110 protein-coding genes and 1 riboswitch (2 of these 111 only partly in view) are annotated in these 111,374 nt (G+C 67.3%); of the genes, 48 read left to right on the top strand and 62 right to left on the bottom strand.

The genetic code is table 11. The features are described from left to right. Both purB and ASE64_RS15935 read right to left on the bottom strand, forming a co-directional pair. Positions 1–1,240, bottom strand: the 5' portion of a protein-coding gene (gene purB, locus ASE64_RS15940; RefSeq protein ID WP_055782790.1) for an adenylosuccinate lyase. 143 nt of this gene lie to the left of the window's left edge; only the first 1,240 of its 1,383 coding nucleotides appear in the window; it begins with the start codon at positions 1,238–1,240; the stop codon falls past the left edge of the window. Positions 1,241–1,285: 45 nt separating this feature from the next. Further along, entirely contained in the window at positions 1,286–1,822 is a 537-nt protein-coding gene (locus ASE64_RS15935; RefSeq protein ID WP_055782787.1) for a low molecular weight protein-tyrosine-phosphatase, read from the bottom strand. 113 nt (positions 1,823–1,935) lie between these two features. Here ASE64_RS15935 and ASE64_RS15930 point away from each other — a divergent pair, with 113 nt between their 5' ends. Beyond that, positions 1,936–2,208, top strand: coding sequence for a hypothetical protein (locus ASE64_RS15930; protein WP_055782784.1), 273 nt, complete (start codon positions 1,936–1,938; stop codon positions 2,206–2,208). Then, on the top strand, positions 2,205–3,647 hold the full coding sequence (locus tag ASE64_RS15925) for a hypothetical protein (protein WP_055782781.1): 1,443 nt from the start codon (positions 2,205–2,207) through the stop codon (positions 3,645–3,647). Before ASE64_RS15930 ends, ASE64_RS15925 begins: the two co-directional genes overlap by 4 nt. A 64-nt stretch (positions 3,648–3,711) precedes the next feature. Here the strand turns inward: ASE64_RS15925 and ASE64_RS15920 are convergent, their stop codons facing one another. Genes ASE64_RS15920 through ASE64_RS15910 form a run of 3 tightly spaced genes read right to left on the bottom strand, consistent with a single transcriptional unit; the run spans position 3,712 to position 7,619 of the window. After that, positions 3,712–4,110, bottom strand: a complete 399-nt coding sequence (locus tag ASE64_RS15920) for a phage holin family protein (RefSeq protein ID WP_055782779.1) — start codon at positions 4,108–4,110, stop codon at positions 3,712–3,714. Between the two features lie 24 nt (positions 4,111–4,134). Further along, positions 4,135–5,430 (bottom strand): glycosyltransferase, encoded by a 1,296-nt coding sequence (locus ASE64_RS15915; RefSeq protein ID WP_055782776.1) that lies wholly within the window; start codon positions 5,428–5,430, stop codon positions 4,135–4,137. Continuing rightward, complete coding sequence (locus ASE64_RS15910) at positions 5,427–7,619, bottom strand: glycosyltransferase (protein WP_055782773.1); 2,193 nt, start codon at positions 7,617–7,619, stop codon at positions 5,427–5,429. The genes ASE64_RS15915 and ASE64_RS15910 overlap by 4 nt, the downstream gene beginning before the upstream one ends. 194 nt (positions 7,620–7,813) lie before the next feature. Here ASE64_RS15910 and ASE64_RS15905 point away from each other — a divergent pair, with 194 nt between their 5' ends. The 4 genes from ASE64_RS15905 to ASE64_RS15890 are packed head-to-tail and all read left to right on the top strand — an operon-like array spanning position 7,814 to position 11,546. Continuing rightward, positions 7,814–8,653, top strand: a complete 840-nt coding sequence (locus ASE64_RS15905; protein WP_055782770.1) for an alpha/beta fold hydrolase — start codon at positions 7,814–7,816, stop codon at positions 8,651–8,653. Positions 8,654–8,655: 2 nt separating this feature from the next. Beyond that, on the top strand, positions 8,656–10,431 hold the full coding sequence (locus tag ASE64_RS15900; protein ID WP_055782767.1) for a putative bifunctional diguanylate cyclase/phosphodiesterase: 1,776 nt from the start codon (positions 8,656–8,658) through the stop codon (positions 10,429–10,431). Between the two features lie 42 nt (positions 10,432–10,473). Further along, positions 10,474–10,884: a hypothetical protein gene (locus ASE64_RS15895; RefSeq protein ID WP_156352016.1), complete on the top strand. Its 411-nt coding sequence runs from the start codon at positions 10,474–10,476 to the stop codon at positions 10,882–10,884. Next, entirely contained in the window at positions 10,881–11,546 is a 666-nt protein-coding gene (locus ASE64_RS15890; RefSeq protein ID WP_082466435.1) for a DUF1345 domain-containing protein, read from the top strand. The genes ASE64_RS15895 and ASE64_RS15890 overlap by 4 nt, the downstream gene beginning before the upstream one ends. Here ASE64_RS15890 and ASE64_RS15885 read toward each other — a convergent pair. Together ASE64_RS15885 and ASE64_RS15880 are read right to left on the bottom strand one after the other, a co-directional pair. Further along, positions 11,518–12,582, bottom strand: a complete 1,065-nt coding sequence (locus ASE64_RS15885; RefSeq protein WP_200920259.1) for a LacI family DNA-binding transcriptional regulator — start codon at positions 12,580–12,582, stop codon at positions 11,518–11,520. The genes ASE64_RS15890 and ASE64_RS15885 overlap by 29 nt on opposite strands. A 48-nt stretch (positions 12,583–12,630) precedes the next feature. Beyond that, entirely contained in the window at positions 12,631–14,175 is a 1,545-nt protein-coding gene (locus tag ASE64_RS15880; protein ID WP_055783202.1) for a sugar ABC transporter ATP-binding protein, read from the bottom strand. 414 nt (positions 14,176–14,589) lie between these two features. On the opposite strand from ASE64_RS15880, the gene ASE64_RS15875 reads away from it, so the two are divergent. The 8 genes from ASE64_RS15875 (at position 14,590) to ASE64_RS17525 (ending at position 32,444) form a co-directional block, all read left to right on the top strand. After that, positions 14,590–15,585 (top strand): ABC transporter substrate-binding protein, encoded by a 996-nt coding sequence (locus ASE64_RS15875; protein WP_055782762.1) that lies wholly within the window; start codon positions 14,590–14,592, stop codon positions 15,583–15,585. 121 nt (positions 15,586–15,706) lie between these two features. Continuing rightward, positions 15,707–17,296 carry a sugar ABC transporter ATP-binding protein gene (locus ASE64_RS15870; RefSeq protein ID WP_055783200.1) on the top strand — a complete coding sequence of 530 codons (1,590 nt, stop codon included), beginning with the start codon at positions 15,707–15,709 and terminating at the stop codon, positions 17,294–17,296. Then, entirely contained in the window at positions 17,296–18,363 is a 1,068-nt protein-coding gene (locus ASE64_RS15865) for an ABC transporter permease (RefSeq protein ID WP_055782759.1), read from the top strand. The genes ASE64_RS15870 and ASE64_RS15865 overlap by 1 nt, the downstream gene beginning before the upstream one ends. Beyond that, positions 18,360–19,400 (top strand): ABC transporter permease subunit, encoded by a 1,041-nt coding sequence (locus ASE64_RS15860; protein WP_082466434.1) that lies wholly within the window; start codon positions 18,360–18,362, stop codon positions 19,398–19,400. The genes ASE64_RS15865 and ASE64_RS15860 overlap by 4 nt, the downstream gene beginning before the upstream one ends. A gap of 136 nt (positions 19,401–19,536) precedes the next feature. Next, positions 19,537–26,040, top strand: coding sequence for an immunoglobulin-like domain-containing protein (locus ASE64_RS15855; RefSeq protein ID WP_055782757.1), 6,504 nt, complete (start codon positions 19,537–19,539; stop codon positions 26,038–26,040). A gap of 93 nt (positions 26,041–26,133) precedes the next feature. Continuing rightward, positions 26,134–28,716, top strand: coding sequence for a LamG-like jellyroll fold domain-containing protein (locus tag ASE64_RS17250; RefSeq protein WP_082466433.1), 2,583 nt, complete (start codon positions 26,134–26,136; stop codon positions 28,714–28,716). 35 nt (positions 28,717–28,751) lie between these two features. Continuing rightward, entirely contained in the window at positions 28,752–32,189 is a 3,438-nt protein-coding gene (locus ASE64_RS15845; RefSeq protein WP_055782754.1) for a family 43 glycosylhydrolase, read from the top strand. A gap of 90 nt (positions 32,190–32,279) precedes the next feature. After that, positions 32,280–32,444 (top strand): hypothetical protein, encoded by a 165-nt coding sequence (locus tag ASE64_RS17525; RefSeq protein ID WP_156352013.1) that lies wholly within the window; start codon positions 32,280–32,282, stop codon positions 32,442–32,444. A 44-nt stretch (positions 32,445–32,488) separates the two neighbouring features. Here the strand turns inward: ASE64_RS17525 and ASE64_RS15840 are convergent, their stop codons facing one another. The 4 genes from ASE64_RS15840 to ASE64_RS15825 form a co-directional block, all read right to left on the bottom strand. Then, positions 32,489–32,722, bottom strand: coding sequence for a hypothetical protein (locus ASE64_RS15840; RefSeq protein WP_055782751.1), 234 nt, complete (start codon positions 32,720–32,722; stop codon positions 32,489–32,491). 53 nt (positions 32,723–32,775) lie between these two features. Then, positions 32,776–33,186 carry an NAD(+)--rifampin ADP-ribosyltransferase gene (gene arr, locus ASE64_RS15835; RefSeq protein ID WP_055783194.1) on the bottom strand — a complete coding sequence of 137 codons (411 nt, stop codon included), beginning with the start codon at positions 33,184–33,186 and terminating at the stop codon, positions 32,776–32,778. Positions 33,187–33,302: 116 nt separating this feature from the next. Beyond that, positions 33,303–34,256 (bottom strand): manganese catalase family protein, encoded by a 954-nt coding sequence (locus tag ASE64_RS15830; RefSeq protein WP_055782748.1) that lies wholly within the window; start codon positions 34,254–34,256, stop codon positions 33,303–33,305. A 160-nt stretch (positions 34,257–34,416) separates the two neighbouring features. Then, positions 34,417–35,076 carry a TetR/AcrR family transcriptional regulator gene (locus ASE64_RS15825; protein ID WP_055782746.1) on the bottom strand — a complete coding sequence of 220 codons (660 nt, stop codon included), beginning with the start codon at positions 35,074–35,076 and terminating at the stop codon, positions 34,417–34,419. Positions 35,077–35,192: 116 nt separating this feature from the next. On the opposite strand from ASE64_RS15825, the gene ASE64_RS15820 reads away from it, so the two are divergent. Further along, positions 35,193–36,686, top strand: coding sequence for an MFS transporter (locus ASE64_RS15820; RefSeq protein WP_082466430.1), 1,494 nt, complete (start codon positions 35,193–35,195; stop codon positions 36,684–36,686). Positions 36,687–36,807: 121 nt separating this feature from the next. Further along, on the top strand, positions 36,808–37,749 hold the full coding sequence (locus ASE64_RS15815) for an alpha/beta fold hydrolase (RefSeq protein WP_055782743.1): 942 nt from the start codon (positions 36,808–36,810) through the stop codon (positions 37,747–37,749). Here the strand turns inward: ASE64_RS15815 and ASE64_RS15810 are convergent. Both ASE64_RS15810 and ASE64_RS15805 read right to left on the bottom strand, forming a co-directional pair. Beyond that, entirely contained in the window at positions 37,683–38,462 is a 780-nt protein-coding gene (locus ASE64_RS15810) for an ABC transporter ATP-binding protein (RefSeq protein WP_082466428.1), read from the bottom strand. The two genes, ASE64_RS15815 and ASE64_RS15810, sit on opposite strands and share 67 nt — an antisense overlap. Then, positions 38,459–39,523 (bottom strand): ABC transporter permease, encoded by a 1,065-nt coding sequence (locus ASE64_RS15805; protein ID WP_055782741.1) that lies wholly within the window; start codon positions 39,521–39,523, stop codon positions 38,459–38,461. The genes ASE64_RS15810 and ASE64_RS15805 overlap by 4 nt, the downstream gene beginning before the upstream one ends. Before the next feature lie 163 nt (positions 39,524–39,686). Here ASE64_RS15805 and ASE64_RS15800 point away from each other — a divergent pair, with 163 nt between their 5' ends. From ASE64_RS15800 to ASE64_RS15780, 5 genes are all read left to right on the top strand, one after another. Continuing rightward, entirely contained in the window at positions 39,687–40,868 is a 1,182-nt protein-coding gene (locus ASE64_RS15800; RefSeq protein WP_055782738.1) for a sensor histidine kinase, read from the top strand. Further along, on the top strand, positions 40,865–41,491 hold the full coding sequence (locus tag ASE64_RS15795) for a response regulator transcription factor (RefSeq protein WP_055782736.1): 627 nt from the start codon (positions 40,865–40,867) through the stop codon (positions 41,489–41,491). Before ASE64_RS15800 ends, ASE64_RS15795 begins: the two co-directional genes overlap by 4 nt. Before the next feature lie 199 nt (positions 41,492–41,690). Beyond that, on the top strand, positions 41,691–42,191 hold the full coding sequence (locus ASE64_RS15790) for a hypothetical protein (RefSeq protein WP_055782733.1): 501 nt from the start codon (positions 41,691–41,693) through the stop codon (positions 42,189–42,191). A gap of 42 nt (positions 42,192–42,233) precedes the next feature. Further along, positions 42,234–42,662 (top strand): hypothetical protein, encoded by a 429-nt coding sequence (locus tag ASE64_RS15785; RefSeq protein WP_055782730.1) that lies wholly within the window; start codon positions 42,234–42,236, stop codon positions 42,660–42,662. Between the two features lie 52 nt (positions 42,663–42,714). Beyond that, positions 42,715–42,969 (top strand): DUF4287 domain-containing protein, encoded by a 255-nt coding sequence (locus ASE64_RS15780; RefSeq protein WP_055782725.1) that lies wholly within the window; start codon positions 42,715–42,717, stop codon positions 42,967–42,969. A gap of 25 nt (positions 42,970–42,994) precedes the next feature. Here ASE64_RS15780 and ASE64_RS15775 read toward each other — a convergent pair whose 3' ends face one another. The 6 genes from ASE64_RS15775 to ASE64_RS15750 all read right to left on the bottom strand — a co-directional run bounded on the left by ASE64_RS15775 (position 42,995) and on the right by ASE64_RS15750 (position 48,379). Continuing rightward, positions 42,995–44,221: an ABC transporter permease gene (locus ASE64_RS15775; RefSeq protein ID WP_055782722.1), complete on the bottom strand. Its 1,227-nt coding sequence runs from the start codon at positions 44,219–44,221 to the stop codon at positions 42,995–42,997. Beyond that, the gene (locus ASE64_RS15770; protein WP_055782720.1) at positions 44,218–44,907 is read right to left on the bottom strand and encodes an ABC transporter ATP-binding protein; all 690 of its coding nucleotides are present in this window, start codon (positions 44,905–44,907) and stop codon (positions 44,218–44,220) included. The genes ASE64_RS15775 and ASE64_RS15770 overlap by 4 nt, the downstream gene beginning before the upstream one ends. Beyond that, the gene (locus tag ASE64_RS15765) at positions 44,904–45,998 is read right to left on the bottom strand and encodes a peptidoglycan-binding protein (protein WP_055782717.1); all 1,095 of its coding nucleotides are present in this window, start codon (positions 45,996–45,998) and stop codon (positions 44,904–44,906) included. Before ASE64_RS15765 ends, ASE64_RS15770 begins: the two co-directional genes overlap by 4 nt. Then, on the bottom strand, positions 45,995–46,477 hold the full coding sequence (locus tag ASE64_RS15760) for a hypothetical protein (protein ID WP_156352010.1): 483 nt from the start codon (positions 46,475–46,477) through the stop codon (positions 45,995–45,997). The genes ASE64_RS15765 and ASE64_RS15760 overlap by 4 nt, the downstream gene beginning before the upstream one ends. A 137-nt stretch (positions 46,478–46,614) precedes the next feature. Then, complete coding sequence (locus ASE64_RS15755) at positions 46,615–47,712, bottom strand: sensor histidine kinase (protein ID WP_055782711.1); 1,098 nt, start codon at positions 47,710–47,712, stop codon at positions 46,615–46,617. Then, positions 47,705–48,379 carry a response regulator transcription factor gene (locus tag ASE64_RS15750; protein ID WP_055782710.1) on the bottom strand — a complete coding sequence of 225 codons (675 nt, stop codon included), beginning with the start codon at positions 48,377–48,379 and terminating at the stop codon, positions 47,705–47,707. Before ASE64_RS15750 ends, ASE64_RS15755 begins: the two co-directional genes overlap by 8 nt. Before the next feature lie 87 nt (positions 48,380–48,466). On the opposite strand from ASE64_RS15750, the gene ASE64_RS15745 reads away from it, so the two are divergent. Continuing rightward, positions 48,467–49,141 carry a M15 family metallopeptidase gene (locus ASE64_RS15745; RefSeq protein ID WP_055782707.1) on the top strand — a complete coding sequence of 225 codons (675 nt, stop codon included), beginning with the start codon at positions 48,467–48,469 and terminating at the stop codon, positions 49,139–49,141. A 4-nt stretch (positions 49,142–49,145) separates the two neighbouring features. On the opposite strand, the gene ASE64_RS15740 is transcribed toward ASE64_RS15745, so the two are convergent. The 5 genes from ASE64_RS15740 to ASE64_RS15720 all read right to left on the bottom strand — a co-directional run bounded on the left by ASE64_RS15740 (position 49,146) and on the right by ASE64_RS15720 (position 53,872). Next, complete coding sequence (locus tag ASE64_RS15740) at positions 49,146–50,153, bottom strand: FecCD family ABC transporter permease (protein ID WP_055782704.1); 1,008 nt, start codon at positions 50,151–50,153, stop codon at positions 49,146–49,148. Further along, the gene (locus tag ASE64_RS15735) at positions 50,153–51,163 is read right to left on the bottom strand and encodes an iron chelate uptake ABC transporter family permease subunit (RefSeq protein ID WP_055782701.1); all 1,011 of its coding nucleotides are present in this window, start codon (positions 51,161–51,163) and stop codon (positions 50,153–50,155) included. The genes ASE64_RS15740 and ASE64_RS15735 overlap by 1 nt, the downstream gene beginning before the upstream one ends. Continuing rightward, the gene (locus tag ASE64_RS15730) at positions 51,160–52,113 is read right to left on the bottom strand and encodes an ABC transporter substrate-binding protein (RefSeq protein WP_055782698.1); all 954 of its coding nucleotides are present in this window, start codon (positions 52,111–52,113) and stop codon (positions 51,160–51,162) included. Before ASE64_RS15730 ends, ASE64_RS15735 begins: the two co-directional genes overlap by 4 nt. A gap of 71 nt (positions 52,114–52,184) precedes the next feature. After that, the gene (locus ASE64_RS15725; RefSeq protein ID WP_055782696.1) at positions 52,185–53,069 is read right to left on the bottom strand and encodes a siderophore-interacting protein; all 885 of its coding nucleotides are present in this window, start codon (positions 53,067–53,069) and stop codon (positions 52,185–52,187) included. 62 nt (positions 53,070–53,131) lie between these two features. Then, positions 53,132–53,872, bottom strand: coding sequence for an alpha/beta fold hydrolase (locus ASE64_RS15720; protein ID WP_055782693.1), 741 nt, complete (start codon positions 53,870–53,872; stop codon positions 53,132–53,134). A gap of 73 nt (positions 53,873–53,945) precedes the next feature. On the opposite strand from ASE64_RS15720, the gene ASE64_RS15715 reads away from it, so the two are divergent. From ASE64_RS15715 to ASE64_RS15700, 4 genes are read left to right on the top strand one after another with little or no spacing between them, the layout of a single operon-like run. Beyond that, a complete protein-coding gene (locus ASE64_RS15715; RefSeq protein ID WP_055782691.1) occupies positions 53,946–54,644 on the top strand; it encodes a helix-turn-helix transcriptional regulator in 699 nt (232 codons plus the stop codon). A gap of 36 nt (positions 54,645–54,680) precedes the next feature. Continuing rightward, positions 54,681–55,328 carry a phosphoribosylanthranilate isomerase gene (locus ASE64_RS15710; protein WP_055782690.1) on the top strand — a complete coding sequence of 216 codons (648 nt, stop codon included), beginning with the start codon at positions 54,681–54,683 and terminating at the stop codon, positions 55,326–55,328. Beyond that, positions 55,325–55,558, top strand: coding sequence for a hypothetical protein (locus tag ASE64_RS15705; RefSeq protein WP_055782687.1), 234 nt, complete (start codon positions 55,325–55,327; stop codon positions 55,556–55,558). The genes ASE64_RS15710 and ASE64_RS15705 overlap by 4 nt, the downstream gene beginning before the upstream one ends. Next, positions 55,555–56,013, top strand: coding sequence for a GAF domain-containing protein (locus ASE64_RS15700; RefSeq protein ID WP_055782682.1), 459 nt, complete (start codon positions 55,555–55,557; stop codon positions 56,011–56,013). Before ASE64_RS15705 ends, ASE64_RS15700 begins: the two co-directional genes overlap by 4 nt. On the opposite strand, the gene ASE64_RS15695 is transcribed toward ASE64_RS15700, so the two are convergent. Then, on the bottom strand, positions 56,003–56,317 hold the full coding sequence (locus tag ASE64_RS15695; protein ID WP_055782679.1) for an ArsR/SmtB family transcription factor: 315 nt from the start codon (positions 56,315–56,317) through the stop codon (positions 56,003–56,005). The two genes, ASE64_RS15700 and ASE64_RS15695, sit on opposite strands and share 11 nt — an antisense overlap. An 85-nt stretch (positions 56,318–56,402) precedes the next feature. Between ASE64_RS15695 and ASE64_RS15690 the strand changes: the two genes are divergently transcribed. Continuing rightward, on the top strand, positions 56,403–57,455 hold the full coding sequence (locus tag ASE64_RS15690; protein WP_055782678.1) for an SDR family oxidoreductase: 1,053 nt from the start codon (positions 56,403–56,405) through the stop codon (positions 57,453–57,455). A 71-nt stretch (positions 57,456–57,526) separates the two neighbouring features. Further along, positions 57,527–57,982 (top strand): GNAT family N-acetyltransferase, encoded by a 456-nt coding sequence (locus tag ASE64_RS15685; RefSeq protein ID WP_055782675.1) that lies wholly within the window; start codon positions 57,527–57,529, stop codon positions 57,980–57,982. Between the two features lie 69 nt (positions 57,983–58,051). Here the strand turns inward: ASE64_RS15685 and ASE64_RS15680 are convergent, their stop codons facing one another. The 3 genes from ASE64_RS15680 to ASE64_RS15670 form a co-directional block, all read right to left on the bottom strand. Further along, complete coding sequence (locus ASE64_RS15680; RefSeq protein ID WP_055782672.1) at positions 58,052–58,888, bottom strand: alpha/beta fold hydrolase; 837 nt, start codon at positions 58,886–58,888, stop codon at positions 58,052–58,054. A gap of 174 nt (positions 58,889–59,062) precedes the next feature. Further along, entirely contained in the window at positions 59,063–59,575 is a 513-nt protein-coding gene (locus ASE64_RS15675; RefSeq protein WP_055782669.1) for a GNAT family N-acetyltransferase, read from the bottom strand. Continuing rightward, on the bottom strand, positions 59,565–59,933 hold the full coding sequence (locus ASE64_RS15670) for a pyridoxamine 5'-phosphate oxidase family protein (protein ID WP_055782666.1): 369 nt from the start codon (positions 59,931–59,933) through the stop codon (positions 59,565–59,567). The genes ASE64_RS15675 and ASE64_RS15670 overlap by 11 nt, the downstream gene beginning before the upstream one ends. Positions 59,934–60,005: 72 nt before the next feature. On the opposite strand from ASE64_RS15670, the gene ASE64_RS15665 reads away from it, so the two are divergent. Beyond that, entirely contained in the window at positions 60,006–60,341 is a 336-nt protein-coding gene (locus ASE64_RS15665) for a PadR family transcriptional regulator (RefSeq protein WP_055782663.1), read from the top strand. Beyond that, positions 60,338–60,952 (top strand): HAAS signaling domain-containing protein, encoded by a 615-nt coding sequence (locus ASE64_RS15660; protein ID WP_055782660.1) that lies wholly within the window; start codon positions 60,338–60,340, stop codon positions 60,950–60,952. The genes ASE64_RS15665 and ASE64_RS15660 overlap by 4 nt, the downstream gene beginning before the upstream one ends. Positions 60,953–60,956: 4 nt before the next feature. Here the strand turns inward: ASE64_RS15660 and ASE64_RS15655 are convergent, their stop codons facing one another. From ASE64_RS15655 to ASE64_RS15645, 3 genes are all read right to left on the bottom strand, one after another. Beyond that, a complete protein-coding gene (locus ASE64_RS15655) occupies positions 60,957–61,586 on the bottom strand; it encodes an MBL fold metallo-hydrolase (RefSeq protein ID WP_055782658.1) in 630 nt (209 codons plus the stop codon). Next, a complete protein-coding gene (locus ASE64_RS15650) occupies positions 61,586–62,680 on the bottom strand; it encodes an S-(hydroxymethyl)mycothiol dehydrogenase (protein ID WP_055782655.1) in 1,095 nt (364 codons plus the stop codon). The genes ASE64_RS15655 and ASE64_RS15650 overlap by 1 nt, the downstream gene beginning before the upstream one ends. 111 nt (positions 62,681–62,791) lie before the next feature. Then, positions 62,792–64,789 (bottom strand): S1 family peptidase, encoded by a 1,998-nt coding sequence (locus ASE64_RS15645; RefSeq protein WP_055782653.1) that lies wholly within the window; start codon positions 64,787–64,789, stop codon positions 62,792–62,794. Positions 64,790–64,971: 182 nt separating this feature from the next. Between ASE64_RS15645 and ASE64_RS15640 the strand changes: the two genes are divergently transcribed. Next, positions 64,972–65,349 carry an META domain-containing protein gene (locus tag ASE64_RS15640; protein WP_055782650.1) on the top strand — a complete coding sequence of 126 codons (378 nt, stop codon included), beginning with the start codon at positions 64,972–64,974 and terminating at the stop codon, positions 65,347–65,349. Between the two features lie 95 nt (positions 65,350–65,444). Then, the gene (locus ASE64_RS15635) at positions 65,445–66,830 is read left to right on the top strand and encodes a pyridoxal phosphate-dependent decarboxylase family protein (protein ID WP_055782646.1); all 1,386 of its coding nucleotides are present in this window, start codon (positions 65,445–65,447) and stop codon (positions 66,828–66,830) included. 2 nt (positions 66,831–66,832) lie between these two features. Here ASE64_RS15635 and ASE64_RS15630 read toward each other — a convergent pair whose 3' ends face one another. The 15 genes from ASE64_RS15630 to ykgO all read right to left on the bottom strand — a co-directional run bounded on the left by ASE64_RS15630 (position 66,833) and on the right by ykgO (position 81,048). After that, entirely contained in the window at positions 66,833–68,374 is a 1,542-nt protein-coding gene (locus ASE64_RS15630; protein ID WP_235480661.1) for a GMC family oxidoreductase, read from the bottom strand. Next, a complete protein-coding gene (locus ASE64_RS15625; protein ID WP_082466427.1) occupies positions 68,365–69,837 on the bottom strand; it encodes an alpha/beta hydrolase in 1,473 nt (490 codons plus the stop codon). The genes ASE64_RS15630 and ASE64_RS15625 overlap by 10 nt, the downstream gene beginning before the upstream one ends. Beyond that, a complete protein-coding gene (locus ASE64_RS15620; RefSeq protein WP_055782643.1) occupies positions 69,834–70,733 on the bottom strand; it encodes an SDR family oxidoreductase in 900 nt (299 codons plus the stop codon). The genes ASE64_RS15625 and ASE64_RS15620 overlap by 4 nt, the downstream gene beginning before the upstream one ends. Before the next feature lie 143 nt (positions 70,734–70,876). Further along, positions 70,877–71,146, bottom strand: coding sequence for a hypothetical protein (locus ASE64_RS15615; RefSeq protein ID WP_055782640.1), 270 nt, complete (start codon positions 71,144–71,146; stop codon positions 70,877–70,879). Between the two features lie 11 nt (positions 71,147–71,157). Continuing rightward, a complete protein-coding gene (locus ASE64_RS15610; RefSeq protein ID WP_055782637.1) occupies positions 71,158–71,586 on the bottom strand; it encodes an Hsp20/alpha crystallin family protein in 429 nt (142 codons plus the stop codon). Positions 71,587–71,810: 224 nt separating this feature from the next. Then, the gene (locus ASE64_RS15605; RefSeq protein WP_055782634.1) at positions 71,811–73,169 is read right to left on the bottom strand and encodes an Ig-like domain-containing protein; all 1,359 of its coding nucleotides are present in this window, start codon (positions 73,167–73,169) and stop codon (positions 71,811–71,813) included. Continuing rightward, positions 73,159–73,959 (bottom strand): TIGR03943 family putative permease subunit, encoded by an 801-nt coding sequence (locus tag ASE64_RS15600; RefSeq protein WP_055782631.1) that lies wholly within the window; start codon positions 73,957–73,959, stop codon positions 73,159–73,161. The genes ASE64_RS15605 and ASE64_RS15600 overlap by 11 nt, the downstream gene beginning before the upstream one ends. A gap of 7 nt (positions 73,960–73,966) precedes the next feature. Beyond that, complete coding sequence (locus tag ASE64_RS15595; RefSeq protein ID WP_235480660.1) at positions 73,967–74,956, bottom strand: permease; 990 nt, start codon at positions 74,954–74,956, stop codon at positions 73,967–73,969. Between the two features lie 122 nt (positions 74,957–75,078). Further along, positions 75,079–76,071: an arsenic resistance protein gene (locus ASE64_RS15590; protein WP_055783185.1), complete on the bottom strand. Its 993-nt coding sequence runs from the start codon at positions 76,069–76,071 to the stop codon at positions 75,079–75,081. Further along, positions 76,065–77,183 carry an NAD(P)/FAD-dependent oxidoreductase gene (locus ASE64_RS15585; RefSeq protein ID WP_055783182.1) on the bottom strand — a complete coding sequence of 373 codons (1,119 nt, stop codon included), beginning with the start codon at positions 77,181–77,183 and terminating at the stop codon, positions 76,065–76,067. The genes ASE64_RS15590 and ASE64_RS15585 overlap by 7 nt, the downstream gene beginning before the upstream one ends. 14 nt (positions 77,184–77,197) lie before the next feature. Further along, positions 77,198–77,989 (bottom strand): class I SAM-dependent methyltransferase, encoded by a 792-nt coding sequence (locus ASE64_RS15580; protein WP_055782630.1) that lies wholly within the window; start codon positions 77,987–77,989, stop codon positions 77,198–77,200. Beyond that, positions 77,986–78,780 (bottom strand): ABC transporter ATP-binding protein, encoded by a 795-nt coding sequence (locus tag ASE64_RS15575; protein WP_055782626.1) that lies wholly within the window; start codon positions 78,778–78,780, stop codon positions 77,986–77,988. The genes ASE64_RS15580 and ASE64_RS15575 overlap by 4 nt, the downstream gene beginning before the upstream one ends. Beyond that, positions 78,777–79,787, bottom strand: a complete 1,011-nt coding sequence (locus tag ASE64_RS15570) for an ABC transporter substrate-binding protein (RefSeq protein ID WP_055782624.1) — start codon at positions 79,785–79,787, stop codon at positions 78,777–78,779. The genes ASE64_RS15575 and ASE64_RS15570 overlap by 4 nt, the downstream gene beginning before the upstream one ends. A 20-nt stretch (positions 79,788–79,807) precedes the next feature. After that, positions 79,808–80,881, bottom strand: a complete 1,074-nt coding sequence (locus ASE64_RS15565) for a FecCD family ABC transporter permease (protein ID WP_055782621.1) — start codon at positions 80,879–80,881, stop codon at positions 79,808–79,810. 44 nt (positions 80,882–80,925) lie between these two features. Next, on the bottom strand, positions 80,926–81,048 hold the full coding sequence (ykgO, locus tag ASE64_RS15560; RefSeq protein ID WP_044441107.1) for a type B 50S ribosomal protein L36: 123 nt from the start codon (positions 81,046–81,048) through the stop codon (positions 80,926–80,928). A 50-nt stretch (positions 81,049–81,098) separates the two neighbouring features. On the opposite strand from ykgO, the gene ASE64_RS15555 reads away from it, so the two are divergent. Next, positions 81,099–82,178, top strand: coding sequence for a GTP-binding protein (locus tag ASE64_RS15555; RefSeq protein ID WP_055782619.1), 1,080 nt, complete (start codon positions 81,099–81,101; stop codon positions 82,176–82,178). A 34-nt stretch (positions 82,179–82,212) separates the two neighbouring features. Here the strand turns inward: ASE64_RS15555 and ASE64_RS15550 are convergent, their stop codons facing one another. Then, positions 82,213–82,839 (bottom strand): HAD family hydrolase, encoded by a 627-nt coding sequence (locus tag ASE64_RS15550; RefSeq protein WP_055782615.1) that lies wholly within the window; start codon positions 82,837–82,839, stop codon positions 82,213–82,215. Between the two features lie 202 nt (positions 82,840–83,041). On the opposite strand from ASE64_RS15550, the gene ASE64_RS15545 reads away from it, so the two are divergent. Further along, complete coding sequence (locus ASE64_RS15545) at positions 83,042–83,587, top strand: CPBP family intramembrane glutamic endopeptidase (protein ID WP_055783179.1); 546 nt, start codon at positions 83,042–83,044, stop codon at positions 83,585–83,587. A gap of 28 nt (positions 83,588–83,615) precedes the next feature. Here the strand turns inward: ASE64_RS15545 and ASE64_RS15540 are convergent, their stop codons facing one another. Continuing rightward, the gene (locus ASE64_RS15540; protein WP_055782612.1) at positions 83,616–84,578 is read right to left on the bottom strand and encodes an NAD-dependent epimerase/dehydratase family protein; all 963 of its coding nucleotides are present in this window, start codon (positions 84,576–84,578) and stop codon (positions 83,616–83,618) included. Between the two features lie 77 nt (positions 84,579–84,655). Here ASE64_RS15540 and ASE64_RS15535 point away from each other — a divergent pair, with 77 nt between their 5' ends. Next, complete coding sequence (locus ASE64_RS15535; protein WP_055782609.1) at positions 84,656–85,876, top strand: hypothetical protein; 1,221 nt, start codon at positions 84,656–84,658, stop codon at positions 85,874–85,876. On the opposite strand, the gene ASE64_RS15530 is transcribed toward ASE64_RS15535, so the two are convergent. Further along, positions 85,873–86,880 carry a LacI family DNA-binding transcriptional regulator gene (locus ASE64_RS15530; protein ID WP_055782606.1) on the bottom strand — a complete coding sequence of 336 codons (1,008 nt, stop codon included), beginning with the start codon at positions 86,878–86,880 and terminating at the stop codon, positions 85,873–85,875. The genes ASE64_RS15535 and ASE64_RS15530 overlap by 4 nt on opposite strands. A 289-nt stretch (positions 86,881–87,169) precedes the next feature. Between ASE64_RS15530 and ASE64_RS15525 the strand changes: the two genes are divergently transcribed. From ASE64_RS15525 to ASE64_RS15515, 3 genes are all read left to right on the top strand, one after another. After that, on the top strand, positions 87,170–91,120 hold the full coding sequence (locus ASE64_RS15525; RefSeq protein WP_156352004.1) for a LamG-like jellyroll fold domain-containing protein: 3,951 nt from the start codon (positions 87,170–87,172) through the stop codon (positions 91,118–91,120). Between the two features lie 127 nt (positions 91,121–91,247). Continuing rightward, positions 91,248–91,916, top strand: a complete 669-nt coding sequence (locus ASE64_RS15520; protein WP_055782603.1) for a hypothetical protein — start codon at positions 91,248–91,250, stop codon at positions 91,914–91,916. Continuing rightward, positions 91,913–92,509, top strand: a complete 597-nt coding sequence (locus ASE64_RS15515; protein ID WP_156352001.1) for a hypothetical protein — start codon at positions 91,913–91,915, stop codon at positions 92,507–92,509. The genes ASE64_RS15520 and ASE64_RS15515 overlap by 4 nt, the downstream gene beginning before the upstream one ends. A gap of 12 nt (positions 92,510–92,521) precedes the next feature. On the opposite strand, the gene ASE64_RS15510 is transcribed toward ASE64_RS15515, so the two are convergent. Further along, the gene (locus ASE64_RS15510; RefSeq protein ID WP_055782598.1) at positions 92,522–92,953 is read right to left on the bottom strand and encodes a MepB family protein; all 432 of its coding nucleotides are present in this window, start codon (positions 92,951–92,953) and stop codon (positions 92,522–92,524) included. 168 nt (positions 92,954–93,121) lie between these two features. On the opposite strand from ASE64_RS15510, the gene ASE64_RS15505 reads away from it, so the two are divergent. The 3 genes from ASE64_RS15505 to ASE64_RS15495 all read left to right on the top strand — a co-directional run bounded on the left by ASE64_RS15505 (position 93,122) and on the right by ASE64_RS15495 (position 96,244). Next, positions 93,122–94,318: a serine hydrolase domain-containing protein gene (locus tag ASE64_RS15505; protein ID WP_055782595.1), complete on the top strand. Its 1,197-nt coding sequence runs from the start codon at positions 93,122–93,124 to the stop codon at positions 94,316–94,318. A gap of 91 nt (positions 94,319–94,409) precedes the next feature. After that, positions 94,410–95,588, top strand: coding sequence for a sensor histidine kinase (locus ASE64_RS15500; RefSeq protein WP_055782592.1), 1,179 nt, complete (start codon positions 94,410–94,412; stop codon positions 95,586–95,588). Beyond that, a complete protein-coding gene (locus ASE64_RS15495) occupies positions 95,585–96,244 on the top strand; it encodes a response regulator (RefSeq protein ID WP_055782589.1) in 660 nt (219 codons plus the stop codon). The genes ASE64_RS15500 and ASE64_RS15495 overlap by 4 nt, the downstream gene beginning before the upstream one ends. A gap of 114 nt (positions 96,245–96,358) precedes the next feature. On the opposite strand, the gene ASE64_RS15490 is transcribed toward ASE64_RS15495, so the two are convergent. From ASE64_RS15490 to thiM, 3 genes are all read right to left on the bottom strand, one after another. Next, positions 96,359–97,876 carry a bifunctional hydroxymethylpyrimidine kinase/phosphomethylpyrimidine kinase gene (locus ASE64_RS15490; protein ID WP_055782588.1) on the bottom strand — a complete coding sequence of 506 codons (1,518 nt, stop codon included), beginning with the start codon at positions 97,874–97,876 and terminating at the stop codon, positions 96,359–96,361. After that, positions 97,873–98,538: a thiamine phosphate synthase gene (thiE, locus tag ASE64_RS15485; RefSeq protein ID WP_055782585.1), complete on the bottom strand. Its 666-nt coding sequence runs from the start codon at positions 98,536–98,538 to the stop codon at positions 97,873–97,875. Before thiE ends, ASE64_RS15490 begins: the two co-directional genes overlap by 4 nt. Beyond that, positions 98,535–99,341 (bottom strand): hydroxyethylthiazole kinase, encoded by an 807-nt coding sequence (gene thiM, locus ASE64_RS15480; RefSeq protein WP_055782584.1) that lies wholly within the window; start codon positions 99,339–99,341, stop codon positions 98,535–98,537. Before thiM ends, thiE begins: the two co-directional genes overlap by 4 nt. Next, positions 99,335–99,426, bottom strand: a riboswitch (TPP riboswitch). Its footprint overlaps the gene before it by 7 nt. Before the next feature lie 102 nt (positions 99,427–99,528). Between thiM and ASE64_RS15475 the strand changes: the two genes are divergently transcribed. Continuing rightward, positions 99,529–99,855, top strand: coding sequence for a hypothetical protein (locus ASE64_RS15475; RefSeq protein ID WP_055782581.1), 327 nt, complete (start codon positions 99,529–99,531; stop codon positions 99,853–99,855). A 29-nt stretch (positions 99,856–99,884) separates the two neighbouring features. Here ASE64_RS15475 and ASE64_RS15470 read toward each other — a convergent pair whose 3' ends face one another. Further along, complete coding sequence (locus ASE64_RS15470) at positions 99,885–100,337, bottom strand: BLUF domain-containing protein (protein WP_055782579.1); 453 nt, start codon at positions 100,335–100,337, stop codon at positions 99,885–99,887. Between the two features lie 116 nt (positions 100,338–100,453). On the opposite strand from ASE64_RS15470, the gene ASE64_RS15465 reads away from it, so the two are divergent. The 3 genes from ASE64_RS15465 to ASE64_RS15455 are packed head-to-tail and all read left to right on the top strand — an operon-like array spanning position 100,454 to position 102,959. Further along, a complete protein-coding gene (locus tag ASE64_RS15465) occupies positions 100,454–102,208 on the top strand; it encodes an ATPase domain-containing protein (protein WP_055782576.1) in 1,755 nt (584 codons plus the stop codon). Beyond that, complete coding sequence (locus ASE64_RS15460; RefSeq protein WP_055782574.1) at positions 102,205–102,492, top strand: circadian clock KaiB family protein; 288 nt, start codon at positions 102,205–102,207, stop codon at positions 102,490–102,492. The genes ASE64_RS15465 and ASE64_RS15460 overlap by 4 nt, the downstream gene beginning before the upstream one ends. A gap of 56 nt (positions 102,493–102,548) precedes the next feature. Then, positions 102,549–102,959 carry an ASCH domain-containing protein gene (locus ASE64_RS15455; protein ID WP_055782571.1) on the top strand — a complete coding sequence of 137 codons (411 nt, stop codon included), beginning with the start codon at positions 102,549–102,551 and terminating at the stop codon, positions 102,957–102,959. Between the two features lie 33 nt (positions 102,960–102,992). On the opposite strand, the gene ASE64_RS15450 is transcribed toward ASE64_RS15455, so the two are convergent. Further along, positions 102,993–103,385, bottom strand: coding sequence for a PPOX class F420-dependent oxidoreductase (locus tag ASE64_RS15450; protein ID WP_055782568.1), 393 nt, complete (start codon positions 103,383–103,385; stop codon positions 102,993–102,995). A gap of 185 nt (positions 103,386–103,570) precedes the next feature. Here ASE64_RS15450 and ASE64_RS15445 point away from each other — a divergent pair, with 185 nt between their 5' ends. Next, positions 103,571–104,269, top strand: a complete 699-nt coding sequence (locus ASE64_RS15445) for a phosphatase PAP2 family protein (RefSeq protein WP_055782565.1) — start codon at positions 103,571–103,573, stop codon at positions 104,267–104,269. Between the two features lie 27 nt (positions 104,270–104,296). Next, positions 104,297–105,049 (top strand): MBL fold metallo-hydrolase, encoded by a 753-nt coding sequence (locus tag ASE64_RS15440; RefSeq protein WP_162234579.1) that lies wholly within the window; start codon positions 104,297–104,299, stop codon positions 105,047–105,049. A 34-nt stretch (positions 105,050–105,083) separates the two neighbouring features. Here ASE64_RS15440 and ASE64_RS15435 read toward each other — a convergent pair whose 3' ends face one another. Together ASE64_RS15435 and ASE64_RS15430 are read right to left on the bottom strand one after the other, a co-directional pair. Then, a complete protein-coding gene (locus tag ASE64_RS15435; RefSeq protein WP_055782559.1) occupies positions 105,084–105,710 on the bottom strand; it encodes a response regulator transcription factor in 627 nt (208 codons plus the stop codon). Next, a complete protein-coding gene (locus tag ASE64_RS15430; protein WP_055782557.1) occupies positions 105,707–106,990 on the bottom strand; it encodes a sensor histidine kinase in 1,284 nt (427 codons plus the stop codon). Before ASE64_RS15430 ends, ASE64_RS15435 begins: the two co-directional genes overlap by 4 nt. Before the next feature lie 109 nt (positions 106,991–107,099). On the opposite strand from ASE64_RS15430, the gene ASE64_RS15425 reads away from it, so the two are divergent. Continuing rightward, on the top strand, positions 107,100–108,029 hold the full coding sequence (locus ASE64_RS15425) for a CPBP family intramembrane glutamic endopeptidase (RefSeq protein ID WP_055782555.1): 930 nt from the start codon (positions 107,100–107,102) through the stop codon (positions 108,027–108,029). A gap of 118 nt (positions 108,030–108,147) precedes the next feature. On the opposite strand, the gene ASE64_RS15420 is transcribed toward ASE64_RS15425, so the two are convergent. The 5 genes from ASE64_RS15420 to tatC form a co-directional block, all read right to left on the bottom strand. Continuing rightward, positions 108,148–108,735 carry a TetR/AcrR family transcriptional regulator gene (locus ASE64_RS15420; RefSeq protein ID WP_055782552.1) on the bottom strand — a complete coding sequence of 196 codons (588 nt, stop codon included), beginning with the start codon at positions 108,733–108,735 and terminating at the stop codon, positions 108,148–108,150. Next, a complete protein-coding gene (locus ASE64_RS15415) occupies positions 108,728–109,549 on the bottom strand; it encodes an alpha/beta fold hydrolase (RefSeq protein WP_055782549.1) in 822 nt (273 codons plus the stop codon). Before ASE64_RS15415 ends, ASE64_RS15420 begins: the two co-directional genes overlap by 8 nt. Before the next feature lie 115 nt (positions 109,550–109,664). Then, positions 109,665–110,444: an L-threonylcarbamoyladenylate synthase gene (locus tag ASE64_RS15410; RefSeq protein ID WP_055782546.1), complete on the bottom strand. Its 780-nt coding sequence runs from the start codon at positions 110,442–110,444 to the stop codon at positions 109,665–109,667. 186 nt (positions 110,445–110,630) lie between these two features. Further along, a complete protein-coding gene (locus ASE64_RS15405; RefSeq protein WP_055782544.1) occupies positions 110,631–111,002 on the bottom strand; it encodes a hypothetical protein in 372 nt (123 codons plus the stop codon). Positions 111,003–111,032: 30 nt separating this feature from the next. Beyond that, positions 111,033–111,374: the end of a twin-arginine translocase subunit TatC gene (tatC, locus tag ASE64_RS15400; RefSeq protein ID WP_055782540.1), read on the bottom strand. The gene runs 429 nt beyond the window's last position; 342 of the gene's 771 nt are visible here — the last part of the coding sequence; its start codon lies off the right edge, out of view; the stop codon is at positions 111,033–111,035.

Below are 111,374 nucleotides of genomic sequence, written 5' to 3'. Positions count from 1 at the left end.
GGGTGAGGTCCTTGAGCAGGGCATACGGATCGGTGATCGACGAGCGTCCCGCCGTGATCTCGGCCCGCACCACGGTCTGGATGGCCTCCGCCAGGACCTCCCAGTTGGTGTCGAGGTCTTGAGCGAGCAGCTCGCGGTTCAGCGAGATCTGTCCGAGACCCGCGGTGATGTTCGACAGGGCGAGCAGCGAGTGGCCGAGGGCCACGCCCACGTTGCGTTGCGTGGTCGAATCGGTGAGGTCGCGCTGCAGGCGGCTGGTGACGAGGGTCTGCGCGAGCGAGTCGAGAAGAGCGCTCGACAGCTCGAGGTTGGCCTCGGCGTTCTCGAACTTGATCGGGTTGATCTTGTGCGGCATGGTCGACGAGCCCGTGGCGCCGGCGACGGGGATCTGCGTGAAGTAGCCGAGCGAGATGTAGGTCCACACGTCGGTGCACAGATTGTGCAGGATGCGGTTGCCGTGGGCGACCTGGGAGTAGAGCTCGGCCTGCCAGTCGTGCGATTCGATCTGCGTGGTGAGGGGGTTCCAGGTGAGACCGAGCGAGGTCACGAACTCACGCGACACCGCCTGCCAGTCGAGGTCGGCCTCGGCGGAGAGGTGCGCCGCGAACGTGCCGGTGGCTCCGGAGAACTTGCCGAGGTATTCGGCGGCCTCGACCTGCTTGCGGATGCGCTCGAGGCGGTACACCGTGACGGCAAGCTCCTTGCCCATGGTGGTGGGCGTAGCGGGCTGCCCGTGGGTGCGGGCGAGCATGGCGTCGTCGCGGTACTGCACCGCCTGGGCGCGCAGCTCGTCGATGACCGCACGGAAGGCCGGCAGCCAGACCTCGGTCACGGCATCCCGGATGACGAGCGCGTAGCTGAGGTTGTTGATGTCTTCGCTGGTGGCCGCGAAGTGAGTGAGCTCGGCGATGTCGTTCAGGCCCAGTTCGCTGAGTCGGCGACGCACGTAGTACTCGACCGCCTTGACGTCGTGCTTCGTGGTCGACTCGAGCGCGCCGAGCTCGGCGACCTCGTCGTCTCCGAAGTTCGGGGCCAGCTGGCGCAGCTGCCGCTGCTTCTCGAGCTCGATCGGCGTCGATCCGAAGAGCGAGTGATCGGTGAGGTAGATCAGCCATTCCACCTCGACCTGAATACGGGCGCGGTTGAGCCCGGCCTCCGACAGAAACTCTCCCAGTTCAGAGACGGCAGACGCGTAGCGGCCGTCGAGGGGGCTGAGGGGCTGGGGGGAAAGAGCGCTCATGGTTTCGGGTAACTCCAGTGCTGGGCGGCCGTCCGGCCGCGTCGGTCAGGCGTGGGTGGATGTCTGCGGCGCGCGGAACGCCGGCTCGAGCTGGGCGAACAGCGCCGCACAGGCGCGTTCGATCGTGCCGAGCACGGCCGCGAAGGTCGCTGCGTCGGCGTAGTAGGGGTCTGGAACGTCGAGCTGGCGACCCGGATCGGTGTCGAAGCTCGTGAGCAGCCTGATCTTCGACTTATCGGAGTCGCTCGACGCCCAAGAGCGGATCGCCCGTTCGTGAGTGCGGTCGAGGGCGATGATCAGATCGAGCGCGTCGAACGACGACGAGTCGAACTGCTTGGCCCGGTGCATGGATGCGTCGTAACCGCGTTCCGCCAGCGCGTCGATGGTGCGCGGGTCGGCCTGCTCCCCTACATGCCAGTCGCCCGTTCCCGCACTGGTCACCGAGACGCGATGGCTGAGACCGGCCTTCTGCACGAGGTCGCGCAACACGATCTCGGCCATGGGAGAACGACAGATGTTGCCCGTGCAGACCATGCAGACCCGGAAGACCCCAGGGGGAATCTCGGTGGCGTCGTGGGGCATGACTCTATCTTGGTGCAGTTTCCTCTCCTCCACATCAGTGGTCTCCTCGTCGGCACTCCCCCGATCTCTGACGGGTCGGCGGTGCGACCGGGATCGGCGGCGACACTGGTGGCGTGATAGATCAATCGAACCCGCTCTCGACCCATGCGCGCCTCGCGCTCGAGCACGACAGGGCCGCCGTGCAGAGACTGAGCGTCGAGCTCTGCACCGAGCTGCTGCCCACCTTCGTACGCGACGATGCGCCGGGGTGGCAGGGTCTCGCTCGGCGGTCGTTCGATATGCGGTGCGACCACGTGGCAGCCGACGTTCGTCGCGTGTCGTCACACCTCGACGATGTCGCGGGCCTGCTCGCGGGTGCCATCGAGAGGCTCGACGCCACGCCATGAACACAGACACAGAAGAACTCGTCGTGTCGGGCGGAGGCAGCCTCGCGGTGTCGACAGACGAGATCGCGACGACCGCTTTTCGGCTCAGGTTCATCGAGGCAGAGGCGCTCGCGGCGGCCACACGGCTGAGGGCGCTCCACCTCTGCCTCGATCCGCTGGTCGCCGCTCAGGCGCCGACTGTGCCGGCCCTCGCGGTGCAGGCCGCAGCCGATCTCGAGAATGCGTCGCGCTCGGCCGGTGAACTCGAATTCTCTCTACGGCTGGCTGCCGAAGCCTATGGCATGGTCGAGAACGCGATGGTCGACGGAATGCGAATGACCTCCGGCGTCGTCGGCAACGTTCTCGGGCACATTGCGCCTTTCCTCCTTCTGGCGGGTGCACCGTTTCTCGCCGGGGCGGGTTCGGGTGTCCTCCTGGGTCTGGCCCTGAGGCCGGGCACCTCGACCAATCCGGCCGACGTCGCGAAGTGGATGCGCGAGCATCCGGAACTCGCCAACAACCCGGCCGTCACGGCCGCCGTGCGCCTGCTCTTCTCGTCGAGCGACGACATCATCGCGGGCCTCCTCGGCGTTCCTCCCGGTGCCGGCGCTGTCATCGGCGACGACGGGCTCGGCCTCTTCGGCATCAGGCAGGCAGCGGGCTTGGTACTCGTCGCCGCCGGGGCGGCGGGTGCGGCCGGGGCGCGCGGCGCGGGGCGTAGCCCTCTCGTCGAGACGCCGGTGAGAACGACCCGCGTCGCGACCTCGTCGGTCACCGCGCCGTCGAGCATCTCAGAGCTGGCCTCGCGCATGCCAGCCACGAGCACGACCGGTTCGCAGATCAAGATCGAGAAGTACGCCGACGCCGAGGGCAACCCGTCGTACATCGTCTACCTCGGCGGAACCGTCGACATGAATGCGATGCCGGCGGGTGAGGCCTTCGATATGACGAGCAATATCGAGTCGATGAGCGCGGGTGACGGCGCCTCGTACCGTGCCGCGGTCGAGGCGATGCGCGATGCGGGTATCCAGCCCGGTGACCCCGTCTTCGAAGTCGGATACTCGCAGGGCGGTCTCCTCGCCGTTCAACTCGAGCAGTCCGGCGACTACAACGTGCAGGGTGTCGTGACGCTGGGGTCGCCGGTGGGTCAACTCGAGACCACGGCCCCCACGCTCGCGGTCGCGCATACAGAAGATCTCGTTCCGGCCCTCGGCGGCCTCGACACGGCATCGGGCGACGATCGCGTACTCGTTCGCCGCACGCTCTACGACGATGCACCTATTCCCACAGGCGATGCGTTTCCGTCACACGACCTCGGTGCCTATCGAGAGACGGCCGGGCTGATCGACTCGTCGCGAGATCGCAGGGTGGAGAAATTCATCGACGATGCAGCGCCGTTCCTCTCGGGCACGGCGGCGGGCACGGCGACCGAGTACAGCGCCAAGCGGGTAGACCGATGAGCCGGGTAGACCGATGAGCCGAGTCGTGGTCGCTCGTGTCGGCGCAGGGCGACGCGCTCTGGCGTCAGTCCTTGTCGCGGCCCGCGAGGGGGCGAAGAATCGAGCCGATGATCGCCGAGAGGATGGCGAGCACGAGGGCACCGAGCACCGCCCAGCCGAAGCCCTCCACATTCAGGCCGAAGCCGAAGAGCTGCGAGAACCACGCGGCCAGCATCAGCAGGAGGGCGTTCACCACCAGGGAGATCAGGCCGAGGGTGAGGATGTACAGGGGGAACGCGACGACGCGGATTGCCGTGCCGACGATGCCGTTCACCACACCGAAGATCAGCGCCACGAACAGAAACGAGAGAATCGTGCCGATCGTGTCGTCTTGGAAGGGGTCGACGGTCACGCCCGTGACGATGAGCGTGGTCAGCCACAGGGCGATCGCGTTGGCCACCAGAGAGACGAGGAATCTGCGCATGCGCCCAGTATTCCAGTTCACCGGCTAGCTCGACAGCGCCTCGTACGCCCTGTCTCGGCCGGGGACAGCGCGCAACTCGGCGCCCAGCAGGCGGCTGCGGTCGTCGACCGCGGTATCGGCGAGCAGCGACGCTGCTGCAGACCGCAGTTCGTCGACCGATGCCGTGTTGGGGGCGAGTGCGAGGCCGTAGCCGCGTGTCTCGATGGCTTCGGCTCCCGCGAACTGGTCTGTCGAGAAGGGCAGCACCAGCATTGGTACCCCGGCGGTGGCCGCCTCGGTGACGCTGTTGTTGCCGCCGTGCGTCACCGCGAGCACGGCGTGCTTCAGGATGGTGACCTGCGGCAGGAACTCTCGCACGAGCCAGGTGTCGGGCAGCTCGCCCAGCTCCTCGCGGTCGGCCGAACCGACGGCCAACGCCACACGTACGTCGAGCGGCTTCAGCGCATCCGCCACCCGCGCCAAGACATCGGCGCGAACAGAGAGGAAGCTGCCGAAGCTCACGTAGACGATCGGTGCGCCTCCCCGGCTGAGCCAGGCATCGATCTCGGGGTCGATGGGCTCGTCGCGCACGGCGGAGCCGAGAAAGGCATGGGTGGGAAGCAGAGCCGTACGTTCGGGGGCGTGCAGTTGACCGGGGTAGTTGAGCAGCAGAGTGTCGCCGTGCTCGGCGAAGGCGTCCTGCGACGGAGCCGCGCCGGCATTCAACACGGCCAGCGCCTCGTTCCACTGTTCGGTGAAGCGATCGCGCACGCGCACGCAGCTCGCGCGCAGGCGCTCGAGCGCGTCTCGATCCGGCTCGAAGGCTCGAGGCCACGAGGTCGGATGCCCATATACCTCACCGGCTATGGGTAGCGCCGTCGGGTGGCCGAGCACGACATCGGCGTGACGCACGCCAGCGGCCTGCAGTGCGAGCCGGGCCGTAAAGGCGAGGTGATCGACGATCACCGCATCCGGTTTCACATCGTCGACGATCTTCAGAACAGCGCTCGCCGTGTCGAGCGGCTGCCAGAGCAGATCGGTCGTGCGCTGAGACGCCTGATAGGCGAGGGTGTCGACGAGTCCCCTCCGGGTGGCGTCGAAGAACCCTCGCAGGGAGTCGTCTTCGCCCTCGGGCTGCTCCTCGGCGCGGATCGTTCCGGGATTGGAGCCGCGGCCGAGCCGCAACTCCGTGCCGCGAAAGCCGAACGACGAGACGATCGACGAGGTGGCAGGCCCGGATGCGACGACCACGTCGTCTCCCCTGTCGCGCCAGGCCGTGGCCAGCGTCGCGAGCGGCAGCAGGTGCGAGGCGTAGTCAGGGCTGATGACCAGCAGAGTCACGACGCGTTGCCCGTGCTCGACAGAGACATACCCTCGAGGCGCCTCTTCTCGGCCACGCCGATGTACACGCGCTCCAGAGCCGTGGCCATGGCCTGCACCGTGAACCGCTCCCGAACGATGCCGCGGGCCGCGTCGACCCGAGCAGCGTCGTCGCGTGCGGCGATCTGCAGAGCCTCGGTCATTCCCCGACGCACTCCCGTCGCCGATCCGGTGTCGACCAGGATGCCGGTGACGCCGTCGTCGACATATGTCGCGGGTCCTCCCGCATCGGGCGTCACCACGACGAGTCCTGCCGCGAGGGCCTCGAGAATCGCGATGCCGAACTCCTCTTTCAGGCTGCCGCACACGTAGATGCCGGAGGCGCCGATGACGTCCCCTGATCCGAGGCGGGTCACCGCGAGCCAGCGGGAGACGACGTCGTTGGGGCGATGCCCGGCGAGAACGAGGCCGTCGGCGGCCCGCGGGTTCTCACGCAACACCCCGTCGATGGCGTCGAGCTGCGACTGCTCGTCGGCCGAGGGTGCCACCAGGTCTCCGCCGACGATCACGAGGTTGCAGCGTTCGAACAGGGCGGGATCCGTGGCCCAGGCCTCGACAATGGTGGCCATGCCCTTCACCCGGTGCAGACGGCCCACGCTGAGAGCGATCGGCAGACCCCGACGGTGCTCCGGCAGCGCGCCGATCAGCGCATCGAGCTCATCGATGGCTTCGTGCTCGTCGGCCGCACGGGTGCCGTTGCGTGCTTCGACCTCGAGGAGGGCATCGTCGATGGTGACGAGGTCGATTCCCTCGGGCACCACGGTGTACTGCTCGGGCGACTCGTCGATGTCGATGCCGAGCAGCTCCTGCAGCTCGTCGCGCACGGCGGGCCGCGGAAACAGCACGGTGTGCTCGGCGTCAGCTGCCAGCCGCGAAACGAGGCGATGCCGGAACCAGTAGTGCTCGTGCTCATCGACGTCGCCGAAGTTGACGGCCGTCAGCGAACCGGCGACGTCGAGTGCGCGGATGACGCCGTGCGGATCAGGCGCCAGGGTGAAGACAACGGGGATGTTCAACTCGCGGGCCACGCTCGACGCGGCCATGCTGCCGACATCGGCCATCCGAAGATGCAGCACGTCGACGGGGCCGAGCGCGATGAGAGCGCGACGGATGCCGCGTTCGGCCGCGACCCTGGTGTGCCAGGAGCGGGCCTGCGGGCTGGGCTCTGAGAGCAGGGGAACGGGAACGAAGTCGTGGTCGGCACCCGTGCGCGCCGCAAGGTCGAGCAGGCTGTCGGCCGCGGCGCCGGCGTCTCCGCGAGACATGGTCAGAACGCGCTCGATGCCGTCGAGATTCGCCAGGGCGTCACCGAGACGCACGAGGAGTGTGGCCACTCCCCCGTTGTCGCCGGCGCCCGCGCGAGTGAGCCCGCGGTCGATGTCGGCGTGCAGAAACAGTTGCGCCACGGTGAGCCCGTCGCCGAGTCGGATGGCGGCGGGCGAGTCGCCCAGATCGATCAGGGCCAGTCGGGCTGCGTCGGCGATCGCTCGCGAACCGCTCGCTCCGGCATCGCTGTCGATGGAGGCGAGTTCGCGGACGAGGCTCAAGCCACGCTCGTCGCCGCGTCGGTCGCCCAGGCCAGCGATCGCGGCGATGCGAACATCGTCGGGCTCCGTAGAGTCCGCAGCCAGTTCGCGCAGGGCGCGTCCGGCCACTCGGCCGGAGACCAGGCCGAGAGTTTCGACGACCCGGGTGCGAGCGCCCACTTCGCGTTCGGCGACGAGAGCACCCTCGAGCGCCAGTGCGATCTGATCCGGAGCCGAGACTGCCCACTGCTGGAGCGTGCGCTGGGCGAGCATGCCGGTGAAGCCCGCCTGCACGACGCAGCCCACGAGACGCGAGACGGCATCCAGTCGCGGGAGCCTGCTGCCGAAGGCCCAGGCGGCGTGCTCTCTCAGAAACGCGCGATCGCTCGACAGCAGCTCGGACAGGGCGTCGTCGGCCTCGTCGTCGAAGACCCGACCGAGGGCGTGCACCGCGGCGATCGCCACGAGCTGGTTCTGCTCGTCGTCGATCGCTCGACGCAGGATGCCGACGGCCTGGCGACCGCCCGCGCGCGACGCGGTCAGCGCGAGATCATCGGCGGCACGCACGACGTCGAGGAGAAACGGAGTTCGACGAAGACGGTCGAGGGCGGCGGTCAGTTCCATCGCGGGGATGTTTCCATGGTGCGGTGATCCGAATTCGTGAGAAAGATATGTCTCGGGTCTATTCGGAGCCGTCGCGGCGACGGATCGGACTCGGACGTCTCCGAGTACACGCGACTTCTTCTCGAGCTGCAATGCCATTGACAGGCAGCCGTCAAGCCCTCTTTGGGCGCCTCGCATGTGCGAAGGTGGAGTTTATGGCACTCACGCGTAACGCTTCGGCTCGCGCGGCCGAGGTGATGGCACGCAACAATGTGCACATCTCCGGCCCCGATGACGCACCGCTCCTGGTGTTCGCGCATGGTTTCGGCTGCGACCAGACCATGTACTCCCGGCTGTTGCCCTACTTCGAAGGGCGATTCCGCATCGTTCTGTTCGATCACGTGGGGTCGGGCAGGTCATCGCTCGCCGACTACGACGCCGTCAAGTACTCGACGCTCGATCAGTATGTCGACGATCTCCTGGAGCTCTGCGACGCATTGCAGCTCAGCGACGTGACCTTGGTCGCGCACAGCTTCTCGGCGCTTTTGGCCATCGCCGCCGCGGTGAAGTCTCCCGAGGTCTTCCGCGATCTCGTCCTCCTCGCGCCGACTCCGTCGTACATCGACGACGACGAGACGGGGTACGAGGGCGGATTCACCCGGGAAGACATCGACGGCCTCATGGACTCGCTCGATGACAACCATCTTGCTTGGGCCGCGATGATGGCCCCGGTGATCATGAAGAATCCGGCTGTGCCGGAGTTTACCGAGCAACTGGAGCAGAGCTTCTGCCAGGTCGACCCTCGCGTGATGCGCACGTTCGCCCGGGTCGCCTTCCTGTCGGATGTGCGCCCCCTGCTTCCACGCGTCGACGTGCCCACCCTCATCGTGCAGTGCACGAACGATTCCCTCGCCCCACTCCACGTGGGCGAGTACATGCAGAATCACATGCCCCGCGCGTCGGTCGTCGTTCTCGAGGCGGAGGGGCACGTGCCGCAGGTGAGCGCACCTGACGAGACCTCCCGCGCGATCCTGCACTTTCTCGACGAGCGCTGACCGTGGCGACAGACGTGCCTCTCGCGGTCGACTATGAGACCCTCTTCCGGGCGGGTCCGGGCGGTATCGTCATCGCGGATTCCAGCAACACGATCGTGCAGGTCAACGATCACATGTTGGAGTGGATCGGCTTCTCTCGAGAAGAGCTGGTCGGGAACTCTTTCACTCGTCTCCTTCCGGCCGCCGACCGCATCCTTTTCTCGGCGCGCGCGATGCCGCTGCTGTTTCTCGACGGGCGCGTCTCCGATCTGTCGTTCAACGTGCTCGGCAAGGACCGCGTGGCGCGGGCCGTTCACCTCTCGGCCTCACGAGTCAATCAGCGGCCTGAGGCGGGAGAAGCACCATCTCTGGTCGGGACGACGGTCTTTCTCTTCACGCCCCGCAGGGAGCGCACGGCGGAGGAGGAGCATCTCATCAGCGCGGTGCGGCACGCCGAGAAAGCCGACGCGCTGAGGCGGGAGGCCGAATACGACCTCGCTCGATCAGCCCAGTTCGATGCGCTGACGTCTCTGCTGAGCCGCGTGGGTCTGATGCCGCGGCTGGCCGACATGGTGAGGAACGCCCCGCCCGCCTGCGACCTCGTGACCTTCGTTCTCGGACTCGACCACTTCAGGGTCGTGAACGAGAGCCTCGGGCAGGCGGCCGGAGACCAGGTGCTGAAGGCGGTGGCAGACCGTCTGCTGGCTCTTACCGACGAGGGCTCTCTCTGCGCTCGAGTGGGAGACGACGAGTTCGTCGTGGTCGGACCGGGATCGGCTCGCGGTGTGTCCTTCGCGGACACGCTTCTCGACATCGTGAGCGCGCCGATCCTGGTCGACGACCTTGACATCGTGGTCACCGCGAGCATCGGGGCATCGGAGAGTCCCATCACGACCGCCGAAGGGATCGCGCCCGCAAGCCTCGCCGAGACGCAGGTGAGACAGGCGACGTCGGCGATGTACCAGGCGAAGGCGATGGGTCGCAATCGGTGGAAACGATTCACCTCGGTTCTTGACGACTCGGCGATCAACGAGATCCGCCTCCTGGGTGAGATTCGAGCCGCCCTCGCCGATGGGCAGTTCCGCCTCGAGTACCAGCCCCAGCTCGATCTCGAGACGAGGCGGCTCCACGGCTACGAGGCACTGATGAGGTGGGACCACCCAGAACGCGGCGTGATCGGGCCGGCCGGATTCATCGACGTGGCCGAGAGGTCCGGTCTCGTGAATCAGCTGGGTGCGTGGGCCTGTCGCGTCGCGATCGAGAGGTGCCTGCAGCTCAACGCGTCTCCGGATGCACCGCCCATCACGGTGTCGGTCAACGTCTCGGCCCGCCAACTGGGCGATCCGCGCCTCGCCGAGATGATCGCCGAATTGCTCGCCGAGAGCGGTCTCGACCCCGCCCTGCTCACGCTCGAGATCACCGAGACCGGCCTCATCACAGACAGCCCTGGCGCTCATCGCAACCTCGAGCTGCTGCACGGCCACGGAGTACGGCTCTCGATCGACGACTTCGGCACCGGTCACGCCGGTTTCGCCTACCTCAAGGACTTTCCGGTCGACGAGCTCAAGATCGACGGTTCGTTCGTGGCCGGGCTCGGCGACTCCGCCGAGGACGAGGCCATCGTCGCGAGTTGCATCGACGTGGGCCATGCCATGGGCCTCTCCGTGGTCGCCGAGGGAATCGAGACGCGCGAGCAGCTGGATCGGCTCGCGGAGATGGGCTGCGACGTCATCCAGGGCTACTTCTACTCCAAGCCGCTCCGCGACGACTCCCTGGATACGTGGCAACCGTCGATCTGACGCTCAGCCCGACCGCCGTCCGCAGGCTGTAGCGTCATGCGTATGCCCGTGACCGACGCCCCGATCCCCCCGTATGACGGGCCACGCGGCATCCTGCTCGCCGACAGGCTCGACCTGGCGGCGCGCCTGTTCGTCGCCACCTTCCTCGGGCAGAAGACGTCTACCCTGCCCCGGGTAGACCTCGAGGTCGTCGGCATGGCCGGCCTCCAGGGCGAACTGGCAGCGCTCGGCGGATACACGATGGGCTCGTTCACGCTTCTCGCGACCAGACAGCCGTGGGCCATCACCACCCAGTTGGCCCTCGAGTGCGTCCTCATCTGGGAGCGGGCGTCGATAGCGGCTCGTTACGCGGACCAGGTGGTCGTGCTCGAACCGGGTATGCGCATCCTGGTCTCGAGCGAGCCGGAGGCCGCGGCCGAGCGGGCGATGTCGCGAATCAGGCCCACGACATGAGCGACGAGAGCCGGTCGAAGGACTTCACGGGCTTCTGGCACCGCGCCGGTGTGCGCGCGACCGTCGTGCTCGTCATCTTCATCGTCGTCTGTGCGCTGACCGGGCTCGTCGGCTCATGGGTGTTCGCGCCCGCCGTCGGCTGGATAGCTGCCGCGGGCACCTTCACCGTCTGGGTGTGGTGGTCGGTTCTGCGGTTGGATGCCGCCGATACGGCCGCGCACGCCAGTCGCGAGGATCCGTCGCAGCGGTTGGCGCAGACGCTGTTGATCCTCGCGAGCATCGCCAGCTTCGGCGCCATCGCGCTGCTGCTGATCGAGGCGGGAAAGCTCGGCGAGAGAGCCACGCTCGGGCTGATCGCCACTGCCCTGGCCACACTCGCGGCGTCGTGGTGGCTGGTGCACACCCTGTACACCCTGCGCTACGCGGGGTTCTACTATCGCGCCGGCGGGGCCGGCATCGAGTTCAACCAGAAGGAGTCGCCGCGGTATCTCGACTTCGCCTACCTGGCGTTCACGCTCGGCATGACTTTTCAGGTCTCGGACACCAACATCACCAGCTCGGTTCTGCGCGCGGAGGCCCTGAGGCATGCGCTGCTGTCGTTTCTGCTCGGCGTGGTCGTGGTCGCCTCGACGATCAACCTCGTATCGAGCTTGTTGAACTGAGCGCGGGCGACGCCGGCCCTGTCGACGAGCGCTCGATGAGCTCAGGCAGCGACTGGGGCAACTCGGTCGCGCGGTCGCCATCGATGCGGGCCAGCAGCGTGCTGAGCATGTCGCGGCCGATCGTCTCGAAGTCCTGGCGCACCGTTGTCAACGGAGGAGAGACATATGCCGCTTCGGGAATGTCATCGAATCCGATGATGCTCATATCGCCCGGAACGGTCAATCCACGCTCGTTCAGGGCATGGATCAGGCCGATCGACATTTGATCGTTGGCGGCAAAGATCGCCGTGAGTCCCGTGAGATCGCAGGCCTCGCCGAATCGGTGACCGGATGACGGGGACCAGTCGCCGACGCCAATCACCCGAGCCGACAGGTCGTTCGCGCCCAGCTCGTCGCGCCATCCGCGCTCGCGCTCGCGCGCGTCGACCGAGTCGGCAGGGCCGGCGAGGTGCGCGATGCCGCGATGGCCCAACCGGATGAGGTGCTGCACGGCGTTACGAGCACCGTTGTACTGATCCGCTCCCACCGTGGCGAGTCCAGCATGAGGGGTCGCCTCGAGGGCGACGAGGGGGATCGTCAACTCCATGCCGGCCACCACGTCGACCGAGCCCTCGTGACCGGAGATGACGGCGATGCCCTCGACGTTCTGGCGGAGGAAGGCTTCGACCGCCCCTCGGATCGAACCGGGATCGCTGTCGGTCATGTTTGCGGTGAAGACCGACCAGCGAGCATCACGCGCCGCCGCGTTGAAGTACAGAACCGTCGACGACGGCCCGAACTCAGGCCCGCCCGTGGCGATCAGCCCGATGGTTCTCGACCGTCGCGTGACCAATGCCCGGGCCGCGGGGGAGGGCACGTAACGCAGTTTTTTGATGGCCTCTTCGACCCGCACGCGTGTGGAGGACCGCACGTTGGGCAGATCGTTGACCACCCGGGAGACGGTCTGATGCGACACGCCCGCGAGTCGAGCCACGTCGAAGATCGTCGCTTGGCGCGGCGCCTCTTCCGTCACGTAGTCCACCTTATCCAGCGACACGCCCGTGATCGTGTCGTGAATCGAACACTAGTCGACCAGAGAGCGCGATCAGTCATCATCGCCGTCGCCTGAGTTCTCGGCGATGATCGTGAGCAGTCGCGCCACAGTGAGGTCGTGGTTCTCGAGGTCGGCGACTTTTCTCTTGTCACGCAAGATCGCGACGCGGTGGCTGATGCGCAGCACCTCTTCGAGCTCGGCCGAGATGAAGACCACAGACAGTCCGTTGTCGGCCAGATCAGAGACGAGGGTCTGGATCTCGGCCTTCGCCCCGACGTCGATTCCCCTCGTCGGCTCGTCCAGCACGAGCAGTCGTGGCGCGATGGCCAGCCACCGTGCGAGCAGGACCTTCTGCTGATTTCCTCCCGACAGCGTGCCCATGAGCGCGTCGGGGTCGGCGGGGCGGATGTTCATGGCCTGGATGTAGCTCGCCGCGAGTTCGTCTTGGCGACGACGAGGGATGCGCCGGAACCACCCCATGTCGGCCTGCAGGGCGAGGGCGATGTTGTCGCGCACAGACAGATCGCCGATGATTCCCTCGGTGCGGCGATTCTCGGACGCGTAGGCGATGCGGTGCTGCATGGCCGTGCGCGGGTTCGTCAGCTTCTCGGCGCGGCCGTCGATCAGCAGTTCACCGCTGTCGGAGCGGTCGATGCCGGACAACAGCCGAGCGAGTTCGGTTCGGCCCGAGCCGAGGAGACCGGCGATGCCGACCACTTCGCCCTCGTAGACGCGCAGATCGAAGGCCTCGATCGCACCTCGGCGACCAAGTCCTAAGGCGCTGATCAGGGGTTCTTCGTCAGAGAGACCTTCTTCGACATCGCTGTTGCTGGTGTGTTCTCGAATGGTGGCCAAAGCGGGCAGGTCCTTGCCGACCATCTTCTGCACCAGATCGATGCGAAGCAGATCGGGGGTGAGGTACTCGCCGACGAGGCGACCGTCGCGCAGAACCGTGATGCGGTCGGAGATCTCGTAGACCTGGTCGAGGAAGTGCGAGATGAAGAGGATCGCGACGCCGGACTCCTTGAGGCCGGCGATGATGCGGAAGAGCTCGGTGACCTCATCGTTGTCGAGGCTGGATGTCGGCTCGTCGAGCACGAGCACGCGAGCCTCGACGTAGATTGCTCGAGCAATGGCGATGAGCTGCTGAACGGCGGGGGAGTGGTCGGCGAGCATCGACCGGGGATCGATGTCGAGCCGCATCGTCGCGAGCAGCTCTCTGGTTCGCTCGTGGGCGGTGCGCCAGTCGATGCCGCCGAAGCGGCCACGGGGCTCTCGGCCGAGCATGACGTTCTCAGCGACAGACAGATTGGGCAGGAGGTTGACCTCCTGGTAGACGGTGCTGATCCCGGCGCGTTGGGCCGCTCCCGGTGTCGAGAACGACACCGGCCTGCCGTCGAGTTCGATCGTTCCGCCGTTGATCGGCTGCACACCGGTGAGCGCCTTGATGAGCGTGCTCTTGCCGGCGCCGTTCTCACCCATGAGCGAATGGACCTCACCCGGGAAGAGGCGAAAGTCGACGCCGTCGAGGGCTCTCGTAGCGGTGAAGGTGACCGACACGTCGGTGAAGCGGACGACGGGCTCGGCCTCGTTCACTCTCGCCTCCAGCGAGGAGTCATCACAGCGAACCTCCTCGTTCGTGCACGCGAGGACGCGTGCTCCCACGGGGAATGTTAGGGCTCACATTTGGCATGCACAAGTCGAGACGACTTACCGGGGCCGGTGGTTCGACGGCCCTGGCTCCGTTGCAGATTCGTTACCAAGGCCACGGCGGCACTCGCTTGACACAAGGATCAGGACGCGGATATCGTCTCGGCTAAGCAAACTGTGAGCGCTAACAACTTTTCACAAAACGCCGAAGGATCTCAGGGACGAGATGACACGCTCCCCTGGAGAGCCGCCCGGCCAAGCGAATTGTTAGCCCTCACAACCAAAGCCCATTGCATCAATCACGGTTCACATTCACTCCGTCGGCAACTCCCTAGCCGGCGGGTCTCAAGGAGGAGATCAATGTTCAAGGCACCTCGATTCAGGTCCATCGCAGGCCTCGCTCTGGTGGGGGCATTCGCCCTCGGCCTGAGCGCCTGCTCGGCAAGCGGCGGCGGAGACGACGCCTCGGGCGACGGAAACGACATCAAGACCATCGGGTTCGTCGCGGTCGGCCCCGAGGGCGGATGGCGCACGGCCAACGAGAAGAACATCCAGGACTCGTTCTCGAAGGAGAACGGATTCGAGCTGAAGTACGCTCCGGCCACCAACGGTGACCAGAACTCGCAGATCACGGCGTTCACCTCGTTCATCGATGAAGACGTCGACGCGATCCTGCTGTCGGCCACGGAGGCCACCGGCTGGGAGAGCATCCTCGAGCGTGCCAAGGAGGCCGAGATCCCCGTCGTGCTACTCGACCGCGGCATCGAGCCGAACGACACCGAGCTCTACACGAGCCACATCGCTCCCGACAACGTGGGCATCAGCGCCTCGGCCGCCGAGTGGGCCAACGAGCAGTTCCCCGACGGCGGCAACTACGTCGTGCTCGAAGGACCTCCCGGACTGTCGGTCGTGAACGACCGCAACAAGGGTTGGGACGAGACGATCGACTCCAAGCTCACCAAGCTCGAGAGCCAGTCGGCCAACTGGTCGACCGAAGAGGCGAAGAGCGTCTTCGAGACGATCCTCAAGGCCAACAACAACAACGTCCAGCTCGTGTTCGCACAGAACGACGAGATGGGCCTCGGCGCCGCACTGGCCGTCGAAGAGGCGGGCCTGAAGCCCGGCACCGACGTGAAGATCATCACGATCGACGGAACGAAGGCCGCTCTCGAGGCCCTCGCAGCAGGTCGTCTCAGCTTCGTCGCCGAGTACAACCCGCTGTTCGGTGACACGGCCATCGACGTCGTGAACAAGGCCCTCGCCGGTGACAAGGTCGAGTCCGACATCGTCGTTCCCAGCGTGACCTTCGACTCGCCCGAGGCCGCCACCACGGCGCTGCCCGACCGCAAGTTCTAATTCACCCCCGCTCATTCGGTTCCCCGAGCCACCCGGCTCGGGGAACCGAATGGGCTCCCGCGTGGGAGAATCCACGCGACTCAAAGACGAGGCCGGCAGACGGCAGAACGAGCAGGCAGACATGGCAGCGACAGAGCCGATCGTCGAGATGACCGATATCTCGATCGAGTTCCCTGGCGTCAAAGCCCTCCAGAACGTGCAGCTGCGGCTGTACCCGGGCGAGGTGCACACCCTCATGGGTGAGAACGGTGCGGGCAAGTCCACCCTCATCAAGGCACTCACCGGTGTGTACAAGATCGACTCCGGCAGCATCCTCGTCTCTGGCGGCCCCCGCCAGTTCTCGGGAACCGCAGACGCCCAGAGCGCCGGTATCTCGACCGTGTACCAAGAGGTCAACCTCTGCGACAACCTCACCGTGGGCGAGAACGTGATGCTCGGCAACGAGATCCGCGGCGCCTTCGGAATCAACTGGAAGAAGACCCACCAGGCCGCACACGAGGCACTCGTCGGCCTCGGTCTGGGTGATCTCGACCCCCACCAGCCACTGTCGAGCATCTCGCTCGCCCTGCAGCAGCTCGTCGCCATCAGCCGCGCCATGGTGGCGAAGTCGAAGGTGCTCATCCTCGACGAGCCGACCTCGAGCCTCGACGCCAACGAGGTCGAGGGCCTCTTCACCGTCATGCGCCGCCTGCGCGACCAGGGCGTGGCCATTCTCTTCGTCTCGCACTTTCTCGACCAGGTCTACGCCATCAGCGACCGCCTCACGGTGCTGCGCAACGGCGAGTTCGTGGGGGAGCACCTCACCCGCGATCTGGGTCGCAGCCAGCTGATCTCGCTCATGATCGGCAAGGACTTCGAGACTCTCGCTTCGCTCGGCTCGAACAGACGGCGGGATGCGCGGGAGAGCGGCGAGCAGCCGTTCTACAGCGCCACAGACCTCGGCCGAAAGGGTTCGATCGAACCCGTCGACATCGCCGTCTACCCAGGCGAGGTCGTGGGCCTCGCCGGGCTCCTCGGCTCCGGCCGCACCGAACTCGGCCGTTTGATGTACGGCGCCGACCGCCCCGATTCGGGAGAGGTCACCATCGGAGGCAAGAACACCGAGGTGCATAGCCCCGTTGCCGGACTCGCCACCAAGATCGCCTTCTCGACGGAGAACCGTCGCGACGAGGGGATCGTCGGCGACCTCACCGTGCGCGAGAACCTCATTCTCGCCGTCCAGGCCAGGCGCGGCTGGGCCCGCCCGCTGTCGAAGCGCGAGCAGAAAGAGCTGTGCGACAAGTACCTCGTCGAGCTCAACGTGCGACCGAGCGACCCGGAGCGACCCATCAGAAACCTGTCCGGCGGCAACCAGCAGAAGGTTCTGCTCGGCCGTTGGCTCGCAACGAAGCCTCAACTGCTGATTCTCGACGAGCCCACGCGCGGCATCGACATCGGTGCCAAGGCAGAGATCCAAGAGGCGATCGCGACCCTGGCCGAAGAGGGCATGTCTGTCGTGTTCATCTCGTCAGAACTCGAAGAGGTCGTGCGACTCAGCGAGAGAATCGTGGTCTTGAAAGACCACCGCAAGATCGGAGAGATCATCAACGGGCCAGACATCACCGCCGACACGATCGTCGACTTGATCGCATCGGATGGGGCGGAGACGCAGGGCGTCGACGCGTTCGAGCCGGAGCCTGCCGCTCTCGCCACCGAGGGGAGCACCAACTGATGTCGAACACCCCATCGGCCGCGTCTTCGTTCGTGAAGACCAGCATCAAGCAGCCCTACATCTGGGCCATCGCCGCCCTCGTACTGCTGCTGATCATCAACCTCATCAAAGACCCGACGTACCTCGGCATCTCCGTCAACGGTGTCACCGGTGATCTCTCGGGAAACCTCATCGACATCCTGCGTGCCAGCGCACCGATCATGATGATCGCCGTGGGCATGACCCTGGTGATCGCCACGCGCGGCATCGACCTGTCGGTCGGGTCGGTCATGGCCGTCTCGGGCGCCGTGTCGATGGAATTCATGCACGACGCGGGCGACGGATCGCTCGGATCCGCCCTCATGGCGATCGCTCTCGCCCTCGGCATCAGCGCCTTCCTCGGCCTGATCAACGGTGTCCTCGTCTCGATCGTGGGACTCCAGCCGTTCATCACGACGCTGATCATGATGCTGGCCGGTCGAGGGTTGGCGAAGGTCATCACCTCCGGCCAGAACACGTCGGCGAGCAACGAGTTCTTCCGTTGGATCGCCAACGGCACCGTCCTCGGGTTCCCCGTCGTCTTCATCATCGGTGCGGTGATCGTGGCGCTCGTCGCCCTGCTCGTACGCCGCAGCGCACTCGGCCTGATGATCGAGTCGATCGGCATCAACCCCAAGGCGGCGCGCATGGCCGGCATTCGACCGGTGGGTCTGCTCATCTTCGTCTACATCCTCAGCGGCGTGCTGGCCGGCGTGGCAGGCATCTTCAGCACCGCCAGCGTCATGACCGTCGAGGTCGCCAAGACCGGCTTCTCGTCCGAGATGGACGCCATCCTCGCCGTGGTCATCGGCGGCACCTCGCTGGCCGGCGGCAAGTTCTCGCTGACCGGCAGTGTGATCGGCGCCCTTCTGATCGCCACGCTCGACAAGACCATCGTGTTCCTCGCCATCCCGTCGTCGGCGACACCTGCGTTCAAGGCCATCGTCATCGTGGCGATCTGCCTGCTGCAGTCGCAGCGGGTTCGCGCACTCTTCAGCCAGCGTCGTGCGAGAACCAGCACGCCACGAAAGGAGGCGGTGTCGGCATGACCTCCGTCATCGAACGCCCGAGCGCGCCGCAGAGCCCGCACACCCCGTCTCTCGTGAACCGCCTCAAGCCGAACCTCGAGACGCTGCCCACACTGGCCGCGATCGTGATCTTCGTGGGCATGATCATCTACGGCGAGATCGCCTACGGCCGCATCCTGCAGTTCAGCACGCTGTCGAACCTCTTCATCAACAACGCCTACCTGATCATCCTGGCGGTCGGACTCACCTTCGTGATCCTCACCGGCGGAGTAGACCTCTCGGTCGGCGCCATCATCGCCATCAGCAGCCTTGTGGGGGTGATGCTCGCCAACGCGGGCTGGAACCCGTTCGTGGTCATCGTCCTGATGATCCTCATCGGCTCGGTCTTCGGCGCGGCATCGGGAATCCTGATCCAGTACTTCAATGTGCAACCGTTCATCGCGACACTGGCGATGATGTTCCTGGCCCGAGGTCTCGCATCCATGCTCTCGACGACGCCGGAGCGCCTGGCCGACGAGTCGCCCATCCGTGCGCTGTCGACCGAGATCAAGGTGATCGACGGGCCGAAGATCAACGACCTCGTCACCACTCCGAACGTCGTGATCGCAGCGGTCGTCGTGATCGTCGCCTTCTACGTTCTGCACAAGACGCGCTTCGGTCGAACGGTCTACGCGATCGGCGGATCCGAGCAGTCGGCGACACTGATGGGCCTCCCCGTCGTGCGCACCAAGCTGGCGATCTACATCATCAGCGGAACCCTCGCCGGTCTCGCGGCCGTGGTCTACACCTCGAAGCTCGGCATCGCCCAGAACATCACCGGCGTCGGCTGGGAGCTCGACGCGATCGCCGCCGTCATCATCGGCGGAACACTCCTCACGGGTGGTGCCGGTTTCGTGCTCGGCTCGGTCATCGGTGCTCTCGTACTCGGCCTGATGAACGTTCTCATCACCCGCGACGGCAGTATTCCGCCCGAAGCGACCACCATCATCACCGGCGCGATCCTGCTGGTGTTCGTGCTGCTGCAGAGACTCGTCGTCTCGCGCAAACGCAAGACCTGAGAAGCCCGTCACCCAGGGTCGCGCCGCTTCTGCGGTGCGATCCCTGCCCTTCGTGCGCTCGAAATCAGGCACGAGGCCCCGCAATTGCCGAGAAATACCCCGCAAGACCCGCGAAAACCCACACCGGAGTGAGTTCATGCTGAAATCCCGAATCGCCATGCTGACCGCCTTCGCGGTCGCCTTCAGTACCCTTCTGGCCGCGCCTCCAGCACCCGCGGTGGCGGCGTCGGTCGACGACGGTCTGGTCGCCTGGTACAAGCTCGACGAGACAGAAGGCACCTCCGTGGCCGACTCGTCGGGCAACGGACGCACCGCTGCCGTCGAGGGTGCCCCCGGGTGGAATGCAGGACACGGTTTCGTCTTCGGCGGAGGAGCCTCGAGCAGCGGCAACGCCGTGAAGCTCCCCAATGACCTGACGGCGGGGCTCGACTCGATCACCGTCTCGTTCGATGCCTGGATCGACCCCGCACTCACCGGCAACCACTTTCTGTACAACCTCGGCAATGAGGCCGTCGGCACTCCGCAGTCGGGCAACGGCTACCTGTTCACCACCTCGACTCCCTACCGCTCGGTTATCTCCGCAGCGGCGTGGGGCGGCGAGAAGGAGACCTCGAAGGGCCGCGACCAGAACCTGGCCAAGGGCACGTGGAAGCGTCTGACCTACACGCAGACCGGAAAGGTCGGCACGCTCTACGAGAACGGCACCCAGGTCGCGCAGAACACGGCGGTCGACGTGACGCCGGCGCAGCTCGGCGCGGGCAAGACCACGCGCAACTACATCGGCCGCTCGGCCTACGCGCTCGACAACTCGTTCAAGGGTGTCGTCAGCGACTTCCGCATCTACAACCGCGCGTTGACCACGGCCGAGGTCGGTGACCTGAGCACGCAGTCGGCGACCGCCATCGCCACCTCCGATGCCATCTGGGCAGAGACCGCGCTCGGAGACGTGTCCGCCGTCACCGGCAACCTCTCGCTGCCGGTCAGCGGCCCCGCGAGGTCGACCATCACCTGGGCGTCGTCGAACCCGGCCGTCGTCTCGGCGACAGGAGCGGTGACCCGCACGACATCCACTGAAACGGTCGACCTGACCGCCACGATCACGGCCGGCGCGGCCACCGTGACCCGCACCATTCCCGTGACGGTCGCGGCCACCGCATCGCCTGACGGCGACGCCGCCCAGCTGGCGCTCGACGCGATCGTCGTGCACGGGCTCGACGACGTGCGGGGCAATGTCACCCTGCCCGCGTCCAGCGTCTCCGGAGTCGACGTCGTCTGGAGCTCCTCGAACACGCAGGTGATCGCAAGCGACGGTGTCGTCTCGCGCCCCGCACACGGCGACCCCGCGGCATCCGTCACTCTCACGGCGACGGCCACCAAGGGCGAGGCCGCTCTGACGCGCACCTTCGCCGCCACGGTTCCGGCCCTGCCGGCGAAGCAGGAGTACGAGTCGTACCTGTTCAGCTACTTCACCGGTGACAGCGTCGCCGGCGAGAAGATCTACTTCGGAGCCAGCACCGGCAACGACGCCCGCAACTGGCTCGCCCTGAACGGCGGCAAGCCCGCCATCACCTCGACGAAGAGCACCACGGGTCTGCGCGACCCGTTCATCGTGCGCTCTCCCGAGGGCGACAAGTTCTACATGATCGCCACAGATCTCTCGATCGGCGGCGGCACGAGCTGGGACGCCTCGCAGCGCACCGGCAGCAAGTTCATCGAGGTGTGGGAGTCGACGGACCTCGTGAACTGGTCTGAGCAGCGCCACGTGCAGGTCTCGCCCGACACGGCAGGAAACACCTGGGCGCCCGAGGCGTTCTACGACGAATCTCTCGGCGCCTACGTCGTGTTCTGGGCGTCGAAGATCTACGCGGCCGACGACCCCAACCACACCGGTTCCGCGCCGAACGTCATGATGTACGCCACGACGCGCGACTTCCAGACCTTCACCGAGGCGAAGGTCTGGCAGAACACGGGTGTCTCGCGCATCGACAGCACCGTGATCAAAGAGGGCGACACCTATCACCGCTTCACGAAAGACGAGGCGCAGTCGATGGGCTGCCTCGACGTGTTCGAAGAGACGTCGACCGATCTGCTCGCCGTCACCACGAAGACCTCGACGACGGGCGCCTGGGCGCTGCAGGAAAGCTGCATCGGCAAGAACGCGGGAACGGGAGCCGTGGAGGGCCCGACCATCGTCAAGGCCAACCCCGGTGACGTGAACGGCGAGGGCTACTACCTCTTCGTCGACGAGTTCAGCGGTCGCAAGTACATTCCGCTCTTCTCGAAGAAGCTCGGGGCGGATGCGGACTGGACCATTCCTGCGAACTACACGCTGCCGAATCCGGCACCCCGACACGGCACGGTTCTGCCCATCACGGCGGAGGAACAGAAGCGGGTGTTCGACGCGATGCTCCCCGCTGTCACCGAGGTGAAGCCCGTGTCACTCACCACGCAGGTCGGCACCGAGGCGGCTCTGCCGAAGACCGCCACGGTGGTCTTCGCGGATGGCTCGCAGCAGGACCTGCCCGTCACCTGGGAGAAGACTCCGGCCGGCTACGCCGACACCGCGCAGACCATCACCGTGAAGGGCGAGGTGACGAGTGTCGCCCGTGCCGTCACCGCCACGATCAAGGTCGCCGCAGCACAGGGCGATCTGCGTCTGCACTACGACTTCTCGAAGACAACCGGCACGACCGTCCCCGACTCGTCTCCCTACGGGAACGACGGTGTGATCAGGGGAACGGGCGCCAAGGTGACCGGCCCCGAGCTCGCTCTTCCGGGCGGCTCGAGCGGCAGCAGCGGAGCGTACGTGCAGTTGCCCACCGGCCTGTTCGACGGCCGCGACACCCTGACCATCTCGACCTGGCTGCGCAACGATCGGGCATCCGGAAACTACGCGGCCATGTTCTTCGGCTCCGCGAGCAACCCTCCGGCCCAGTACTGGCTGCTGAATCCCAAGAACCCGAGCGGTCTGTTCAAGTCGGTGATCACCAACGGCAGCTCGCCCGGTTCCCCGTGGGGCACCGAGGCCGGCATCTCGCCCACCAACGCGGGCCAGGGAATCGCGGGACCCGCGACATCCAACGCCTGGGGCCTGTACACGACCGTGATCGAGCCGAACCGCATCACCGGCTACTTCAACGGCAAGAAGATCGGATCGGTCTCGACCACACGAACGGTGAGCCAGTTCGGCTCGAACCTCGTGTCGTACATCGGCAAGTCGTCGTACCCCGACGACCTCTACAAGGGCGGCGTGCGCGATGTGAAGGTGTGGACGAGTGCGCTCGACGACGCTTCGATCGCCAGCGAGTACTACGCCTGGGCCGATGAGGCGACCGTGCAGGCCGCGCTCGAGGCCGACGCCGCAGCGCTCAACCCGGGCTCCGGAGCGATCACGACCGACCGCGATCTGGCGGCTCAGGGTGCAAACGGCTCGACCATCACGTGGGCGTCCAACCGCCCGGATGCGATTGCCACCGACGGAACGGTGACCCGCCCGACAGTCGACGGTGACGTGCCGGTGACGCTCACGGCCACGCTCACGCTCGCCGGCAAGACGGTCACCCGCGAATTCCCCTTCATCGTTCTCGCCGACACCCCGCAGAACAACCTGACCGTGGCCGTGAACGGCTACGACCTGGCCATCACCCGCGTGACGGACGACATCGTGCTGCGCACGTCGATCGGCGAGGTCGCCGTCTCGTGGGCGACATCGGATGCGGCGGCGATCGCGACCGACGGCTCGGTCACCCGGGCGCCGGCGGAGAAGTCGGTCACCCTCACGGCGACCTTCACACTGGGCGAGCTCACCGCAACCCGCGAGTTCGCGGTCACCGTGCTGGCGCAGGACACCGGTCGCATCGGCTCGTACATCACCGACGGCGACACGAACCGCACCGACGTGCTGCACCTCGCGGCATCCGATTCACCCTCGACTTCCGACGGCGAGTACACGGGACTCAACAAGGGTCGCGGGATCCTCTATCCGACACTCGGCGCGACGAAGTTCGGGCCTCCCGTGCTGCTTCGCGCACCCGACGGGACCTTCCGTCTCGTCGCCATCGAGAACGGCCAGGGGTCGCGTCTCTACGTCTACGACTCGGCGGACCTGACGTCGTTCACGAACGAGCGTCTCGTGTCGTTCGTTCCCTCGATCGTCTCGGCGACCGACGTCTCGGCCGTGTACGACAACGGGATCGGCGGCTACCGCGTGGGCTACACGGCTCAGGGCGGTGCACGCTTCGAGGTGACGACCTCTGACTTCGTGACGTTCAGCTCGCCGGCGGGGGCCACAGCGCTCACGCCTGCTGCGCCCGACAGCTCAGGAGACTTCCCGGCCGGAGCATCCGGAGCCTCGAGCATCGGCGTGACCGCCGCGGAGTACGCGAGCATCCAGAAGACCTACGGTCGCGTCGTGAACACGGGCGTGCAGTCGTTCGGCGACGTGAAGATCGGTGCGGGGGAGACCCCGGTGCTGCCCGAGACGGCAACGGTCGAATACTCGAGCGGCGACACCTCGTCGATGCCTGTCGACTGGAACGCCGACGACCTGGCCGCGCTCAGCACCGCCGAGCCGGGCACCTACACGGTCGACGGAACGGTCACGCGACCGACCTTCCCCGACCCGCTGGTGGAGCGCCGCGCCGACCCCGACGTCACCCTCGGAGACGACGGCAAATACTACTTCACCGGCTCCTACCCGATGACCCGTGCCGACGACCCGAACGGCTACGACCGCATCGTGCTGCGCAGCGCGGACACGATCCAGGGGTTGAAGAACGCGCCTGAGACCACCATCTGGCACGAGAACACCGATCCTGCTCTCAACCGCTACATCTGGGCACCCGAGCTCGAGAAGATCGGTGACGACTGGTACATCCTGTTCACCGCCGGACGCACGAGCGGCTTCGACATCCGGCCCGCGATGCTCAAGTTCACCGGCGACGAGTTCGGCGGAGACGCCGCGCTCGATCCGGCGAACTGGACGAGCCTCGGTTACGTGAAGGCGGCGGCCGGAGACGGCTCCGCGTTCACGAGCTTCTCGCTCGACATGACGCACTTCGAAGAGGCTGGCAAGCACTACGTGGTCTGGGCCGAGAAGCCCGCCATCGGATCGACGCTGCGCATGGCCGAGATCGACCCGGCGAACCCGAATCAGCTGATCTCGCAGTCGATTCTGCTCTCCGCGCCGACCCTGGCGTGGGAGAAGAACAACGGCGACTCGATCGACGAGGGCCCGGCCGTGATCAAGAAGAACGGCAAGATCGTCATCGCCTTCTCGGCGGCGACCGTCGACGACAAGTACTGCGTGGGCGTGCTCACCGCGGATGCTGCGGCCGATCTGATGAACCCGGCGTCGTGGGCGAAGAACCCCTACCCGCTGCTCACGACCGACGACGTTCCCGGACAGGTGGGCCCCGGCCACAACTCGTTCACCGTCGACGAATTCGGCAACCCCGTGATCGTCTACCACTCACGCACCGTGAACGACTCGTCCAACCCGGGCGAGGCAACGGATGCGGGTCTGTTCGACCCCCGCAGGCACGCCCGCGCCGCCCTGGTGCACTGGACGGCCGCCGGTCTGCCGGTGTTCGCGATGGCTGCCGACGAGGAGTTGGCTCCCGAGAACGCCGCGGTGAAGATCCGCGTCGTCGTGGGAGACGACGTCGACCCCGAGGCTCCGAGCGTGATCGCCACGACCGCGCCGGGCGCACCGGATGGCTCCGCGGGCTGGTACCGCACGGCGCCGACCGTCACCCTCGCGCCGGGCTCGGATGCGCCGGCAGATCTGGAGTACCGCCTCGACGGCGGCGAGTGGACGGCCTACACGGCGCCGATCTCGCTCGCCGAAGACGGCGCCCGCACTCTCGAATACCGGGCGAGCGTCGCCGGCGTTCCCGTGGAGTCGTCTGTCGGCTCGATCACCCTGCCCGTCGACCGCACGGCACCGAGCGTCAGCGCTCTCGCTTCGCCGTCGACTGCCGTCGGCACGGTCGAGCAGCCCGTCGTCGTGACGCTGTCGGCATCCGACGCGACCAGCGGCGTGGCGGCACTGGAGTACCGCCTGAACGCGGGGGAGTGGGCCGCCTACGGCGAGCCGCTCAGCTTCGGAACGGTCGGCTGGACGTTGCTCGAGTACCGCTCGGTCGATGTGGCCGGCAACAGCTCGGCGACAGGGTCGCTGTCGGTCGTCGTGTCAGGCCCCGACACACCGGATGCCTCGATCGCCCTGAGCGCGTCGAGTGTCGTCGCAGGTGACACGGTCACGGTGACCGGCCGCGGATTCGGAGAGGGCGAGAGGGTCGAGATGACCCTGTTCTCCGACCCGGTGTTCCTGGGCTCGGCCGACGCCGACAGCGACGGACGATTCACGGCGACCGTGCGCATCCCGCTCACGACACCCGCCGGGGAGCACACCGTGCGCGCTGCGGGAAGCACGTCGGGGGCTCTCGCGGAGAAGGCGCTGACCGTGCAGGCGGTGCCTGCGGGACCCGGTGCTCCGGATGCCGGAGCTCCCGGCGCCGGTGGCCCCGGCGGCTCTCTCAGTCAGACCGGATCGGGCGCACTGTTCGCGGGGCTCGGAGCGCTCGCGCTGCTGATCGCCGGCGGAGCCGTGTTCCTCCTGCGCCGCCGACGTGTCTGATCTCAGTACGCCATCCACAACCACAACCACATCCACGCAGAACATCCACGCAGAACGTTCGCACACGACTCGACGACGAGTGAAAGGCATTCGATGATCTCCACATTTCTCAAGCGGGGAGCGGCCGCAGCGGTGTCGCTCGCTGTGATCGGCGCAGGACTGTCGCTGGGAGGCGCGGCGAACGCCGCCGCCCCCGGTGACGGACTGATCGGCGAGTACCTCTTCACGCAGACCGCGGGCAATGCGGTGGCGAACACCGCCACGGGGGCGGGCGCCGTCGCCGGAGCCACCGTGGTGAACGGAACCGATGCTCAGTGGACGGGCGACTCGCTCGTCTTCACGGGTGGCGCGAAGAACAGCCAGGCCAACTGGGTCGAGCTGCCCGACGGCATCCTCGCCGGAAAGACGTCGGCGACCATCACCACCGAGGCGAAGATCGACCCGTCGATGAAGACCGCCAACCACTTTCTGTGGAACATCGGCAACGACACGAACGCGGCGTATTGGTTCGCCACCGCGCGAGACACGACCCGCACCGCCATCACGACCACCTCGGGCGGCGGCGAGGTGAACGCCCGCTCGACCAGCGCGCTCGACGCGAACCGCTGGTACAGCCTCACCTCGGTGATCGACGGCGCGGCCGGCACCATCACGTACTACGTCGACGGAACCCGGGTCGGCCAGGCCGACACGTCGCTGACTCCCGCATCCATCACCGACCAGTCGCTCAACACGATCGGGCGCTCGCCGTGGCCCGACCCCTTCTACAAGGGAGAGGTCGCCGCATTCCGCGTCTACGACCGGGCCCTCACAGCCGAGGAGGTCGACGACGTCTCCGACGAGGATGCCCTCGCCCACGCCGACAGCATCGGCGCGGCCGCGCAGTCTCTCGTCGACTCGATCGAGCCGGTCACGATCGACGACAGCTCGCTCGTGCTTCCCGCATCCGGTGGCGCCGTGAGCTGGGCCTCGAACACGCCCGGCATCGCGATCGCCGCCGACGGCGTGACCGCCACGGCAGTGCAGCCGGCGGCGGGAGAGCCCGCCCTCAGCGGGACCCTCACCGCCACGGCCACCGTGCGCGGAATCACCGCCTCGAAGGAGGTCGCGGTGACCGTGACGCCGCTGGCCGCCCAGGCCGACGACTACGGCTACCTCATGGTGCACTTCATCGAGGACTCGGAGGGCTACGCCGAGAAGATCTACCTCGACGTGTCGCGCGGCGACAACCCCGAGCAGTGGGATCCGCTGAACGGCGGAGTGCCTATTCTGGCCTCCGACCTCGGAACGACCGGCGTGCGCGACCCGTACCTGACCTACAACCCCGAGACCCAGACGTACTACATCATCGCCACCGACCTGCGGGTCTTCGGCGGCGACAACGGCTCGGGCAACTGCACCACCTGGTGCCACTGGACCAAGAACGCCAGCACGAAGCTCAACATCTGGGAGTCGAAGGACCTCGTGACGTGGGGCGACCTGCGACAGATCGACATGGCGGCCGACGCCGCGGGCAACACCGCGGCACAGCTCGGAATGGCCTGGGCACCCGAGGCGACCTGGGTCGACGACTACTACCCCGACGGCCGCGGAGCCTTCGTCGTGTACTGGGCATCGAACGTGTTCCCCAACGACGACCCGGCCCACGACACCGCGTCGTACAACCGCGTGCTCTGGGGTGCCACCACCGACTTCACGCAGGGCAGCTACTCCTTCGGCGGCGACTTCGTGAACACCGGCGGAAACGCGATCGACACCACGATGATCCAGAACGACGGCACGACCTACCGCATCACGAAGGACAACTCGTTCGGCAACGGAATCTACATGGAGTCGACCGAGGCGCCCCGCTGGTGGGAGGCCGGAACGACCTGGACGACGCTGCAGACGAAGATCGGCGCGGTCTGGGCGGGAGGCAACGAGGGCGGCGTCGAAGGTCCGGCCGTCTTCAAGAGCCACAGCGACGACACGTGGTACCTGTACGTCGACGTCATTCCGACGACCGGCTACCGGCCGATGGTGACGAACGATCTGGATGCCGGCTGGTCGCAGTTGACGGCGGCCGGTTTCGAGATGGCCCCGAGCACGAAGCACGGTGGCATCATCTCGCTGACGAAGGCGCAGTACGACACCGTGCGGGCAGCGGATGCGACGTCGGCGGTGTCGACGGAGCTCGGCGTCGCGAGCGTCAGCCAGGGTGCGACGGCTGACGCGGTCGCCGCCGCGCTGCCGGCGACGGCCGCGGTGAACCTGGCCTATGCGCGAGGAACGGCTGAGCTGGCCGTCGACTGGGATCTCTCCGGCGTGGACACGTCTACCGCTGGCGACTACACGGTCACCGGAGTGGTGCGCTCGCTCGGCTCCAATCTCAACGACTGGGCCGGAGCCGCCGGATCGACCGCATGGAACGCGGCCGACAAACAGCTCTTCAGCTCGACCGCGATCGAGGTCACGTCTACCGTGCGCGTCGCCGCGGGCGAAATCGTCGTGCCCGTGGATCCCGGTACCGGCCAGCCTGGAACGGGCGGACCGGAGGCATCCATCCCCGGGTCGACGGCCGCCGGCGACAAGCTCGCCGCCACGGGCTTCGGCGCATCCGGAATCGTGTCGCTCGCGGCCCTGCTGCTCGCAGCCGGCATCGCGGTCGTCGTGCGCCGGCGCCGCCGCTCCGCGTAGCCCCTCTTCTCCGACCTCCAACCGAAGGTGAACACGTGATCTCCAGAATTCTCACGCGGGGCGCGGCGGCCGTGGTGTCGCTCGCCGTCATCGGCACGGGCCTCTCCGCTGCCGGCGTCGCCTCTGCGGCAGCCCCGACCGACGGCCTCATCGGCGAGTATGTCTTCTCGCAGACCGCCGGGGCATCGGTGCCGAACTCCGCCACGGGCGCCGGCGCGCTCGCGGCCGCCACGGTCGTGAACGGTAGTGATGACCGGTGGACCGGTGACTCGCTGCAGTTCACGGGCGGCGCCAAGAACAGCTCGGCGAACTGGGTTCGTCTTCCGAACGACATCCTCGCGGGCAAGACGGCGGCGACGATCAGCACCGAGGTCAAGATCGACGCCTCGATGAAATCCGCCTTCAACTTCCTCTGGAACGTCGGCAACGACTCACCCACCTCGTACTTCTTCACCTCGGTGAGAGACGTGCCGCGCACCGCCATCACCACGGCGTCGAACGGCGGCGAGGTCAACGCCCGGGCGACGAACGCGCTCGAGGCCGACCGCTGGTACAACCTCACCTCGGTGATCGACGGAACCGCGGGAACGATCTCGTTCTACGTCGACGGAGTGAAGACGGGCCAGGCGAACACCGCCCTCACTCCCGCCTCGATCACCGACCAGTCACTCAACGCGATCGGTCGCTCGCCCTGGCCCGACGGCTTCTTCGCCGGCGAGGTCTCGGCGTTCCGCGTCTACGACCGCGCGATCGCCGACAGCGAGGTCGCGGCGATCTCGGATCAGGACGCGAGCATCCACACAGCCGAGATGGCGGCGCGGGCGCAGTCGATTCTCGACGGTCTGGGTCTCGCCGATCAGACGGTCGACTCGGGTTATGTCGCCCTGCCGACGGCCGGAGGCGCGGTCACGTGGACCACCTCGGACGAGACCATCGTGGCCCCCGATGGTCGCGTCAGTCAGCCCTCGGAGGAGGACGGCACGGCGACGGTGACCGCCACGGCGACGAGCACGGTTCGGGGCGTCAGCGCATCCGACAGCATCACCCTCACCGTGCTGCCGACCAGCGATCAGGAGCGCGTCGACGCGGCAGCGGCGGGTTACGTGCTGCCGCCCGTGGTCATCTCGGGAACGGTGTTGCCGGCCCCGGCCGACGGAACGAGCGTCGTGCTGCAGAACGCGCAGGGTGTCGCGGTCGCGGCCGACGGCACGATCACGGCACCGGATGCCGCGGGCGCGGCCGCCGCCGGCGATGTCACCGGCACGGTCGACGCGGTCATCTCCCGCACCGACACCCCCGCAGTCACGGTGACGAAGACCTTCACCGTGCGGGTGCTCCCCGCCGGTTCCTCGCAGGAGCTGCTCAGCTACCACCGCACTCCGACCAGCGCGAACACGGCCAACAACGCCGACGTCGCCCTGAGCATGCACCTCGCCCTGCCGTCTGACGACGGCTCCGCGTGGACGCCGCTGAACGAGAACTACGGCATCTTCTTCCCGAAGACGTCGGTTACGCCGGCGGCCGGCGGAACGTCTGACGACATCATCCGCAGCCTGGTCAACCCGCAGGTGTTCGCGCTCGAGGACGGCGGCTACGGGGTCGTCTCCACGCGCACCGCCCGCGAGGGCGCATCCGACGGCACGCAGAAGTCGAGCGTTCTCATCGCGACCTCGACCGATCTGCTGTCGTACACGGAGGTCGGCATGCTCGATCTCGGCGAGACCAACGGCGTGAACGGCCCGCACGCCGTGTTCGACTCGGCGGCCGACGCCTACGTCATCGCCTGGACCGACGACTCCGGAACGCCGAAGTTCACGACCATCGGCGACCTCGCCGATGCGAGCACGCGCGGCGAGATCGTGGCCGGCGCGATCGCCGACCGGGGCGCGGTCGCGGCCGCATCCGGAATCGACGACTACGTGGCCGGGCGCACCGCGCCGGTCGACGCGGCCACCATCACCGCCCTCGAGGAGCGCTTCGGTCGCATCACGAACACCGGCTACGCGCCCTTCGACGACATCGCGGCCTCGGTGGGCGACGATGCATCGGCGCTCGAGCTGCCGACCGAGGTCGGGCTCGACTACTCCGACGGATCGACGGGCTCTTTGCCCGTCGCCACATGGGACACCAGCGGCGTCGACACCTCGAAGCCGGGCACCTACACCGTGACGGGCACTGTGAAGCAGACCGAGTACCCGCGTCCGTTCGCCGACGAGCGCGCCGATCCCTCGGTGTACAAGTACGACTTCAATGGAACGACGAAGTACCTGATGATCGCGACGAACGACCTCTATGGCTCGAACGTCGAGCAGCAGGGCGCGGCCATGATGCCCATCCGCATCGCGGACTCCATCTCGGGGCTGTCGGATGCGGCGGGCGCCGAGGAGATCGACCTGCTGAAGCGCGGCGACACGGATGCGCTCGGCAATGTGATGACCGGATGCTTCTGGGCACCCGAGTATCACGAGATCGACGGCAGGCTCTCGATCCTGTTCATGCCCTGCTACGGCAACAACCCCGACATGTGGTCGGGCCGCGCGTCGATCATGCAGCTGGAGCAGGACGCCTCGGGTGCGGATCTCGACCCGGCCGTTCCCGCGAACTGGACGAAGCCATCCAAAGTCCTGCGGGCCGACGGATCGGACCTCAACCAGATTGCCGGCATCTCGCTCGACATGACGTACTTCCAAGACGAGAAGGGCCAGGCCTACTACGTCTGGCAGCAGCTCGGCTCGCTGTTCATCGCCACGGTCGACCCGACGGATCCGACGCGACTGACGTCGGAACCCGTGCGCATCCTCGCGCCCCAGTACGCGTGGGACAACACGATCGCAGAGGGGCCGAACGTGATCACCCGCGACGGCAGGCTGCAGTTGATCTACTCGGGCTCGACGGTCGGCGACACCTACACGACGGGGCTCGCCACCGCGGACGCGTCTGGAGAGACCGATCTGCTCACCGAAGCCGCCTGGTCGAAGCTGAACTATCCGATCCAGAAGTCGGGCCTCTTCGACGGCGCCTGGCAGTTGGGAACGGGCCACGGCATGTGGTCGGAGGACGAGGACGGCAACATGATCTACGTCTTCCACGCCCGCACCGACAACAACAACCTGAGCGGGCGCGACATGTTCGTGCGACGGGTGCACTGGTCGGCCGAAGGGCTGCCCGTCTTCGACATGGAGCCGGAGGAGGAGCTCGCATCACCGACCGTCACGCTCGATGTGGTCGTGGCCGATGACGAGGTGACGCCGCCGGTCGATCCGGGCCAGCCGACGGAGCCCGGGCAGCCGGGTCAGCCGGGCGGGGGCGAGCCGACCGGTCCGGCATCCGGTTCGTCGGTGGATGCCGGCGGCACGTCGGGCGGACCGCTCGCGCTCACCGGATCGGGCGCGCTGTACGCCGGCCTCGGAGCGCTCGCGCTGCTCGTCGCCGGGGGACTGGCGTTCTGGTTGCGTCGCCGCCGAACGCACTAGTCACCACAGCAGACAGGGGGTACCGGTACACCGGTACCCCCTGTCTGCATCTGTAGCTGTCACCGCGGGATTGCTGCATAGACTCCACTCATGGATGACACCGCTCCCCGCGCAGCCGAGCACGCCGACGGTGTCGAGGCCAGCCCGCCCTGTCCCACCTGCGGTGCGCCGCGCGAGCTGGTGATGCTCGAACGCTTCACCGGCTGGTGGTGCCGTGATTGCGCGGCGGCCGGGCGCTCGCCCGTCGGGCTCTGACGCACCTCACACAGGCTGGCCACGGCAAGCGTGGCCTCTGTGGACTACGGGGCCGGCTCTTCTGCCGCAGCGTCGGCCGCATCGGCGACACGCCTTCGGGCCCGACGTGATCTCACGATGGCGGTCACTGCTGCGATCGTGGTGAGCCCGGAACCAGCCACCGTGAACCAGTTTCCGCTGCCCTGCGCGATGAACACCAGCGTGGCGATCACGACCAGGAAACTGATGATCGCGACCACGAGGAGGACGGACTCGGTTCCTTTACTGCGGTCGTTCATAGTTTTTCGTCCTTACTCGAGGGTGCGTCGACCACCCGCTGCGGATAATTCGGTCAGTTGATGATCTCGCCGCGCTCGTCTGCGCGCAGTGCTGCCAGGCGCTCGTGCCACTGCTGCAGGGCCCCGGGTGTCAGGCGCTCCCAGTCGGTGACCTCTCCGACCACTCGCAGTGAGGCGGTGCTCCGATAGGAGCGGGTCGGGTTGCCCGAGAACTTCTTGTCGGTGACGTTAGGGTCGTTCTCGAACTCGCCCGTGGGTTCGACCTCGTAGACGCGCGGCTCGCCGTCGCCGACCGCGAGCTCGGCCGCGAGGCCCGCGCCGTTCTTCAACGCAGTGAAGTAGATGTGGTTCATCACGACCTCGGGGCGGTAGTTGGAGCGGCGTCCCGCCACGAGAAGATCGCCGACACGGAGATCGGCCTTTGTGCCGTGAAAGAAGGGCCCGTCGTCGAGTGCAGTGCTCACGGAGTCAGTGTACGAAGACGTGCTCGAACCGTTCAACGGGATGAATCGAGACATCGTCGGTGTGTCTTATGGCGAACACCGGCGTGTCATCAATCCATCCTGTTGAACGGCAACACCTACTGGGCCGTGGGGCCGTAGAACGCGTTGACCTCGGCGAGCTCCTGCTCGGCCGTGGCCTGGATGAGCTTGAGCAGCTCGGGGTCGAGTCCCGGCGAGAACTCCTCGAGGCGCTCGGGCGCGATGAACGAGGGCGTTCCGATGGGTGCCTGTTCGCTTCCATCGAGGTCGGTGCCGTCGTTCGAGGGCGACGCCCCCTGGAAGATGCGTCCGGCCTCGGACTCGCCCTTCAGGTCGAAGGTGAACTGCTTGCTCTGCAGACCGAGGTCGACGAGCTTCTTGACCTCGGGAAACTGCTCGGCGTTCGTCTTGGGAATCGGCAGGGTCTTCTTCCAGTCGACACCGAGTGTCTCGAGAGCCTTCGCATAGGCGTTCTCGTGGGCCTGGTCACGCACGATGAGGTACGCGATCGTCGACCGAGCCGTCTTGTTCGCGGTCATCTCATAGATGCGCGTCTTCTGCAGGCGTCCGGTGGACTCGAGCATGAGGTTGTACAGCAGGTCGAGAACGAGGTTTCCCGAGTTGTAGACGTAGCTTCCCAGCCACGGGTTGCCGGCGGAGTCGACGGGCAGTGCTCCCTGTGCGCCCACCAGATAGTGGTGGATGTTGCCGTGGTCGAGTGCGATGTTCAGGGGAGTCGCGCCGCCCGCGCCCGGGGTGTCGAGCGGGTCGGTGAGCTTGCCCTTGTAGCCCGGCGCGCCATCGAGCAGCCGCGAGATCGTAGTGCCGATCAGCTCGACGTGGCTGATCTCCTCGGTGCCGACGCCCTGAATGAGGTCGCGGTACGGCTTGGCGGCCGGGCCTCTGAAGTTCATGGCCTGAAAGAGGTACTGCATCATCGTGCGCATCTCGCCGAACTGCCCGCCGAGTCCCTCCTGCAGGGCGTTCGCCGCCGCCGGGTCCGGCTCGTCCTCAGCGATGTCGTTGATCCATTCCTGTACGTGGAAATACATGCTGTCTCCTTCGACGGGCGGCAGTGTGCCCCCGATGCATCCAGCCTGAGGTCTCAGATCGAATCGAGATTCGACCCTTGCTTTATCCGGCGGATGCGCGCAGCATGCCCCGCGCCCGGTTCTGAGAGCGGGTGAATCGGATCAGGGTGGGCAGGGAGGGTCAGTCGTGCTGCCGTGTGAAGAGCACCTGGAACATCTGCTTGAGCGGTTCGGTGAGATCGTCGGCGCTCGCAGATGCGACGGGCTGCACGGCTGCCGAGGTGCGCAGCATCACGACTCCGAGAGATGTCGCGATCGCGAGTTGAGCGCGCAGGAGGATCGCGTCGGTGGCCGCGTCGTTCTCTTTCCAGCCCGCCGCCGCAGCGAGCCTGCGGGTGAAGTGCTCGAGGGTCCTGCGTCGGATGAGGTCGGCATTCTCGTCTCCCGACGAGCGCAGGAGCAGGAGGAGCTGCAGCGGGTCGTCACGATCGGGCGCGTTGACGACGTGTTCGATGAGCCGTTCGATCACCTCGTCGATGCTCTTGGAGGGTCTCGAGCCCTGGTTCTCGAGCTCGTCTGACGTGCGCAGCATGCACGCCTCGAAGAGGCCCTCCTTCGAGACGAAGTACCGATTGATCAGCGCCACGTTCACTTTGGCGTCGGCCGCGATCTGCCGAACGGTCGTGGCGCGATACCCATCGGTGGCGAAGCGCCTGCGAGCAGCACGCACCAGGGCGCGTCGCGTCAGGGCGGCGTCGCGACCCGAGCGGATCAGCTCGTCATCGGCCTCGGTCGGGATCTCGGAGGGGTCTGCCGTCGACATCGTCGTCTTGCTGTTCATGTATCAACTCCCGCACCCACTGTAGCCGGGCGATAAGCGAAGTAAACGATTGTTGACAAACGTCATCGACGGGTGAATACTCGACAAGTCGTCAAGTGTTTACATCGAGGAGATCCATGTCTGTCATCGCCCAGGGCCCGACCACGGGTTCCGTCAGCGCCCAGTCGGGCACAGCCGCAAAGGGCCGGGGCTCCCGCTCCGTCGCCATCGTTCTCTTCCTCTCGCTCGGCGGGCTCTCGTTCGCCGTGCTGCAGTCGCTCGTCGCGCCCGCCCTCGGCACGATCGGGTCAGACCTCGGTGTCGCGACGACCGACGCGAGCTGGGTTCTCACGGCCTATCTGCTCTCGGCATCGGTACTCACCCCGATCCTCGGTCGCCTCGGCGACATGGTCGGAAAGCGCAAGGTGATCATCGTTGTTCTCGCGCTGCTGCTCGTCGGCACTGTGCTCGCGGCCCTCGCACCGAACCTCGGCGTGCTGATCGTGGCCCGCGTACTGCAGGGCGCGGCCGGCGCGGTCATGCCGCTCTCCATCGGCATCGTGCGCGACGAGCTGCCGAGGGAGCGCGTGAGTGTGACCATCGGTCTTCTCTCGGCCATCTTCGGCATCGGCGCCGGCGTCGGCATCGTGGCGGCCGGCCCCATCGTCGAGGCGCTCTCCTGGCACTGGCTGTTCTGGCTGCCGGCCATCCTCGTGGCGATCGCCCTCCTCGGCGCGATCTTCGGCATCCCCGAGTCGACCAAGCGCACGCCGGGCCGTCTCGATCTGGTGGGCACCGGCATCCTGTCTGTCGGTCTGGTCGCGTTGTTGCTCGCCATCGGCGAGGGCCAGAAGTGGGGCTGGGATGATGGCAAGACCATCGGCCTGCTCGTTCTCGGCGCCGTCGCCATCGTCGTCTTCGTGTTCGTCGAACTGCGCGTCAAGGAACCGCTCATCGACATGCGCTTGTTCCAGCACCGCGGAGTCTGGACCGCCCACATCGTGGCCCTCGCGTTCGGCTTCGCGATGTTCGGCACGTTCATCCTGGTGCCCACCCTGCTGCAGCTGCCGAGCGTTCTCGGCTACGGCTTCGGCAAATCGGTGAGCGAGGCTGGGCTGTACCTACTGCCGACCGTGGTGGCGATGGTGCTGTCGGGCGTGCTCGCCGGAATTCTGATCCGCAAGATCGGGCCTAAGATCCCCATGATCGTCGGTGGAGTGTCGGTCGCGATCGCGTTCGTCATTCCCGCTCTCGGTCACGCGGAGGACTGGCAGATCCTCGTCTCCGGTGTTCTCACGGGTATCGGCATCGGAATGGCCCTCGCCGCCACGTCGAACGCCATCGTCGAAAGCGTTCCCGCGTCGCAGACGAGTGAGGCCATCAGCGCGAACACGGTCATCCGCACGATCGGCAGCAGCGTCGGAACCGCGGTGATCGCGGCCCTGCTGTCGTCGAACGTCACCGCTCAGGGCGCGCCCACCGACGACTCGTTCACCATCGGATTCTGGGTCTCGGCCGGAGTCGGCGTGATCGCGATCATCGCCGCCCTCGCCGCCCCGTCGCTGCGGGCCCGCCGTCGCGAGGCCGAGGCCGCCGGGGTCGACGACGTCGACGAGCTGCGTCCCGTTTGACGTCGTGACACATGTCATGTCACGTCGTGACATCACGGCACTTCCGGGTAACGCCGACGCTCGATTGACTTGAGCTGTGCCCGCGCGATCGTCTCGCGGGCAGAGCTGAAACGAGAATGTCGTGCGAAAACCCCTGAAGATCACGCTGCTGACGATCGGTGCCCTCCTGGCCATTCCGATCGTGACCCTCGCCACGACCTCGATCGTCAACGTCGTCGCAACGAAGTCCGACCTCGCTGCCATCGCCCCGTACGGCACTCTCGTTCCCGTCGAGGGGAAGCAGCTGAACGTGCTCGACAGCGGTGGCGGCGGCGAGGCGATCGTGTTGTTGCCCGGCCTGGGAACGGCGGCGCCCGGCCTCGACTTCGAACCCCTGATCGATCAGTTGGAGGGGTCGTACCGGGTCATCGCGGTCGAGCCGTTCGGCACCGGACTCAGCGACCAGACCGACAGCCCGCGCACATCCCAGAACATCGCGCACGAGGTCCACGAGGCCCTGCAGTACCTCGGGATCGATCGCTACGTGTTGATGGGGCACTCGATCGCCGGCATCTACGCCCTCAGCTATGCCGCCGACTACGCCGACGAGCTCATCGCGTTCGTCGGCGTCGACAGCAGCGTTCCGAATCAGCCCGGCTGGGACGAACCAATTGCCACCGACGGACTCGTCGCGCTACGAGACCTTGGCGTCATCCGGGCACTGTCGTGGATCTCGGGCGATGCCGATCACGCGCCCTTCGACGACCGTACCGCCGAGCAGATGCGCCTGCTCACGACGCGCAACTCGACCTCGCCGACGATGATCGACGAGATGGCCCATTCGAGTTCGAACTTCGGCGCGGCTCGCGAGCTCGCCTTTCCGCCCACCCTTCCGGTGCTGCTCTTCGTCGTGAAGAACGATGCCGAGCTCGACGGCTGGCGGGAACTGCACGACGAGCAGGCAGCCACCGTCGACCACGGCCAGGTCGTCGCTCTCGACGGGCAGCATTACCTGCATCACAGCCAGTCGCCCGCGATCGCCGACGACACCGCCGCGTTCCTCGAAGCCCTGCCAGCGCGCTGATCCGCCGCGCCCAGCCGTGAACTCGGCGCCTCGACGAGCGCTCCGTCGACCAGGTGCAGGACCTCGTGCATGCGCGGAAGGTGCACGAGGTCGTGGGTGACGAGCAGGGTAGACGTGTCGAGCTCGGCGGTGAGGCGGAGGATCAGCTTGATGATGCTTGCGCCCCTCTCTTGATCGAGCGCGCTCGTCGGCTCGTCGACCAGAAGAACGCTGGGCTCGTTCATGAGCGCTCGAGCGATGTTGACCCGCTGCCGCTGCCCGCCCGAGAGTTGGTGTGGTCTCTTGTGTCGCTGGTCGGCCAGGCCGACGGCCTCGAGAAGCATCGCTGCGCGATCGGATGCGACGGCTCGGCCTCGCCGCCCGGCTCGACCACCTCGCGCACCCAGTTCGTTCATGACCATCAGCTGCTCCTGGGCCGTGAGCGAGGGAATGAGGTTGGACTGTTGGAAGACGATGCCGATCTTCTCGCGGCGCAGCTCGGTCGCCTCCGTCGCGTTCAGCGTGCCGGCGTCGACCCCGTCGATGAGCACCTCGCCCGAGTCGGGGCGAATGAGCGTGGCGGCGACGGCGAGCAGGCTCGACTTGCCAGAGCCGCTCGGCCCGGTGATGCCGGTGACGGTTGCCGGATGCGCCGCGAGCGACACTCGATTGATTGCGGTGATGCGGGCGTCGCCGTCGGCGAAGGTCAGGGTGATGTCGTTCAGGCGGATCATCGGGTGCTCCCAAGGGCGGTGAGGGGGTCGGCGGAGGTGACGGAACGCAGCGCGAAGGCTGCTCCGGCGAGCCCGAGAGCGATCATGATGACGCCGGGCAGGAGGGTGGTGACGGGGCTGAGCAGAAACGGCAGTGCCGAGCCGGCGAGCAGCCCGAGTGCGGTGACGACGGCGAGGCCGACCCCGATGCCGGCGACCAGAACGACGAGCGCCTGGCCCAACGCATCCGTTCGCAGAGACCGAGTGCTGGCGCCGAGGGCCTTGAGCACGGCGATGTCGCCCTTGCGCTGCATCGTCCAGACCGTGAAGAACGCGCCGATGACCAGACCGGAGATGCCGAAGAGCATAGCGACCATCAGCAGCAGGGAGCCGATCTCCGAGCGAAAGGCGCTGAGCGCGGTCAGCGAACCGAGGACGCTCGTCGAGACGGTCGCGGTGGCCGTGTCGGCGGCGCTCCAGTCGGGGGTGCCGGATACGGCCAGCACGGTCGCATAGCTGTCGGCGCTGCCGGTGGCCGCCGCGTAGGCCTGCCAGTCGGCGAGCGTCATCTCGACGACCGGAGTGTGGCTGTACCAGGCATCTCCGGCGACCCTGTCGACGACGTAGCGCGTGGCTCCGATCGTCACGGAATCCCCCACCTTCACCCCGAGAGCCTGCGCCGCCGGTGCGGCGAGACTCACATGCCCGCGCTGCGTGGGGGCGGTGGAGGTGAAGCCGGGCTGCACTCCGAAGACGGCGACGGCTGTTCGAGTGCCGCCCGCCTCGGCGCGGGTCTGCGTGATGCCGATCGGCTGGGCGGAGGTGACCCCCGCCGTGGCTGCCCACGTGGCCTGCTGTTTCTCGGTGACGGTGGAGTCGGAGTAGCTCGCGGCCTCGCCGCTCGGGCTCGAGAAGACGATGCGGTCGCCGGGTAGCTGCAGGATGGCCGAGATGTTCTGGGTGGCCAGGCCGCCGGTGAGGCCGCTGAGAAAGCCGACGAGAATCGTGATGAGGGCGACGACCGAGCCGATCAGAACGAATCGTCCTCGGGCGAAGCGCAGGTCGCGGAGTGCGACGAACATAAGACGTCCTTTCGTGTCACCGGGGTGGTGACCCTCCTCACTTTTCCGCCCAGACCGGCCCGAGGCATCCGTCGCCCGCACGGTGTGGTCTGGCCGATCTATCGGCCTCGCAGTCGTACTTTCGAAGGATGACGCGGTTGGGGCGGCGCGTAGAGTTCGATTCATGGCTCATTCCGCGCTCACCCCCGTCTTCGTGGGGCTGCGCACCGGGCTGCACGTTCTCTTCGCGGCGCTCGCGGTGCTGGTGATCGTTCGCGCCGTGGTCGTGCCGAGCGAACGCGCCGGAGTCGTGATCGGCCTCGCGATTCTGCTCCTCGTCACCTATGCGCTCGGGGGAGTAGTGGCGCGGGCTCGTGGCCGCCGTCGCATCGCGGGTTCTCTGTGGCTGGCCGCGATCACGCTCGAGTGGATCGCCCTGCTGTGGCTCACGCCCGAGGCCGCGTACTTGGTCTTTCCGCTGTTCTTTCTCTATCTGCACCTGCTCGGCCGGTGGTGGGGGTCGGTGGCGATCGTGGCCGCGACCGTCGTCGCGATCTGCGCCCTGGGCATCCATGGCGGCTGGACGGTCGGCGGCGTCGTCGGCCCGCTCGTGGGCGCCGGAGTCGCTCTACTCATCGGCCTCGGCTACCAGGCGCTCGCCCGCGAGGCGCAACAGCGCGAGGCGCTGATGCAGGAGCTGGTGGCGACCCAGGGTCAGCTCGCCGCGACCGAGCACGAATCGGGTGTGCTCGCGGAGCGCGCCCGACTGGCCCGCGAGATCCATGACACGCTCGCCCAGGGCCTGTCGAGCATCCAGATGCTGTTGCACGCGGCCGAGCGCGCCGACCCCGAACGGCCGGGTGTGGAGCACATCCGGCTCGCGCGCGAGACGGCGGCCGACAATCTGGCCGAGGCCCGGCGCTTCATTCGTGAGCTCACGCCGCCCGATCTCGACGACAACGGGCTCGGCGGTGCGCTTCGTCGGCTGGCCGTGGGGCAGTGGCAGGCGCAGGGTCTCGCCGTCACGGTGCGGGTCTCCGATTCGATCGAACTTCCCATGCAGCTGCAGACCGCGCTGCTGCGCATCGCCCAGGGTGCCGTGGCCAATGTCATTCAGCACGCGCACGCCGCGGCCGCGGTGATCACGCTCGAGTCCGATGGCGTCGGCCTGCGCTTCACCATCGTCGACGACGGCGCCGGGTTCGATCTTCAAGCGGCGGATGCTCGGGGCGGCCGGTCGGATTCGTTCGGCCTGACGGCGGCGAGGGAGAGAGTCGACCAGCTCGGAGGCGTGTTGTCGGTGGAGTCGTCGCCCGGTCGAGGAACGACCCTGCGCGTGGAACTCGCCCTCGAGAGCATCGCGTGATCAGACTCGTCGTCGCCGACGACCACCCCATCGTTCGCGCCGGGCTGGCCGCGCTGTTCGGCCTCGAGGCCGACATCGAGGTCGTCGCAGAGGCCTCCACCCCCGACGAGGCGGTGGCGGCGACGGTGCACGAGAATCCCGACGTCGTGCTCATGGATCTGCAGTTCGGAGCCCGATCGCAGGCGACGGGCGCAGATGCGACCAGGCGCATCCGGGCTCTTGACGCGGCGCCCTACGTTCTGGTGCTCACGAATTACGACTCGGATGCCGACATCCTGGGCGCGGTCGAGGCCGGGGCGAGCGGGTACCTGCTGAAAGACGCCCCGCCGCACGAGCTCATCGCGGCAGTGCGGGCGGCAGCGGCTGGAGAGAGCGCCCTCGCGCCCGTGATCGCGTCGCGACTGCTGAGCCGCATGCGGGCGCCGCAGGCGAGTCTGAGCTCTCGCGAGATCGAGGTGCTCGAGCTGGTGGCGGCCGGCCGTTCCAACACCGAGGTCGCCGGCGATCTGTTCGTGAGCGAGACGACGGTGAAGTCGCACCTGGCGCACATCTTCACGAAGCTCGGGGTGAGCTCGCGCACCGCGGCCGTGTCTGCAGCCCGCACCCGCGGCATCCTGCGGTAGGTCTGGTGGTCGGGCGTTCCCTCGGTCGGGCGGGCGTTCGGGCGGAGATTCAGGGCATCCGACGCTCATACGAGCACGGACCCCTCGAATCTCCGCCCGAACGAACGAGAGCCGCATGGGACGAGGCGTCTCATCGCTCGTTTGCCCCGAGAAAGTGACCGGGCAGACTTGAGGCAGGGCGATCGAGGGAGAGAACGCGATGCGAGTGTTGCGAAAGCATCCGACGGTGGTGCTGGCCGTCGCCTGCGTCGTTCTGCTCGTGGGAATCGTCGCGACGGGCCTCGCCCTCTCGTCGTCGGCGAACTCGCTGACCGTCGACGATGTCACGACCCAGGTGACCGACGGCATGGACGAGTTGCAGGCGCAGCTTCCGCCGGACTCGATCGTGTCGGCCGCGGACACCATCCGCACCGAGCCGTGCCCAGACGGCGGGGAGGGAACGCTCGTCGCCGTCGAGAGATCGATCGTGACGGCAGAGGGCTTCGATCTGACCGGGTGGGTGCGCGAGCTGTCGGCCAGCTACGCGGCCAAGGAGGGGTGGAGCGCGACCATGAAGTCCGAGCAGGGGCCGGCGCCGATTCTCACCCTGGCCAGCCGATCGCTGATGATCTTCACTCTCAGGCCTTCGGCCGCCTCCGCCACGGACCCTGCCCCGAAACTGACGATCGAGGCGACCTCCCGATGCTCGACCGTCGACTGATTTACATACAGATGACGACGATGCTCTGGAAAGGGTGACGACATGAAGAGATCGACGGTGCTTGCCGTAGCGGTGGTGGCGCTCTCGCTGGCGGCGGGCCTCTCGGGATGCGCACCGGTAGGTGGGCTCGACGTCTTCGACCGCGAGCAGGTCGCGAGTGACGAGCTCCCCGCCAACGGAACGGAGAACGTGGTCGCCGCCGTGGAGCAGGAGTCGACGCGACTGCTCTGGCAGAAGGGCGACACGACGTTCTACGCGGCGAAAGGCACTGGCGACTCCGAAGACAGCACATGCCTGATGATCTTCGAGGGCGACGTCGGTGCCAGCGGATGCTCGACCGGCCTGCCCCTGATGGTTCGTTTCAACGGTATGCCGAACTACATGCTCAGCGATACGCCTGTCGCAGGCGACGACTGGACGAAGGTCGCCGATTACCTGTTCGTCGAGAGCGACCGGGCAGAGAACGACTGATCCGCGCGAGCGAACCGTTGCTGCCGCGCACCGCGTCTTCTATCGTGACTGCATGACCAGCACGCGTGTTCTCGCCCCCGAGCAGCCCAACGACGGATCGAAGCTCAAGGGCCCTGCGTCGTACTTCGCGAGTATCGAGAGCACCTACGGCAAGCCGATTCAGGAGTGGCTCGACCTCGTCGTCGTCGAACTCGCCGACCATCCCCACATGCGGGTGGTGTCGACGCTCAAGTCGGAGCACGGCCTTGGCCACGGCCACGCCAATGCGATCGTCGCCTATGTGAAGGCCGCGTTGGCGAAGCAGTGACCCGGCGCGCGACGCATAGAGTGACTCAGCTGTTCAGCGCGGCTGTGGGCGGCGTGCGCGCCGCGCGCACGGCCGGGTAGAGTCCGGCGACCGCCCCGACGATCAGAGTGGACGCTACTCCCGCGGCCATGACGAGCGGCGGCACGACGGGTGGCCACCCGCTGGTGAGCGCGACTCCGAACGTGACCAGGTAGCCGATCCCCGCGCCCGCGACTCCGCCCATCGCCGAGAGCACGAGGGCCTCGGTGAGGAACTGCAGTCTGATGTGCCGACGGGTCGCCCCGAGCGCACGCCGCAGCCCTATCTCGCGCCGCCGTTCGATGACGGAGATGACCATGGTGTTGGCCACTCCGATGGCCCCGACGAGCAGTGCGATCGATCCGAGCCCCACCAGCATGCCGGTGAACGTCTCGTCGACGGCGCTGATCGCGGCCAGCGCGTCAGACGGGCGCGATACGGCCACGCTCGCCGGGGCATCCGGCTGTATCGCCGGGCCTATGAGACCGCGGACCCGGTCGATCGACGTGTCGTCGACGCGTTGATAGAGCTTCGTGGGGTTGCCCGCGAAGGCGTGATCGGTGGTCGCGAAGGGAACACCGACGAGCGCGGCGATGTCGAGTTCGGGTGCGAGAGCAACGGGGTCGAGGATCCCGACGACGAGGGTGTTTCGACCGCCGAGCCACACCAGGGTGCCGGGCTCGGAGACACCGAGACGCTCTGCGGCGGTGGAGCCGAGCACGGTCGTGGGAAAGACGGCAGCAGTGTGATCGAGCCACGCGCCGGCACGAACCGTGCCCGCGACCGTGTCGAGGAGAGGCAGATCTGCCGCGGTCACCGTCAGCCCGGCGGTACGCTCGGGGTCGCTGTACGAGCTGCGATACACGTGCACGTCGGCGAGGTCGGCGACAAAGGCGGTCTCCTCGATTCCGGGCAGACGATCCAGTCGATCGGTCGCGTTGACCGGCAGCGGGATCGGGTCACCTGTCGAGGGCGGGGTGGCCGTTGCGCTCAGCAGGTTGGTGCCGAGGGCGGCGAGGCGGTCGTTCAGACGCGCCTGGCTCGAGGCGGAGATCCCGAGCACGGCGACCATGGCGGCCACGCCGATCGCGATTCCCAGAGCCGAGAGGATGGCGCGGGCCGGCTTGGCCCTGAGGCCCGCCGACCCGAGAGACACGAGATCGGATGCCCGCAGGCGCGAGGGACTCACAGCGATGCGTTTCTGGGTTGCACGCTCGACGTACAGGGTGCTCATGCGGCTGCTCCAAACAGGGAATCGGACACGACGGCGCCGTCGCTGATGGACACGCGCCGGGGCAGGCGGGCCGCCAGTGCGGTGTCGTGGGTGATGACGACGATGCTGGTTCCTGCCGAGTGGAGGGAGTGCAGCAGCTCGACGACGCTCTCACCCGAGCGTGAGTCGAGGTTTCCGGTGGGCTCGTCGGCGAGCAGCAGCGGAGGTCGACCGGCGACCGCTCGAGCGATGGCCACTCGCTGTCTCTCGCCGCCCGACAGCTGATGCGGCTGGTGGGAGAGCCGGTGGTCGAGGCCGACCCGTTCGAGCGCCTCGTGCGCTCGGCGTCGGCGGTCGCGCCTCGGAGTGCCGGTGTAGAGCAGGCCGTCGGCGACATTCTCCAACGCGGTCACGCCGTCGCGCAGGTGGAACTGCTGGAACACGAAACCGATGTGTCGTGATCGCAGCGCCGAGAGCTCTGAGTCGGAAAGGTTGCTCGTGTCGACGCCGTCGATCGAGACGGAGCCCGAGCTGGGCCGGTCGAGGGTTCCGATCACGTTGAGCAGCGTCGACTTGCCCGATCCGCTCGCGCCCACGATGGCGACGAACTCGCCGGTATCGATGGTGAGGTTCACCCCGGCGAGCGCGAGCACCGGCGGCGAGCCGTAACTGCGCACGACATCGGTGAGGCGTATGAGGGGCCTCATCGGGCCGGAACCACGACGGTGAGACCGTCGACGACGCCGTCGCCCGAGATCTCGACCTTGCCCGACGCGAACGTTCCGACGGTGACGGCGAGCAGCCGACGTTCGTCGTCTGCCGACGTGCGCGGCAGCTCGAGGGCGAACTCCGACTCGCTGGTGGGAACGAGTGCGTCGACCGGAACCATGAGCACGTCGTTCTTGGCGGTGCTGGCGAAACTGACGGTCACGGCGGCCAGCGCGAGCCCCGCGAGTGCGGCCTGGTCGGCGACCGAGATGCGCACCGGCACAACGATGCTCGAGCCCGTGCCATCGGCATCCGGTTTGCTCGCGGGAGCCGCGATCGACTCGACGACACCCTCGGTGGTGCCGCCCGTGGGCAGTGTCACCGTGACGGTCGCGCCGACGGAGGCGAGGGCGCGATCGGCCGACTTGACGGTCACGTCGACGACCTGCTGAAGGCTCGTGGCCTGAAAGAGCGGCGACCCGGCGGCGACCTGCGAGCCGAGGCGGCTGTCGAGAGAGTCGACCCGGAGTTCCCGATCGGAGACCAGGATCGAGGCCCGCTCCACGGCTCCTGTCTGCTCGACCCCCATGAACTTCTGCCAGGCGCGGATGGCGGCAGCGGTGCTCCAGGTGAACCGCGCGTCGGGCTCGCCGGTGAAGAAGCCGAAGGCGATCAGATTCTGCTCCAGCTGCCGCACGTCCTCGCCATCGGTCATTCCGGTCGCGAAGTCCCGCCAGGCGGGCGTTGTTCCTGAGAGCATGATCACCGGTCGGGTGTCGACGCGGTACGCCGCCGACCCGGCGACGATCGTGCCGCCGGCCGGGGGCAGTTCGGTGACCACGCCGGCGAGCCCTGAGACGACCGGTTGCTTCGCCGCGTACTGCACGGTGCCCGACACCTTCGTCTCGGTGATGATGCTGCCCGTGCTGACCTGCGCGGTCGAGAACTGCGCGGGTGTCGCGGACGTCGACTCGGAGGCGGGCGCCCAGACGAGGTAGCCCGCGGCCAGGCCTGCGACCGCCACGGCGACGATGATCACGATCACGATGCCGCGTCTGCGACGGCGAGGTGCGATGGTCTGCTCGTTCACAGGGCGGGGTCCGTGCAGGCGGCGATATCCTCGTCGGTGGCGTTCTCGGGGATGACGAACACCTGCCCGAGCTGGGGGTCGACGACGTCGAAGCCGCGCTCGCGGAAGCAGTTCGCCCAGGCGAGGTGCATGGTGAGAACCTCGGCATCGCTCAGCGGGGATTCGTATACGGGCGGGTCGCCGAGCTCTTTCATGCAGATCGATGCGGCCGCGTTGAACTCCTCGCCGCTCTCCTGGATTCCCTTGCCTGGTTCGGGATCCTTGACGTCGAGACCCTTGCCTCGCATGCACTCGGCGAGCTTCAGATCGTAGGCATCGCGGGCGGCGCTGAATTCTGCGTCACTAGACACGGCCTTTCCACCGGACGTACCTGCTGCGTCATCGGCCGAGGATGCGCATCCGGCGAATGAGAGAACGATGGCAGCGCCGGCCATCAGCGCCGCGGCGGAACGGACGAGGCGAGGGGAGAGGATGTTCATGATGGTGCCCTTCTGGTGTGGGGCGCGATTGTGAACGCCCGTGAACACCAGCAAAGCGACGTCGGCGTTGCGTCACCGTAAGGCGATTTCGATACGTTTCTCATATGCCGTGACGGGCATGACGTGCGAGGCGAGAGTCAGGGCGACGGGAAGGTCACGCGGACGCGTAGCCCTCCGTCATCGAGGGCAGTCAGGTCGAGCCTGGCCGAGTGGAGCTCGGCGATCGAGGCGACGATGGCGAGCCCGAGCCCCGATCCGACGTGACCACCAGCCTGGCGGACTCGCCCCGTGCCCCGTACGAACGGCTCGGCGTAGGTGACGAGCGCAGCCGTCTCGAGGCGCGCGCCGGTATTGCTCACCTCGAGAACGCTGTCGCCGTTCGAGTCCTGTGCCGCCGAGACATGAACCGTTCCGGCGGCGTGATTGTGCACGATCGCGTTCTGAACGAGGTTCGCAACGAGCCGCTGCAGCAGAGATCGATCCCCCCGCACGGTGGTCGCGCCGGTCTGTGCCATCAGCTGCACGTGCGCGTGCGCAGCCGTCTCAGCGAATTCGCCGACCGTCTGGGTCACAAGTTCACCGAGATCGAACGGCACCAATCGGCCCTCGTGATTCTCTGCGGCGGCGAGTGCGAGGAGCGCGTCGGTGAGCACGATCGAACGCTCGTTCATCTCGTCGATGCGCTCGAGAAGGCGGTCGACGTCGCGGCCCTCGGGGTCGGCGCGTGCGACCTCGAGCATCGTTCGGATCACCGCGTGCGGGGTGCGAAGCTCGTGAGACGCATTGGCCGCGAAGCGGCGCTGCTCGTCGACCGAGCTCTGAACCCGATCGAGCATCTCGTCGAAGGTGTCAGCCAACGCCGCCAATTCGTTCTGGCGGCCCGGCATCCGGATGCGCACGTCGAGCGCGCCGTCACGAACCAGCCGGGCGGCCTCGGTGATGCGGGTGAGCGGCTTGAGCATACGACCGGCCACGAGCCAGCCGCCGCCGAGGCCGAGCACGGCCAGCACGAGGATCGCCACCAGGGCGTAGCGAACGAACACCTTCAGAAGGTCTGATCTAGCGGGAGCGAAGCCCCCGTTGTCGGCCAGGATGAGGTCGTTGTCGGGCACGAAGCGCAGCAGCAGGAACCCCACCACGAAGATGGCGATACCCACGACCACGATGAAGGCGGCGTAGCTCAGCGTCAGCTGCATCCGCACCGACAGACCGCGCGGCCTGGCTCGCTCACTCATCGTTCGCCGCCTCGCCCGCCCGGTAGCCGGTGCCGGGAACGGTCTGGATCACCCAGGGCTGGCCGAGGCGTTTGCGCAGCTCGGAGATGGTGATGCGCACGGCGTTCGTGAACGGATCAGCATTCTCGTCCCAGGCCCGTTCGAGCAGCTGCTCCGCGCTGACGACGCCTCCCCTCGCCGACAGCAGCACCTGCAGCACGGCGAACTGCTTGCGGGTCAGGGCCACATAGCGGCCGCCGCGATAGACCTCGCGGCGGAACGGGTCGAGCCGCACATCGGCGTACTCGATCATCGGAGGACTCGCCGCGTCGGGACGACGCTCCAGGGCGCGCAGCCGCAGAACCAACTCACGCAGCGCGAACGGCTTGGTCAGGTAGTCGTCGGCGCCGCTCTCGAACCCCGACTCCTTGTCGTCGAGGCGGCCAGCCGCAGTGAGCATCAGGATGCGCGGGCTCGGCGAGCGGCTCGACAGCGTGCGCGCGATCTCGTCGCCGTTGGGCCCGGGAATGTCTCGGTCGAGCACGACGACGTCGTAGTCGTTGATATCGAGCAGCTCGAGAGCCGTGTCTCCGTCACCCGCGATATCGGACGCGATCGCCTCGAGGCGGAGCCCGTCGCGCACGGCCTCCGCAAGAAAGAGCTCGTCCTCGACGATCAGTACCCGCATGCGCCCCACCGTAGTTCACGGCACGTATCGGCAGCGTATGTAAAAGAGGCTACGTCGTCGCAACACCGCCAGGCGTGGGATGGAGGCATGCCCCACAACACCTCACCGCTCGTCATCCGCCGCGTCGGGCGGTCACCTCGTTATCGGCGCAACCGTGCGGGCGGCCTCAGAACGGGAACGATGATCGGTGTGCTGGTCGTCGCGGTGTCATTCGCCGTCGCCATCGCGCTCGGGGTGTCGTGGATCGCATCCGACTCGCCCACGGTCGGGGCGGGCGCGGCGCCAGCCTCGGGCTCCGGCGTCGAGTCATCGGTCTTCGGTGCCGACGACGGCGTGATCCCCGACGCCGAACCGGCCGGAGTCGATTCCGACCTGCCGGCCATCGCGCGACTCGACCCCGCGCTGCTCGACGCGCTGCGCCAGGCGAGCGATGCGGCATCCGTCGACGGCCAGCCCATCGAGGTCACGAGCGGATGGCGGAGCGTGGCGTATCAGGAGGAGCTGTTCGCCGAAGCCGTGGTGACGTACGGCAGTGAGGAGGCGGCGCGGGAGTTCGTATCGTCGCCGACCCAGTCGAAGCACGTTACGGGGGAGGCTGTCGACATCGGCCCCCTCGATGCGCAGCTGTGGCTCATGGAGCACGGATACGAATACGGGCTCTGCCAGACCTACGCCAACGAGCGCTGGCACTTCGAACTCGCCACGACGCCGGGCGGCCAGTGTCCCGACATGCGCATGGACGCAGCCGGGGACTGGTCGTGACGGGTCAGGCCGTGCGCCGGTGCGAGCGTGCCTCTCTGACGAGGAACGAGACGAGGTAGCAGCCGCCGACGACCACGGTGACGACGCCGACGGGCAGCGTGACCGGTAGCGCGTGCTGGGCGATCAGATCGGATGCGCTGAGCATGACGGCACCGAAGATGGCCGTCGTGAGGAAGGGAATGTGCGGGGTGCCGACGAGGCGTCTCGCGATCTGCGGGGCAGCGAGCGCGACGAAGGCAACGGGCCCTGCGACGGTGGTCGCCACGCAGACGAGAACCACGCCGACCGCGAGCATCGTGATGCGGGTGACCGAAATGCGCACTCCCGTCACGATGGCCACATCGTCACCCAATCCGAGTTGGTGCAGCGCACGAACGTGCAGAGGAATCACGGCGAGGAGAAGGCCGATGAGCACCGCGGCGGTGGCGACACCTCCCGCGGTGACGCCGGCCAACGTGCCCGCGCCCCAGGCCGAGGCGAACAGCGCGGTGTCGAGATCGACCTGCAACAGCAACCAGGTTCCGAACGCGGCGGCCATCGATGAGATCGCGACTCCCACGATGATGAAACGGAAGCCCCCGAATCCGACGCCGCGCGAGAAGGCGAAGATGAGCAGCGCGGTGGCGAGACCGCCGATCAGGGCTCCGATCGTGCGCGACTCGACAGACGACCCGGCCACGATGAGCGAGACGAGCATGCCGACGAAGGCGCCGTTCGACAGCCCCAGCACGTCGGGGCTTGCGAGCGGGTTGTGCGTGACGGTCTGGAAGAGTCCGCCCGCGACCCCGAGTGCCGCGCCGACCACGATGGCTGCCGCGATGCGGGGCAGCCTCCACTCGAGCACAACGGTGGTGGTCAGGTCGTTCGCGGTGCCCGACATCACCTTCAGGAGATCAGGGAACGGAATCGGGAAGTCTCCCGACATCGCTCCGATCGCGGCGAGAGCGGCGAGCAGAATCAGTAGCACCAGGTTGATCGTGGCAGGGCGGATGCGCCGTCGCGCGTCGTTCATCACAGTCCCGTCACCCGTCGGTTGCGTCGCACGAGGAGCACGAGAACGGGGGCACCCACGAACGCCGTGACGATGCCTACAGGCATCTCGGCTGGCAGTGCCACGAGTCGCCCCACGATGTCGGAGGCGAGTACGAGAGCGGGCGCCGCGACGATCGATCCGGCAATGATGCGGCGCTGATCCACTCCGACGATCCAGCGAACGACGTGCGGCATCATCAGCCCGACGAACGAGATGGGGCCGGCGACGGCGGTGGCGGTGCCGGCGAGAAGGGTGATGGCGACCACGGCCAGCAGCCGAGTACGCGGAACGCTCACTCCCTGGCCCGCGGCCACATCGTCGCCGAGCGCCATAGCGTTGAGTGCCGCGGCGATCGCCAGTGCGAGCGCGATGCCCACGACCAGCGGGAGAAGCACCGGGGTCGTCACGTCGAACCCACGACCGAGTAGGCTGCCGGCCGACCAGCCGAGCATCCGCTCGAAGGCATCGGGGTTCGTCAGGGTGAGGCCCGTGGTGAGCCCCGAGAGCACGGCTCCGACGGCCAGGCCCGCGAAGGTCAGAGTCAGCGGGTCGGCCCGACGTGGGCCTGCCGAACCGAGGAGGAACACAGCCGCCGTCAGAACGAAGGCCCCCGCGTATGCGAACCACACGTACTGGCCGGGGCTGGCGACTCCGAGGAACACGATGGCACCGGCCACCGCGGCGGCGGCCCCGGCGTTGACCCCGAGGATCCCCGGATCGGCCAGTGGATTGCGCGTGACGGCCTGGATGAGCGCGCCCGCCCCGCCGAGTCCGGCGCCGACGACGAGCGCCGCAACGGTACGGGGCACTCGCTGATCCAAGAGGATGAACCGCGACTCTTCCGTTCCGCCGCCCGTCAGGGTGTCGAGGAGCACCGTCGGCGCGATCATGTTCGCGCCGATCACGAGCGAGAGAACGACGAGCAGCGCGATGAGCCCGAAGGCTCCCGCGACGAAGAGAACGAAGCTGCGGGTCGGGTGACTGGTCACCGCGCGTCGCGGAGGATGCTCTCGATGTCGTCGAGCACCTTGAGGCCGCCCATCGGTCCCACCCCGGTGATCCAGTACGACTGGTCGACGAGGTGCACATCGGGGAACGATGACGCGTTGGCGGTGATCGCCTCGGGCATAGTCGTCGGGTCGTCGACGTCGGTCGTGGTGACGACCACGAGATCGGCGCTCGCCTCGAGGACCTTCTCGGGTGACAGATCGACGGAGATCGAGTTCTGCCAATCTCTCGGGGGCGTGGTGAAGCCGACGCACTCGAGGGTGCTGCCGGCGAACGACTCGGGTCCGTAGACCGTGAGCAGCCCGTCGCGGGGGCGGATGAGCTGCGCGGTCTTCCCCTCCACCGCGAATTCGGTCTTGACCTCGTTGCAGCGAGCGTCGTAGTCGGCAAGCAGAGTGTCTGCCTCGTCGACCCGGCCGAGGGCCTTGCCCACCAGCTTCACATTGTCCTTCCACGGATCGGCCTGCGAGGCGAGGTAGACCGTGGGCGCGACGGACGACAGCTGGTCGTACAGCGCCGAATGGCGCGACTCGGTGCCGATGATGAGGTCGGGCTTGAGGGCCGCGATCTTCTCGACGTTGGGCTCGGTCACCGTACCGACCGACGTGATGCCGCTCGCTTCTTTACCGAGATACGAGGGGATGCCGGCAGCCTCGTTGAGTACGGCTGCACCCACGGGCACGATTCCGAGGGCGACCGACGCGTCGAGTGCGACGGGCTCGAGTACCACCACGCGCTTCGCCTGAGCCGGCACCTCTGACTCTCCGCGAGCATGCGTCACGCTGATGGTGCCTGCCGCCGCGGCGTCGGTTGCGGCCGGGGCCGTGGTTGCCGCCGCCGAACAGCCCGAGAAGACCATGGCCGAGAGAACGAGCCCCACGAGCAGTGCGGGTCGTCGAAAGCGTGGGGAAGCGGGGGGAAGCAGGGGCATGGAAGGGCGCTCTCGTTCGACGTCGGGTGGATGCGTCGACGACGATGGCGACCCAGGTTAGGGTACCCTATCTAAATCCTCGGACCGCGTGCACCGTGGTTCCAATATCCCTGAGAGTGCAGAAGGTCGCGCGGGATTCCGGCCTCGGCGACAAGAGAACGAAGCCGGGGAACCGCGGAACTCTCGGCAGCAATCCATGCGGCGAAAGCCGTGCCGGCCGCTCGCGCGTCGGGTGCATCCGACGCCGCCCACGATTCCGCGGCAACGGCCAGAGTCTCGCCGGGTGGTCGGCCCTCGCGGGCGACGTAGTGCACGGCCACCTCGCTCGGAACCTGCTCGATCGGCGGGCATGCGTCGACGTCGTCGGCCTCGACCACGATGACGCCTCGGGTGCCGCTTCCGAGGGAGCTGGCTATCCCGGTGAGGGCCGGGACCGCCGTCTCGTCACCGAGTAGCAGCACGGCGGTGGGCGGCTCGGCCGGTCGCCATTGGATGCCGTGCCGACGGTCGTTCGCCCGCGCATCCGGCCCCGAGACCAGCATTCGGTCGCCGACAGCGGCGCAGCTGGCCCAGGTCGAAGCGGGCCCGGCCGGGTGATGGATGAAGAAGTCGATATCGACCTCGCACTCCCGCGGTCGCGCGCGGCCGGTCGTGTACGTGCGCGCGAGGTGGCGTTCGCCCGCGGGCATGCTGGCCAGCGCAGCCCGCCACTCGGCGACGGAGAGCCCGTCGACGTCGCCCGAGAACGGTCCCTCCCACGGCTGCCGTCGCGCCCTGGCATGGCTCACGTCATGCGGAAGAATGAGTTTGAGCCGCTGGTCGAGACCATACGGAGCGAAGTGTCGAAGCGATGGCGATCCGAGCGTGACGCGAACGAATGTCGGCGAGATCGCGCGGGTGCGCACGACGCGTGTGTCGAAGAGGCGGTACGCGGGGGTTCCGGGCACGATCGTCACCCGAGGGAGCCTAGCGGGGTTCGTGCGAGGTCATGCCTCGCGCCGCTGCGTCGAGGATGCGATCAGCTGCGAGGCGACACCGTCGCCTGAATGACCTCGGCGAGGTCTCCTGCACGACTCCACATCGGCCAATGGCCCGTCGGGAGATCGACAACGTCGAGCGTTTCGAGGTTCGCGACTTCAGCGAACATGGGATGTCCTCCCCGGGCCATCTCGAGCACCTGCGTGCTCGAGATCGAACAGCAGACCATCGTGGTCGGCACGGTGTTGCGGGCGTCGTTCGTGAGCTCGATTCTCTGGCGAATCACTGGGCCAGGCTCAGGGGTCGCCCGGGCTCGAAAACGCTCGAGCGCCTCACCGGTCAACCCGTCGAGGCTCGCCTGCTGAGCGAGGACGTCGAAGGGTGGGAGTGGCAGCTCGAGAACGTCTTCTGGAAAGTCTGGGGCGAAGGCGCTCCCTGATGCCATCGGGCCCGAGTCGACCCACACCACCCGATCGACGAGTTCGGGGTGGCGATCGAGGATCAGGCTGACGGGTCCATTCGCGCCGCTGTGAGCGACGAGTGTCGCTGGCTGGGCCTCGGAGGCAGCGAGGCGAGCGAGGAGGTCGAGTAGCGCCGCAGCTTGATCGTCGAGGGTTCTCGTCGCACGATCCGGATCGTCTTCGTCGAGGCCGGGCAGCGTGATTGCGATTGCCTGCGAGCGGTCGGGGTCTAGATGCTCGACGACGTCATCCCACGCCCAAGCACCAAGCCAGTGGCCGGCGACGAGAACAATGATCGGTTTGTTTTTCTGAGTAGTCATGTACCCACCCTCGTATGCCCCCCGGGCAGGTGTATGTCACTATCTGTGTCATGAATCTGAAACGCATCGTGCTGTGAAGCGTGCAGAACGGCTCCACGCACTGACCGAGATGCTGCGCCGCAACGGATCGCGAGGCTGTTCCGCCGACAGGCTGGCGAAAGAGTTCAGCGTGTCGGTGCGCACCGTCAAGCGAGACTTGGAGACGCTCGAACGCAGCGGCGCGGCCATCTGGTCCCGCCCCGGTCCAGGTGGCGGTTACGGCTTGGCGATAGGCGCATCCCTCCCTCCGGTCAGCCTGTCCGCTGCTCAGGCCGTCGCGCTGATGGCGGCCGTGTCCGCCGCGCCCGATGCCCCGTATTCCGACCTGGCGGCATCCGGCGTTCAGAAAATTCTCGATGTCCTCGATCCCCTCACTCGGGCGCGCGCCGATCAGCTGGCCGACAGGGTTTGGGTCGCCGAGACTCGCTCTGCCTCGCGAACGATCAGGTCGGCGCTGGAGGAGGCGATGGCCGAGCAGCGGGTCGTGCGCCTCCGCTACACATCTCGATCCGAGATCACGACCACGCGCGACGTCGAGCCCGTGCTCTTCGCCTCGACGAATGGCCAGTGGTACCTCGTCGGATGGTGCAGGATGCGCAATGAGATGCGATGGTTCGCCGTGTCACGCATCGAGCGAGCCAGCGTCACCAAGACGGCGTGCGAAGGCCACAGCATCGACGAGGTCGGCACGCCACCGGTGAACGCCAGACCTGTCCATGGTCGGGGCGTATAAGCCGATCCACGTCCCCCGCCCGCTAGGCTCGCCCGCATGGTTCTCCCCGCACTCACCGTGAAAATCTGCGGCCTCCGCACCGAGGCCGCGATCGATGTGGCCATAGCGGCGGGGGCGGATGCCGTCGGCTTCGTGATCGCCGAGGGCAGTCCTCGGTTCGTCGATGCAGAGACGGCCCGTCGGCTTGTCGAGTACACCGCCGGGCGAGCGACGACCGTGCTGGTGACGAAAGGTCTCAGCCCCGAGGCGGCCGCCTCTGCGGCTGAGGGATGCGGCGTCGATGTGCTTCAGGTGCACGGATTCGACCGGCTGCAGGTCGAGCGCACGCTGGAGCTCTTTCCGCGCGTGTGGCGGGCCACGTCGCTCGGCAAGGCGACGCATGAGAGCCATCTCGAGTCGTGGGGTGAGGAGATGTTGTTGATCGATTCGCCTAGAGCCGGATCGGGCGAGCGCTGGGATCTCGGGGAATTGCAGACGCAGCGACCCTCCGGCCCCTGGCTGTTGGCCGGCGGACTCGATCCGGAGAATGTGGCACAGGCGGTCGCCCAAGCCGAACCGATGGGAGTCGACGTCTCGAGCGGCGTCGAGTCAGGCCCGGGTGTCAAGGATCACGCGCTCATCGAGCGATTCGTGGCCAACGCGCGGTCGACTTCTCCTGGGCGCACGGATAGCGTGGCCGGATGAAGAATATGTCGTGGGCCGCCTACGGTCTCGGAGTCGCTGTTGTCGTCTTCGCGCTCATGGACGGCGGACTGGGCACGACCGGCAAGACCCTGCTCGTCGTGGCCACGATCTTTCTCGGCGCCCTGATCGCGGCTATCAACAACGTGGCAGCCGCGGTCGCTGACCGTCGGCAAGACAACGTCGTCGACCCTGAGCCTGCTTCTGGTAACGCTTTCCAGACGCCGCGATGATCGATGCGCACGACACCTTCCGAGATCTGGTCGCGGCGGCCCGCCGATCGCCGGGCGCCAGACTCGTGACGATCTCGACGATCGAGGTCGATGAGAACCGGATGACGCGGGTGTACTCGACGGATCCGGCGAGCTATCCGGTCGGTGGCGTAGGAGAGCCGCTTCGGGAGGGCGACGACGATCCCTGGTACGACCGTGTTGTGGTGCAGCAGCAGCCCTGGGCCAGTTTCGATGTGGAGGACCTGCGAGCGAATTTTGCAGACCACGAACTCATCGAGTCGCTCGGTTGCGGCGCGATCATCAATGTGCCCGTCGTTCACGACGGTGCGACCATCGGTTCGATCAACCTGCTCGATGCCGAAGGGCGTTACGACCCCTCGTCCGTCGATGCTGCAATCGAGCTCGCCGCCCCCATCGTGCCGGTCTTGGTCTCGTTCGATCGGGCTACAGGCTGACCGCCAGCTGCGTGCCGAGTGCCGCGATGGCCGGTTCGTTTCGGCTGTAGTGGGACCACTGCCCGATGCGGGTGCAGGTCACCAGCCCTGCCCGCTGGAGTGTGGCCATGAACTGCGAGGCCGTGGACTGCGACACCTCGGCCCTGGCCTGGATGTGCTTGAGGCACACTCCGACCTCGGACGCGGGCTGATCCTGCGGTGGAAACGACTCCGGCTCCTTCAACCATCCGAGAATCGCGAGTCGCGTCGGATGGCCGAGAGCCTTGAAGACGGCCACCAGATCGAGCTCCTGCGTTTCTTTCACTCGTTCATAATATCGCAATATCGCGGTTTACCGATGTTGTGGTAGACCTTAGATCGGTAAATTGCGATGTAACGATGGAGGACCAATGGAACAGAAGACCGCACTCGTCGTCGGAGCGCGCGGGGTGATCGGAGGCAATCTGATCGAGCACCTCGAGGCGCTCGGGGAGTGGGACATCATCGGCCTCTCGCGCCGAGGCGGCGACGACCGCGAGCGAGTGAGACATATTGCTGTCGATCTGCTCGACCGTGAGGCCACGGCCGTGGCACTGCGGGGCTTGTCGCACGTGACTCACGTCTTCTACGCGGCCTATCAAGACCGCCCTCGATGGGCCGAGCTGGTCGCGCCGAACATGGCCATGCTGACGAATGTCGTCGATGCCATCGAGGCTGTCGCTCCGGCGCTCGAACACATCAGCCTCATGCAGGGCTACAAGGTCTACGGCGCCCACCTCGGCCCCTTCGCGACGCCCGCGAAGGAGTCCGATCCGCCGCACATGCCGCCCGAGTTCAACGTCGATCAGCAGCAGTTTCTCGAGCGTCGCCAGGTGGGATCGACGTGGACGTGGTCTGCCCTGCGGCCCTCCGTCGTCGCCGGCATCGGGCTCGGAAATCCGATGAACCTCGCCATGGTGATCGCCGTGTACGCCTCGATGAGCAAGGAGTTGGGCATTCCGCTGCGGTTCCCTGGCAGACCTGGTGCCTACACCTCGCTCATCGAGATGACCGACGCCGACCTGCTTGCGAAAGCCACGGTCTGGGCCGCCACCACTCCGGCTGCCCGCAACGAGGCCTTCAATATCACCAACGGCGACCTCTTCCGGTGGTCGACGATGTGGCCCGAGATTGCGGCGTTCTTCGAGCTCGAGGTTGCTCCGCCGCTCGAGATGGATCTCACCGAGGTGATGGCCGACAAAGAGGAGTTGTGGAACGCGATGGTCGAGCGCCATGGGCTGGTCGCCACCCCATACTCCGACGTGTCGTCGTGGGCCTTCGGAGACTTCGTCTTCGCGTGGGACTACGACGTCATCTCTGATGCGTCGAAATCGAGACGTGCCGGTTTTCATGAGTACGTCGACACCCGGGCCATGATCTTGCGCATCTTCGGAGATCTTCGCGAGCAGCGTCTCATTCCGTAGTCGGCGCGTCGCGGCTGAGGGTTCGACTGCGCGATTCGATTCGCCGCAGCGAGCATGGGCATAATCGAGGCGTGCAGCTGGAACGCGTGTCCCCCTCTGACATCGGCCCGATCCGAGAGTTTCTGCGGGCGGCCGATCTGACTCTGGCTGGACTCGATGCGCCAGGGGTGCGCCTGTGGGTCGAGCGAGATGAAGCCGGCCGGGTCGTCGGCAGCACGGGTTTCGAGCTCAGCGCGGATGGCCGACACGCGCTTATCCGGAGCGTTGCGGTGGATCCGCAGCAGCGTTCGGCCGGGTCGGGCTCCCGCCTCGCGCGATTCGCGATGGATGCCGCGCGACAGGCGGGAGTCGAGCGCGCGTGGTTGTTCTCGCGGCGATCCGGACCGTTCTGGCAGAAGCTGGGCTTCACGGGCGCCGACCGTGACGAGCTCGCGGCGGCTCTTGCCGACACCCACCAGGTGAGCCTCTTCGTCGAGACGGGTCAGCTGGGTCGCGAGGTCGCCTGGTCGTGCTCTCTGGCGAGATGACGAACGGCGCACCCCGGGTTCTCCGGGGTGCGCCGTCTGCTGTCGGCGCGAGCGCCGAGCGTGATGTCGTTACTGCTGAATGAACGCGAGCAGGTCGGGGTTGATCACGTCGGCGTGCGTCGTGAGCATTCCGTGGGGGTAGCCCTCGTAGACCTTCAGGGTCGAGTTCTGCAGCAGTTCGTGCTGCTTCAGCGAAGCATCCTTGTAGGGAACGACCTGGTCGTCGTCACCCTGGGTGACGAGAACGGGAACCGAGATCGACTTCAGATCTTCGGTCTGGTCGGTCTCGGAGAAGGCCTTGATGCCTTCGTAGTGGGCGAGCGCGCTGCCCGTCATGCCCTGACGCCACCAGTTCGCGATCACCGGCTCCGACACCTTCGCGCCCTCGCGGTTGAAGCTGTAGAAGGGGCCGGATGCGACGGCCTGGTAGAACTCGGAACGGTTGGCTGCGAGGGCCTCGCGGAATCCGTCGAAGACCGCGATGGGCGTGCCCTCGGGGTTGGCGTCGGTCTGCACCATCAGCGGCGGCACCGACGAGACGAGCACGGCCTTCGCGACGCGGCCCTGCGGCTCGCCGAACTTCGCGACGTAGCGCGCGACCTGGCCGCCACCCGTGGAGTGACCGATGTGGATCGCGTTCTTCAGGTCGAGGTGCTCGACCACTGCCGAGACGTCGCTCGCGTAGTGGTCCATGTCGTGCCCGGTGCCGATGTCGGTGGATCGACCGTGGCCGCGGCGGTCACTCGCGATGACGCGGTAGCCCTTGGAGTGGAAGAACAGCATCTGAGCATCCCAGTCATCGCTCGACAGGGGCCAGCCGTGGTGGAACACGATGGGCTGGGCGTCCTTCGATCCCCAGTCCTTGTAGTAGATCTCGGTGCCGTCTTCTACGGTCACAAACGCCATGATTGACCTCCATTTTCGTGTCGAACCAAGTCGTGCTCGGGACGACTGCGTGTGGGAATTCTGCTCGTCGATGAGGTGAGGAGCGTTTTCACAGTAGCCCCGCTGCACAGCGCAATCGAGGGAAAGCGCAAGGGTTCCGACATCTGTTCAGTAAGGCCCGATCATCCGTCGCAATTAGAGGCTCCGCTCTGGCTCGAGCTGCATGCACACGAGTCTCGCCCGCTCTTCGCACGACTCCGCCACCTGGAAGCCCCTCGAGCGATACAGCTGGATGGCGTCGGCGCGCCAATCCCAGACGGTCAGCCGCACGGGCAGGTCTCTGAGCTCGATCGCCGCGTCGATCAGGGCGGCGCCGACGCGTCGGCCGCGGGCACCGGGATCGACCCATAGCCGCTTGATCTCGCGCGTCGCTGTGTTCGTCTTCACGACGACGACGCCGAGGAGTTCACCCTTCGACTCGGCGACATAGACGACCGAGTCCTCATAGGCTCTCGCCGGCTCGTCGATCTCCGCTCGATATCGCGAGGGAACAGGGGCATCGGCGGGAGCGCCACCGAGGTGCGCAGCCTTCTCTCGCTCGGTCTGCCTCAGGTAGGCCTCGACGAGAAGACCCACCCCTTCGCTGTCCGGTCCCTCGAGGTCGGCCCGACGCGCGGAGATGGGATGGGTGTTGTCTTTACGATCCACCGAGCAGCCACCGTTCAATCGAGATCTCGAGGAGGACGCGCGCACCGTCCACCGTCTCGTCGAGCAGGTTCCAGCCGTCGTACTTCTGCATGAAGAGTGAGACGACGTCGGGGAATCCTGCGATGTCGTGGTGGACGACAACGTTGCCCTGGGCGACGTGCGGGTCGGCTCCGGACCCGTCGATCGCGAGCGAGACCCGATCATCTGCCAGGGCGTTTCGCACCTTCACGTTCGTCGCAGCCGACGCGACCCAGAAGGTGTCGCCTGTCGCAACGAACCAGACCGGGGTCGTATGGGGTGACCCGTCGGCGCGGAGTGTCGTGATCCACACGCAGGGGGCGTCGACAGGCGATCTCATTCCACCAGTATCGCGACCTGGGCCTCGGCGACGCACTTGCAACTATCTTGCATCGCACGTAACGTGTTATGCATGGTAGCGGACGTCGGCACGCAGCTTCGCAAGGGCGTCGTCGAGTTCTGTGTGCTCGGATTGCTCTCGCGGCAGGCGATGTACGGCTGGGAGCTCTCGGAGCGACTCGTCGCGAGCGGACTGATCGCGAGCATCGGAACTCTCTATCCCATGCTCGCCCGCCTGCGCAGTCAGGGGCTCGTCACCGCATACGACGAGGCATCGGCCTCCGGCCCGGTGCGCAAGTACTACAGGCTCACGGCTCAAGGCGAGTCGCAGCTCGACTCGTTCCGCCAGCAATGGGCGCCCTTTGCTGCCACCGTGGATCAGCTCGTCGGAAAGGACAGCGGCTCATGACCGAACAGACTTCGAATGCCGTCAAGACCTATCTCGCCCGCCTCGATACGGCGCTCGTAGGAGTCGACCCCGATGTTCGCTTCGAGATCGTGTCGGGCATCCGCGAAGAACTCGCCGGTCTCGACGATCAAGCGGCGTCGGCTCGCATCGCCGAGATGGACGACCCCGCGCTCATCGCTGCTGAGGCGCGCGCCGAGATGCCTCAGCCGCCCGCGGCTCCGGCACCCGCCGTGGCAGAACCCGTTCCCGGCCGCGCGTTCTCGATCGCCGCCGTGCTCGTGCTCATCATCGGCACCTTCGTCGTGCCGATCCTCGGTCCGCTCGTCGGTCTCGTGTGGGTCGGCATGGCGAAGGCCTGGACGCGCCGCGAGAAGATCGTCGCGTGGGTGCGGCCCTTCTCCGCCGGGTTGATCGTGCTCGCGCTGTCGTTCGTGGCGAGCCTGATCGGGCAGAACCAACCGAGCGTGCCCAATCAGCCCACGCTGGCCGTTGCGTTCGTGGCGCAGTGGCACGTGGTGTTCATCGTGATGTTCATCGTGCTGCCGATCGAGGGCATCGTGCTTCTGGTTCGGGCCAACAAGCGCGGCTGGCGGGCCCAGCCGCAGCCTTAGGGGGTCAGTGGCCGCGAGCGATCCATTCGTCGAGGTGCGGGGCCTCGGCGCCGATCGTCGTCGCGTCGCCGTGACCGGTGAGCACGACGGTCTCGTCGGGCAGCGTCAGCAGTTTCGCGGTGATCGATTCGATGATCGTGCCGAAGTCGCTGTACGAGCGGCCCGTTGCACCCGGCCCGCCATTGAACAGCGTGTCTCCGCTGAAGACCGTGCCCAGTGACGGGGCGTAGAAGCACACCGCTCCGGGGGAGTGGCCCGGAGTGTGCAGCACGTGCAGCTCCGTGCCCGCGACAATGAGAGCCTGGCCATCGACCAGGCCGGAACTCGGCGCGGTGTCGGGGTAGACCGCGTCCCAGAGCATCCGATCGCCGTCGTTCAGCAGTACGGGCGCGCCGGTCGCGGCCTGCAGCGCCGCGACGGCGTCGATGTGGTCGTTGTGGGCGTGCGTCAACAGAATCGCGGTGACGGTGCGCTCGCCGACGGCGGCCAGGATGGCGTCGGCATCGTGGGCGGCGTCGATCACGACGCACTCACGGTCGTCGCCGACGATCCACACGTTGTTGTCGACATCCCAGGTTCCGCCGTCGAGGCTGAACGTGCCGCTCGTGACGAGATTCTCGATGCGGGCAGCCATTACAGAACCACCACCGAACGCAGCACGTCGCCGCTCGCCATGCTGGCGAACGCCTCTTCGATGTCGCGGATGCCGATTCGCTCGGTCACGAATTCGTCGAGGGGCAGTCGGCCCTGCAGAAAGAGATCTGTGAGCATGGGGAAATCACGTTCGGGCAGACAGTCGCCGTACCAGCTCGACTTGAGCGAGCCTCCCCGGCCGAACACATCGAGCAGGGGGATCTCGAGCATCATGTCGGGAGTGGGAACGCCGACGAGAACGACGGTTCCGGCGAGGTCGCGGGCGTAAAAAGCCTGACGCCAGGTCTCGGGGCGACCGACCGCGTCGATCACGACGTCGGCGCCGAAGGTGTTCGTGAGTTCCTGCACGGCCGCCACGACTCCGGCCTCGTCGAGCTCGCTGGAGTCGATCACATGGGTCGCGCCGAGGGCTGTCGCCTTGGTGAGTTTCTTGGCGTCGCGATCGATGGCGATGATGGTGCTGGCGCCGGCCAGCTGCGAACCGACGATGGCTGCGGTGCCCACGCCGCCGCATCCGATGACCGCGACGGAGTCGCCTCGTGTCACATTGCCGGTGTTCATGGCGGCACCCAGGCCGGCCATGATGCCGCAGCCGAGCAGGCCCACGGCGGCGGGATCGGCATCCGGATTCACCTTCGTGCACTGCTTGGCGTGCACGAGCGTCTTCTCGGCGAAGGCGCCGATGCCGAGCGCGGGGCTCAGCTCGGTGCCGTCTTCGAGGGTCATCTTCTGGGTGGCGTTGAAGGTGTTGAAGCAGTACCAGGGCTCGGCGCGCAGGCAGGCGCGGCACTCGCCGCAGACGGCGCGCCAGTTGAGCACCACGAAGTCGCCGACCTTCACGTTCGTGACGCCCTCGCCGATGGCGCTGACCCGGCCGGCGGCCTCATGGCCCAGGAGGAAGGGGAAATCGTCGCTGATTCCGCCCTCGCGGTAGTGGTAGTCGGTGTGACAGACGCCGCACGTCTCGATGTCGACGACGGCCTCGCCTGGCCCGGGATCCGGGATGACGATGGTGGTCAGTTCGACGGGTGAGCCCTTCGAGCGGGCGATGACGCCGGACACGGTGATGGACATCGAGCGGACTCCTTTGTGCGGGGGCAAGGCCGTTTCAGCGTACCTGTCATCGGCGCGCAGAAAAGGGGCAGCAGCGACCGGGTGGTCGCTGCTGCCCCTTTTCTTATCGTGCTAGTTGGTTCGGGTGGCACCGATGCGACGTGCGATGAGCATCATTCCACCGGCGGCCAGGAGCAGGGCGAGGCCCCCTCCGAGCAGCGGCATCACGGGCGCACCCGTGTTGGCGAGGGCCGCGGGAGTACCCGGGGTTCCTGCCGGTGCCGTGACCGCGGTGATCGTGATGGTCGAGGTCGCTGCGGTTCCGGTGATGCCGTTGATCGCCTGCGTGGCGGTGATGGTCACCGATCCGGCCGCGAGCTGTCCGACGAGGGACAGGACCCATGCGCCGTTGGCGACCGTGGCCGTGCCGGCCGAGACGCCGTTGACAGACACGCTGACGACCGCGCCGTTGATGCCGGTGCCGCTCACCTGGGTGGGGCCGCTGCCTTCGACATAGGCCACGCCGTTGGCGGGGCTGCTGATGACGGGGGCCACCGGGCCGACCTGGAAGGCGACGGTGGCGCCGCCGGACGCGGCCAGTGCCTGGAACTCACGGTTCTGCGTGGGGATCACGTCAGGCGTTTCCTGGGTGGCGGTGATGCTGTACGCGCCGTACGACAGGTCGGCGGGAACCGACCAGTTTCCAGCGCCATCGACCGTAGCGGTACCGGTCACGTCGCCGGTGAGGGTGACGGTCGCGCCGGCCTTGCCGGTTCCGGTGACTGCCTTGAGCGACGTCTCGATCAGCTGACCGTCGAGCGGGGCGGTGAAGACGGGCGGTGCGAGAACCACGGCGATGTCGAAGGTGGCGGACGCCGAGGTGTCGAAGCCCTTCTTCGCGACGATGGAGTAGCTGTAGTTGCCCTCGGTGCCGGGTGCGGGGAAGGACCAGGCTCCGTTGGCATCGATCGCGACGTCGAACGGGGTGCCGTTCTCCGGCGTCACGGTGAGGGTGGCGCCCGCAGGACCGGTTCCCGAGACGGGAGCGTCGGTGAAGTACGGGGCGCTCTGCTCGGTGACGGCCGGTGCATCGAGGAAGAGTGCAACGGTGTAGCCGCCGGTCAGGGCGAGACCGTTCTGGATGTTCGCACCCCACATGACGGACTGGCCCTCGACGGTGGTTCCACCGGAGACGACGCCGACGGCGCGGTCACCCTGGATGATCGAGCCACCCGAGTCGCCCTGGCTCGAGGTGAGGATCGACAGGAATCCGGAGACCTGGCGGCCTTCGACGTTGGCCCATCCGACGGACTCGACTGGTCCGGAGGTGAAGCCGGTCGTGCGACCGCTCTTGCTGACCTGAGCGCCTACCTCGGCTGCACCGACGGAACGAACCGGGCGGGTCGAGGTGGAGAGGTCTTCGCTGGCCGAGGTCGTCCAGTCGGTGACCTGCGGCAGAGTGTTGAGCGCCGGGTTGGTCACATCGATGACCGAGATGTCGACGCTGTCTGCTTTGCCCTCTTCGCCGGCGGTGTTGCCCGGGCCGCCGTACTGGGAGAAGGCGAGCTCGCCGAGCGGCTGCGTCAACGTGACGGGGCTACCCTCAGGGGCTCCGCCAGCAGTGTCTCCCGAGGGGAGGGTCAGGGCGCTGATCACGGCCGTGCCGTCTTCGGTGCAGTGACCGGCCGAGATGACGGCGGGGGCACCGGCAGGCGACCATGCGGAGAATCCGATGGAGCAGAGGCTGGCCGACGTTGCGTTGGGGTCTGTCAGGCCTGCGTAGCCGGCACCGCCGACGACGTCGTTGGTGGAATACGCGGAGATCGGCGCATCCATGACCTCGACGAGCACGTTGCTGTTGTCTTCTGCAACGGAGCGCGCGCCGGCGCCGATGTCGGCGGTGGGCTCGGTCGTGTAGATGACGACGTTGCCGTCGGCGTCTGTCGCCACGGCCTGAACGGCATCTTCAGTCAGCAGTGACTGTGCGAGCGTGTCGAACTGTGCGCCCGACGTGGGAGCGACGTCGTCGCCCTCGGTGGCGAACGCGGCTGTGCCGAACGTTCCGCTGAGGCCCGTCAGCGCGAGCGAGCAGACTGCGACGTACGCAGCCCTCTTTTTCCAAGTGGACAAGTGTTACCCCTAGTTCCGTATGCGATAAGAGCTGAGGGCATAGATCTGGTTCTGGCTGCACGTGCCGCCGAGATACCCCCGCCTCTGAGAGCGTAATTAAGAACTCAAGGCAAAAGCAAAGAAACCTCGAAGGTTAATCTCAGTTACTTGAAACTCGCCGTGCCACCTGATCAGATGGCGTCATGCGAACCTCATCGATTCTTGCCCTGGCGATCAGCGGTGGCGCACTGCTCGGCCTCGTTGGTTGCGCGAGCTCCGCATCGAGCGGCACGGCGACAACCGACCCCGAAGGCACCTGGCAGGCCGCAGATCCGGATACCGCGTGGCTGACGATCGACGGGAGCGGAAACCTCACGGGAGACGACGGGTGCAACAAGTTCACCGGCACCGCCACCGTGGTCGACGACGAGGTTCGCTTCAGGCTCGATCTGTCGACGCTGAAGGCGTGCATGGGGGTCACGACGTCGTTCCACGGAATGTCCTCTGCGGTCATCGACGGTGACACGATGACGACGCGAGACTACAAAGGCAGTGAGATCGTTCAGCTCCAGCGTCGCTGACCTGTGCCGAAGATTCGGTGACGGTGCTCGAACGAGGAGGCCACAATGTTCGATTGGCTCTCGTGCCCGTTCGACAGGAACGAGATCATGATCGGATGACCTCCGACGCCTCACTACCGACACGACCCGGTCGCCTCGACGAACTCGAACTCATCGACGATGCCGATCGGCGCGCGAGATCGTACATCGAGGGCATCGGATCGCGTCGAGTCTTTCCTGATTCCGCCGCCGTCGATGAGTTGCGGGCATTCCGGGAGCCCCTTCCGGTCGAAGGCCACGACGCTCGCTCCACTCTTCGATTGCTCGACGAGAAGGGCTCCGCTGGAGCCGTCGAGAGCAACGGCGGCCGCTACTTCGGATTCGTGACCGGTGCCACGCTGCCGGTAGCCGCCGCCGCCGACAGGATGGCGCTCGCGTGGGACAACAGTGGCTCGTCTTTTGCAGGATCGCCCGCCGCTGCGACCATCGAGGAGGTGGCCGGCGCCTGGCTACTCGAGATTCTCGATCTGCCCCGATCGAGCGCCGTCGGGTTCACTACCAGCGCCTCGGCTGGAACCGTCATCGCTCTCTCTGCTGCTCGCCGCGCGATCCTCGCGGCCCAGAACTGGGACGTCGACAGGGCTGGGCTCGGCGGTTCGCCCAACGTGCGAATCGTCGCCAGCGAACTCGCCCACGCTGTCGTAGTCAAGGCGCTCAGACTCCTCGGCTTCGGCCTCGACAACGTGGAGTGGGTGCCGGTCGACGACCACGGGCGCATCGATGTGTTGCAGCTGCCCGCGCTCGACGCGAGCACGATCCTGATTTTGCAGGCCGGCGAGGTCAACTCGGGTGAGTTCGATCCGTTCGCGGAGCTGATCGACCGTGCCGAAGCCGCGGGCGCCTGGGTGCATATCGACGGAGCCTTCGGCCTCTGGGCGCGGGCGTCGAAGCACCGGCAGCTCACCGCTGGCGTCGAACGGGCCGACTCGTGGACCGTCGACGGTCACAAATGGCTGAACACCCCCTACGACAGCGCCATGGTCATCCTCCGTGACCCGGAGGCTCTCGTCGGGGCGATGAAATCCGATGCGGTCTACCTGTCGCCATCTTTTGATGCTCAACGCAATCGCACACTCGAATTCTCGCGGCGCGCCCGCGGCATTCCCGTCTGGGCCGCCTTGCGCACACTGGGGCGGGTGGGTGTCGCCGATCTGGTCGAACGCACCATGCACCTCGCCGACCGCGTGGCCGAGGGGCTACGCGATGCAGGCTACGACGTGCTGAACCGGGTCGTTCTGAATCAGGTGCTTGTCTCGACAGACGATCCGGATCAGACCCGGCGGATCACAGAGGCAGCCCAGGCTTCGGGAGAGACCTGGTTCGGTCAGACGGTGTGGAAAGGCCGCAGCGCATTCCGCATCTCGGTGTCGTCATGGCGAACCACAGAGGATGACGTCGATGCCCTCCTTTTACTACTCGGCTCGCTCCGACAAGCCGACTGACCTCAGCGCAGCATGAGGTCGGCGGTGCGCAGCGCCAGCGCTTGCTGAACCAGGCACGGATTCGCGCTCAGCGAGCTCGGGAACGTCGAGTTGTCCGAGATCCACATGTTCGGGATGTCGTGGCTGCGCCCCTCGGAATCGACCACACCCGACGACGGGTCGGCACTCATGCGGCACGTGCCCAGAGTGTGCGCGGTGCGAGCGAGCACGCGGGTCTCAAGAGCTCCGGCTGCCTCGAGGATGCGCGTCATCGTCGCCGTGGCGTGCTCCTCGATGGCCTTCTCGTTCGAGCCGGCGGTGAACGAGACGACCGCGCGCGGCACGCCCCACTCGTCGAGTTCGTCTGACAGTACGAGCCTGTTGTCGTCAGACGGGAGGCACTCGCCGTTGATGCCGATCCCCGCTGAATACCGCCAGGCATCCAGAGCGTTCATGAGTTCGTCGCCCCACAGACCAGCGCCGCGCACGAGGCTCGTGGCGTAGTTGAGTGGCATCACGCCCAGGCTCTGCAGTAGGTAGCCGCCCACGAAGTCGACGCCCTCCGGCCGAACGAAGTCTTCACTGATGAGCGACGACGGATAGCCGCGGTAGCCGCGGATCTGTTCGTCGAAGCGGCCCCAGACCTGCACGCCGCCGTGGGCGAGGAAGTTGCGGCCGACCTGGCCGCTCGAGTTGGCGAGGCCCGTGTTCAGCAGCAGGCGGGGCGTCTCGATGCCCCCGCCCGCCAGCACGAGGTTCGCGCAGCGCTGGCGGAAGTCCTGTCCGTCGCGCCGATAGACGACGGCCTCGACGCGACCCTGCGCATCCAGTTCGATGCCGTGCACCATCGCGTCGGCGCGGATCTCGGCTCCGTCGGCGACGGCCGCGGGCAGGTACGTGTTCGCAGTCGTTGCCTTGGTTCCGTAGCGTTCGCCCTGGTGGATGCTGCCCAGGTTCTGGCTCGACCGGCGATTCCCGAAGTGCGGCTGGTCGCGGTCGCGGCTCAGGATGGCCGCCGGCGCATCCGTGGCCCGGATGCCGAGCCGTGCGCATCCGGCGGCCATCATGTCGGCCGCGGCGTTGCGATCGACGGGCGGCTCGAGGTACTCGCGCTCCGGATCCCAGGGGTAGGGAGTCGGCCCGGAGACTCCGATGGTGCGCTCGACCTCGACGACGTAGCGGGTGAGCTCGTCGTGGTCGATCGGCCAGTCTTCGCCGGATCCCGTCTCGGTTCGCAGGCGGAGGTCGCGTGCGTCTGGGCGAGGAGTGAAGGCGCCCCAGTGCAGGGTTCCGCCGCCCACGCCGAAGCCGCTGTTGTTCGAGCCGAACGCGGTGGGGTCGTCGCCACCCGAGAGCCGCTCCGACATCCAATTGATGCGCGGGGCCTCGATCTCGTCGTTGGTGAAACCGTCGGCGTCGGTGTTCGGGCCGGCTTCGAGGGCCACGACCTTCAGGCCGCGTTCGGCGAGGCGGGCCAGCAACGGACCGCCACCGGCGCCCGTGCCGACCACGACCACGTCGACGATCTCATCGGTGTCGTACGTGCGCATGCGACTCAGATCCACGCGGGGCTCTCCTCGACGGTTCGGGTGGTGTTCGTGTTCGGGTGGTCGTGCTGCTCTTCGTCGTCATCGGATGCGACAGTTCCGAGCTCGGCCGGCTCCCACGGGTCGCGCTCGCCGGCGGCGACGGTGATGTATCCGGCGGGGCCGCTCGCCGGCCCGCTGGTCGCGAAGCCGTCGTAGCCGACGCGGGCCATCGACGCCGGATGCGACAGCCACACGCGGGTCAGGTCGGTGCGCACGTCGTCGAGCCAGTGCTGGCGCATGGCTCCGTTCCAGGCCGAGTCTCCCCGGGCCTCGAACCCGTTCAGTTCTCCGGAGATGATGCCGTCGATGAGGGCATCCTGCTCAGCGCGATCGTCGGCGGGCCACAGCGTCGCCAGGTCGTCGAGCCCCAGCCGGTATGCGGCCACGTCTGCCGGCTGGCCGGTGTTGCGCCATCCGTCGCCGCGACCGATCGCGAGATCGTCGTCGATGCGCGCGGCCAGGTCGATGCGCGGCGACTCAGGCTGCGGAACCAGCCGGTCGGCCAGCGTGCGCAGCATCGTGAGCTGATCGGCAGACAGCGCTCGCGGCGTGTACTGCGGGTCGTCTGCGATCACCCGACGCGAGAGGAACCCGCGTGCCTCGGGAGCCGTGCGTTCGGAGGCGACCAGCCGGCCCCATTCGGGCGTGAGTTGCGGGCTCACGGACACCGTCGCATCCCACAGCCGAACGATCTCGGCGGCCACCTCGTTCGGCCGCTCGTAGGGGAGCAGATGCCCGGTGGATGCGAGCGAGACGAAACGAGCCTGCGGGTAGACGCCGTCGAGCAGGCGCGGCTGGGCTGAAGCGCCGAGGTCGTCGTCGTCTTCGCCACCGAGCACGACCGCGGGCAGATCGATGGGGCCGACGTCGTTCGACACGTCTTCGGTGCTGCCCTCGTCGAGCCAGCGGCGCCAGGCGAGGGGCGACATCAGTCGCACTTGGGCGATGGCCGCGCGCTCGTCATCGTCGTCGAGGGGAGTCGCGACGTTCTGGGCGACGAAATCCACGGCGTGGTCCTCGGAGATCAGGCCGTTCTCCGCCCACGAGAGCATCTCTGCGCGCTTGTCGTCGGACATGGGCTCCGGGGTACGCGGTGACGGCGCGAGCAGTACCAGGCCGGCGAGGCCGAAGACGTTCGCGTCGCCGTCCAGGATGCGGTCGGCGACGAGGGCCGCGACCTTGCCGCCCATGCTGTGGGCGGCCAGAAAGAAGGGGCCGCCATCGGACTCGGCCTCGATGACCTCGACCGCGCGGTCGGCGAGGGCCGCGACGGAGCCGTCCGGCGCATCCGGAGACCCGCCGTGGCCGGGCAGATCGATGCCCACGACCCGAAAGCGGCCGTCGGCGAGGCGGTGGAGGGCGGCGGCGAGCGGCGCCGCCGCTGCTGCGTCGAATCCGAGGCCGGGGAGGAAGAAGATCGTGCCGTCGTGGGCGGTCACGGGGTGACCATCGCCCCGTTGACGTTGAGCGTCTCGCCCGAGACGTAGCTCGACTCGGGGGAGGCGAGGAACACGAAGGCGGGTGCCAGCTCCGCCGGCTGGCCGGCGCGCTGATAGGTGCTCTCGTCGTCGAAGGCCGTCATCTGCTCATCGGAGACGCCCTGCGACACCTGCAGCGCGGTCCACACCGGGCCCGGCGCCACCACGTTGACCCGGATGCCGCGCGGGGCCAGCTGCTGAGCCAGACCCTTCGAGAAGTTGTTGATCGCGGCTTTGGTCGAGGCGTAGTCGAGGCGGTCGGGCGCAGGCTTGTAGGCCTCGAGCGATGCGGTGTTGATGATGGTCGCGCCCTCGGGCAGGTGAGGGAGGGCGGCTTTGCTGAGCCAGAAGTTGGCGAAGACGTTGGTGCGGAAGGTCTGCTCGAACTGCTCGTCGCTGAGGTCTTCGAGGCGGTCGACCGCGACCTGCTTGCCGGCGTTGTTCACCAGGATGTCGAGTCCGCCGAGCACGCTCACGGCCTCGGCGATGATGGCGCGGCAGGTGGCTGCCTCGGTGATGTCGGCAGCGATGGAATGACCCTTCGTGCCGGCCTCGTCGATCAGGCCCACGATGCGATCGGCGTCTTCCTGCTCGGTGGGCAGGTGCACGATCACCACGTCGGCGCCCTCGCGAGCGAAAGCGATCGCGACGGCGCCGCCGATTCCCGAGTCTCCGCCGGTGATGAGTGCCTTGCGACCCGCGAGGCGGCCGGTGCCGCGGTAGGTCTTCTCGCCCAGATCGGGTACCGGCGTCATCTTCGCCTGCACTCCGGGTTCGGGCTGGTGCTGAACGGGAGGCTCGACCCGGTTGTAGAGGGTGACCGGGTTGCCGAACGTGTACTGGTCTCGTGCAGTCATAGGGATCAGGTTAGGCCGATGGTCGAATTGGGCGAGGGCATTGCACGCCATGTGATTTCTGGTATTGCCGGGCGTGCGCCGCCTGGCCATACCTGACAAAAATGAAGCGGTGCCAGAAGTTCTGGCACCGCTTCGCCGGTGAGTCAGTTCTGAGGCGGAGACCTGCTCCTGCCCGGGTGTACCCGAGGAGTGGGGGTCCAGACGCTCGAGCCGTCGTCCGACGCATCCGGATGCTCGGACGGTGCGCCCCACGCAGGCTCACGGGCGTCGACCGGCGTCACCAGCTGCCGCACGATGTCGTCGAACAGTGCGCTCACGACGATGTCGTCGGCCTCGGCGAGAACCTGGTCAGACGCTGAAACCGACGCCGTTCCCGGTTCGTCTCGAGGCTTGATAGAGGCGACGAGAAACATGGCCCACCCCGTCAGCTCCGCAGCGCGGCCTGCTCGCGGGGCGCCCCGCCCTGAATCTCGATCTTTCGGGGCTTCGCGCGCTCGCTCACCGGCAGGAGCACCGAGAGAACGCCGTTCTCGTAGTGAGCTGTGATGCGCTCCGAGTCGATGCCCTCGCCGACGCTGAACTGTCGCACGTACGATCCGTGCGGTCGCTCCTGAGAGAGCCACTTCACGCCGTTCTGGATGTCGGCGGTGCGTTGAGCGCGGATGGTCAGCAGCTGACCGTCGACGTCGATGTCGACACTCTCCGGATCCACTCCGGGGAGGTCGGCGTTGAGTACGTAGTGATCACCCTCGCGGTAGAGGTCGACGGGCATGAACCGCGGGCCGGCTTGGCCGCCGCTCAGGCTGCTGGTGAGGCGGCCGAACTCGGTGAAAGGATCGAAAAACATAGCCATGATGAGGAGTCCCCTTTCTGATATCGCGTGCGTAATTGTGCTGGATACCGAGGGTTTTCACCTTCGGACGGCAACATATTAACTCCACTCGAAAGTCGGAATCAAGACCTTTTTCGGCGCAACTTCGAGGGCCGCGCTGCAACTCAGGAAAAGCCGTATAACGGTGTACGAAACCGCCTATCGGGGGCGGTTCTTCCTGAATTGGAGCGGAGCCGGTGGGCCGGTCAGCGCGACGCGCACCAGTTCGGGTCGCGGCCGTCGACGGTGCCGAGCGCTGTGCCGTTCGAGAGGTCGACGTAGGTGATGTGCTGTGCGTCGGTCGTGACCGCGGCGTAGAGACCGTTGGGTGCGACACAGACGCTCGTGACGGCGTGACCCGCCGACTCGGGGGTGTCGAGAGCGAAGATGATGCTGCTGCCGCTCGCGTCGACCTTGGCGACGGCCGTACCCGGTCCAGAGCCCGAGTCCTGGATCTGCAGGGTGGTTCCCCCGGCATTCACGACAGCCGCGGCGGAGCCGATGTCGCCCGCCACCGTCGGGAATGCGCTGCTCGGATTTGCCGTCTGCCCGAAGTCGGTCGCGACACGGCTGCCCGCGTCTGCCGTGATCAGCGTCTTCGTGGTGGGGACGAACCCGAGGAGCTCGTCTGCGTGCCCGATCGGGGCGGGGCCCGAGGTGCCGTCTCGTTCACCCAGGGTGTCGACCAGCACCAGGTCCGAACCCTCTGTCTGGGCGACGAGCGAGGTGGTGCCCGGAATGAACATCCAGTCCTTCGCCGTCAGCACCTCGAAATCGGTGCCCGTGATGGGGATCGAGTAGTCGTTGCCGCGCGTGATGTCGTAGACGTAGAGCTGGTCGGGTTGCGCTTCGTAGTGGGCAGACTGCTGCGGTGTGAACGTGTAGCCGAAGAGTTTGCTTGCCGGGTTCGCCTTGAGGCTGGTGATGGTGCCCGCGCCCGCGAGATTCACAACGATGGGAGCGCCGCCGGTCAGCGAGACGATCGTGAGCGCATCGGTCGCGTCGTCGTTCACGGTATCGACGACGAGGGTGTCGCCGAGCGCCACGAACTGCCGGATGCGCGGGGCTTGGTAGACCGGTGTCGGTGCGCCTCCGCCGACGGGTGCGGCCAGAACGGCATCGCTCACCTGCGACCCGGGCGACCCGGTGGCGGGCGACAAGAAGTAGGTGGTGGGATTCGCCGTGGTGAAGGTGTAGCTGATGGTGGACGCGCTACCGGCCGCGACGCTGCGGACCTCGGGCACGGTCACGGTGTAGCGGGTGTTGTAGCTGAGGATCCCGGTGAATTGCACATCGATGGTGTCGCCGTCGACCGTTGCGGTGGTCGCCGCCGCCGGGCTCACGGTGAGGGTGTCGGCAGCCGACGGATCGAGAGGCTCGTTGGCCTGCAGCAGCAGGCGCTGCCCCGAGCGTTCGACCGCGGTGTTCACGTTGATCTGAGCCGACTGCAGCTCTGGCCCGTGCGAGAAGTTGGCGACCACCAGAACGGCAGCCACGACCGACACGATCGTGATGCTGCCGTAGAGCAGCCGGCGGAACCTGCGGCCGGCGGTGTCAATAGACATAGGGCTCGGAGGGTTGGTCGACGGCGGTGAGGCTGTCGGGGCGTACGACGGTCGTGGCGGCGCTGAGCACGCTGGGGTTCGCCTCGAACTCGCCGGTCACCGTGACCCAGCTGTCGGTGGCGTAGCTGCTCGCCCAGCCCGGGGAGTAGACCGGAACCCCGACAGGCTGCGCGTCGACCGCGCAGCACGTCACCACGAAGCGGGCGACGAAGAAGACGTTGTCTGGATCGTCGGCGTCGGGAGTCACGAATCCCGTCAGGGTTGCCGTCCGGCCACTCAGGTCGTCGGCGCTCGCGCCCTGGCGGATGAGGGCGGCCCAGTCCTTGACCGAGTACGCGGAGGTGTCGTCCGACGTGCCCGGCGGCGGCCCGGCGTTCGCGAGGCTGTTCGACGAGCCGTTGAGGCTGCGCTGTTCGACCGCCGCCGATGTGAGCGAGCTCGGGGGCACGACGAGCAGGGCGACGGCCGCGGCGGCGACGATGACGAGCGCGGTGAGCGATCCGCCGAACGCGAGCAACGGGCGGCGGCGACCGGCCCCGGCGACGTCGTGGGCGTCGGGCCCGCGCCCATCCGGCCCATCGGCCCCGACGTGATCGTGCTCGTCGTCTTCGCGCGGCCCCGGAATGACGAGGAGCGCACCGATCGTGAGCACGAACGCGATGCCGGCCATGATCAGGGTGAACACGTAGTAGCGCGGGTTGATGTACAGACCGAGCTGGCCCGTGACCCCGAGCCAGACTGTGGCGATCGCCGCGAGCAGGGTGAGAGCCAGCCCCTTCCAGCGCGTCATGAGGCGACTAAAAAACAAGGTTCACCGCCAATCCGATGGCTGCGGCACAGACGGCGATGAGCACGCTCACCTGCACCAGAGTGCGCACGGTAAAGGTCGTGCGCATCAGCGCGAGCATCTTGATGTCGATCATGGGCCCGAAGATGAGGAAGGCGACGATGCCCCCGGGTAGGAAGGTGGAGCCGAAGGAGAGGATGAAGAACGCGTCGACGTTCGAGCAGATGGCCACGATGAACGCGAGGGCCATGAGTGCGAGCACAGACCACAGGGGATTGCTGCCCAGCGTGATCAGCAGGTTGCGTGACACGGCCACCTGGATGAGCCCTGCGATACCCGCGCCCACGATCAGGGCGGGCATCATGGCCCCGGACTCGCGCCCGAAGCTGATGAGGGTGCGGCGCGTTCGAGTGCCGTGCTCGGCGTGCGGATCGACGGCGCAGGCTGCCTGAAACCCTCGCGTGAGCAGGGTCTGCGGAGCCGGGTGGGCGCTGTAGATGAACCCGACGAGATTCGCGATGACCAGGCCGCCGAGGATGCGGCTGATGAGGATGCCGTCGTTCCAGCCGAACGCCTGGTACGTCGTGATGATCGTGATCGGGTTGATGATCGGTGCCGCGAAGAGGAACGCCATGGAGTCGGCGACGCTGAGGCCACTGACGATCAGCCCGCGGGTCAGCGGCACGTTGCCGCACTCGCAGACCGGCAGGAGCACGCCGAGCAGAGAGATCAGGCTGCGCCGCAGCACGGCGTTCCTGGGCAATCTCCTCAGAAGAAAGCCCGCGGGCAGCCAGATCTGCACGATCGCCGAGAGCAGGATCCCGAGGATGACGAACGGCAGCGACTCGATGATGACGCTCACCGAGAGTGTCACGAAGTCTTTCGCCGGATCGGTCATCCACGACGTCCACTCGGCCGGCGCCAAAACTCTGATCGCCACGAGAAGCAGCACCGCGGCGATGCCGATCGTGGGCGTCCAGCGCCACTCCGATCGGGTCAACTCGCGCAGTGTCGGGTGCGACGCGGGTGTCGTGCTCAGCGTTCGCTCCTCGCTCTGTCGACCGTCGTTTCGGCTACCCCATCATGGTGCGCTCATGCCGTGCGGTAGCTGGGCGTGGTTGCTCACACGCTGACGCTCGGTCTGCTCGCTCTCTCGCGCTGCTTCTCCTGCCAACGCAGCAAGTGGGTCAGAGCCGTCAGGTGCGGGAACTCGATGAGCATGCCCAGGATGATCGCCGCGTAGACGACGGGCTGATCAGGCAGAGCGACGGTCGTGACGGCGAGCATCAGCGGCGCGTTGCGAGCAGAGGTCGTCATGGTCAGCAGCGCCCGCGCGGGATAGCCGAGGCCGAACAGGCGGGCGACTCCCTCGCCGATCACGAAGACGACGACGAAGAAGAGGAAGACGACCAGCAGCACCCACGCGAACGAGGCCGGGTCGGCGAGGATCGTTCCGACGTTGCCGCCGAACAGCCCGAGGATCACCACGGCGATCACGAGGGGAACCAGCCTGTCTGCTGCGGCAACGATGCGCTCCCGCGTCGCGACAGCGAGGCACAGCCGCAGCAGCAGTCGCGCTCCGAGCGCGACCCCGGCCGGCACGGCGAACCACGTGACGAGCGTCGGAGCGATCTCGACAGGCGAGCTCCCCACCTGCTGGCCCCCGAAGAGGCCGAGCCAGACGGGATAGAGCACCAGCTGCAGCGTCATCTGAATCGGGATGAGCGCCGCCCCCGTCGTCGTGTCACCGCCGGCCATGCGGGTGAAGCCGAGGAACCAGTCGGTGCAGGGGAACAGGCAGTAGATCAGCACTCCCAATCGCAGCGCCTGCTCGGGCAGCAGGAGCGAGGTCAGACAGAACGCGATCAGCGGAACCAGGGCGAAGTTGAAGGCCAGTGCGAGCAGCACCGTTCGAGGCGCACGCTTCAGCGCGGCGAGGCTGTCGAGCCGCAGCGTGAACACGAGCAGCCCGACCAGCACCATGATCGACGGATCCACCATCGACGCGAGGGCGCCACCCGCAGCGGGAGCGAGTGCGCCCGTCAGGCTGCCGACGAGGATGGCGGCGACGAAGAGTACGGTCACAGCCCAGGGGCGAGGCGTTGCGGTCAGCACGCGCACTCCACTCCACAGCACGACAGATCGTCGGTGAGCATGCCCGCGGTGCGCCATTCCTCGAGGCCGCTGCAGTCCTTGCCCTGCGCCTCGCCGATCACACGAGCGACGTGGGCGAAGCGCTGTCTGAACTTGTAGATGAAGCAGAACTTCAGTGCACCGTGCCGCATCGCCGGACCCGACAGGAAGAGGCCGGGGGTGATCGTGGACTGATCGTCGTCGTCGAGTTCGGGCCACCCGTCGCGGCGCAGCGTGAACAGCTCGGAGACCGGGCCCAGACCCGGGCCGAAACCGGTGGCGGCGATCGGGCGAGAGTCGGCACGGATGCGCGTGCCGTTGTCGAGGCTCGCGATCCACTCGGCGCCGTCGCGTTTGATGCTGCTCGCGTGAGCTGTGGTCAGGGTCAACCGGCCGGTCGCGGCGGCGGCGTCGAGACGCATTCGTGAACGCGGGGCGAGGCGGAACGAGGGATCGGAGCCCGAGCCGGCATCCCAGGGGCTCCCGGCATCCACGACCGTGACCCGCGCGCCGTGCTCGACGTGGTGGCAGGCGATATCGATACCGGATTCGTAGCCGCCGATCACGATCACCCGGCCCGAGCGCGGCTCCCAGGCCTCGGGGGTGGCGGAGTGATCGGCGAGGCCGATGCCGGACAGGCGCGCGTCGGGGCGATCGGAGAACTCGCCGCCGGCCCACACGACGGTGCGCGCGGACACCGGTCCTCGCGAGGTCGCCACCGTGAACCCGTCGCCGGCCGCCTCCACCGCGGTCACCTCGGTATCCGACAGCACCGGCACCTGAAAGTGCTTCACCACGCTGCGCAGATACTTGGCGTACTGCGGCCCGGTGAGGTAGTCGGCGCCCAGGCTGAACGCAGGCGACGTGCGCGGGTGCACCGCGTTGAGGTCGGTCGCGCCGAACCCATTGCCCGTGAACGAGGGAGTGAGAAAGGTCTGCTTCGTCGGCCAGTCGAGGAACGTCTGACCGATCTGACCGCGATCGACCACGCCGACCAGCAGGTCGTCGACCGCCGAGAGGGCCAGCGCCGTGCCGATTCCGGCCGGGCCGGCGCCGATGACGAGCGCGTCGAGGGGCTTGGACGTGGGAGCCATGTCGCTTCGGGAGGTCATTGCGCGAGCACCCCGTAGACCACGTGATCGTCGAGGTACTGCCAGACCGTGCCCGTCTCGGCGAATCCGGCGCTCGCGAGGCTCTCGAGGTGGAAGCCGAGCGTGACCTTCGGCGGCGCCTCGTGCAGTTCGGCTCCCCAGACCTCCGACCGTCGCGCGAGGGCGTCGGCGTAGCGAGGCGCATCGGCGACGGCCTGCCACCACTCGTCCCAGGTGTCGGTGTCGCCGGCGAATGTCGACTCCTGCATGGCCGCGTCGTCGGCGAGGGCCACGCGAGCCAGTGTGCTCTCGTGCCGAGCGCTGTACGACAGGTGGTCGCCGTTCAAGACGATGCTGCCCGGGCGCATCAGATCGGGCAGGGCCCGATAGACATCGGCGAGGGTTCCGGGCTTCAACCAGTGCAGCGCGGTCGACGAGACCACGGCGTCGAACGGCGCGGCCGCGATGGCCGGATGCTCGGGCCAGTCTGCGTGGGCGAGGTCGAGTTCGGCGGTCTGCAGGCGAGCATCGTCGGCAGCGAGGTCGGCGGCGATGGCCAGAAGTGCCGGGTCTTTGTCGGCGACGACCGCGCGGCCGTTCGGAACGTGACCGAGAACGTGCAGAGCCAGCGAGCCCGTGCCCCCGGCGAGGTCGAGGATGCGCGGCTCGGCGACGTCGGAGCAGACAGCGGCGACGACGCGGGCGATGGTGTCGAAGCGCTCGGCGCGGTGTCGGATGTAGCCGGTCTGCTGCGCGTCCCAGCGGGCCGCGAGGGAGCGTGCGGTGTCGAGGATGCTGAGGTCTGTCATGCGGTTTCCTTTGTTCGAGGGGAGGGATTCGGCGAGGGCAGGGAGAAGGAGAGGCGCGCACGCCCATCCGGCCCCTGATGCGAGTGGGTCGTCACGTCGTACACCTCGTCGAGTAACGGCGGCAGAAGCACGTCGGCCGGGCGCCCCGCGCCTGCGACGCGTCCGCGATGCAGAACGACGACGTGATCGCACACCTCGGCCGCGAGGTCGAGATCGTGCAAGACGATCACGACCGTCGGAGCGATGCGCCGCAGAAGCGAGACGATCTCGAGTCGGTGCCTGATGTCGAGGTGGTTGGTGGGTTCGTCGAGCAGAACGTGGCTCGCACCGTGGGCGAGCGCTCGCGCCAGCGCCACCCGCTGCAGCTCTCCGCCTGAGAGGGTCGACAGCCGGTCGAACGCTCGGTGCGACAGTTCGACCGCCTCGAGGGCGTCGGCGACTCTGTCGTCGAAGGCGGCCCCGCCCGAGCGCAGAACCCCGTGCTCGGCGAGCCCGCCGAGCGACACCTCGTCGACGATGCGCAGCGAGGGGTCGGGCTCGCTACGCTGCCCCACCTCGGCGACGTGGCGCGCGATCCAGCGTCGGGGCCGGATGCGGAGGTCGTTGCCATCCAGAGCGATCCGGCCCGACGACAGTGGCGTGGCGCGAACGAGGGCGCGCAGCAGGGTGGTCTTTCCGCTTCCGTTCGGCCCGACGATGCCGGTGACCGCCCCGGTCTGTGCGGTGAACGAGACGTCATCGAGCAGCACCCGGCGGCCGATGCGTACGGTCACCGCCTCGGCTTCGATCACGGCAGTGTCGAGAGAAGCCCGCGCACCTGCTGCGGTCCGGCGATCGAGAGCATGCTGGGCGGGTCGGTGTAGGGGAACTGCAGCGCTACGACGCGTCCCTTCTGCACCGCCGACAGGGCGGACACCCCGGGAGCGCTCATGAAGCTGTCGATGACGTCTTTCGGCTCGCCGCTGGAATAGAGCAGCACGATGGTGGCCGGGTCACGCGAGATGATGTCCTCGATGTTGGCGTCGAAGACCCGCTCGGGGGAGTCGGCGTAGACGTTGGTCAGCCCCGCGGCCGCAAAGACCGGCGTCACCATGCTCGGGCCGCCGTAGGGCGAGAGAACGCTCCCGCCGGATGACACGTAGAGGGCGGCGGCGGTTCCGGCATCCGGTGCCTCTGAACCGAGGCTCGCCGTGCCCTGGGCGACGACCTGCTCGGCCTGATCGCTCTCGCCCAGGAGGGCGCCTAGGGTGCGGACTTCGCTCCAGACGCGGTCGAAGGTGGCCGGTTGGCTGAGCTCGGGGCCGGGGTTCGCGCAGTAGGCGCTGGGTGTGTACACGGCGATTCCGCTGGCGGCGAGGGCGGCTCGGTCGACCGCGTTCTCGGGCGCGATCACCAGATCCGGCCTGGCTCCGAGGATGCTCTCCTGCGACACGATCGATCCGCCGGTCGCGTTCTTCTCTGTCGAGAGCAGGTCGAGCGAGTCGAGGGTCGTGTAGGTGGAGTCCTTATAGAGGCCCGGCTGCACGGTCGAGGTGAGGGCGACCACGCGGTCGACGGCGTCGAGCGCCTCGAGGTTCGGCAGAGAGTCGTTGTTCACGAGAACGATGCGCTTCGCGGGCGCCGCAAGAGTGACCTCCGATCCGCAGTTCTCGATGGTGATGGGCGCGTCGGCGGAGTCGCTCGTGGATCCGCCGACGTCGGTCGCGGATGCGGTCGGCGCGCAGGCGCTGAGCGCCGCGAGGGTCAGCGCGGTGACGGTGAGGGCCGCCGGCAGGCGCCGGAAGAGGGGTGTGTTCATCGGGTTCTTTCTAGAGGGGGCTACGAGGTGTGTGCGGGTGAGGAGGATGTGCGAAGCAGCAGGAGCAGGAAGGGGGCGCCGATGATTCCGGTGATGACGCCCACGGGAATCTCTTGAGGAGCGAAGGCGGTTCTCGCCACGGTGTCGGCGGCGACAAGCAGGATGGCGCCGAGGAGCGCGGAGATCGGCAGCACGACGCGGTGACGGCCGCCCGCCAATCGGCGAGCGAGATGGGGCACGACCAGGCCGATGAAGCCGACACCGCCGACCGCGGCTACGGTGACGCCGACCATCGCCGAGACGCCCACCATCAGGGCGATGCGGGTGCGCTCGGGGTCGATTCCCGCCGATCGGGCGGAGTCGTCGCCCGAGGCCAGCGCGTCGATCATCGGCGCGATCACGATCAGGATGCCGATACCGACGGCCGCGGTGACGGCGGCGGCCGCGAGGGCGAGCGGTTGCACAGCGGCGAGCGACCCGAGCAGCCAGAACAGCACCGAACGGGCCGCCTCGGGGGAGTCGCTCGAGAACACGAGAAAGCTGGTGGCGGCATTGAGCGCGTAGCCGACGGCGAGGCCGGCCAACACCAGCCGTAGTGGGCCTCGACGATTGGCCACGCCTGCCAGCATCAGTACGAGCAGCACGGCGCCGATGGCGCCGGCGAGGGCGGCACCGGAGAACAGCAGGGCACTGCCGCCGCCGATCACGAGAACGACGAGGGCGACGCCGGTGGATGCGCCGGAGTTGAGTCCGAGCAGGTAGGGGTCGGCGAGGCTGTTGCGCACGAGCGCCTGAAGCATCGCTCCCGACACGGCGAGCACCGCGCCTGCTACCAGGGCCATCGCCACACGCGGCAGCCGGGTGCCCCACACGATCTGTTGGGCGGAGTCCGACCAGTCGCCGCGGCCGGTCGAGAAGACTCCGTCGCCGATGATGCCGATGACACTCGCCGGGGCTATCGGCACAGGGCCGATGCTCACCGCGACCAGCGCTGCGATGATCGCTGCACTCACCAGGGCAGCGATCATCACGGCACCGCGTCGTCGACCACGTCTGATCGACGAGACGACCTCGCGCTGGGCGAGGCTCGTCATCCGTGAGGAGCTTTCGCTTCTCACCGCTGAGGAGCTTTCGCTTCTCACCCCTGGCGGGCTTTGAAGCGAGGGTTGAGCTTGTTGATCACGAACACGCGGCCGCGCCGTCTGACGACCTGCGAGCCGGGCATCTTCTTCATTGACTTGATCGAATTGCGGACCTTCACAGCTGCCTCCATTTGTTATTGAGAACGATTCTCACATACAGTAACTCACTATGAACGAGTCCTCCGACAGCCACCCGATCTCCCGTATCGCCGGTCTGGCCGTCACGCTCGTCTCGTCGAGTGATCGTCTTCGCGCCGAGCAGATCGCCGCCATCCTCAGTGGATGCGCAGCCTCGGAGTCGCCCGCCGAACTCGATCTCGGAGGCGATGACGACGCGACGTTCGCCGTCGAGCTCGCCGAGCAACTCGCATCCGAGTACGACGACGGCCTCACGGGCAACACCGTGGTCGTGCTGGAGCCGGGTGCGGACATCGTCGAGATCGCCCTGGTGCTCGAGCACATGCTCGATGGTCGTCGGCCGCGCGTTCCCGTGGGCATTCGCGACGTGGTGGCGGTGAGCTCCGTGCGCGAGGTGGGCCAGCAGCTTCTCGGCTGGGCAAGCCAGGCGGCCGACCAGATCGACGACTTCACCTCGCCCGGGCGCCTGGCCTCTCGCCTCGAGTTCGCCAGCATGATCGTGCTGACCGATGTTCCCAACGCGGCTGCCGCAGAAGACACGCGGCTCGTGCTCGCACTTCTCGAGCGACTGGCGCCGTCGGCACTCGTGCTGACGCCCTTCGACGTGGCGCACGCAAGGCAGCTGTCAGGGTTGCTGGTGCGCGGCCGCGCCCGCCGGCTCGGGGCGTCGATGGGCTGGCAGCGGGAGCTCGTGGAGGGTGCGCCCGCGCATCCGGTGTCTGGGTGTTCGACGTTCGTGTTCCGCGACCCGCGACCGTTTCACCCGGGTCGCCTGCACGCGGCCGTGACTCTGCGGCTGACGCCGGAGAACGTCGGATGCATCGCGCGCTCGCGAGGATTCGTGCGGCTGGCGACGCGCGGCGGCCGGGTCGGGTCGTGGGCGACCGCTGGCAATGTGCTCGATCTCGAGCCGACCGAGATGCTCAGCTGGAGCTCGGACTCGCCGATCGGACAGGAGATCGTGTTCTTCGGCCCCGACCTCGACGAGATGGCGCTCGAGGCGGCGCTGTCGGAGTGTCTGCTCACGGCGGAGGAGCTGGCGGCGGGGCCGGAGGAGTGGGCGAGCTACCCGGATCCCTTCCCCGAGTGGATGGTCGAGCACCACCACTGAGGAGGGGCGCGCGTTGCCGCGTCGTGTCTGCTCGTCAGCTCAGCGCAGCCGTCAACTGCGAGAGCGAGTCGAGGCGAAAATCCGCGAGCCGCGCTTCCTCGCGCTGAGCGTGGATGTACCCCCACGGCCCGCGACGAAGAAACGCAGTGTGCATGCCGGCATCGCGTGCAGGCAGAATGTCGTTGTCTAGACGGTCGCCGACATAGAGCATGACGTCGGGATTGCGGTCTGCGCGCTGCGCGATTCGAGAGAAGAACTCGGGTGCGGGCTTGGCGACACCCCACTCGGTCGACGATGCGACGAAGTCGGCCTCGAACCCCAGTGCGTGCACCTGTGCAACGGCACCGACGGGTTGGTTGCCCGCGATGCCGACAAGAAACCCGGCCGCGCGGGCCGCAAGGAGACAGGGTACAGCGTCGGCGTAGAGGTCCGCTCGCTCGATTCGCGCAGGGAGAGCGGGCGGCTCGACCTCGAGCACGTCCCAGACTCGGCGGTGGTCTTCTCCTCGTTCGATCAGCGCCCCCAATGTGCCCATCAGTGCGAAGGGCGTGACCCCCACCTCCGCGGCGTGAAGAGACCAGGCGCGAGACTCGTCGACCAGTGTCTCGCCGACATCGAAGACGATCGCCTGCAGTCCCTCGGGAAGGGTGATCTTGTCCATAGCTCAGATTGTCTCGTGCAGCTGGCGAACTGTCGTGCTGTCGCTGTGTGGGTCGTTGGTTGCGATTACTGATGCTGGCGGGCGCGCTGCCGCCGCAATTCAGGAACAACCGAACCTCGGCGTGCAGAACTGCTCGATTTCGGCCGAATCTCCTGAATAAGAGCGGCGCTGCGGCTTCTCGCCCGCCCCTAGGGTTGTGGTCATGGTTGAGCTGATCCTCTACTCCATTCCGTCAGTGATCTACTTCATCGTCCAGGGCAGCAGGAAGCGTCTGGGCCGCCGCGAGGCCGCCGAGCGTCTGGGCGCAGCGTGGGGCCGAGGCAGCGACTATCTGTGGGCTGCAGCCCTGCTCATTCCCCTTGGAGTGCTCGGCTATCTCGCCATCGCGGCAATCCCCGACGGCGCAACGCAGGCTCCCGGGGTGACGTTGGCGGCCGTGACGTCTGTGGCGGCAGCCGTCGCGGTCGTAGCCAGGGCGCTAGGCGAAGAGATCCTCTTTCGCGGTCTGATCGGCGGCGTGCTTCTTCGCAGACTAGGTTTCATTCGCGGCAATCTGCTCCAGGCGGCCATCTTCTTGGTTCCGCACCTGCTCTTGCTCCTTGTCGATCCGGCCCTGTGGCCGATCCTTCCCGTGCAGTTCGTCGCGGGCCTCCTGCTCGGATGGCTGCGCTACCGGTCGGGCAGCGTCGTGCCGGGTGCGCTGTCGCACGCGGTCGCCAACATCGGCGCAGGTCTGCTCGCGGCCTGAAAGCTGCACAAATCGAGGCGCGACTCGCTCAGCGGCCTGCGCGCAGAATCGCGCGCTCGTCGACCGCCGTGAGCCCCGACCGGCGCTCGCGGTCGATGCCGCGGGCAAGTTCGTCGGCGTGCACGCGCGACAGCGTCTCGTGAAGCGATCGCCGGATGCCCCCTGAGGCCAGGTAGGCGGCTCCCGATCGCTGCGCAAAGGCCGCATCGCTGAGCGGAAGCCACAGGGGAAGCGACCTGGGCCCGGCCCAGTAGTGCACGTCGTGGGCGAGCAGCGCCTCGTCAGAGAGCTCGACGACCTCGCCGTCGTAGCCGGCGACCTCTGCTGCAGCGTGCAGGAAAGCCGCCAGGGGAATCACCTCGCCGACGACATTCACCGCGCCCGACAGGCGATCGCGGCCCGCGCGCTCGATCCACGCGGCGAGGTCGGAGACGTCGATCGCCTGCACGAACCGATCCGCAGTTGTGGGGGCGAGCACGGGGCCTGAGCGGCTGAAGCGTGCCGGCCAGTAGCCGAAGCGGTCGCTTGGGTCGCCGGATCCGACGATGAGTCCCGGTCGGGCCACGAGCAGCCGGTCGCCGAGGTGCTCGAGGCTCGAGCGCTCCGCCGCGACCTTCGCATCGGCGTGCTCCGAGGTGTCGCGAGGCTCCACTACGGCGGCCGACTCGTCGGCATCCGGTTCATCGTTTCGGCTGTACACCGAGACGCTCGACACGAGCGTCCAATGGGCGACGCGCGAGGCGAGCGCGTCGAGGGCCGGGCCGACGAACCGTGGATCGTGGGAGAGCTCGATCACGTCATCCCACTCGCCGATAACACCGTCGTATGCGTGGGCAGACAGCCGATCGCTCCGCACGAGATGCGCAGCATCGGGAACGGACCCCGAATCACCGCGAGCGAGGCAGGTGACCTCTGCGCCCTCCGCCACCGCTCGCTGCGCGATCTCGCGCCCCAACCAGCCCGTTCCACCCAGCACAAGCACCCGTCGCATGAACCCAGTCCATCGGTCGACGCGGCAGTGCGTGGCTCGCTTCGCCCAGGGCGCAACGGGCATGGCAGGCTCGACTCATGCAGAACGCCACGATCTCGGTCGACGCCAGCGCCCTCACCGAGCCGGTCGATCGGCAAGCCGCGATCGACTTCGAGACCTCGATTCAGAGAGACTTCGGCCTCGAGTCGGCGCATCGCGACCTGGCCGACGTGGTCGTGCGGGGTTTCTTCGTGGGCATCGGGGCCTCCCTCCTCGCGCTCGCCGCGGTTGTTCTCGTGACTATGAACGTTCTCGCGTTCGTTCAGCAGAGCACCCAGCCGCAGAAGCTCGACTATGTTCTCGTCGTCTATCCCCCTCTCGCGGTCGTCGCCATCACGCTCGCGATCGTGCTGCGAGTGCGCGCGTGGAAACGGAACGACCCGACCACCCGGCGATACAGGCTCGATCGTTTCGCGCGCGACAACGGCTGGAGCTACACGCCCGTCGTGCACACCCTCGTACGCCCCGGAATGATGTTCGACCTCGGCACGACGCGCATGACCTACGACATGATCACGCGTGACGAGCCGCGGCGGGTCGAGATCGGCGACCACAAGTACCACCCGAGCGCTCTCAGCAAGACGGTCGAGCGCCGTGGCTACATCGGCATCAGGCTCGACGCGGCCCTGCCGCACATCGTGCTCGACTCGACGGCCAACGACTTCCGCTCCGAGGGTTCGAGCCTGCGCTTCCGCGTCGACCCCGATCAGCGGCTGAGCCTCGAGGGCGACTTCGACACCGCCTTCACGCTGTACTGCCCTGCGGGCTACGAACGCGATGCGCTTTACCTGTTCACGCCCGACATCATGGCCCGTTTCGTCGACTTCGCCGCCGACTTCGACGTCGAGATCGCCGACGACTGGCTTATGCTCTCGACCCGCGACACGGTCGCCACCCTCGATCGCGAGAAGTGGCGCGGTCTGCTCGAGCTCGTCGCGGCGCTCGAGCAGAAGCTCGGTCAGTGGGCGCGCTGGCGCGACACTCAGACGCTGGCGCCCGGCGGCGAGGGCTCGGCCCGATCGGCCAGCGCACGAGCGTCGGATGGCGCGGCCGCGCGCGTGCTGCGGCCGCTCGCGCCACTCGATTCGTCGGGGCCGCAGGCGCATCCGGATGCCCGTGTCGCAGCCCCTGCCCGGGTCGCCAGGGCGGGCCGTCGGCTCGGAAGCCGTCGCTTTCGCTGGGCGCCGGTGTCTGGCTTCATCATCGCCATGGCTCTGCTGCTCGGACCGCTTCTTCTGGCGCAGATCCTCTTCGGCTAGAGGGCGGCCGTGCTGCCCCGGATCGTGAGTTCGGGGTCGATGAACTTGACCACCGAGGCCGCGTAGTCCGGATCCGCGATTCTGCGGATCAGATGCTGCACGGCCTCGCGGGCGAGGCCATCGGGCGACGTCTCGACGGCAGAGAAGGGCAGCTGAAAGCTGCGCCCGAACTCTCGGGGAAACAGGCTGACGACCGACAGATCTTCGGGCACTCGCGTTCCGCGTCGCGCGAGCACGCGTGGCAGGGCGGCGATGGATGCGTCGTTGTGCACGATCATGGCCGTCGCGGTCGTTCGGTGGTCGAGCATCTCGTCGAGGCTGCGATCGATGGCCGGCTGCTGCGATTCTCCGTAGTAGCTGGAGAGCGTCATGTTGTACCGGGCGGCGCGTTCCATGGCGGCGTCGCGGAACCTCCAGGCGTAGGCTCCGCCTCGTTCGAAGACATGGCGGGGCGGCGTCAGCAGGACCACTTCGCTGTGACCGAGTTCGTGCAGATGGTCGATCAGCAGTCGGGCCGCCTCGCCGAAGTCGAGGTCGAAGACGTCGAGGCCATCGATGTCGCGGGGCAGCCCGATCAGCGCTCCTGGCTGGCGAGCGCCGCGGAGTGCTTCGAGCCGCGGATCATCGTGGGTGACGTCGAGCAGAAGTACCCCGTCGACCATGTTCGACGAGGTGATGCGCCGCACGGCGCCCGGCCCGTCGGAGTCGGTCACCATCAGCAGGTCGTAGCCCTCTTCGCGAGCAGCCTCGGAGATGGCGTAGATGTACTGCAGCATTGCCGGGGGGAACTCATCGTCGTGGAACTGCAGGAAGAGGGCCAGCACCATCGTCTGCGAGGTGGCCAGCGCACGAGCGCCGGCGTTGATGGTGAAACCGAGTTCCGCAATGGCCGCTTGGATGCGCTCATTCGTCTCGCCCGAGATCGGACGCTTGCCTGACAGCGCGTACGACACGGTGCTGCGCGAGACGCCCGCTACACGGGCGACATCTCCGATGGTGGCCATGATGCTCCTCAGATGTTCGTCGAACCGATTCGATGAGTTATCGGCTTCCGGATGCGATATCCGCACCTTCATTGTCGTCGAACCCGAGCCTTCTTCAGCGAAAAATGCTCTGCGCCACGCCAAGGAAGCCTTGCGCCGCCCAAAACAGCCCTATACACTCATCGAACCGGTTCGATGAACGTCGAACACCCGTAAGCAACGGCGCTGACACGTGAAGGACTCGCTCGAGAGCGGATCTTCCGGGACACCCCTCAGGCGCCGCCACCGACACCGATGAGAGGTTTCCCCCGTGGCCCCGATCGCATTCCCTCAACGCCGACACCGGCGTTCTCCACTCCTGGCGGGTGGCGTCGTCACGGCGCTCGCTCTCGCCTGCCTCTCCAGTTCGCCTGCAGTGGCGCTGCAGCCGGCGGCCCTTCAACCGGGGGCGGCGCTGCCCACGGCGGCCCCCATTCCCGACGACGCCCTGATCCTCGACTACGACTTCGAGCAGAAGAACGTCACCGACTCCACGGTCGTCGACCAGTCGGCCCGGGGGCTCGACGGAGCCATCACCAACTTCTCTGCAGAGTCGCTCGTCGAGGGGCGCTCGCCGGGAACGACCGGCCTCGACCTCACGGGTGGCCCGGCTGATTCGACGACGGCGCCCTTCGTGACGGTTCCGAAGGGTCTGTTCACAGACCTGGATGCCGTGACGATCTCCGCGTGGACGAAATGGTCGGGCTACGACGGCGGCTTCCAATGGCTCTACGGCCTCGGAGCCAGCCAAGACAACTCCGTGTTCTTCACGCCCAAGTTCCGAGACGGCAACAACACCACCGTCTCGGCGGTCAAGCCGACCTCGACCGGGGGCCAGGCGAACGCCGCCTCCAGTTCGGTGATGGCGAAGGACACGTGGGTCAACGTCACGACCGTGCTCGACGGGTCGACGATCGTGTCGTATCTGAACGGCCTCGAGGTCGCGCGGGCAGATGCCTCGCTCGACATCGGCGCGACGCTGAGCCCGGATTCGGCGAAGAACAGCGGCTTCATCGGACGCGCGCTCTGGAACGTGCACCCCTACTACGACGGCGTCGTCGACGACTTCACGGTGTACAACCGAGCCCTCGACGCCGAGCAGGTCGCCTCTCTGGCCGGCCCGGCTGTGCCCACCGTGACCTCGGTGACCCAGCTGACGGTCGACACGACTACCCCCGTCGGCGAGGCTCCCGCGCTCCCCGGGGTGCAGGCGCTCTACTCCGACGGAGTCGAACGTGTCGCCCCGGTGACCTGGGACGCTGTGTCCGACCCGACGCTCTACGACACCCGCAAGAAGACGTTCACGGTCAAGGGCGTCGTCACAGGCACCGACACCGAGGTCACCGCCACCGTCACCGTCGTCGAAACCGGCGAATTGACCGTTGACCTCGGCTCATCCACCGGTGCGTTCATGGGCGGCGCCTCGGGAACGCTCTACGGCGTCTACGGCCAAGACGTTCCCTCGAACAACCTGCTCGAGGGCATCAAATTGCGCACCGTTGCCACGAAGGCCCAAGACGGCCCACAGCATCCGGGTGCCGACGCGCTCGAGATCGTGAAGCCTCTGGCCGACAGCTCGAATGGCGACGTCTACATCTACATGACCGACATCTACCGAGGATTCCCCTACCAGGTGCCCGGCGACACGGGCGATGAGAAGCTCGCCGACTTCAAGGCCAAGATCGCCACGCAGGTCGATCAGGTGCTGCAGCTGCCCGCCGAGTACCAAGACAACATCGTCTTCGTTCCCTTCAACGAGCCCGAGGGCAACATGTTCGGCAACGGCAGCGAGAGCTTCTACGGCACGAGCTGGCTCGACGACCCTGCCCAGTTCTTCTCGGCCTGGGACGAGGTCTACGCGCTGATCAAGGGCAAGATGCCCGACGCCCGCATCGCCGGACCGAACACGAGCGTTCTGTACGACCAGGTACGCGGATTCATGCAGCACACCCTCGATGCGGTCACCGTTCCTGCTGTCATCACCTGGCACGAGCTGAGCGACCCGTCGGCGATCCGCCGCAACGTCGATCGCTACCGTTCCTGGGAGCCGGAGCTCTTCGCCGGCACCGCATACGAGGGCAAGCAGCTGCCGATCAACCTCAACGAGTACGCCTTCAACTACCACACCTCCGTTCCCGGGCAGATGATCCAGTGGATCTCGGCGCTCGAAGACAAGAAGGTCGACGGCGACATCGCGTACTGGAACATCGACGGCAACCTCAGCGACTCGGCCGTTCAGTCCAACCGGGGCAACGGCCAGTGGTGGCTCCTCAACTCCTACGGGCAGATGACCGGAGACACCGTGGCGGTGACGCCGCCGTCGCTCGACAGTTACACCGTGCAGGGCGTGGCCACGCTCGACACCGCCAAGAAGCGGGCGCAGGCACTGATTGGAGGCGCCTCCGGCAAGCAGGCCGTGTACTTCGACGACGTTCCGCAAGACGTCTTCGGCTCGAACGTGCACGTTCTCGTCAGAGAGATCCGCTGGACGGGGCAGCTCGGCGATTCGAGCGAACCAAAGGTGGTCAAGGAGTACGACGCCTCTGTGAGCAATGACGCCGTGCGACTCGGCTTCGGTGACGACCTTCCGCAGCTCGACATTGACTCGGCCTACGAGATCGTCATCACCCCGGGCACCGACACGACATCGCCGGCCGTGCCGAGCGAGACGTGGCGCACGAAGTACGAGGCCGAAGACGCAGCCCACACGGGCACCGGATGGACCCGCAACGGACCCGAGGGGACGCCCAGCAACCAGGGTGGTTTCTACACCTCCGGCAACTACAACGTCGGCGGGCTTCGCACGGGTTCCGACGTGAAGCTCGACTTCGCGGTCGAGGCACCGGCCGACGGCGCCTACGATCTCAGCCTGTTCTCGAGCTCGCTGAACACGTACAACCTCAACGCCGATCAGGGACCGGTCAACGTGTTCGTTACGGTAGACGGCGGAGCCGAACAGGAGGTGTTCCTGCCGCTCGGCTACAAGTGGGTGGTCTGGGATCACGCCAACACGACGGTCGACCTGACGAAGGGCGCCCATACGATCTCGGTCTCGGCGAAGAGCCTCGATGGCTCACGCGGCACGCAGGGCGACGCGATCCTCGACAAGATCGAGTTGTCGCTCCCGGCGGCCGACACCGTTTCGCTCTACGAGGCGGAGAACGCCACGCTGTCGGCGGATGCAACCACCGACTACGACCGCGCCGGCGTGTCCGGCTCGGGCACGGTGACGCTCGCTGCCGGCGCCAGTTCCACCTTCTGGGTCTACTCCGCCGACGACTCGTATTCGACCCTGTCGTTCGCGACATTCGGAGAAGGTGAGGGCGCGATCGCGGTCAACGGCACGGCCGTGGGCTCGCTCACCGACAGCGCCGACACGACGGTGTTTCTGTCTGGCGGGGTCAACAAGGTGACCGTCACCGGCGCATCCGAAGCCCTGGTGCTCGACCGGCTCGCCGTCTCGAAGCCTGGCGCGAGCGCCGCGAAGGCGGCGGCGAACGGCGAGTATGAGGCCGAGGATGCGACGCTCACCGGGTCTGCCGCGACTCGTGCGCTCTCGCTGGCGTCTGGCGGCGAGGCCGTCGGCACCATCGGCGGAGCCCCCGGCAACGACTCCAGCCTCGAGTTCTCGAAGGTGAATGTCGACGCCGACGGCACGTACGCCCTCACCATCCGGTACTCGAATGAGGAGCAGTCGCCCGCGACGCACTACAACCCCGACCCGCTCGCCCGGTCCGCGACGCTCGACGTCAACGGCACCACGTCGACGGTGGCGTTCCCGCACTCGTTCCACCAGAACAACTTCTGGGAGCTGACGGTGCAGGTGCAGCTGAAGAAGGGTGACAACACGATCTCGTTCAGCTCGGAGGAGAAGCCGAACTTCGATGGCACGACGTTGATCTCGGATCAGTTCCCGGGAGTGCTGCTGCGGTCGCAGTATGCGCCGAACATCGACAGCATCTCGGTGGCTCCGTTCGTTCAGCTCGCCGGCTCCGAGCCGGGGGAGCCGGGCGAGCCGGGCGAGCCGGGTGGACCGGCCGACCCGGGCGCGAACCCGGTTCCCGGCGGCGGTTCTGACGCGGCCGGAACAGGCTCGGCGGGCAACGGGGGAAAGCTTGCGGCGACGGGAGCGGATTGGAGCTTCGTGGGCCTGCTCACCCTCCTGATGCTGGGGGCCGGCGCCGTGGTGCTCCGCAAGAAGAGAAGGAGCCAGCACTCCTAGAACGACTCGCGGCGTGGTCGTGCTCCTCTTCGGAGCGCGGCCACGCCGCCTTTTCGTGTGCTGGGCGACCGCTCGGTAGGGTCGATGGAGGGCGCGCAGAGAGCGGCCCGCCCGACCGAGGAGCGTGATGACCCAGTTCAGGTGGCGCTACGCCCTCTGGTCCCTGCTGCTGATTCCACTGATTCTGCCTCTGTCGGTGTTTGTCGAGTGGGTCGTCGAGAATTCGTCTCGCAGTGCGGATCCGCCCGACTACCCCCTCTCGGCGCATGTCTTCATCGGTTCCGTCGTCATCGTTCCCCTCGTGATTTTTATGTTCATCTACGAAGCCCGGGCGGCGCGTCGCTTCGCGGCGATACGAGCGCAATTTCCTCGAGCCGTCGTGATGGAGTTCGGTGTCAGCCGTGAACTGCGAGCTGCTCTGCAGCAGCTTCTCGGTCGGCGTCTGGCCGGGCCCGTCGTGGCATCGATGGTCGTCGTCGTGTCCGAAACAGCAATCGGTCTGCACCGCCGTGCCGACCCGACGAAACCCGAGATCGTTCTGCGCTGGAGTTCGATCGGTCGGGTCGCCGTCGTGCGCGAAAGAAGAACGATCGATCTCGTCGTCGAGGTCCTCCGGTCGAGCACATCAGAGAGCGCAGCTCAATCCGACTCGCTGATCATCAATCTGCCCATGGTGCTCAACCACTCACCGAGTCCGCAGCGTTACGCGGGTCGCCGCGAGGTGCTCGAAGCGGCGCTCGACGGCGTCGCGTCGTGGCGCGAGCACCGCTTCGTGGCCGGAGAGCCACAGGCATGAGCGCCCTTCCTCCCCTGCCGTCGATTCGCAAGCCACCCCGCAGGTTGCCCTCGTGGCCGGTCTGGGTGCTCTTCGTCGTGATTCTAATTGCCGGCACGATCGCTCTCGCCCTGCTCGGTGTCAACAAAGACGCCGCGGCGAACGGCCTCGATTTCCAACGCGACGCGGTCGGCCGCAGCATCGTGCTTACGGGAACCCTGTCGAACGTCGGCACGACCTCGGGCCTGCCCAAGACCACCAGCTACTACGAGGTCGCGATTCCGGATGCCGACGGCGGCCCCGACGAGATCGTCACGTTCTCCGGCGGCGAGCAGTGGGGCTTCCCGCCCTCGAAGGACTACCCGGCCGAGCGGTCTTTTCTCGTGGTCACCGACGACCCGCCCCGCGTGGTCAAGCAGGGGGCCGTCGGCAGCGTCGATCCGGTAACCGATGAGACGGTGCGCGATGCCGAGCGCGCCATGGCCATCGCTCAGACGGTGTGGGTGGTGGGCGTTGTCATCTTCTGGATCTTGGCGGCGGGGCTCCCCGTGCTCGGAACCGTGCTCGCGGTGCTCCGGCATCGCACGCGCAACGGGGTCGTTCCGCGCATCTAGTGCGTCGCGAACTCAGTACTCGCCAAACGCCGGTGCCTGGGCGCGCTGCGTCGTCATGGCCTGAGAATTCAGTTCCGCGCACCAGATCGGGTACACCCGGAAGCCGCGCTTTCCCGGCCGGCGACCGGAGGTGATGCCGAGTCGGGCGAGGTGCTCGCGGGTGAACCTGAAGACCCCGCGTCTGCCCTGCTGTTCCACGAAGACGAGCAGTCCGGAGGAAAGATCGTCGCCGCCGAATGGCATCGTCGTTCCGTCTGAGTCGCGCTGCCAGAACGCGACGAAGGCTCCCGGCTTGGTCGGGGTGTTCCGCGCGGTGCGGATGTGCCACGCCTCGTCGTCGATCTGCGCGACTCCCGACTCGTAGTCGCTGTTCTGCGCCTCCGGGGTCACCGTGACGGTCATCCCCATCTCGGCCGCGTAGCCCTCGAACGCAGTGAATTGCACCCGGCCAAGCTACCCCACCCGCGACGGGGGCCGCGCGCCGCCCGGATCCCGTTCTCGAGGAGGGGGCGGGTCTGTCCTTCGGCCCGGGGCGCCGGCTGGGCCCTTCCAGTGGACTTGTTCGTGTCGGCGAGGTTCGTCGACACCACACGACCTCAGGAGTGATCGACGATGAAAACGACACGTTCCACGAAGTTCTATCTGGCCACCGCCGCGGCCGCTCTCGTGCTCGTCTCGGCGGCCGGCTGCACGGCGACGACCGGCAGCGACGGCACCGGCAAGACGAGCGCCCCGGATGCCTCGACGCAGCAGTTGCAGACCAGTCTCGACGGTCTCGTCGAGGCCGGCTTCCCGGCCGCACTGGGCACGGTGACCGAAGCCGACGGCGAGACGGCGAGCATCGCATCCGGGGTCGCCGATCTCGACAGCGGCCGGGCGGCCGAGCCGAACGGCCAGGTGCGCATCGCGAGCAACACGAAGATGTTCACCGCCACGGTGGTGATGCAGTTGGTCGATGAGGGCGAGGTCTCTCTCGACGAGCCCATCGACCGCTACCTGCCCGGCCTGGTGGCGGGTGACGGCATCGATGGCGGGCAGATCTCGGTGCGTCAGCTGCTGCAGCACATGAGCGGACTGCCCGAGTACGTCGTCGACGTGATCGGCCACGAGGGCGGCCTTGCCCGGTACTGGTCGCCGCGCGACATCCTCGACATGGCGTTCACCCACCCGGCCGTCTTCGCTCCCGGCGAGCGCTGGGAGTACAGCAACACCAACTACGTGGTGCTTGGACTTCTCATCGAGCGAGTCACCGGCGAGCCGTTGGAGAACCAGATCGACGAGCGCATCGTGCAGCCGCTCGGCCTGACTCAGACGGTGCTTCCGCACGGCGGCGACCGCTCCATCGCGGGCGAGCACCCCCTCGGCTACCACCCCGATCCCGAGACGGGCGAGCTCGTCGACAGCACCGAACTCGACCCCGGAGCGACGTGGGCGGCGGGCGGCATGGTGTCGACTCCTGAGGAACTCAACGTCTTTATGCAGGCGCTGTTCGATGGTGAGCTCACGAGTGCCGAGGCCCTGAAGCAGATGCACACGACGGTTCCCGCTGAAGACGATGTCTGGCCCGGCTCGGCCTATGGCCTCGGCGTGCAGGCGTATCCGCTCAGCTGCGGGGGAGTCGCCTGGGGTCACGGAGGCGACATCTTCGGCTACGAGACACGCAATGCGGTGAGCGACAGTGGCGAGGCCGTGACGATTGCGGTCACCACGCTGCCCTCGAGCCTGGTCGACCCGACCGACGACGAAGCGCTGACCGACAGCTATCGCAGCGTCTTCCAGGCCATGAACGACGCGCTGTGCGCCGCCTGACCCGCCGACTACCCTGAACAGACGACGGCGCCCGCGCATCCGCTGCCGGCGCCTGTGACCACAGCATCTCGAAGGACACCCAGCCGTGCCGATGTTCATCACCCGAAATGCCAGACCGTTGCTGTCGGCCGCTCTGGTGCTCCTGCTGGTGCCACTGCTGCTCGCGCTGCCGGAGGCCTCGACCTCCGGCGCGCTGGCCCTCGGAGTCGCCGCTCTGGCGATCCAGGCTGCGGCGCTTCTCGGCAGCAGGCGGGCTCCCGGCGTGGTTCTGGCCGTGGTCGTCGTGGTCGACAGTGCCCTGATCGTCGCCTCGCCGGGAGACAGCACGGGCGGCCTCGGCGTCGTGCTCGCGGCCTACGGCGCGCGGCGTGAACTCGGCCGGACGCGGGCGGTGGCCTGGCTCGCGCCCCTCGTCGTGGTGAGTGTGGTGGCGACGGTGCTCGCCGGTCCGGATGCCGGGATCGACACGGCGTGGCTGGTTCCGTTCGGCGTCGCGCGGGCCGTACTGCTGCTGATTACGCCCGCGCTGTTCGCCGAGGCCGCCGTCAGCCGTGCGCAGCTCGTCGAGGCTCTGCGCGAACGGGCCGAGCTCGCCGAGCGCGAGCAGGCCGCCGCGGCTCGGCACGCGGTGCAGCAGCAGCGCACTCAGATGGCGCGCGAGCTGCACGACATCGCCGCCCATCACCTCACCGGCATCATCGTCGGCGCGCAGGCCGCGAACGCGCTCGCCGAACGCGATCGCTCTCAGCAGCGCACGTACCTCGACGCGCTTCAGACCGATGCGCGGGCGGCGCTCGATCATCTGCGGCTGACCGTGGGGTTGCTGCGGTCTGATGAGTCGGCCGACCCGGCTCCGGCACCCGTCGTCGAGGACCTGCCCCGAATCATCCGGGATGCTGTCGAGCGGGGAATGGCCATCGAGTTTCGAACGACCGGAGAACCGGCAACGATCGGGCCCGTCGCCGGAGTCGTGGTCATCCGGGGTGTTCAGGAGGCGCTGGCGAACGCGCGCAAGCACGCTCCGGATGCGCCGGTCACGGTGACAGAGACCTGGGCTGGCGACCACCTGCGCGTGGTGGTCGAGAACGGTCCGGGGTCGGCCCCATCGTTGGGAGTGCCGCACAGCGGGTACGGACTGGCGGGCCTGCGCGAACGACTCGCGCTGGTGGGAGGGACCCTCGACGCCGGCCCGACGGCCTCGGGATGGCGAACGACACTCGTGTTGTCGGTCACCGTGCCCGCACCCGCGATCAAGGGAGACAGCGAATGACCACCGTGCTCGTCGTCGACGATCAGCCCATCGTGAGAGCCGGCCTCGCGGTCGTGCTCGACGCCGAGGCCGATCTCACGGTGATCGGCCAAGCGGCCGACGGCGAAGAGGCGGTGCGGTTGGCCGGCGAGCTGCTGCCCGATGTCGTGTGCATGGATGTGCGGATGCCGCGCATGGACGGCATCACGGCAACCCGCCAGATCGTCGCGGCGCACGGCGGGGCCGTGCGCGTGCTCATCCTCACGACCTTCGATGTCGACGAAGACACCTTCGCGGCGCTGGAGGCGGGCGCATCCGGTTTTCTCTTGAAGGGAGCCGACGAGCGCACGATCGCTGCGGCTATCCATTCGGTCGCCGCAGGCGGAGGCACGCTCGACCAGCGGATCACGCAGAAGGTGCTCGCCGAGTTCGGGCGGCGCCGCTCGGACCCATCGCCGACCCAGGCCGCTCTCGACCTTCTGACCCAGCGAGAAGTCGACGTGCTCGAACTGCTCACCCGCGGGCTCTCCAATGCCGAGATCGCCCAGGCGCTCTTCGTCGAGGTCACGACCGTGAAGTACCACGTGCAGAGCATTCTGTCGAAGACGGGCAGCCGCGACCGGCTGAACGCCGCGCTCTGGGGGCTGCGCCACCACGTGGGCGGGCACGCGGACTGACCTCGCCGCCGCCCGCGCGCTCTAATTCAGGAAGAACAGGCCGGCCGCGTGCGAAGTCGCCCGATTCGAGGCGGTTCTCCTGAATTGTGGCGCGCGCGACGCCGGCCTCCGCTGCTACGACAGCAGTGGCGCGACGAAGAACGCCAGTTCGTGCTCCGCAGAACGGGTGAACGCCACTCGCATCGCCTCGCGACCTCGCTCTTCGGCGCGCGCGGCAGCCTGCGTGACGAACTCGACCGCCGTCTCGGTCACCTCGGCGATGCCGGCGTCGGCGTAGGTCTCGATCCACGATCGATAGGGGTGGGTGTCGTGCGATCGAGGCAGCAGCCGCAGGCCGATGTCTTGATACAGCCAGAAGCACGGCAACAGCGCGGCGATGAGCGTGTCGTACCTGCCCTCGGCGCACCGAGCGAGCAGGTGATTGAGGTACGCACTCGTCGCGTCGTCTGCGACGGTTCCGTCGTACGCCCCGTCGGCGAGCCACGACTCGTGCAACTCCAGCTCGGCGGTGATCGACCCCTGCGAGGCCGCGGCCCAGAACGCCTGCTCTGCGACGGTCGGAGCCAGGGCGCTCGCGGTCGCCAGAGCACGTGCGTAGTCGCGCAGGTAGAGCGCATCCTGAGCGAGATAGCCGCGGAAGGCGTCGTCGCGCAGCGATCCGTCGCCGAGGCCCAGCACGAACGGCAGCGCATCGATCTGTTCGCGCACCTCGCGGATGCTCTCCCACCAGTCCGCTCGGACCTCGCCGGGCGTGGGGCGGGTGTCGAGCCCCGCACGCTGCCACATTCCCGCGAAGTGGTGGATCGGCCCGTTGCCGTCGCCGACAGCGAGGTCGCGGCCGCCCCGGATGCTCTCGCTGATCCAGCGCTTGACCTCGCCGACCGCGTGTGCCGGCTGAAGAGAGCCGACGAGCCGGGTTGCGAGGCCCGACGAGAGGGAGCATCCGGTGCCGTGTGTGTTCGTCGTCTCGATGCGCGAGGCCTCGTAGACGGTCACGAGCAGCTCGTCGCCCGTCGCGTCGACCAGGGCGTCGGGGGCGGTGTCGCACTCGAGGTGCCCGCCCTTCGCCAGCACCATCACGCCGAGTCGCGTCGATACCCGCGCGGCCTGATCGAGCGTCTGCTGCCAGCTTGTCGCCTGCGGTTCGTCGGCCAGAATCGCCAGCTCGGGGATGTTCGGGGTGACGACGTGCGCCAGCCGGGCCAGCTCGCGAAGCGCGCCCTCCGCATCGGCACGCAGCAGTCGGTCTCCGCTGGTCGCGACCATCACGGGGTCGAGCACCACGATCGGCGGAGCCACCCGAACCAGCCACTCGCGCACGGCAGTGATCACGTCGACGTCGGCGAGCATCCCGATCTTCACCGCGTCGAGCTCGACGTCATCGCTGACGGCATCCAGCTGTTCGCGCAGGAACGTCACGGGAGGCACATGCACCGAGCGCACCCCGCGCGTGTTCTGCGCGACGAGGGCCGTCACCACCGCCATGCCGTAACCGCCGTTCGCCCCGATGCTCTTGAGATCGGCCTGAATCCCAGCGCCGCCGGTGGGGTCGGTGCCCGCGATGCTCAGCACACGAGGCACGGCGCGGGTCGCAGGCGTTCGGGTCGCTAGGGGAGTCGTATCGGCGCTCATCGGGCGTTCCTCCACTCGCTCGCCAGTTCTCGTGCGGCGTCGCCCGGGCTGGGGGCCGAGCAGATCGCCGACACCACGGCGGCACCGGCCGCTCCCGCACGGCGCAGCGGCGCGATGTCTGCCCGCCCGATACCGCCGATGGCGACGGCCGGCAGGCGAGTGGATGCGGCCAGGGCCGCGAACGCCTCGATCCCCAGAGGCCGGGGCGCGTCGGTCTTCGTCGTGGTCGCGTGCAGCGCCCCGATGCCCACGTAGTCGACCGCGCCGGGATCGTTCTCGGCCTCGAGCAGCTGCGCCGTGGTCGACGCGCTGAGCCCGAGCACGGCGTCGGGGCCGATGAGCTCGCGTGCCAGAGCGGGCGGCAGGTCGGACTGCCCGAGATGCATGCCGCTGACCGACGCGCCGAGCCTGCGGGCGGCGAGAAAGACATCCACCCGATCGTTGACGATCACCGCGACCTCGTCGGGAACCGCGTCGGCGACCCGGCACACCAGGTCGAGAAACTCGCGGGCCGTGGCGTTCTTCTCGCGCAGCTGCACGACGGTCACGCCGCCCGCGACGGCCTCGCGCACGACCGTGAGAATCGGATGCCCGGCCGCCGTCGCGAGGGCCGTGTCGGTCACGAGATAGAGAGACAGATCGAGCGACGAGTCGAGGCTCACGAGATGCTCGCTCGCGCGGCGATGTCGTCGGCGTCGACGGAGGACAGCGCGTCGAGGAAGGCGACGCCGAAGCTTCCCGGGCCGGCCGACTTCTCAGCGGCCAGCTCGGCGGCGACCGTGTAGACGGTGACCGCCGCGACCGTCGCGGCCAGACGGTCGTCGTGGGCCGCCAGGAATGCGGCCATCACGGCGCCTAACGCGCATCCGCCGCCCGTGATGCGGGTGAGCAGCGGGTCGCCGTTGGAGAGGCGCACCACGCGGGTGCCGTCGGTGAGCAGGTCGACGGCGCCGGAGACGGCGACGACGCCCGACGTGGTCTCGGCGAGCGAACGGGCGGCGGGAAGGGCGGCCTCGACCGAGTCGAGGGCGTCGACGCCGCGCCCGCCCTCGCCCATGCCCGAGAGCGCGATGATCTCGGAGGCGTTGCCGCGCACGACCGTGGGGTGCAGATCGCGCAGGCGGTAAGCGAGGGGTGTGCGCACCGGAAGTGATCCGATGGCGACCGGATCGAGCACCCATGGGGTGTCGCCCGCTGCGGCTCCGGCCTGCGCTTCGATCATGGCGCCGCGTTGCTCGGGCGTCGGGGTGCCCAGGTTGATCAGCAGGCCGGACGCGATGGTCGCGAACGGCCCGGCCTCGCCGATGATGTCGACCATCGCGGGCGCGGCCCCGACGGCGAGGAGTGCGTTGGCCGTGAAGTTCACGACCACACTGTTGGTGATGCAGTGCACGAGCGGGCTGGTGAGCCGCACCTGCTCGAGGGCATCGACGGTGGATTCGATAAATGGTCTTGACGTGCGCATGAGCGCGACATCCCTTCGCTAGTACGAACTAGATCAGGTTCGACGGGTGTGTTCTCAGCCCGGATGGGCACCCCGTGTCACGTAATTGCGGCCAGCCTAGCAAGCGCCGAAGGCCGACTGCGCAACTTCTTTGCCGTTTGGCCGTTCGCGCTAGCGTCGAGCGACGGAAAGAGAAGGGGAGGTCTCGGTGCGAGCGGAATGGGACGAGTCGTACTTCGATGCGCAACCGGAGGACGCGGCCATCTACTGGGTCTGCTTCTGGACCGGCGATGACGTGGAACGCCCTGCCGCGCACGACCCGCAACGTGTTACGGGCGCCGAATCGGTCGAGGAGGTGCTCGCCTGGGTGCACGCGGTGAAGGGGGAGCGGGGCTTCGAGCTCTTCGTGGAGACCGACGGCAAGGTCGAGACACGCGAGTACGGTTGGCAGCCCTATCGCAAGCTCATCCGCTTGGCAGGTGACTTCACCCCGGCCGGAGTCACGGCCACGATTACCGCCACGCGCCCCGACTGACCGCAGTCTTCATCGCGTGACCCGTGTCGCTACATCGTCGGCGTCGGCCTGTCTTGGAACCAGCGGACGAGTTCGCGCACGGCCGCCGTGGTCACGTTCACGTCGTTGCTCTCGTCGGCCAGGTCGTCGAAGGCCGCGCGATAGCCCGGAACCGTGTGTTCGTCGACGCTGCTGAGCTGCTTGAAGCTCATCGTCCAGTCGGCGAACTGGCGGCGCTCGATGGGCTCGCGCAGTAGAACGCGCACGCTGTGGTGCCCGGAATCCTGCGCGATCGTCGCCATGAGCTGGTCGACCTGGGCCTCTGGCCCCTCGAGAACCTGCAGGAATCGGTCGTGCCGTGAGACGAGCATGCCGGTCAGGCCGGCCTGTGAATTGTTCTGCCGGCTCACGGTGAGGAGGGCGGCGAGATCGGAATCGGTGAAGGCTGTGGTGGCGGTGCTCGAGTAGACGACAGACAGCACCGGATGACGCGTGGGACTCATTGCTCCAACATTACGCAGACGAATTCGCGCCGCGCAGGAGTTGACTTTTGCTCTCTCTCGGTATGATCGCGAGACCGGGCCTCGGCAAGCGTGCCTGACATCAACGAACGGATGACATGGACGAGCAAGCGCAGCACCAGGAGGACGAGTCACGATCCGTTCTCGAGACCGGCATCGCCGGCCTCGATCACATCACCGGCGGTGGCTTGCCGCGGGGGCGCGTGATCACGATTTTCGGTGCCGCCGGTGCCGGAAAAACCGTGCTCGGGCTGCAGATCCTCGCGCACAGGGTGAGTAAAGGTGAGCGCGCCGTCTTCATCAGCTTCGAACAGACCGCCGACGGCGTGCTCGAAGACATGGCCGGCTTCTCGTGGGGTGCCAACGGCTTCGCCGAAGACGAGCTGATCGTGCTCGAGACCGGAATGCCGACGGATCTGCACATCTCCGGCCGATTCGACATGCAGGGGCTGATCGCCACGCTGCTCGCCGTGACCGACGCCTCGGGCGCCACGATCGTGATGCTCGACGGGCTGAACTCGCTGCTCTCTCTGCTGCTCGAAGAGGCCGACGAGCGGCGTGAGCTTCTGCGTCTGACCGACTGGGTGCGCAACCAGGGCCTCACAGTGCTGATCACGGCGAAGGCGAGTGTCGAGAACGAACGAGCACGCATGCGGGCCGAGATCCTCGACTACCAGACCGACTGCGTGATGGTGCTCGACCGCCTGCTGACCGGCAATGCCATCTCGCGCACCCTGCAGGTGACCAAGTACAGGGGCGCCGCTCACATCGGCCACATCGTTCCGGTGGTCATGACGAACGACGGGGTCGAGCTCGTGATCGCCGGCGGGCTGGCTCCCGGGTCGCTCGCGGCGGGTGCCGCCGCGTCGCGGCCAGACGAGCGGATGCCTACCGGCGTGACAGAGCTCGACCCGCTGCTGGGCGGCGGGTATCTCGTGGGGTCGAGAACGCTGCTCTCGGGCGCTCCGGGAACATCGAAGAGCACCCTCGCCGCAGCGTTCTCCCTTGCTGTCGTGCAGGGCGGTGGCCGGGTTCTCTACGTGAGCTTCGACGAGGTGCGCGCTCAGCTCGAGCTGCACACCGCGAGCGTGGGCTATTCGTTCCGCGAGTCTCTCGAGAGCGGCAATCTGCGCATCCTCGAGGAGTCGGCCGCCGGCGGCACCCCCGAGGAGGCCGCTCTGCGCATCATTCGTGCCGTCGACGAGCTGGGCGCCAACGCGGTGGTCATCGACCCCGTCTCGGCGTTGACCGGCTCCGGGCATCCGTTCGCCGACGAGTCGCTCAGCTACCTTCTGACCAGCCTGAGTCAGCGCGGCATCACGGTGCTGCTGACCTCACTGCTGCACGGCGCGGCCTCGCTCGACGAGGAGGCGACCAAGAGCAACATCTCGACGATCGCAGACAACTGGATCCACCTCACCTACATCGCGAACGGCGGCGAACGGAACCGTGCGCTGACGATCGTCAAGTCGAGGGCGACGGCGCACACGAACCAGGTGCGAGAGCTCGTGATCACGTCGGAGGGGATCGAGCTGCGCCCGGCCTACGTCGCCGATGGCGATGTGCTGCTCGGGTCGGCACGTGCCCAGAAAGAAGAGCAGGACCGCACCGCCGCCTGGCTGCGCGCCGTGGAGTACGAGCGGGGCGAAGCAGAGATCCTCGCCTCGATGGCCGAGCTCGAGGGTCGCATCTCCGGCCTCGGCAACGAGGTCGATCTGCGCCGACGAGACCTCGATCGGCTGCGCTCGACGAGAGACGGCGCGCTGGAGCGAACCGCCACGGCGCTCGAGGCTCGTGTGGCCGCTCGTCGGTCGGGCAACCTCGCGAACGACGGCGAAGGAGAGCCGGAATGACCGAGACGTCGACACCGAGAAGTGCCGAGCTGACCCTGCTCGTGGCAGGAGAGTCGTCGGCGACGCGATCGGCGCGAGCCACGCTCGACACGCTCATCGGAGACGGTCTGGCAGAGGCGTCGCACGTGCGCGTGATCGACATCCTCCAACAGCCCGACTACGCGCTGCGATACCGCGTCTACTTCACGCCCAGCCTCATCGTCGAGACCTCGACCGCCACGACCACGATCGTCGGAGACCTGCACGAACTCGACGAGGTCAGGTCGCTGCTGGCCGCCGCCTGAGAAGCGAGCGTCGGCGCTGATTTTTCGAGTCGGCCGGCACCTGCTTAGCTGGTCGGATGCGTGACCAGCTTCCTGTCGTCGAATTCGCCTTCCCCGGCCCCCTCCGCGATCGCCTCGTCGATGCCATTCGATCCGGAGCCAAGACGGCGACCAGCTCGCTGCTGCACGAATACGAGGTCGGCGAAGAAGCGCTCCCCCTCGTGGGCGACGTGGGCGCGGTCGTCGACTCGAGCGGAGAACCGGTGGCCGTGATCGAGACGACCGCCGTGCGCGTGGTCGCTCTCGAGGACGTGTCGTTGGAGCATGCCATCGCCGAGGGCGAGGGCTACGAGTCGGTCGCCGACTGGCGCGCCGGGCATACCCGTTTCTGGACCTCGGCGGCCATGCGCGCCGAACTCGGAGACGGCTTCGAGCTCACCGACTCGTCGCTCGTCGTGCTCGAGCAGTTCGCGCTGGTCGAGCGCTGAGTCGAGCGCTGAAGAGAGGCCTGAATCGCCCGATCAGCCCTGGCCGCTGACGCTGTTCGCCTTGATCGTCAGGATCACACGCTGCTGGTCGCGCCCGCCGTACCAGGGGTAGGGCTGACCCGTGTACTTCTGTGACAGGGCCTCAATGCTCTCGACCCCGCCGTCGGTGGTCATCGAGATCACCTCGCCGCGCACCTGGATGTACCGGAACGGGTTCTCGGGGTCTTGGATGGCCACCGCGACGCGCGGGTCGCGCTCGACGTTGCGCACCTTCACGTAGCCGGCCACCGTGTTGATGATCACGTGCTCGCCATCGGTATCGACCCAGGTCTCGGTGACCTGTGGAGAGCCGTCGGCCATGATCGTGGAGAGAAAGCAGGGGCTCGGCTTGCGCAGCAGATCGAGCAGAGAGTCGGGCAACGTCATGGGGGTCTCCTCCGCGGTTGGGCTGCACTCATTGCACCACGTTTGCTGTGCCCACGGCCCATTCGCAGCTTGCCGGTGGGCCGGATGCCTACTCTTGGTCGCGACCGCACGACGGCGTCGGTGACCGGCGGTCCGCTCGAGCGAGTGTTCGTCGGGCCGCACCCGCGAACAACCGAATGGACCGTATGCCCTCCGTGAAGCACGCCGCCCCGATCCCCGGGGCGCACTCGTACATTCTCCGGGCCGACCCGCGTCCCCGTCGCACACTGATCGTCGCGATCGTCGCCGTCCTGGTGCTCACCCTGCTCGGGTTCCTGCTGCGCTCCCATGCCATCGATCAGTCGCTGTCGCAGGCGTTCAACGACGCTCACGTCGGAGCCCTCGGGGTCTTCACCTCGGCGGTCTACGTGGCGATCGGACCGGGACCGGCGATTGTCGGAACCGCGCTCATCGCCGTGGTGATCGGCTTCGCTGGCGGCAATTGGCGCAGGGCCGTGGCCTTCGCCGGCGTCGTCGCGCTCACCTGGGTGCCCTCCGATCTGGTGAAGATCCTCGTCGATCGGCCTCGCCCGGATGCGCAGCTCCTCGCTCACCCGACTCTTCCTGCGCCGGTCGACGCCTCGTACCCGAGCGGGCACACCGTGTTCATGGTGGCGTTCGTGATCGCCGCGCTCTACTTGCTCGCCGGCACCCGCTGGTTCCGCACCGGCGTGGTCGTGGGCAGCGTGCTCGTCGCGGTCGTCGTTCTCTCTGTGGTCATCGACGGCCTGCACTACCCCACGGATGCACTGGCGTCGGTGGCTTGGGCTGTGCTCGTGGCGCCGGCTGCACGTCTCGTGTGGGTCGACTGGCTTCTCGCCCGGTTCTGGCCCGGCAGGCGGTAGAACTGTGCATGAGCAGAAAGGCGAATGATGAGTGACATCGACAACGTCGCAACGGGTGTGCACCTCGTGCGCGGACCGTCGGTCAACTGGGTCGTGATCGAGGGCTCTCTCGGTCCGATCCTGATCGACACCGGATACCCGGGCGATCGCCAGGCGGTCGTCGACGCTCTACGAGAGCTCGGCTACGGGGTCGAGGAGGTGCGCGCCATTCTGCTCACGCACGGCCACGGAGACCACATCGGCAACGTCACGTTCGTCTCACGCCTCTCGGGCTGCCCGATCTACGCGGCGCGAGACGAGATCCCCAACATCCAGCGCGAGGTCATCGAACAGGTCGGCCTCGCCGACGTGCAACCGCATCTAGACAGACCTGGAGTATCGGAGTGGCTCACTCACGCCGTCGAAGCGGGAGGACTCGAGGTCGAGGCCCCGCAGGGGGTCATCGCGGTCGACGGCCTCGACGATCTCAGCGTGGTGGGAGTGTCGATCGAAGCCGTGCCGCTCCCCGGCCATACGCGCGGGCATCTGGGCTTCCTCCTCCCCGAACACGGCGTTCTCGTCACCGGCGACGCTCTCATCACCGGGCACCCGACGAGCGAGCAGGCGGGGCCGCAGCTGCTGCCCGAGATGTTCCACGGCGACGTGAACCGGGCGCGCGCGACACTCGAACTGCTCGAGACGATTCCGGCATCCGTGGTACTGCCCGGGCACGGCCCGGCCTTCCACGGCTCTCCGGCCGAGGCGGCGCGGCAGGCGATCGAGTACGGCAGCGCCTTCTGAGCGAAGGCGTCAATCGCAGCGGAGGGGACCGCCGTCAGGCATCCACCCCACGCGCGAGACGCAGCGCCAAGGCGGTGCGGTCGGGTTCGTCGAGCTTGCGCAGCAGCGCTGACACCGTGTTCTTCACCGTTCCGTGCGCCAGATGCAGCCGAGCGGCGATCTCGGCATTCGGCATTCCGCGGGCCACGAGATCGGCGACGGAGCGTTCCGCCTCGGTGAGAGCCGGATGCCGATCGCTCGGCTGGGCGGGAGAGAGTGCGGCTCGGGCGACGCGCGGGTCGAGAACGAGGCCGCCGGCCAGAACCTGGCGGATCGCGTCCGTGAGCGCATCCGTCGAGATGTCTTTGAGTAGAAAGCCGGCGGCGCCGGCGTCGAGCAGCTCACGCACCAGGCGCGCGTCGTCGAAGGTCGTGAGCACGAGCACGGGCAGGCCCGGATGCGACGCGGCGCACTGCTTCACCAGTCCGAGCCCGTCGAGCACGGGCATGCGGGCGTCGGCGAGCACGACATCGGGGGCCAGCTCGGGGATCAGTGCGAGGGCGCGGGTGCCGTTCTCGGCCTCGCCCACCACGTCGATAGACGGATCGGTCTCGAGGATCATGCGCAGGCCTCGCCGCAACAGCTCCTGATCGTCGACGATCAGCACCCGGATGGCGCTCACGTGGCGTAGCCCGCGACGGCGGCGCGCGCCGCGGCGCCTGTCTCGCTGCCCGCCGTCGCGCGCGCCGCGAGCGGTCGTGTCTCGACCGACGCCTGCGCCGGCGCGGGCAGGGCGAGCGACAGGCGGAATCCGGACGGAGTGGGCGTGGCGTCGAGCGTTCCGCCGAGTGCCTCGGCTCGGGCGCTCAGGGAACGGAGGCCGAACCCCTGAGTGAACGAGGTAGCCGACGCGCTCGACGCGCCTCCGCGATCCTCGAGCACGGCGTTCACGGCGCCGTCGCTCAGTTCGTCGCTGCCGCCGGAACCGACGACCACCCGCAGCTCCGCCTCGCTCGCGTTCGAGTGCCGCACCACGTTGGTCAGCCCCTCTTGCACGAAGCGCAGGAGCAGCAGCGAGCGCTCGTGACTCAGGGCCGAGTCGTCGCCCTCGATCGTCACGCGGATGTCGATGCCCGTGCCCCTGAACGCCTCGGCCACGGCGCGGAATGCCTCCGCGTTGCCCAGCGTGCTGAGCTCGACCGGGTGCATCGCGCGCACGAGCCGGCGCATCGCATCCAGAGACTCGCTGACCAGCTCGCGGGCGCGGCGCAGCTCGTCGCGCCCGGCATCCGAGTCGTCGACACGAGCGGCGTAGTCGAGCGAGAGGCCGATGGCGGTGAGGCGGTGGCCGAGGCCGTCGTGCAGCTCGCGCGCGGTGCGTTCGCGCTCCTCGGCGAGAACCAGGTCGCGGTCGGTGTCGAGGCGCCCCCGCAGCTCGGCGTTGGCCGCATCCAGCTGCTCGAGTGCACCGCGCAGGGCCTCGCCCACGCTGAAGCTGTCTCGCAAGATGACCGCGACCGCGGCAGCGATGCCGGTGAAAAACGCGGCGCCGATCGCTTCGGCCACCAGGAGTTCGATCGAGCTGCCGGACGAGAGATGCAGCGCCACGGACAACGTCACCAGTGCCGCGGCGTAGCCCCACACGACGGCGCCCCTCGCGAAGGTGACGCCGAGCATAAGACAGGCCGCCCAGATTATGCCGTAATAGAGAACGCCGTTGCCGAGCATCAGGGTCGCCGTGGCGACGATCACGAAGGCGATCGCAGCGGTGCGTGACCTCTGCCCGGAGCGGCGCCACAGCACCCAGATCACAATGGCGGCGATCAGCAGCAGCACGACCGAGATCGTGGCCTCGCCGGGCCTGCTGTCGAAGGAGTCGAGCACCATGAGCGCCGGCCCGCCCAACCCGATGGCCGCGGCGAGGTCGAGCAGCAGGGCGCGGCGGGTCGGAATGCTGGGCATACCCTCGAGCGTATTCAGTCGCGCGGGCCGTCCGCACGTGACCGCAGTCACGTTTCGTCGTGACCCCAGGGGCGGGCCGGATGCCTGGCGGCTCCGTAGCGTGCTGAATATGACCACCGCACCCCTCGCATCCACCTCACCTGCCGCGCCCACCTCGCCCGCGTCGTCGCCCGGGTCTCCACGACTCGGCGTCGGCCCGCTCGGCATAGCCGTGCGCGTCGTGGTGGCCATCGGCATCCTGCTGAGCGCGAACTTCATTGCCGGGCTGTTGCCCGCCGTGCTTCTGCTCATACCCGGAACGACCGAGATCGTCGAAGGCTCATCGCCGTGGGTCTTCGCGCTGGGGTTCGTTCTGCAGGCGATCGTGCTGTGCATCGTGGTGCTCTGCGTGTGGCTCTGGATGCGGTGGGTCGAGCGCACGCCGATTCGCGCCGCCGGGTGGCGCTGGGGCAGGCGTTCGATTCTGTGGCTGCTTCTCGGAGTCGCGATAGCGGCGGGGAGCGCGTTCGCGGTGATCGCGTTGCTGCCGGCGACCGGACCGGTGCTCGACGACCCGCAGTTGCCCGGCGGCCAGGAGGCTACGCCGCTGCTGATTGCGCTGCTGATCGCCTATTACCTGGGTCTCGCATTCGTGCAGCAGGGCATTCCCGAAGAGCTGCTGTTCCGCGGCATGCTGCTGTGGCGACTGCGTGAGCGCCCGGTGCTCGCGGTCATCGTGACGACACTCGCATTCACGGTGATCCACCTCGTGTCGAGCGGCGGGCAGCAGTCGGTGGGGGAGCAGGTGATCTACCTCGCACTGCCGTTCGGCTTCGCGTTGCTCGCTGTGGGCCTGCTGCTGTGGACTGGTTCGCTGTGGGCGGCCGTCGGCGTTCACGGCGGGTTCCACGTGGGCAATTATCTCGCCGTGGCGTTCCTGCACCAGGTCGAGCCGGTCACGTCGTGGCTCGTGATCGGCGCGGTGCAGGCTGCGCTCGGACTGGTGCTGGTCGTGACCGCTCTGCGCCGAGGCAAGCGCATTCTGGATGGCGACAGCTGAGTCGCGGGTCGGCATCCCTGTGGTGGCGCTCTAACTCAGGAAAAAGCGGCCTGCCGAGTGCGAATGCTGCCGATTCTGGGCACTTCTCCTGAGTAATGGCGCGCCCGGAGAACCCGCGCTACGCGCCACCGTGCTCGACAGGGTCGGTCCAGTGGTCGAGCGCGACGGTGAAGCCGTGGATCAAGCGTTCGAAGCTGCGATCGATGTCTGCCTTGAGGGCGAATCCGCCGGTGGTCTCGAGAGAGACGAAGCCGTGCAGCAGCGAGCGGAAGGCGCGGATCGCATCCACCGAATCGTCGCCGTCGAGTCGGTATGCGGTGAGCACATCGGCGATGACCTGCACGGCGGACATCATCGTGTTCTCGTCTTCGACGTCTCCCGGGGCTGCCGGAATCTGCGTGACGTCGTAGCGGCCCGGGTGCAGGATCGCCCAGTTGCGGTAGGCGTGCGACATCGCGAAGATCGCGTCGGAGCCGGATCGGCCGACCGCCGCCCGCGAGATCGCCTCTCCGAGCTCGCGCTTGGCGAGCAGAGAGACGCTCCGGTGCAGGCCCGCCAGCGAATCGAGGTGCTTGTAGAGCGAGGGTTGCTTGACGCCGAGTCGTTCGGCCAGGGCGGCGAGGGTCAGCGAGTTGAGCCCCACCTCATCCGCCATGACCGCGGCCGTCTCGACGACGCCGTCGCGGGTGAGGCCCGCCCTAGGCAACGGCGGTCACCGTGGCGAGGAAGCCCAGGACAGCGGGCGTGGTGATGTCGGGCCGCTGCGACTGGGGGTAGTGGCCCGCGTCGGGAACCATGACGACCTCGGCCTTCAGCTTCGCCCCGATCCAGGTGGCCTCACCGACGGGGTCCTTGAAGTCGGGATCGGTCTCGCCCATGATGACGATCGCGGGTGCCGACACGTGCGCGAGGCTCGCTTCGGCGGGGTCGTGGTCGGTCTGATTGGTCGTGAGCGAGAACGCCTTGCCGTAGCCGGGGCGTTTGAGGCTCGCGATCACCGTGTCGCGGTACTGCTCGAAGTCGGCGGGCTTCGTGCCCTTGTAGAGCGTGGGCATGTAGGCCTTCCACATCGTGGTCACCCAGAGCGGCGCCATCATCGCGCGGAACAACCAGATCTGGAACGCCGATGCTTGAGGATTCCGCACGAACGGGCCGAGCAGCACGAGTCCGGAGACCTTCTCCGGGTGCGCGGCGGCGACGATGACGGCCGCGCCGGCTGCGAGCGAGTTGCCGCCGATGACGGCCTTTCCGCCCAGTTCGACGATCAGAGCTTCGATGTCGCCGGCGGTCGCAGAGTCGCCGTACGACGAGAAGGTGCTGTCGCTGTCGCCGTGGCCCCGGAGGTCGGTGGTGGCGACGGTGTAGCCCGCGGCGACAAGCTCGGGAGCCAGGTAACGGTAGGCGGCGCGAAGATCGCCCATTCCGGGAACCAGGACGACGAGAGGGCCGGTGCCCTGCACGTCGTAAGCGATGCGGCCTTCGGGCCGGACGATGTAACGAGTCGAGGAGGAAGTTGTCATGTGGCTAGTATGCATTCCTATTTAGCTAACGTCAATAGCCAAGGATGAACTGGGCGAGAAACGTGAGGTGCCGACCAGGCGCGCACCCGGCCGGCACCTCGTTTTCGAGCCGGGGTCAGTAGTACTCGCCCTGGCGGTAGTCCCAGCTCGAGAATGTGTCGGCCAGCAGCGACATGATGCGATCGACCGCCAGTCCCTTGCGGATGAGCGTCGGTGCGGGTGTGATCGATCGCTGACCGTCCTGCTCGGGCACGAGGGTGCCGAACACATCGACCATCGAGACCATGACGCCCTGCTCGTAGCGGCTGTCGGCATCCTTGTCGGGCTGGATCGACGCGACGTAGTCGTCGGCCTCGATGATCACGTCGGCAGCCTCGAAGATGCGCTCGCCGATTCCCTCGACGAGGCCCCGGTTGCCCTTGCCCGAGGGGTTCGCCGAGCTGGCGAAGGCGATCTTTCCGTGCTTCTCGTAGAGCTCGCGGGCCGTGTTCTCTGCGGGTAGTCCGAACTTGATGACGAAGCACGACGTGCCCCGGGTGTCCATCATGAGCTCGTCTGAACCGTCGGCGGGCAGCGACGCCTTGCCCGATTCGCTCCAGGGCAGGATGCATCCCAGCAGCACGTCTTCATTCCAGCAGCGCTCGTAGAGCGAGTCGATCTCGGGAGTGAGCTGGGCCAGCTTGCGCAGCATCTCGAGGGAGCTGACCAGCACGACGCCCGGCTTGTTGCGGTTGCGCTCCTTGGCGTCGAACTTGCGCTCGAGACCCTCTTTGTCGCTCGTCATGATGATGTAGCCGACCTTCGTGGCCACGACGGCGATGCCGCCCTCGCCCGACAGCAGGTCGACTGCCTCGGTCGGCGTGCCGCCAGTCCAGTGGATGGGTGTGGTGCTCATCGGGTTCCGTTCAATGATCGTGACGCGGTGAATTATGGTCTTCGCCCAGTCGATCTCACTAGACGATCGTCTGAGCAAGATGATCGTACGGTCGGCGCCTTGGTGCCGGATGCCTGACGGCGGCTTTAGCGGCGTGCACTCAGCGTCTTCAAGGCGGGGCCGAAGTTTTTGCGCCTGACTCGCGGGTCAGTCGCCGGAAGGGCGAGGCGCGTCGTCCTTATCGCGTGTGCCCACTCTGGAGAGCAGCGCTGACTGCCAGCCCGGTGCCGCGGCGGACTGGAAACCTTCGTTTGATGACGACGAGACCTCGTCGGCCAGTGCATCGAGCACGATGCGTCGGGGATCGTATTGTCGGGGGTCGAGCCGTTTCCACTCGGCCAGATCGAAGTCCGGCCCGAGCTCTTGGCTTGCTCTCGCCTTCGCGGAGTCGACGAACGCGCGGAGAGACACGACGAGCGCGGCTAACTTCTGCGCATAGAGAGGCACGCGTTCGGGTCCGATGATGATCGCGGCGGTTACAGCGATCACGATGATCTTGTCGAGACTGAGTCCCAGCATGCGATGCTCCGTTCTTGGGATCAGCCCGCGTCAGGCGTTGACGAAGGTGAGATCGGGCAGAGATTCGACGGTCGCCGACTGACGTGTCCGTCGCGCCCGGGCACGGTCGTGCAACACAGCGATCAGTGCAGCGGCCGCGAACAGAGCCGTCATGGGGGCTGCCAAGAGAAACATGGTGGCGATGTCGGCCGAGGGTGTCGCGATGGCGCTGAATGTCAGGATGCCGAGAAGCACCACCCGCCAGCTCTTCACGACGGTGGCCCCGGCGAGAACGCCGACGGCATTCAGCGCGACCACGAAGACGGGCAGCACGAAGGCGATGCCGACGGCGATGACGAGCTTCATCACGAAGTCGACGTAGTACGAGGCCGC

Source organism: Agreia sp. Leaf210 (assembly GCF_001421485.1).
Classification (GTDB): domain Bacteria; phylum Actinomycetota; class Actinomycetes; order Actinomycetales; family Microbacteriaceae; genus Agreia.
This window is presented reverse-complemented; position numbering and strand designations above follow the sequence as displayed.

Bases quoted from the DNA above. Each gene is read 5' to 3' on its own strand.
- ASE64_RS15935 (WP_055782787.1), bottom strand. From the start codon at position 1,822: ATGCCCCACGACGCCACCGAGATTCCCCCTGGGGTCTTCCGGGTCTGC.
- ASE64_RS15925 (WP_055782781.1), top strand. From the start codon at position 2,205: ATGAACACAGACACAGAAGAACTCGTCGTGTCGGGCGGAGGCAGCCTC.
- ASE64_RS15920 (WP_055782779.1), bottom strand. From the start codon at position 4,110: ATGCGCAGATTCCTCGTCTCTCTGGTGGCCAACGCGATCGCCCTGTGG.
- ASE64_RS15910 (WP_055782773.1), bottom strand. From the start codon at position 7,619: ATGGAACTGACCGCCGCCCTCGACCGTCTTCGTCGAACTCCGTTTCTC.
- ASE64_RS15905 (WP_055782770.1), top strand. From the start codon at position 7,814: ATGGCACTCACGCGTAACGCTTCGGCTCGCGCGGCCGAGGTGATGGCA.
- ASE64_RS15895 (WP_156352016.1), top strand. From the start codon at position 10,474: ATGCCCGTGACCGACGCCCCGATCCCCCCGTATGACGGGCCACGCGGC.
- ASE64_RS15890 (WP_082466435.1), top strand. From the start codon at position 10,881: ATGAGCGACGAGAGCCGGTCGAAGGACTTCACGGGCTTCTGGCACCGC.
- ASE64_RS15875 (WP_055782762.1), top strand. From the start codon at position 14,590: ATGTTCAAGGCACCTCGATTCAGGTCCATCGCAGGCCTCGCTCTGGTG.
- ASE64_RS15870 (WP_055783200.1), top strand. From the start codon at position 15,707: ATGGCAGCGACAGAGCCGATCGTCGAGATGACCGATATCTCGATCGAG.
- ASE64_RS15865 (WP_055782759.1), top strand. From the start codon at position 17,296: ATGTCGAACACCCCATCGGCCGCGTCTTCGTTCGTGAAGACCAGCATC.
- ASE64_RS15860 (WP_082466434.1), top strand. From the start codon at position 18,360: ATGACCTCCGTCATCGAACGCCCGAGCGCGCCGCAGAGCCCGCACACC.
- ASE64_RS15855 (WP_055782757.1), top strand. From the start codon at position 19,537: ATGCTGAAATCCCGAATCGCCATGCTGACCGCCTTCGCGGTCGCCTTC.
- ASE64_RS17250 (WP_082466433.1), top strand. From the start codon at position 26,134: ATGATCTCCACATTTCTCAAGCGGGGAGCGGCCGCAGCGGTGTCGCTC.
- ASE64_RS17525 (WP_156352013.1), top strand. From the start codon at position 32,280: ATGGATGACACCGCTCCCCGCGCAGCCGAGCACGCCGACGGTGTCGAG.
- ASE64_RS15840 (WP_055782751.1), bottom strand. From the start codon at position 32,722: ATGAACGACCGCAGTAAAGGAACCGAGTCCGTCCTCCTCGTGGTCGCG.
- ASE64_RS15830 (WP_055782748.1), bottom strand. From the start codon at position 34,256: ATGTATTTCCACGTACAGGAATGGATCAACGACATCGCTGAGGACGAG.
- ASE64_RS15825 (WP_055782746.1), bottom strand. From the start codon at position 35,076: ATGAACAGCAAGACGACGATGTCGACGGCAGACCCCTCCGAGATCCCG.
- ASE64_RS15820 (WP_082466430.1), top strand. From the start codon at position 35,193: ATGTCTGTCATCGCCCAGGGCCCGACCACGGGTTCCGTCAGCGCCCAG.
- ASE64_RS15810 (WP_082466428.1), bottom strand. From the start codon at position 38,462: ATGATCCGCCTGAACGACATCACCCTGACCTTCGCCGACGGCGACGCC.
- ASE64_RS15805 (WP_055782741.1), bottom strand. From the start codon at position 39,523: ATGTTCGTCGCACTCCGCGACCTGCGCTTCGCCCGAGGACGATTCGTT.
- ASE64_RS15800 (WP_055782738.1), top strand. From the start codon at position 39,687: ATGGCTCATTCCGCGCTCACCCCCGTCTTCGTGGGGCTGCGCACCGGG.
- ASE64_RS15790 (WP_055782733.1), top strand. From the start codon at position 41,691: ATGCGAGTGTTGCGAAAGCATCCGACGGTGGTGCTGGCCGTCGCCTGC.
- ASE64_RS15785 (WP_055782730.1), top strand. From the start codon at position 42,234: ATGAAGAGATCGACGGTGCTTGCCGTAGCGGTGGTGGCGCTCTCGCTG.
- ASE64_RS15780 (WP_055782725.1), top strand. From the start codon at position 42,715: ATGACCAGCACGCGTGTTCTCGCCCCCGAGCAGCCCAACGACGGATCG.
- ASE64_RS15775 (WP_055782722.1), bottom strand. From the start codon at position 44,221: ATGAGCACCCTGTACGTCGAGCGTGCAACCCAGAAACGCATCGCTGTG.
- ASE64_RS15770 (WP_055782720.1), bottom strand. From the start codon at position 44,907: ATGAGGCCCCTCATACGCCTCACCGATGTCGTGCGCAGTTACGGCTCG.
- ASE64_RS15760 (WP_156352010.1), bottom strand. From the start codon at position 46,477: ATGAACATCCTCTCCCCTCGCCTCGTCCGTTCCGCCGCGGCGCTGATG.
- ASE64_RS15755 (WP_055782711.1), bottom strand. From the start codon at position 47,712: ATGAGTGAGCGAGCCAGGCCGCGCGGTCTGTCGGTGCGGATGCAGCTG.
- ASE64_RS15750 (WP_055782710.1), bottom strand. From the start codon at position 48,379: ATGCGGGTACTGATCGTCGAGGACGAGCTCTTTCTTGCGGAGGCCGTG.
- ASE64_RS15745 (WP_055782707.1), top strand. From the start codon at position 48,467: ATGCCCCACAACACCTCACCGCTCGTCATCCGCCGCGTCGGGCGGTCA.
- ASE64_RS15740 (WP_055782704.1), bottom strand. From the start codon at position 50,153: ATGAACGACGCGCGACGGCGCATCCGCCCTGCCACGATCAACCTGGTG.
- ASE64_RS15730 (WP_055782698.1), bottom strand. From the start codon at position 52,113: ATGCCCCTGCTTCCCCCCGCTTCCCCACGCTTTCGACGACCCGCACTG.
- ASE64_RS15720 (WP_055782693.1), bottom strand. From the start codon at position 53,872: ATGACTACTCAGAAAAACAAACCGATCATTGTTCTCGTCGCCGGCCAC.
- ASE64_RS15710 (WP_055782690.1), top strand. From the start codon at position 54,681: ATGGTTCTCCCCGCACTCACCGTGAAAATCTGCGGCCTCCGCACCGAG.
- ASE64_RS15705 (WP_055782687.1), top strand. From the start codon at position 55,325: ATGAAGAATATGTCGTGGGCCGCCTACGGTCTCGGAGTCGCTGTTGTC.
- ASE64_RS15700 (WP_055782682.1), top strand. From the start codon at position 55,555: ATGATCGATGCGCACGACACCTTCCGAGATCTGGTCGCGGCGGCCCGC.
- ASE64_RS15690 (WP_055782678.1), top strand. From the start codon at position 56,403: ATGGAACAGAAGACCGCACTCGTCGTCGGAGCGCGCGGGGTGATCGGA.
- ASE64_RS15680 (WP_055782672.1), bottom strand. From the start codon at position 58,888: ATGGCGTTTGTGACCGTAGAAGACGGCACCGAGATCTACTACAAGGAC.
- ASE64_RS15670 (WP_055782666.1), bottom strand. From the start codon at position 59,933: ATGAGATCGCCTGTCGACGCCCCCTGCGTGTGGATCACGACACTCCGC.
- ASE64_RS15665 (WP_055782663.1), top strand. From the start codon at position 60,006: ATGGTAGCGGACGTCGGCACGCAGCTTCGCAAGGGCGTCGTCGAGTTC.
- ASE64_RS15660 (WP_055782660.1), top strand. From the start codon at position 60,338: ATGACCGAACAGACTTCGAATGCCGTCAAGACCTATCTCGCCCGCCTC.
- ASE64_RS15655 (WP_055782658.1), bottom strand. From the start codon at position 61,586: ATGGCTGCCCGCATCGAGAATCTCGTCACGAGCGGCACGTTCAGCCTC.
- ASE64_RS15650 (WP_055782655.1), bottom strand. From the start codon at position 62,680: ATGTCCATCACCGTGTCCGGCGTCATCGCCCGCTCGAAGGGCTCACCC.
- ASE64_RS15640 (WP_055782650.1), top strand. From the start codon at position 64,972: ATGCGAACCTCATCGATTCTTGCCCTGGCGATCAGCGGTGGCGCACTG.
- ASE64_RS15635 (WP_055782646.1), top strand. From the start codon at position 65,445: ATGACCTCCGACGCCTCACTACCGACACGACCCGGTCGCCTCGACGAA.
- ASE64_RS15620 (WP_055782643.1), bottom strand. From the start codon at position 70,733: ATGACTGCACGAGACCAGTACACGTTCGGCAACCCGGTCACCCTCTAC.
- ASE64_RS15615 (WP_055782640.1), bottom strand. From the start codon at position 71,146: ATGTTTCTCGTCGCCTCTATCAAGCCTCGAGACGAACCGGGAACGGCG.
- ASE64_RS15610 (WP_055782637.1), bottom strand. From the start codon at position 71,586: ATGGCTATGTTTTTCGATCCTTTCACCGAGTTCGGCCGCCTCACCAGC.
- ASE64_RS15605 (WP_055782634.1), bottom strand. From the start codon at position 73,169: ATGTCTATTGACACCGCCGGCCGCAGGTTCCGCCGGCTGCTCTACGGC.
- ASE64_RS15600 (WP_055782631.1), bottom strand. From the start codon at position 73,959: ATGACGCGCTGGAAGGGGCTGGCTCTCACCCTGCTCGCGGCGATCGCC.
- ASE64_RS15585 (WP_055783182.1), bottom strand. From the start codon at position 77,183: ATGGCTCCCACGTCCAAGCCCCTCGACGCGCTCGTCATCGGCGCCGGC.
- ASE64_RS15580 (WP_055782630.1), bottom strand. From the start codon at position 77,989: ATGACAGACCTCAGCATCCTCGACACCGCACGCTCCCTCGCGGCCCGC.
- ASE64_RS15570 (WP_055782624.1), bottom strand. From the start codon at position 79,787: ATGAACACACCCCTCTTCCGGCGCCTGCCGGCGGCCCTCACCGTCACC.
- ASE64_RS15565 (WP_055782621.1), bottom strand. From the start codon at position 80,881: ATGACGAGCCTCGCCCAGCGCGAGGTCGTCTCGTCGATCAGACGTGGT.
- ASE64_RS15555 (WP_055782619.1), top strand. From the start codon at position 81,099: ATGAACGAGTCCTCCGACAGCCACCCGATCTCCCGTATCGCCGGTCTG.
- ASE64_RS15550 (WP_055782615.1), bottom strand. From the start codon at position 82,839: ATGGACAAGATCACCCTTCCCGAGGGACTGCAGGCGATCGTCTTCGAT.
- ASE64_RS15545 (WP_055783179.1), top strand. From the start codon at position 83,042: ATGGTTGAGCTGATCCTCTACTCCATTCCGTCAGTGATCTACTTCATC.
- ASE64_RS15540 (WP_055782612.1), bottom strand. From the start codon at position 84,578: ATGCGACGGGTGCTTGTGCTGGGTGGAACGGGCTGGTTGGGGCGCGAG.
- ASE64_RS15535 (WP_055782609.1), top strand. From the start codon at position 84,656: ATGCAGAACGCCACGATCTCGGTCGACGCCAGCGCCCTCACCGAGCCG.
- ASE64_RS15530 (WP_055782606.1), bottom strand. From the start codon at position 86,880: ATGGCCACCATCGGAGATGTCGCCCGTGTAGCGGGCGTCTCGCGCAGC.
- ASE64_RS15520 (WP_055782603.1), top strand. From the start codon at position 91,248: ATGACCCAGTTCAGGTGGCGCTACGCCCTCTGGTCCCTGCTGCTGATT.
- ASE64_RS15515 (WP_156352001.1), top strand. From the start codon at position 91,913: ATGAGCGCCCTTCCTCCCCTGCCGTCGATTCGCAAGCCACCCCGCAGG.
- ASE64_RS15505 (WP_055782595.1), top strand. From the start codon at position 93,122: ATGAAAACGACACGTTCCACGAAGTTCTATCTGGCCACCGCCGCGGCC.
- ASE64_RS15500 (WP_055782592.1), top strand. From the start codon at position 94,410: ATGTTCATCACCCGAAATGCCAGACCGTTGCTGTCGGCCGCTCTGGTG.
- ASE64_RS15495 (WP_055782589.1), top strand. From the start codon at position 95,585: ATGACCACCGTGCTCGTCGTCGACGATCAGCCCATCGTGAGAGCCGGC.
- ASE64_RS15490 (WP_055782588.1), bottom strand. From the start codon at position 97,876: ATGAGCGCCGATACGACTCCCCTAGCGACCCGAACGCCTGCGACCCGC.
- thiM (WP_055782584.1), bottom strand. From the start codon at position 99,341: ATGCGCACGTCAAGACCATTTATCGAATCCACCGTCGATGCCCTCGAG.
- ASE64_RS15470 (WP_055782579.1), bottom strand. From the start codon at position 100,337: ATGAGTCCCACGCGTCATCCGGTGCTGTCTGTCGTCTACTCGAGCACC.
- ASE64_RS15465 (WP_055782576.1), top strand. From the start codon at position 100,454: ATGGACGAGCAAGCGCAGCACCAGGAGGACGAGTCACGATCCGTTCTC.
- ASE64_RS15460 (WP_055782574.1), top strand. From the start codon at position 102,205: ATGACCGAGACGTCGACACCGAGAAGTGCCGAGCTGACCCTGCTCGTG.
- ASE64_RS15455 (WP_055782571.1), top strand. From the start codon at position 102,549: ATGCGTGACCAGCTTCCTGTCGTCGAATTCGCCTTCCCCGGCCCCCTC.
- ASE64_RS15450 (WP_055782568.1), bottom strand. From the start codon at position 103,385: ATGACGTTGCCCGACTCTCTGCTCGATCTGCTGCGCAAGCCGAGCCCC.
- ASE64_RS15445 (WP_055782565.1), top strand. From the start codon at position 103,571: ATGCCCTCCGTGAAGCACGCCGCCCCGATCCCCGGGGCGCACTCGTAC.
- ASE64_RS15440 (WP_162234579.1), top strand. From the start codon at position 104,297: ATGAGTGACATCGACAACGTCGCAACGGGTGTGCACCTCGTGCGCGGA.
- ASE64_RS15430 (WP_055782557.1), bottom strand. From the start codon at position 106,990: ATGCCCAGCATTCCGACCCGCCGCGCCCTGCTGCTCGACCTCGCCGCG.
- ASE64_RS15425 (WP_055782555.1), top strand. From the start codon at position 107,100: ATGACCACCGCACCCCTCGCATCCACCTCACCTGCCGCGCCCACCTCG.
- ASE64_RS15415 (WP_055782549.1), bottom strand. From the start codon at position 109,549: ATGACAACTTCCTCCTCGACTCGTTACATCGTCCGGCCCGAAGGCCGC.
- ASE64_RS15410 (WP_055782546.1), bottom strand. From the start codon at position 110,444: ATGAGCACCACACCCATCCACTGGACTGGCGGCACGCCGACCGAGGCA.
- ASE64_RS15405 (WP_055782544.1), bottom strand. From the start codon at position 111,002: ATGCTGGGACTCAGTCTCGACAAGATCATCGTGATCGCTGTAACCGCC.